Source organism: Streptomyces sp. Ru62 (assembly GCF_002920615.1).
GTDB lineage: Bacteria > Actinomycetota > Actinomycetes > Streptomycetales > Streptomycetaceae > Streptomyces.
The window spans coordinates 1-115,343 of sequence record NZ_PQSU01000002.1; the positions used below are offsets into that span (position 1 = coordinate 1).

The 115,343-nt window shown below is 72.6% G+C and carries 88 protein-coding genes, 2 tRNA genes and 1 other RNA gene (1 of these 91 running past the window's edge); 55 read left to right on the forward strand and 36 right to left on the reverse strand.

The features are described 5' to 3' along the window. Positions 1-77: 77 nt before the first annotated feature. From C3492_RS02460 to C3492_RS02480, 5 genes are read right to left on the reverse strand one after another with little or no spacing between them, the layout of a single operon-like run. Entirely contained in the window at positions 78-1,388 is a 1,311-nt protein-coding gene (locus C3492_RS02460; RefSeq protein WP_103810049.1) for a DUF58 domain-containing protein, read from the reverse strand. Next, positions 1,388-2,377, reverse strand: a complete 990-nt coding sequence (locus C3492_RS02465; protein WP_103810050.1) for a MoxR family ATPase — start codon at positions 2,375-2,377, stop codon at positions 1,388-1,390. Before C3492_RS02465 ends, C3492_RS02460 begins: the two co-directional genes overlap by 1 nt. After that, positions 2,377-3,573, reverse strand: coding sequence for a DUF4350 domain-containing protein (locus C3492_RS02470; RefSeq protein ID WP_103810051.1), 1,197 nt, complete (start codon positions 3,571-3,573; stop codon positions 2,377-2,379). Before C3492_RS02470 ends, C3492_RS02465 begins: the two co-directional genes overlap by 1 nt. Continuing rightward, positions 3,570-4,358 carry a DUF4129 domain-containing protein gene (locus C3492_RS02475; RefSeq protein ID WP_374938317.1) on the reverse strand — a complete coding sequence of 263 codons (789 nt, stop codon included), beginning with the start codon at positions 4,356-4,358 and terminating at the stop codon, positions 3,570-3,572. Before C3492_RS02475 ends, C3492_RS02470 begins: the two co-directional genes overlap by 4 nt. Positions 4,359-4,362: 4 nt before the next feature. After that, on the reverse strand, positions 4,363-5,763 hold the full coding sequence (locus C3492_RS02480) for a proline-rich domain-containing protein (protein WP_103810052.1): 1,401 nt from the start codon (positions 5,761-5,763) through the stop codon (positions 4,363-4,365). 140 nt (positions 5,764-5,903) lie between these two features. Between C3492_RS02480 and mtnA the strand changes: the two genes are divergently transcribed. The 7 genes from mtnA to C3492_RS02515 all read left to right on the forward strand — a co-directional run bounded on the left by mtnA (position 5,904) and on the right by C3492_RS02515 (position 14,878). Continuing rightward, positions 5,904-7,049, forward strand: a complete 1,146-nt coding sequence (mtnA, locus tag C3492_RS02485; protein ID WP_103810053.1) for an S-methyl-5-thioribose-1-phosphate isomerase — start codon at positions 5,904-5,906, stop codon at positions 7,047-7,049. 117 nt (positions 7,050-7,166) lie between these two features. Continuing rightward, positions 7,167-7,856 (forward strand): two-component system response regulator MtrA, encoded by a 690-nt coding sequence (gene mtrA / locus C3492_RS02490; RefSeq protein ID WP_191870552.1) that lies wholly within the window; start codon positions 7,167-7,169, stop codon positions 7,854-7,856. A 1-nt stretch (position 7,857) separates the two neighbouring features. Continuing rightward, positions 7,858-9,969, forward strand: coding sequence for an MtrAB system histidine kinase MtrB (gene mtrB / locus C3492_RS02495; protein ID WP_181140161.1), 2,112 nt, complete (start codon positions 7,858-7,860; stop codon positions 9,967-9,969). Further along, positions 9,959-11,791 carry an LpqB family beta-propeller domain-containing protein gene (locus tag C3492_RS02500; RefSeq protein WP_181140162.1) on the forward strand — a complete coding sequence of 611 codons (1,833 nt, stop codon included), beginning with the start codon at positions 9,959-9,961 and terminating at the stop codon, positions 11,789-11,791. The genes mtrB and C3492_RS02500 overlap by 11 nt, the downstream gene beginning before the upstream one ends. 182 nt (positions 11,792-11,973) lie before the next feature. Further along, on the forward strand, positions 11,974-12,921 hold the full coding sequence (locus C3492_RS02505) for a ComF family protein (RefSeq protein ID WP_103810055.1): 948 nt from the start codon (positions 11,974-11,976) through the stop codon (positions 12,919-12,921). 312 nt (positions 12,922-13,233) lie between these two features. Further along, positions 13,234-13,932 carry a ribosome hibernation-promoting factor, HPF/YfiA family gene (gene hpf / locus C3492_RS02510; protein WP_374938323.1) on the forward strand — a complete coding sequence of 233 codons (699 nt, stop codon included), beginning with the start codon at positions 13,234-13,236 and terminating at the stop codon, positions 13,930-13,932. 202 nt (positions 13,933-14,134) lie between these two features. Further along, complete coding sequence (locus C3492_RS02515) at positions 14,135-14,878, forward strand: response regulator transcription factor (RefSeq protein WP_103810057.1); 744 nt, start codon at positions 14,135-14,137, stop codon at positions 14,876-14,878. Positions 14,879-14,882: 4 nt separating this feature from the next. On the opposite strand, the gene C3492_RS02520 is transcribed toward C3492_RS02515, so the two are convergent. Further along, positions 14,883-16,058, reverse strand: coding sequence for a winged helix-turn-helix domain-containing protein (locus C3492_RS02520; RefSeq protein WP_103810058.1), 1,176 nt, complete (start codon positions 16,056-16,058; stop codon positions 14,883-14,885). A gap of 99 nt (positions 16,059-16,157) precedes the next feature. Then, on the reverse strand, positions 16,158-16,727 hold the full coding sequence (locus tag C3492_RS02525; protein WP_103810059.1) for a GNAT family N-acetyltransferase: 570 nt from the start codon (positions 16,725-16,727) through the stop codon (positions 16,158-16,160). A 253-nt stretch (positions 16,728-16,980) separates the two neighbouring features. On the opposite strand from C3492_RS02525, the gene secA reads away from it, so the two are divergent. Continuing rightward, the gene (secA, locus tag C3492_RS02530) at positions 16,981-19,791 is read left to right on the forward strand and encodes a preprotein translocase subunit SecA (RefSeq protein WP_103810060.1); all 2,811 of its coding nucleotides are present in this window, start codon (positions 16,981-16,983) and stop codon (positions 19,789-19,791) included. Positions 19,792-20,000: 209 nt separating this feature from the next. Here the strand turns inward: secA and C3492_RS02535 are convergent, their stop codons facing one another. After that, the gene (locus C3492_RS02535) at positions 20,001-20,480 is read right to left on the reverse strand and encodes an Rv3235 family protein (RefSeq protein ID WP_103810061.1); all 480 of its coding nucleotides are present in this window, start codon (positions 20,478-20,480) and stop codon (positions 20,001-20,003) included. A 338-nt stretch (positions 20,481-20,818) separates the two neighbouring features. Between C3492_RS02535 and C3492_RS02540 the strand changes: the two genes are divergently transcribed. Both C3492_RS02540 and C3492_RS02545 read left to right on the forward strand, forming a co-directional pair. Continuing rightward, positions 20,819-21,331 carry a DUF6912 family protein gene (locus tag C3492_RS02540; protein WP_103810062.1) on the forward strand — a complete coding sequence of 171 codons (513 nt, stop codon included), beginning with the start codon at positions 20,819-20,821 and terminating at the stop codon, positions 21,329-21,331. A 57-nt stretch (positions 21,332-21,388) separates the two neighbouring features. Next, positions 21,389-22,057, forward strand: coding sequence for an HAD family hydrolase (locus tag C3492_RS02545; RefSeq protein WP_103810411.1), 669 nt, complete (start codon positions 21,389-21,391; stop codon positions 22,055-22,057). 312 nt (positions 22,058-22,369) lie between these two features. Here the strand turns inward: C3492_RS02545 and C3492_RS02550 are convergent, their stop codons facing one another. After that, positions 22,370-22,936: a DJ-1/PfpI family protein gene (locus C3492_RS02550; protein ID WP_103810063.1), complete on the reverse strand. Its 567-nt coding sequence runs from the start codon at positions 22,934-22,936 to the stop codon at positions 22,370-22,372. 599 nt (positions 22,937-23,535) lie between these two features. Here C3492_RS02550 and C3492_RS02555 point away from each other — a divergent pair. Next, complete coding sequence (locus tag C3492_RS02555) at positions 23,536-28,482, forward strand: NAD-glutamate dehydrogenase (RefSeq protein WP_103810064.1); 4,947 nt, start codon at positions 23,536-23,538, stop codon at positions 28,480-28,482. Positions 28,483-28,731: 249 nt separating this feature from the next. After that, positions 28,732-30,150: a hypothetical protein gene (locus tag C3492_RS02560; RefSeq protein ID WP_258055486.1), complete on the forward strand. Its 1,419-nt coding sequence runs from the start codon at positions 28,732-28,734 to the stop codon at positions 30,148-30,150. An 82-nt stretch (positions 30,151-30,232) separates the two neighbouring features. On the opposite strand, the gene C3492_RS02565 is transcribed toward C3492_RS02560, so the two are convergent. The 4 genes from C3492_RS02565 to C3492_RS02580 form a co-directional block, all read right to left on the reverse strand. Further along, complete coding sequence (locus C3492_RS02565) at positions 30,233-31,897, reverse strand: glycosyltransferase family 2 protein (RefSeq protein WP_103810066.1); 1,665 nt, start codon at positions 31,895-31,897, stop codon at positions 30,233-30,235. Further along, positions 31,894-34,104 (reverse strand): CDP-glycerol glycerophosphotransferase family protein, encoded by a 2,211-nt coding sequence (locus C3492_RS02570; RefSeq protein ID WP_103810412.1) that lies wholly within the window; start codon positions 34,102-34,104, stop codon positions 31,894-31,896. Before C3492_RS02570 ends, C3492_RS02565 begins: the two co-directional genes overlap by 4 nt. Positions 34,105-34,205: 101 nt before the next feature. Continuing rightward, a complete protein-coding gene (locus tag C3492_RS02575; protein WP_103810067.1) occupies positions 34,206-35,105 on the reverse strand; it encodes an ABC transporter ATP-binding protein in 900 nt (299 codons plus the stop codon). Beyond that, complete coding sequence (locus tag C3492_RS02580; protein WP_103810068.1) at positions 35,098-36,012, reverse strand: ABC transporter permease; 915 nt, start codon at positions 36,010-36,012, stop codon at positions 35,098-35,100. The genes C3492_RS02575 and C3492_RS02580 overlap by 8 nt, the downstream gene beginning before the upstream one ends. A 202-nt stretch (positions 36,013-36,214) precedes the next feature. Here C3492_RS02580 and C3492_RS02585 point away from each other — a divergent pair, with 202 nt between their 5' ends. Next, positions 36,215-36,853, forward strand: a complete 639-nt coding sequence (locus C3492_RS02585) for a TetR/AcrR family transcriptional regulator (RefSeq protein ID WP_103810069.1) — start codon at positions 36,215-36,217, stop codon at positions 36,851-36,853. Positions 36,854-36,992: 139 nt separating this feature from the next. On the opposite strand, the gene C3492_RS02590 is transcribed toward C3492_RS02585, so the two are convergent. Both C3492_RS02590 and C3492_RS02595 read right to left on the reverse strand, forming a co-directional pair. Next, entirely contained in the window at positions 36,993-38,618 is a 1,626-nt protein-coding gene (locus tag C3492_RS02590) for a glycosyltransferase family 2 protein (RefSeq protein WP_181140163.1), read from the reverse strand. A gap of 40 nt (positions 38,619-38,658) precedes the next feature. After that, positions 38,659-39,939, reverse strand: coding sequence for a glycosyltransferase family 87 protein (locus tag C3492_RS02595; protein WP_181140164.1), 1,281 nt, complete (start codon positions 39,937-39,939; stop codon positions 38,659-38,661). A 225-nt stretch (positions 39,940-40,164) separates the two neighbouring features. On the opposite strand from C3492_RS02595, the gene C3492_RS46590 reads away from it, so the two are divergent. Next, positions 40,165-41,649, forward strand: coding sequence for a glycosyltransferase family 39 protein (locus C3492_RS46590; protein ID WP_103810414.1), 1,485 nt, complete (start codon positions 40,165-40,167; stop codon positions 41,647-41,649). Here the strand turns inward: C3492_RS46590 and C3492_RS02605 are convergent. Next, positions 41,597-42,061, reverse strand: coding sequence for a MarR family transcriptional regulator (locus C3492_RS02605; protein WP_308461120.1), 465 nt, complete (start codon positions 42,059-42,061; stop codon positions 41,597-41,599). The two genes, C3492_RS46590 and C3492_RS02605, sit on opposite strands and share 53 nt — an antisense overlap. A gap of 102 nt (positions 42,062-42,163) precedes the next feature. On the opposite strand from C3492_RS02605, the gene C3492_RS02610 reads away from it, so the two are divergent. After that, positions 42,164-42,577 (forward strand): organic hydroperoxide resistance protein, encoded by a 414-nt coding sequence (locus C3492_RS02610; RefSeq protein ID WP_103810415.1) that lies wholly within the window; start codon positions 42,164-42,166, stop codon positions 42,575-42,577. A gap of 58 nt (positions 42,578-42,635) precedes the next feature. On the opposite strand, the gene C3492_RS02615 is transcribed toward C3492_RS02610, so the two are convergent. From C3492_RS02615 to C3492_RS02645, 7 genes are all read right to left on the reverse strand, one after another. Beyond that, complete coding sequence (locus C3492_RS02615; protein WP_103810072.1) at positions 42,636-44,837, reverse strand: bifunctional glycosyltransferase/CDP-glycerol:glycerophosphate glycerophosphotransferase; 2,202 nt, start codon at positions 44,835-44,837, stop codon at positions 42,636-42,638. 6 nt (positions 44,838-44,843) lie between these two features. Beyond that, positions 44,844-47,045 carry a bifunctional glycosyltransferase/CDP-glycerol:glycerophosphate glycerophosphotransferase gene (locus tag C3492_RS02620; RefSeq protein ID WP_103810073.1) on the reverse strand — a complete coding sequence of 734 codons (2,202 nt, stop codon included), beginning with the start codon at positions 47,043-47,045 and terminating at the stop codon, positions 44,844-44,846. A gap of 125 nt (positions 47,046-47,170) precedes the next feature. Then, positions 47,171-49,378, reverse strand: coding sequence for a bifunctional glycosyltransferase family 2 protein/CDP-glycerol:glycerophosphate glycerophosphotransferase (locus C3492_RS02625; RefSeq protein WP_103810074.1), 2,208 nt, complete (start codon positions 49,376-49,378; stop codon positions 47,171-47,173). A 158-nt stretch (positions 49,379-49,536) separates the two neighbouring features. Further along, positions 49,537-50,445 (reverse strand): carbohydrate ABC transporter permease, encoded by a 909-nt coding sequence (locus C3492_RS02630; RefSeq protein ID WP_103810075.1) that lies wholly within the window; start codon positions 50,443-50,445, stop codon positions 49,537-49,539. Then, a complete protein-coding gene (locus tag C3492_RS02635) occupies positions 50,442-51,722 on the reverse strand; it encodes a carbohydrate ABC transporter permease (RefSeq protein ID WP_103810076.1) in 1,281 nt (426 codons plus the stop codon). Before C3492_RS02635 ends, C3492_RS02630 begins: the two co-directional genes overlap by 4 nt. A 70-nt stretch (positions 51,723-51,792) precedes the next feature. Next, positions 51,793-53,175, reverse strand: coding sequence for an ABC transporter substrate-binding protein (locus C3492_RS02640; protein WP_103810077.1), 1,383 nt, complete (start codon positions 53,173-53,175; stop codon positions 51,793-51,795). Positions 53,176-53,432: 257 nt separating this feature from the next. Beyond that, positions 53,433-57,215, reverse strand: coding sequence for an FHA domain-containing protein (locus C3492_RS02645; protein WP_103810078.1), 3,783 nt, complete (start codon positions 57,213-57,215; stop codon positions 53,433-53,435). Positions 57,216-57,611: 396 nt separating this feature from the next. On the opposite strand from C3492_RS02645, the gene C3492_RS02655 reads away from it, so the two are divergent. The 4 genes from C3492_RS02655 (at position 57,612) to C3492_RS02670 (ending at position 63,083) form a co-directional block, all read left to right on the forward strand. After that, on the forward strand, positions 57,612-59,333 hold the full coding sequence (locus C3492_RS02655) for a serine/threonine-protein kinase (protein WP_103810080.1): 1,722 nt from the start codon (positions 57,612-57,614) through the stop codon (positions 59,331-59,333). Between the two features lie 111 nt (positions 59,334-59,444). Beyond that, the gene (locus C3492_RS02660; RefSeq protein ID WP_103810081.1) at positions 59,445-60,671 is read left to right on the forward strand and encodes a serine/threonine-protein kinase; all 1,227 of its coding nucleotides are present in this window, start codon (positions 59,445-59,447) and stop codon (positions 60,669-60,671) included. Positions 60,672-60,755: 84 nt separating this feature from the next. Further along, positions 60,756-61,862, forward strand: a complete 1,107-nt coding sequence (gene prfB / locus C3492_RS02665) for a peptide chain release factor 2 (RefSeq protein ID WP_103810082.1) — start codon at positions 60,756-60,758, stop codon at positions 61,860-61,862. A gap of 294 nt (positions 61,863-62,156) precedes the next feature. Continuing rightward, positions 62,157-63,083, forward strand: coding sequence for a hypothetical protein (locus C3492_RS02670; RefSeq protein WP_103810083.1), 927 nt, complete (start codon positions 62,157-62,159; stop codon positions 63,081-63,083). A 76-nt stretch (positions 63,084-63,159) separates the two neighbouring features. Here C3492_RS02670 and C3492_RS02675 read toward each other — a convergent pair whose 3' ends face one another. Further along, entirely contained in the window at positions 63,160-63,360 is a 201-nt protein-coding gene (locus C3492_RS02675; protein WP_103810084.1) for a hypothetical protein, read from the reverse strand. A gap of 262 nt (positions 63,361-63,622) precedes the next feature. Here C3492_RS02675 and ftsE point away from each other — a divergent pair, with 262 nt between their 5' ends. The 5 genes from ftsE (at position 63,623) to ssrA (ending at position 67,628) form a co-directional block, all read left to right on the forward strand. After that, on the forward strand, positions 63,623-64,312 hold the full coding sequence (gene ftsE / locus C3492_RS02680; RefSeq protein WP_030610589.1) for a cell division ATP-binding protein FtsE: 690 nt from the start codon (positions 63,623-63,625) through the stop codon (positions 64,310-64,312). A gap of 42 nt (positions 64,313-64,354) precedes the next feature. Next, entirely contained in the window at positions 64,355-65,272 is a 918-nt protein-coding gene (gene ftsX, locus C3492_RS02685) for a permease-like cell division protein FtsX (protein ID WP_103810085.1), read from the forward strand. A 68-nt stretch (positions 65,273-65,340) separates the two neighbouring features. Continuing rightward, entirely contained in the window at positions 65,341-66,528 is a 1,188-nt protein-coding gene (locus C3492_RS02690) for a S41 family peptidase (RefSeq protein ID WP_181140165.1), read from the forward strand. A gap of 68 nt (positions 66,529-66,596) precedes the next feature. Then, a complete protein-coding gene (gene smpB / locus C3492_RS02695) occupies positions 66,597-67,139 on the forward strand; it encodes an SsrA-binding protein SmpB (protein ID WP_103810087.1) in 543 nt (180 codons plus the stop codon). A gap of 119 nt (positions 67,140-67,258) precedes the next feature. Next, positions 67,259-67,628, forward strand: a transfer-messenger RNA (tmRNA) gene (gene ssrA / locus C3492_RS02700). 65 nt (positions 67,629-67,693) lie between these two features. Here the strand turns inward: ssrA and C3492_RS02705 are convergent. After that, positions 67,694-69,022, reverse strand: a complete 1,329-nt coding sequence (locus C3492_RS02705; protein WP_258055455.1) for an MFS transporter — start codon at positions 69,020-69,022, stop codon at positions 67,694-67,696. An 84-nt stretch (positions 69,023-69,106) separates the two neighbouring features. Here C3492_RS02705 and C3492_RS02710 point away from each other — a divergent pair, with 84 nt between their 5' ends. The 3 genes from C3492_RS02710 to C3492_RS02720 all read left to right on the forward strand — a co-directional run bounded on the left by C3492_RS02710 (position 69,107) and on the right by C3492_RS02720 (position 73,665). Continuing rightward, positions 69,107-70,084, forward strand: a complete 978-nt coding sequence (locus C3492_RS02710) for a LysR family transcriptional regulator (protein WP_103810088.1) — start codon at positions 69,107-69,109, stop codon at positions 70,082-70,084. Positions 70,085-70,754: 670 nt separating this feature from the next. Continuing rightward, positions 70,755-71,492: a hypothetical protein gene (locus C3492_RS02715; protein WP_258055456.1), complete on the forward strand. Its 738-nt coding sequence runs from the start codon at positions 70,755-70,757 to the stop codon at positions 71,490-71,492. Between the two features lie 22 nt (positions 71,493-71,514). Then, the gene (locus C3492_RS02720) at positions 71,515-73,665 is read left to right on the forward strand and encodes a bifunctional polysaccharide deacetylase/glycosyltransferase family 2 protein (protein WP_103810089.1); all 2,151 of its coding nucleotides are present in this window, start codon (positions 71,515-71,517) and stop codon (positions 73,663-73,665) included. Positions 73,666-73,669: 4 nt separating this feature from the next. On the opposite strand, the gene C3492_RS02725 is transcribed toward C3492_RS02720, so the two are convergent. Genes C3492_RS02725 through C3492_RS02735 form a run of 3 tightly spaced genes read right to left on the reverse strand, consistent with a single transcriptional unit; the run spans position 73,670 to position 75,105 of the window. Continuing rightward, positions 73,670-74,005, reverse strand: coding sequence for a hypothetical protein (locus tag C3492_RS02725; RefSeq protein ID WP_103810090.1), 336 nt, complete (start codon positions 74,003-74,005; stop codon positions 73,670-73,672). Positions 74,006-74,037: 32 nt separating this feature from the next. Continuing rightward, positions 74,038-74,241, reverse strand: a complete 204-nt coding sequence (locus C3492_RS02730; protein WP_103810091.1) for a DUF397 domain-containing protein — start codon at positions 74,239-74,241, stop codon at positions 74,038-74,040. Positions 74,242-74,250: 9 nt separating this feature from the next. Then, positions 74,251-75,105: a helix-turn-helix transcriptional regulator gene (locus C3492_RS02735; RefSeq protein WP_103810092.1), complete on the reverse strand. Its 855-nt coding sequence runs from the start codon at positions 75,103-75,105 to the stop codon at positions 74,251-74,253. A gap of 226 nt (positions 75,106-75,331) precedes the next feature. Between C3492_RS02735 and C3492_RS02740 the strand changes: the two genes are divergently transcribed. Genes C3492_RS02740 through C3492_RS02750 form a run of 3 tightly spaced genes read left to right on the forward strand, consistent with a single transcriptional unit; the run spans position 75,332 to position 76,469 of the window. Continuing rightward, positions 75,332-75,808, forward strand: coding sequence for an ATP-binding protein (locus tag C3492_RS02740; protein ID WP_103810093.1), 477 nt, complete (start codon positions 75,332-75,334; stop codon positions 75,806-75,808). A gap of 56 nt (positions 75,809-75,864) precedes the next feature. Further along, positions 75,865-76,221, forward strand: a complete 357-nt coding sequence (locus tag C3492_RS02745; RefSeq protein ID WP_103810094.1) for a hypothetical protein — start codon at positions 75,865-75,867, stop codon at positions 76,219-76,221. Beyond that, the gene (locus C3492_RS02750; protein ID WP_103810095.1) at positions 76,218-76,469 is read left to right on the forward strand and encodes a hypothetical protein; all 252 of its coding nucleotides are present in this window, start codon (positions 76,218-76,220) and stop codon (positions 76,467-76,469) included. The genes C3492_RS02745 and C3492_RS02750 overlap by 4 nt, the downstream gene beginning before the upstream one ends. Before the next feature lie 19 nt (positions 76,470-76,488). On the opposite strand, the gene C3492_RS02755 is transcribed toward C3492_RS02750, so the two are convergent. Both C3492_RS02755 and C3492_RS02760 read right to left on the reverse strand, forming a co-directional pair. Beyond that, positions 76,489-77,640 carry a uroporphyrinogen-III synthase gene (locus C3492_RS02755; RefSeq protein WP_103810096.1) on the reverse strand — a complete coding sequence of 384 codons (1,152 nt, stop codon included), beginning with the start codon at positions 77,638-77,640 and terminating at the stop codon, positions 76,489-76,491. A gap of 86 nt (positions 77,641-77,726) precedes the next feature. After that, entirely contained in the window at positions 77,727-79,100 is a 1,374-nt protein-coding gene (locus tag C3492_RS02760; protein ID WP_103810097.1) for a NarK/NasA family nitrate transporter, read from the reverse strand. Between the two features lie 270 nt (positions 79,101-79,370). Between C3492_RS02760 and C3492_RS02765 the strand changes: the two genes are divergently transcribed. The 6 genes from C3492_RS02765 to C3492_RS02790 all read left to right on the forward strand — a co-directional run bounded on the left by C3492_RS02765 (position 79,371) and on the right by C3492_RS02790 (position 86,624). Beyond that, positions 79,371-79,964 (forward strand): ABATE domain-containing protein, encoded by a 594-nt coding sequence (locus C3492_RS02765; RefSeq protein ID WP_103810098.1) that lies wholly within the window; start codon positions 79,371-79,373, stop codon positions 79,962-79,964. A 228-nt stretch (positions 79,965-80,192) separates the two neighbouring features. Next, a complete protein-coding gene (locus tag C3492_RS02770) occupies positions 80,193-80,777 on the forward strand; it encodes a sigma-70 family RNA polymerase sigma factor (protein WP_009188888.1) in 585 nt (194 codons plus the stop codon). A 62-nt stretch (positions 80,778-80,839) separates the two neighbouring features. Next, complete coding sequence (locus C3492_RS02775; RefSeq protein ID WP_181140166.1) at positions 80,840-81,607, forward strand: anti-sigma factor; 768 nt, start codon at positions 80,840-80,842, stop codon at positions 81,605-81,607. A 275-nt stretch (positions 81,608-81,882) separates the two neighbouring features. Further along, the gene (locus tag C3492_RS02780; RefSeq protein WP_103810100.1) at positions 81,883-84,228 is read left to right on the forward strand and encodes a UvrD-helicase domain-containing protein; all 2,346 of its coding nucleotides are present in this window, start codon (positions 81,883-81,885) and stop codon (positions 84,226-84,228) included. Positions 84,229-84,605: 377 nt separating this feature from the next. After that, a complete protein-coding gene (locus tag C3492_RS02785; RefSeq protein ID WP_103810101.1) occupies positions 84,606-86,021 on the forward strand; it encodes an NAD-dependent malic enzyme in 1,416 nt (471 codons plus the stop codon). 321 nt (positions 86,022-86,342) lie between these two features. Then, complete coding sequence (locus tag C3492_RS02790) at positions 86,343-86,624, forward strand: HU family DNA-binding protein (protein WP_014673024.1); 282 nt, start codon at positions 86,343-86,345, stop codon at positions 86,622-86,624. Positions 86,625-86,805: 181 nt separating this feature from the next. Here C3492_RS02790 and murA read toward each other — a convergent pair whose 3' ends face one another. Next, positions 86,806-88,146, reverse strand: a complete 1,341-nt coding sequence (murA, locus tag C3492_RS02795) for a UDP-N-acetylglucosamine 1-carboxyvinyltransferase (RefSeq protein ID WP_103810102.1) — start codon at positions 88,144-88,146, stop codon at positions 86,806-86,808. Positions 88,147-88,424: 278 nt separating this feature from the next. Here murA and C3492_RS02800 point away from each other — a divergent pair, with 278 nt between their 5' ends. The 10 genes from C3492_RS02800 (at position 88,425) to C3492_RS02840 (ending at position 100,148) form a co-directional block, all read left to right on the forward strand. Continuing rightward, entirely contained in the window at positions 88,425-88,997 is a 573-nt protein-coding gene (locus C3492_RS02800; protein ID WP_181140167.1) for a YqgE/AlgH family protein, read from the forward strand. Positions 88,998-89,026: 29 nt separating this feature from the next. Further along, positions 89,027-89,308 (forward strand): DUF3039 domain-containing protein, encoded by a 282-nt coding sequence (locus tag C3492_RS02805; protein ID WP_030651613.1) that lies wholly within the window; start codon positions 89,027-89,029, stop codon positions 89,306-89,308. 203 nt (positions 89,309-89,511) lie between these two features. Then, a complete protein-coding gene (locus C3492_RS02810; RefSeq protein ID WP_103810104.1) occupies positions 89,512-91,149 on the forward strand; it encodes a beta-N-acetylhexosaminidase in 1,638 nt (545 codons plus the stop codon). 251 nt (positions 91,150-91,400) lie between these two features. After that, entirely contained in the window at positions 91,401-92,294 is an 894-nt protein-coding gene (locus C3492_RS02815; RefSeq protein ID WP_103810105.1) for a xanthine dehydrogenase family protein subunit M, read from the forward strand. Then, complete coding sequence (locus C3492_RS02820; RefSeq protein WP_103810106.1) at positions 92,291-94,345, forward strand: 2Fe-2S iron-sulfur cluster-binding protein; 2,055 nt, start codon at positions 92,291-92,293, stop codon at positions 94,343-94,345. The genes C3492_RS02815 and C3492_RS02820 overlap by 4 nt, the downstream gene beginning before the upstream one ends. Beyond that, entirely contained in the window at positions 94,342-96,651 is a 2,310-nt protein-coding gene (locus C3492_RS02825; protein WP_103810107.1) for a xanthine dehydrogenase family protein molybdopterin-binding subunit, read from the forward strand. The genes C3492_RS02820 and C3492_RS02825 overlap by 4 nt, the downstream gene beginning before the upstream one ends. Further along, positions 96,648-96,776, forward strand: coding sequence for a hypothetical protein (locus tag C3492_RS45350; RefSeq protein WP_258055457.1), 129 nt, complete (start codon positions 96,648-96,650; stop codon positions 96,774-96,776). Before C3492_RS02825 ends, C3492_RS45350 begins: the two co-directional genes overlap by 4 nt. A gap of 33 nt (positions 96,777-96,809) precedes the next feature. After that, entirely contained in the window at positions 96,810-97,388 is a 579-nt protein-coding gene (locus C3492_RS02830) for an AAA family ATPase (RefSeq protein ID WP_103810108.1), read from the forward strand. A 127-nt stretch (positions 97,389-97,515) separates the two neighbouring features. Beyond that, positions 97,516-98,673, forward strand: coding sequence for an SUKH-4 family immunity protein (locus C3492_RS02835; RefSeq protein WP_103810109.1), 1,158 nt, complete (start codon positions 97,516-97,518; stop codon positions 98,671-98,673). 203 nt (positions 98,674-98,876) lie between these two features. Beyond that, positions 98,877-100,148, forward strand: a complete 1,272-nt coding sequence (locus tag C3492_RS02840) for a hypothetical protein (protein ID WP_146075637.1) — start codon at positions 98,877-98,879, stop codon at positions 100,146-100,148. A 36-nt stretch (positions 100,149-100,184) separates the two neighbouring features. Here the strand turns inward: C3492_RS02840 and C3492_RS02845 are convergent. Further along, positions 100,185-100,256, reverse strand: a tRNA-Cys gene (locus C3492_RS02845). 18 nt (positions 100,257-100,274) lie between these two features. Continuing rightward, positions 100,275-100,372, reverse strand: a tRNA-OTHER gene (locus C3492_RS44425). Positions 100,373-100,590: 218 nt separating this feature from the next. Between C3492_RS44425 and C3492_RS02850 the strand changes: the two genes are divergently transcribed. The 5 genes from C3492_RS02850 (at position 100,591) to dapE (ending at position 108,223) form a co-directional block, all read left to right on the forward strand. Continuing rightward, positions 100,591-102,036: an MFS transporter gene (locus C3492_RS02850; protein WP_103810111.1), complete on the forward strand. Its 1,446-nt coding sequence runs from the start codon at positions 100,591-100,593 to the stop codon at positions 102,034-102,036. Positions 102,037-102,288: 252 nt separating this feature from the next. Next, positions 102,289-104,088, forward strand: coding sequence for a DEAD/DEAH box helicase (locus C3492_RS02855; protein ID WP_103810112.1), 1,800 nt, complete (start codon positions 102,289-102,291; stop codon positions 104,086-104,088). A 689-nt stretch (positions 104,089-104,777) separates the two neighbouring features. After that, a complete protein-coding gene (locus tag C3492_RS02860; RefSeq protein WP_103810113.1) occupies positions 104,778-105,419 on the forward strand; it encodes an IclR family transcriptional regulator in 642 nt (213 codons plus the stop codon). A 282-nt stretch (positions 105,420-105,701) separates the two neighbouring features. Further along, the gene (locus tag C3492_RS02865) at positions 105,702-107,081 is read left to right on the forward strand and encodes an amino acid permease (protein ID WP_181140168.1); all 1,380 of its coding nucleotides are present in this window, start codon (positions 105,702-105,704) and stop codon (positions 107,079-107,081) included. Next, entirely contained in the window at positions 107,078-108,223 is a 1,146-nt protein-coding gene (gene dapE / locus C3492_RS02870; RefSeq protein WP_103810115.1) for a succinyl-diaminopimelate desuccinylase, read from the forward strand. The genes C3492_RS02865 and dapE overlap by 4 nt, the downstream gene beginning before the upstream one ends. On the opposite strand, the gene C3492_RS02875 is transcribed toward dapE, so the two are convergent. Further along, complete coding sequence (locus C3492_RS02875; protein ID WP_103810116.1) at positions 108,114-109,682, reverse strand: CdaR family transcriptional regulator; 1,569 nt, start codon at positions 109,680-109,682, stop codon at positions 108,114-108,116. The genes dapE and C3492_RS02875 overlap by 110 nt on opposite strands. A 102-nt stretch (positions 109,683-109,784) precedes the next feature. Between C3492_RS02875 and C3492_RS02880 the strand changes: the two genes are divergently transcribed. From C3492_RS02880 to C3492_RS02890, 3 genes are all read left to right on the forward strand, one after another. Continuing rightward, positions 109,785-110,534 carry a chorismate synthase gene (locus tag C3492_RS02880; RefSeq protein ID WP_103810117.1) on the forward strand — a complete coding sequence of 250 codons (750 nt, stop codon included), beginning with the start codon at positions 109,785-109,787 and terminating at the stop codon, positions 110,532-110,534. Continuing rightward, on the forward strand, positions 110,531-111,643 hold the full coding sequence (gene menC / locus C3492_RS02885; protein ID WP_103810118.1) for an o-succinylbenzoate synthase: 1,113 nt from the start codon (positions 110,531-110,533) through the stop codon (positions 111,641-111,643). Before C3492_RS02880 ends, menC begins: the two co-directional genes overlap by 4 nt. Before the next feature lie 127 nt (positions 111,644-111,770). Then, positions 111,771-112,562: a S16 family serine protease gene (locus C3492_RS02890; protein WP_103810119.1), complete on the forward strand. Its 792-nt coding sequence runs from the start codon at positions 111,771-111,773 to the stop codon at positions 112,560-112,562. A gap of 12 nt (positions 112,563-112,574) precedes the next feature. Here the strand turns inward: C3492_RS02890 and C3492_RS02895 are convergent, their stop codons facing one another. Beyond that, entirely contained in the window at positions 112,575-113,054 is a 480-nt protein-coding gene (locus tag C3492_RS02895; RefSeq protein ID WP_103810120.1) for an Lrp/AsnC family transcriptional regulator, read from the reverse strand. A 122-nt stretch (positions 113,055-113,176) separates the two neighbouring features. Here C3492_RS02895 and hppD point away from each other — a divergent pair, with 122 nt between their 5' ends. Further along, complete coding sequence (hppD, locus tag C3492_RS02900) at positions 113,177-114,325, forward strand: 4-hydroxyphenylpyruvate dioxygenase (RefSeq protein WP_103810121.1); 1,149 nt, start codon at positions 113,177-113,179, stop codon at positions 114,323-114,325. Between the two features lie 9 nt (positions 114,326-114,334). Here hppD and C3492_RS02905 read toward each other — a convergent pair whose 3' ends face one another. Beyond that, positions 114,335-115,343, reverse strand: partial view of a lipopolysaccharide assembly protein LapB gene (locus C3492_RS02905; RefSeq protein WP_258055458.1) — the 3' portion only. It continues 458 nt past the right edge of the window; 1,009 of the gene's 1,467 nt are visible here — the last part of the coding sequence; the start codon falls outside the window, past its right edge; the stop codon is at positions 114,335-114,337.

Here is a 115,343-nt window from a genome sequence, read left to right on the forward strand (position 1 = left end):
TACCTTCGGTGCGGGGGTTTTCTGCGTTTAGGGGCCGTTCGACGTGCCCGAGGGGACACCGGGCGGGCCGAGGGCCTTCAGAGCCGGCCCGCCGCTTTGAGTGCCAGGTATGCGTCCGCAAGCGCCGGCGCCAGATCTTCCGGTGTCGCGTCCACCACCGTCACCCCGTGGCGGCGAAGCTGTTCGGCAGTGCGCCGGCGCTCGTTCTGCGCCTGAGCTGCCGCCGCCGCTTCGTACACCGCCTCGGTCGTACCCCGCGCCCGCGCCATACCGGCAATGTGCGGATCCGCCACCGAAGCGACCAGAACCGTATGGCGCTGAGTGAGCTGAGGGAGCACGGGAAGCAGTCCCTGCTCCACCGGTGCCGCATCCAGTGTCGTGAGGAGCACGATCAGGGAGCGGCGAGGCGCGGTGCGGAGCGCGGTGGCGGTGAGGCCGCGAGCGTCGGTCTCGACGAGTTCCGGTTCGAGTGTCGCCATGGCATTGACCAGGGAAGGCAGCACATCGCCTGCCGCGCGGCCCTGGACCAGGGCGCGGACCCGGCGGTCGTAGGCCAACAGCGCCACGCGGTCACCTGCGCGCGAGGCGAGAGCCGCCAGCAGCAGGGCGGCGTCCATGGAGGCGTCCAGGCGTGGTGCGTCGCCCACCCGGCCGGCCGATGTACGGCCGGTGTCCAGGACGAGCAGGATGTGCCGGTCGCGTTCGGGGCGCCAGGTGCGGACGGCGACGGCCGACTGCCGGGCCGTGGCGCGCCAGTCGATCGAGCGGGTGTCGTCGCCGGGGACGTACTCTCGCAGGCTGTCGAACTCTGTTCCCTCCCCGCGGGTCAGGACGCTGGTGCGGCCGTCGAGTTCACGCAATCGGGCGAGTTTCGACGGGAGGTGCTTGCGGCTGGTGAACGGGGGCAGAACCCGTACTGTCCAGGGGACCTTGTGGGTGCCCTGGCGGGAGAAGAGTCCGAGGGGGCCGTAGGAGCGGATCGTCACGCGGTCGGCCTGGCGGTCGCCGCGGCGGGTGGGGCGCAGTCGGGTCGTCACGCGTCGGCGCTCGCCCGGTGGCACGGTCAGCCGGTGCCGGGAGGCGTCGATCTCGGTACCTGGCTGCCAGCTGCTCGGTGGCCATGCGTCCCGCAGTCGTGCCCTCAGCGGGCGGCGGGAAGGGTTCGTGATCGTGAGGGTGATGTCGGCCGTGTCACCGAGACGGGTGGAGCTGTCGCCCGAGCGGGCGAGCTGGAGATGGCGTACCGGCGTGGCCAGTGCGTAGTCGCAGGCGCAGGCCAGGGCCAGCGGGCCGTTGACCGCGAGGATGCCCGTCCAGCTTGGTTCCAGGATGCCGACGGGAATCGAGCCGAGGGCCGCGAGGAGGGCGGCGCGTCCTGTGAGTGCCATCAGCGGGGGACCGGGACGTGGGCGAGGATGGCGTTGATGACCGAGTCCGCGGTCACGCCTTCCATTTCGGCTTCGGGACGCAGCTGGACCCGGTGGCGCAGCGTGGGCAGGGCGAGGGCCTTCACGTCGTCGGGGATGACGTAGTCGCGGCCGGTCAGCCAGGCCCAGGCGCGCGAGGTGGCGAGCAGGGCGGTGGCGCCGCGTGGGGAGACGCCCAGGGTGAGGGAGGGCGACTCGCGGGTGGCGCGGCAGATGTCCACGACGTAGGCGGTGATCTCCGGGGAGACGGTCGTCCTGGCGACCGCGGTACGGGCCGCCTCCAGGTCGGCGGGGCCGGCGACCGGGCGTACGCCGGCGGCGCGCAGGTCGCGGGGGTCGAAGCCCGAGGCGTGCCGGGTGAGTACGTCGATCTCGTCCTGCCGGGAGGGCAGAGGGACCGTCAGTTTGAGGAGGAAGCGGTCCAATTGGGCTTCGGGGAGGGGATAGGTGCCCTCGTACTCGACCGGGTTCTGCGTCGCGGCGACGAGGAACGGCTCGGGGAGCGGGCGAGGGGTGCCGTCGACCGTGACCTGGCGTTCCTCCATGGCCTCCAGCAGGGACGACTGGGTCTTGGGCGGGGTGCGGTTGATCTCGTCCGCGAGGAGGAGGTTGGTGAAGACCGGGCCGGGCTGGAAGGAGAACTCGGCGGTGCGGGTGTCGTAGACGAGGGACCCGGTCACGTCGCTCGGCATCAGGTCGGGGGTGAACTGGACGCGTTTGGTGTCGAGTTCGAGTGCGGATGCGAGGGCGCGGACGAGCAACGTTTTGGCGACCCCGGGGACTCCTTCTAGTAGTACGTGTCCGCGGCAGAGGAGGGCGACGACGAGGCCGGTCACGGCGGGGTCCTGGCCGACCACGGCTTTGGCGATCTCTGCGCGCAGGGCTTCCAGGGAGGCCCGGGCGGCGCCCGGGTCCTGGCTCTGCCCGGCGTTGTCAGTGGTCGGGTCCATCATGAACGGCGTACCTCTCTTTCGAGGGCGTCGAGTTGGTCGGTGAGGGCGATGAGGGCCGCGTCGTCGCCGGGTGGCGGTCCGAAGAGGAGGGAGTGCAGGGCCTGTCCGTCGCCGGCCAGGTGGGTGGACAGGGCGGGAAGCAGGGCCTCGGGTGTGTGCGCCTGGGTGACGGGGACGCCGACGAGGGGGGCGAGGCGGGTGCGGGTGGCGGAGCGAAGAGCGGCGGCGGCGCGGTCGCGGGCGTTGGCGTTGCGGTAGAGGCGGGCGCGGCCTTCGGCGGTCTCGGAGGCGCGGATCGCGACGGGGAGTTTCTCGGGCACGAGGGGGCCGAAGCGGCGTGCCCGCCAGAAGGCGGCGAGGGCCGCCGCGATGAACAGTTGCAGGGTGGCCCAGAGCCATCCCGAGGGGAGCAGGTCGAGGAAGCTCTTCCGCTCGCCGTTCTCGGTGGCGGAGGCGTCGGACAGCGAGGGGAGGTACCAGACCAGATGGGGGCGGGAGCCGAGGAGTTGAAGGGCGAGCGAGGCGTTGCCCTGCTCGTCGAGGCGGTCGTTGTAGAGGATGTCGGGCGCGCCGAGCACGACGGTGTCACCGCCTCCGGAGGCCGCGGGGACGCGCAGGAGGGTGGCGAGGCGTTCGCTGGGGTAGCAGGAGTCGGCGTCGAGGTGGGTGGTGGTGTAGCGGACGCCGCCGGTGTCGGCTGGGCCCGCGCGCCGGGCTTCGGGCAGCGTGCAGTCCGGGTCGAGGGTGGAGCGGTCGCTGGTGGCGGGGTCCGCGGCGACCCCGGGGGCGAGCCGTTCCACGGACCAGCTGCCGGCCGCGACGAGGACGGTCCGCCCGCCGGAGGACGCGGTCGCCGCGTGCAGCTGGGTCTGTTGGCGGTGGGTCAGCAGGTCGGGTACGGCCACGAGCAGGGTGGTGTCCGGACCGGTGGCGGCGCGGGCCGCACCGAGGGTGGTGACCACGCGGGTGGAGACGCCTCGTTCGGCGAGGAGACGGGCGACGGCGCGGCTGCCGTAGGGGTCGGGGGAGCGCGGGTCCAGGTCGCCGTGCCGGGTGGTGGAGCGTACGGCGGCCATGGCGACGGCCGCGGCCAGGAGCAGGACGACGGCGAGTGCGATCCCTCGTGTCCGGGTCCACACCTGGCGGCCGGTGGGCGCGGCGGAGGTGGTCGCCGGGGCGGCCTCGGTGGTCACTCGGCGACCCCCTGGCGGCTGTTCGGGGCCTTGGTGGTGGGGCTGGCGGGGCTGTCGGCGAGGGCCGGTCTGGTGTGTTGCAGGTCGCGGTCGAGTTCGGCGAGGCGGTGGTACGACGGCTCGCCGGCCGTGCGTCCGCCGTATGTGACGTCGTCGAACTCACGGGCGGCGGCGCGCAGTCGGTCCGTGTGCGCGGGCAGGGCGCGTCCGGCCTCGGCGGCTGCTTCGTCGGCGGTGCGGCCGGGGCGTGCGTCGAGCAGGGCCCGTTCCTCCAGGGAGCGGACGAGGGCCCGCATGCGTTCCTGGACGGCCTGGTTCCAGTGGCCCTGGGCCGCGTGGGCCTCGCTGGCGGCGCGGTGCTCGGCGGCGCTGCGGGGGTGCTCGTCGAAGAGGACGGCGGCCGAGGCGGGCCCGCGGTGGGGGGTGCCCAGGCGCCACCACAGGGCGGCCAGGACGGCGACGACGAACAGGATGACGACGACCAGGCCGACCGTGCCGCCGGGGGTCGCCGAGGCAGCCGAGCCGAGGGCCCGGTCGAGCCAGTCCCAGAACGCGTTCAGGGCACGCTGGAACAGGCTGGGATCGTTCTCGTGGTACATCCCCTTGGACAGCTCGCGCCGGGCCGCCTCGCGCGCGGGATCACGCCCGATGGTCACCGGTGGCTCGTCTCCCGAGCCACCGGCCGCCAGCACGGCCCGGTCCGTCGCGCGCAGCAGCCGGCCCGCGACCGCGGTGGCGGTGCCCGGTGGGGGCGCCGCCGTGAGAACTCCCCCCGTGAGGCTCACCGCATCAGCTCCCGGGGACGGGGCCGGGGACGCCGGTGCCGTAGCCCTGGACGCCGGCGGCGCGGGCCAGTTCGAGGTCGAGGGCCTCGCGGCGGATGCGCTGGTCGATGTAGAGGAGCACGGTGACGCCGGCGCTGATCGGAAGGGTGAGCGTGGTGCCGATCAGGGAGCCGATGCCCCGGATGATCAGGAACGCCCAGCCGACGTGCCCGCCGCTGGTGCCGAGGAAGTCGTCCATGCCGTCACCGCTGACGGCGGCGCCGATGACGGCGAAGGGGATGGTGACGATCGCCGAGACGATGTTGGCGATGAGCCAGGCGAGCAGCTGGATGCCGAAGACGCGCCACCAGGAGCCGCGCACCAGCTTCGCGGAGCGGCTCATGGCCTTGGTGACGCTCTGGCGTTCCAGCATCAGGGCGGGAGCGGCCAGGTAGTAGCGGATGGCCAGCCACACCGCGACGACGACGGCTCCGAGGATGCCCAGGGCGAACAGGGCGGCCCCGCCGGCGTCGCTGCCGCCGCTCAGCAGGACCAGGAATCCGGGCAGTGCGCCGACGACGATCACTCCGACGGTGATCAGGCCGAGCAGGACGAGCAGTCCGGCCAGCTTCGGGATCTGCGGACGGGCCTCGCGCCAGGCCTCGCCGGTGCTGACCGGCCTGCCGAGCACGGCACGGCTGGTGATGGTCGTGAGCAGCGCGGTGGCGACGATGACGGCGGCTGCGGAGATCACCGTGACGATGCCGGTGCCGATCATGGAATCGCGCAGGGAGCGGTAGGCGTCGTCGAGGGTGGCGGTCCGGCTGTCGAGCGACGTGCGGGCGAGGGCGTCGTTGACGAAGAAGCCCTGGACGAGGACCAGGCAGGTGTCCGTGACGACGGCGACGGCCAGCGCGATGCCGAGGACCGTGCGCCAGTAGGTGCGCATGGTGGAGACGGCACCGTCGAGGATCTCGCCGACGCCCAGCGGGCGCAGCGGGATGACGCCGGGCTTGGCCGCCGGCGGGGGACCTCCCCAGCCGCCGCCCCAGGCGGGGTAGCCGCCCGGGGTGCCGTAACCGCCGTGGCCGGGGGGCGGGCCGCCGTAGCCGCCGCCGGGGACACCGTAGCCGCCGGGGCCGGGCCCGGGACCGGCGGGCGGCCGGCCGCCCCAGCCCGGGCCGGGCGGCGGCGGTGGCGGTGCCTGGTTCGGGCTGGGGGCACCGGTGGGCGCGGACCACTGGCCGGCCGGCGGCCGCGCCTTGGACCACTTCGAGCCTGGGCCCTGCGCGTCCGTGCCCGGCTGCGGCGCGGGTTCGGTGGGGCCGGGGCGGTCTGCGGGCTCGGCGGGGCCGGACGCACCGGGTTCCCGCCCCTCGGACGACGGGGCGGATCCGGGCGAGGCCCAGCCCGGAGTGTCAGTCATCGAAGCTCCTTCTCGGTGCCCGTCCGCGGTCGCGGCGGCAGGTTGGCAGCCATCGTGCCATGGGCCGGTCACCGGGGGACCGGCCACGGTGGGGGGTGGACTCCTTCAATTGTCCGCCGGATCCGGGGCAGACTGACGGCATGGTTGATCAGCAGGCGCGAACCGGCGGGGACAGGCGGCCGACCGAGATACCGGCGATCCGATGGGAGGAACCACCAGAAGGTCCCGTACTGGTCCTTCTTGATCAGACGAGGCTTCCGGCCGAAGAGGTCGAGTTGGTGTGCACGGACGCGGCGGCGCTGGTGGAGGCGATCCGTTCGCTCGCCGTGCGCGGGGCGCCGCTGCTCGGGATCGCGGGGGCGTACGGCGTCGCGCTCGCCGCCGCGCGGGGCTTCGACGTGGCCGAGGCCGCGCGGGCGCTCGAAGAGGCCCGGCCCACCGCGGTGAACCTGTCCGTCGGGGTGCGCCGGGCGCAGGCGGCGCACCAGGAGGCACTGGCCCGGACCGGCGACCCCACCGCGGCCGCCGTGGCGGCGCTGGCCGCGGCGCGAGCGCTGCACCAGGAGGATGCGGAGGCCAGCGCCCGGATGGCGGCCCATGGTCTGGCGCTGCTGGACGAGTTGCTGTCCGGTGGCGGGCACCGGATCCTGACCCACTGCAACACCGGGTCGCTGGTGTCGGGTGGGGAGGGCACGGCCTTCGCGGTGGCCCTCGCCGCGCACCGGGCGGGCCGGCTGCGGCGGCTGTGGGTGGACGAGACGCGTCCGCTGCTGCAAGGCGCTCGCCTGACGGCGTACGAAGCGGCCCGCAGCGGTATGGCGTACACCCTGCTCACGGACAACGCGGCGGGTTCCCTGTTCGCGGCGGGTGAGGTGGACGCGGTGCTGATCGGAGCGGACCGGATCGCGGCCGACGGTTCGGTGGCGAACAAGGTGGGGAGCTATCCGCTCGCCGTGCTCGCCCGGTACCACCATGTGCCGTTCATCGTGGTGGCGCCGCTGACGACGGTCGACCCGGACACGCCCGACGGGGCGTCCATCGAGGTCGAGCAGCGGCCCGGCTTCGAGGTGACCGAGGTCGCGGCGCCCCAGGCGGCGGGAGCGGGAGGCGGGATTCCGGTGGCACCGCTGGGGACGCAGGCCTACAACCCGGCGTTCGACGTCACCCCGCCCGAACTGGTGACAGCGATCGTCACCGAGGAGGGAGTGGTCTCGCCCGTGACGGCCGAGGCGCTTGCGGAACTGTGCGCCCGGCCGCCGGCTGAGGCTCCGCCGGCGTCGGCCTGACATCGTGAGCGGCATCCTCGTCCATGGACAGGGGCAGACAGTGACGGCCCCGTACGACTATCGTCACCGGCCAGTGACCTCCCTCACCAGGGCGCCTGTCGCTGTTATGAGAATGGGATGATGTCGTTTATGAAGGGACGAGTCCTTGTCGTCGACGACGACACCGCACTGGCCGAGATGCTCGGCATCGTGCTGCGTGGTGAAGGTTTTGAGCCGTCTTTCGTAGCCGACGGCGACAAGGCGCTGGCCGCTTTCCGTGAGACGAAGCCCGATCTGGTGCTGCTCGACCTGATGCTGCCCGGACGGGACGGCATCGAGGTGTGCCGGCTCATCCGGGCGGAGTCCGGTGTGCCGATCGTGATGCTCACGGCCAAGAGCGACACCGTCGACGTCGTCGTGGGCCTGGAGTCGGGCGCCGACGACTACATCGTCAAGCCGTTCAAGCCGAAGGAGCTGGTGGCCCGGATCCGGGCGCGGCTGCGCAGGTCGGAGGAGCCGGCGCCGGAGCAGCTCACCATCGGTGACCTGGTCATCGATGTCGCCGGGCACTCGGTGAAGCGGGACGGGCAGTCGATAGCGCTGACCCCGCTGGAGTTCGACCTGCTGGTCGCGCTCGCGCGCAAGCCCTGGCAGGTGTTCACCCGTGAGGTGCTGCTGGAGCAGGTGTGGGGCTACCGGCACGCGGCGGACACGCGGCTCGTCAACGTGCACGTCCAGCGGCTGCGCTCCAAGGTCGAGAAGGACCCGGAGCGGCCGGAGATCGTGGTGACCGTCCGTGGTGTCGGTTACAAGGCTGGACCGAGCTGACATGTCCGGGGACAGCGCCGCTTCGGCTCCCGGCGGTTCTGGGACACGTCCGGGGCGGCCTGTCGGCCGGACGGCGGCGGGTGCGCGCTGGCGGGCGATGTTCGACGGCGGGCTGCTTGAGGGCGGAGTCCAGGGCAGCCCGGTCCTTCGCCTGTTCCTGCGCTGGGTGCGCCGTCCGCTGCTGCCGGTGATGCGGCTGTGGCGGCGCAACATCCAGCTCAGGGTCGTCGCCACCACCCTGCTGATGTCGCTCGGTGTCGTTCTGCTGCTGGGCTTCGTCGTGATCGGGCAGGTGCGCAACGGCCTGCTCGACGCGAAGGTCAAGGCGTCGCAGAGCCAGGCCACGGGCGGGTTCGCGGTGGCCAAGCAGAAGGCCGACGAGGCGGTCGGCGGGACCGGTACGGGAGCCGGGGCCGGTGCCGGTGACGGCACGGCGACCGGGGACGGGCGACAGTCGCAGAACGTCATCCAGTGGATGAGCGACCTGGTGGAGTCGCTGTCCAGCGGCGGCGCGGGCGCCTTCGACGTGGTGACGCTGCCCGTGGGCGACGACAGCGGCGGCGGACGCAGCCCGCGCGGCTCCGGGAACGTCAACCCGACCTCCAGCGTGCCCGCCGCGCTGCGCGAGCGGGTCAACAGCGGTACGTCGGCCGTCCAGAGCAACACGCGGATCGTCTACTACGGCGGCAAGGACTCGCAGCCGGGGCTCGTCATCGGCAAGCAGGTCAACGACCCCAACGGCCGTCCGTACGAGCTGTACTACCTCTTCCCGCTCACGCAGGAGGAGAAGTCCCTGAGCCTGGTCAAGGGCACGCTCGCCACCGCGGGGCTGTTCGTCGTCGTGCTGCTCGGAGCCATCGCCTGGCTGGTGGTGCGGCAGGTCGTCACACCGGTGCGGATGGCCGCCGGGATCGCGGAGCGGTTGTCGGCCGGGCGGCTGCAGGAGCGGATGAAGGTCACCGGCGAGGACGACATCGCGCGCCTGGGCGAGGCCTTCAACAAGATGGCGCAGAACCTGCAGGGCAAGATCCAGCAGCTGGAGGACCTGTCGCGCATGCAGCGGCGGTTCGTCTCCGACGTCTCGCACGAGCTGCGCACCCCGCTGACCACCGTCCGGATGGCCGCGGACGTCATCCACGAGGCGCGCGAGGACTTCGACCCGGTCACCGCGCGGTCGGCCGAGCTGCTCGCCGACCAGCTGGACCGGTTCGAGTCGCTGCTCGCCGACCTGCTGGAGATCAGCCGTTTCGACGCCGGGGCGGCGGCGCTGGAGGCCGAGCCGATAGACCTCAGGGAGGTCGTCCGGCGGGTCGTGAGCGGTGCGGAGCCGCTCGCTGAGCGCAAGGGCACGTACATACGGGTGTTCGGTGACCAGCAGCCCGTGGTCGCCGAGGCGGACGCCCGGCGAGTGGAGCGGATCCTGCGCAACCTCGTCGTCAACGCCGTCGAGCACGGCGAGGGCAAGGACGTCGTCGTCAAGCTGGCCGCCGCCGGCGGAGCCGTGGCCATCGCGGTGCGGGACTACGGCGTGGGACTGAAGCCCGGTGAGGCGACCCGGGTCTTCAGCCGCTTCTGGCGGGCCGACCCGGCACGCGCGCGTACCACGGGCGGTACCGGCCTCGGGCTGTCGATCGCCCTGGAGGACGCGCGGCTGCACGGCGGCTGGCTGCAGGCATGGGGCGAGCCGGGCGGCGGCTCCCAGTTCCGGCTGACGCTGCCGAGGACGGCGGACGAGCCGCTGCGGGGCTCGCCGATACCGCTGGAGCCCAAGGACTCCCGCCGCAACCGCGGCCTCGACGACGCCGGCCTGCCCCGGGCGGACGAGGAGAAGCGGGCGACCGTTCCCGTGCAGCAGAACGGCGTCCAGGCGCCCGCGCTGCCGCCGCGGGCGGAGATCACGCCGCGGCTGGCCACTGCGACCCCGGCCGTCGACCCGACCGCCCTGCCGGGCAACGGCAACGGCGCGCGCGTCGTGCCCCGGCCCACCGCCGGCGCACGGCGTCCGGCCGACGGGCCCGGCGCGCGTCCGGCGCCCGGCGCGAGCGCGGGCCGGGCGGACGCGGCCACGCCGGAGGACTCGACCGAGCCAGGGGAGGCATTTCGTGGCCGCTGACCGCGAGGGGGGCGCACGGCGGCGGTCGTGGCGCGCGGTGGCGTACGCCGCCTTGGGTGTCGTACTGCTGGCCGGTTGCGCCTCGATGCCCGACAGCGGGGACCTGAGGGACGTGGAGTCCACGCCGCGACAGGACACCGGGGTCCGGGTGTTCGCGATGCCGCCGGCCGACGGCGCCGGTCCGGGCGAGATCATGCAGGGCTTCCTGGAGGCGCTGACCAGCGACGACCCGGGGTACGACACGGCTCGTAAGTACCTGACGGACGAAGCGGCCCGCACCTGGCGGCCCGAGCAGTCGACCACTGTCCTCGCGAACGGGCCGACCATCGAGACGGACTGCCGTCCGGGCGGCCGTGAGGAGACCAACAGCGTCACGTGCGTGCTGGCCGGCAGCCAGGTCGCCACGGTCGACGCGCAGCAGGCGTACCAGCCCGCCGACGGCACCTACCGCAAGAAGCTGCACCTCACGAAGGACCCGAAGAACGGGCAGTGGCGCATCGACGGGCTGCCCAACGGGGTCGTCATGGGCAAGTCGGACTTCCAGCGGAACTACACGTCCGTCGACAAGTACTACTTCGCCTCCAACGCGTCCGTAGGGGAGAGCGGCCAGCCGGTGGCGGTCGCCGACCCGGTGTTCGTGCGCAGCAAGGTCGACCCGATGACCCAGCTGGTCCGCTCGCTGCTGAAGGGACCCACCACCTGGCTCGGACCGGTGGTCAGGTCGAGCTTCCCGACCGGTACGGCGTTGCAGAAGGGCGTGTCCGGGCTGGCACCGGACGACCAGAACAAGCTGACGGTGCCGCTGAATCTCAAGCCGTCCCGGGTGGCGCCGAGCAAGTGCACCGAGATGGCGACGCAGATGCTGTTCACCCTGCGGAACCTGGCGCCGACGCTGGACTCCGTCGAACTGCGGGGGACGGGCGGCGACCGGCTGTGCGAACTGACCGGGGAGCGCGCCGAGACCGCCGCCTGGCACGGGTCGTCCAAGCGGCCCGAATACCTGTACTTCCTCGACGGCAAGCACCGCATGGTGCGGATGCAGACCGGGAGCACCGGGACGGCGTCCGCGCCGGTGCCGGGCCCGCTGGGCGAGAGCGGCAGGGGGCTGCAGTTGGTGGCGGTGTCGCGGGACGAGCACACCGCGGCCGGGGTCGCCGACGAGGGCAGGACGCTGTACGTGACGTCGCTGGCGTCGGACGGATCGCTCGGCGATCCGCTGGTGACCAGCGCCGGTACGACCCCCGACCACCGGCTCGCCACCCCGAGCTGGGACGCCCGCGGCGACCTGTGGGTGGCCGACCGTGACCCGCACCGGCCGCGCCTGTTCGTCCTGGAACAGGGCGCCGACAAACCGGAGCCGGTCGCCGTCCCGGACCTGTCCGGCCGGATCGAGGACGCGCGGGTGGCCGCCGACGGGGCACGGATCGCGCTGGTCGTGGAGAAGGACGGCAAGCAGTCCCTCGTCATCGGGCGGATCCAGCGCGACGACGGAACCGGGCAGGGCATCTCGGTGGACGGGCTGCGGTCGGCGGCACCGGACCTGGAGCAGGTCAGCGCCATCTCGTGGGCCGGGGACAGCAGACTGCTGGTCGTGGGGCAGGAGCAGGGGGGCGTGCAGCAGATGCGGTACGTCCAGGTCGACGGCTCCACCCTCGACGGCCCGGCGCCGGGTGCGCTCACCAGCGTGAAGGCGATCGCCGCGTCCGAGGACGAGCGGGTGCCGCTGGTGGCCTACTCGGAGGACGGGATCGTACGACTGCCGTCCGGGGCGCAGTGGCAGAAGGTCGACAAGGACGGCTCGGCGCCGGTCTACCCGGGCTGAGCGCGGGACGGTTGAGACGATCTGTCTGCACTGGTCGCGGGACGGCTGAGACGATCTGCCCTCGCTGAGCGCGGGGACCGCTGAGAGCAGGACGCCCCTGCCCTTGGTCGCATGCCGAGTTGTCCACAGGCCGTTGTCCACAGGGGTGGCCGGCCCGCGGCCGCGTTGGCACAGTGGTGGTCATGCGGGGGTGGTGGCAGGACCTCACCGACCTGGTGCTGCCGGCCGACTGCGCGGGCTGCGGTGCACCTCGTACGGCGCTGTGCCCGCGGTGCCGGGCCGCGCTGCACGGGAGCGCGGCGCGGCGGGTGCGGCCGGTGCCGGAGCCGGCCGGGCTGCCGGTGGTGCACGCGGTGGCTCCCTACGCGGCGGAGGTGCGCGCGCTGCTGCTCGCGCACAAGGAACGGGGCGCGCTGACGCTCACGGGAGCGCTGGGCACGGCGCTGGCAGGGGCCGTGCGGGCGGGCCTGGGCGCGGCCGGCGGAGCCGGTGTCCGGTGGGGCGGCGATGCTCATGCCGGCATGGACCGCGGTGCCCCCGTCGGCCCGGACGACGGTGCGGGGTCGGCCGGGTGGCCGGGACGCGGGCCCGTGCTGCTGGTTCCCGTGCCCTCCGCCCGGTGGGCCGTGCGGGCGCGTGGGCACGATCCGGTGCGGCGGATGGCGCTCGCGGCGGCCGGGGAGCTGCGGCGCACCGGGACGCCGGCCCGGGTGGCGGCCGTGCTGCGCCAACGGCGGGCCGTGGCCGACCAGGCGGGGCTGGACGCACGGCGGCGTCTGGAGAACCTCGCCGGGGCACTGGAGGTGAGAGCGGGAGGCGACCGGCTGCTCGGTGCGGGCCCTGTCGTGCTCGTCGATGACCTGATGACGACGGGAGCCAGTCTCGCGGAGGCGGCGCGGGCCCTGCGGGAAGCGGACGTGTCCCGTCTCGGGGACAGGACGGCCGTGTACGAGGCCGCAACTCGGGAAGGTAGGGAGGAACGATGGATCGATGCGCCGGGGAGAAGGGAGTCGGTGCATAGTGCACCGGAAAATGCGGTGCCGAACGCCCCGCGGCGGATCCTCCATGCCGCCGTGATTGTCGCCGTGATCGCAGCTCCTCACGATTCTTTCGAAATGAACAGGAACTGATCGTCAACTTGCATCGTTCCAGCTAGTGACAGGGGTAATTCACCTGAACGGAGGTACGTCGCAGTAGAGGGTGACGCCATCCGTCCGGGCGAGATATGTTCGGGTGTGAGGAAAGGCGCAGGCCACACCTCTCATATCCGAATGCCATGCTGCGGGTTTTACGCAATCACCCGCATCGGTGGGGTGGAGATCTCGCCCATGGGGGAGGAGGAGGTGGAAGTCACCGAGTCCGAGGTCCGGTGATCACCGGACCTGGTGCGAAAGGGAGACGCTCCGCCGATGCAGCGGAGCGATCCGGGAACGGAGTTCTGCGTGGACATCGTCGTCAAGGGCCGCAAGACCGAGGTGCCCGAGCGGTTCCGCAAGCACGTGGCCGAGAAGCTGAAGCTGGAGAAGATCCAGAGGCTCGATGCCAAGGTGATCAGCCTCGACGTCGAGGTGTCCAAGGAGCCGAACCCCCGACAGGCCGACCGCTGTGACCGAGTGGAGATCACGCTCCGCTCCCGCGGTCCGGTGATCCGGGCGGAGGCAGCGGCCAGCGATCCGTACGCGGCGCTCGACCTGGCGGCGGAGAAGCTGGATGCCCGGCTGCGCAAGCAGCACGACAAGCGGTTCTCGCGCCGTGGCGCACGCCGGATCTCGGCGGCAGAGGTCCCCGACCACGTCCCCGGCGCGGCGACACTGAACGGCAGCGGCCTCCCCGTCCAGGAGGAGGAGACGGACGGAGTGCCGACCAAGAAGATCGGCTCGCTGGAGGTCAAGGGTGAAGGCCCCCTCGTCGTCCGCGAGAAGACCCACGTCGCCTCCCCGATGACGCTCGACCAGGCCCTGTACGAGATGGAACTGGTCGGCCACGACTTCTACCTGTTCGTCGACTCCGAGACGAAGGAACCCAGCGTCGTCTACCGGCGACACGCCTACGACTACGGCGTGATCCACCTCAGCACCGACCCGATGATCGCCGAGGCGCAGACGCAGCCCCCCGCGGCGGGTGGCACGCTGGGCGGCTGATCCCCCGGCTGAAGCTGTGCGGGTGCCCCTGGAGCGCGTGTGCGCCCCCAGGGGCACCGGTGTGCGACCACTTCGCGCCCCGCACGTCACCTCGGTGCCGCCCGGGCATGAAATCATGGCCGCACCGGCCCAACCGGTGGGCCGCTGCCTTGGGTTGGCGATGGCACAGGACCACAGGCCACAGCCTTCAGGGGGAGGAACGATGGCGGACACCTTCGGACCGATGAGGGACGGGGACGCCGACGACGGTGTCATCGGCAGGGACCCGGACGCGAGCTCGTCACGCGAGCCGATCAGAGTCCTGGTCGTGGACGACCACGCCCTCTTCCGGCGCGGCCTGGAGATCGTGCTCGCGGCCGAGGAGGACATCCAGGTCGTCGGCGAGGCGGGCGACGGGGCGGAGGCCGTCGACAAGGCCGCCGACCTGCTGCCCGACATCGTGCTGATGGACGTCCGCATGCCCAAGCGCGGCGGCATCGAGGCCTGCACCTCCATCAAGGAGGTCGCTCCCAGCGCGAAGATCATCATGCTGACGATCAGCGACGAGGAGGCCGACCTCTACGACGCGATCAAGGCGGGCGCGACCGGATACCTCCTCAAGGAGATCTCGACCGACGAGGTGGCCACCGCCATTCGCGCGGTGGCCGACGGACAGTCGCAGATCAGTCCGTCGATGGCGTCGAAACTCCTCACCGAGTTCAAGTCGATGATCCAGCGCACCGACGAGCGCCGGCTGGTGCCCGCGCCCCGGCTGACCGACCGAGAGCTGGAGGTCCTCAAGCTCGTCGCGACCGGTATGAACAACCGGGACATCGCCAAGGAACTGTTCATCTCCGAGAACACCGTGAAGAACCACGTCCGCAACATCCTGGAGAAGCTGCAACTGCACTCCCGGATGGAGGCCGTGGTCTACGCGATGCGGGAGAAGATCCTGGAGATCCGCTAGCGCCTCATCCGAGCAGCCCGGCGAGTTCCCTGCCCAGGGGCTCACGCAGCTCGGGCACGTCCACGCGTTCCACACGGACGTCGGTGCAGTTGACCCACGTCGCCGCCTCCACCAGGGCCTGGGCGACCGCCGGGACCGCCTTCGGACCGTCCAGGGTGACCTGCTTGGCCACCAGCGTGCGGCCCTCCCGGGCCGGGTCGACACGCCCGACCAGTCGGCCGCCTGCGAGCACCGGCATCGCGAAGTAGCCGTAGACCCGCTTCGGCCGGGGGACGTACGCCTCCAGCCGGTGGATGAAGCCGAAGATCCGCTCCGTGCGCGCCCGCTCCCAGACCAGCGAGTCGAACGGCGACAGCAGGGTGGTGCGGTGCCGGCCGCGCGGTGGCGTCGCCAGGGCCGCCGGGTCCGCCCAGGCCGGCCTGCCCCAGCCCTCGACCTCGACCGGCACCAGACCCGAGTCCGCGATCACCGCGTCGACCTGCTCCGCCTTGAGACGGTGATAGTCCGCGATGTCCGCGCGCGTGCCGACCCCGAGCGACTCGCCCGCCAGCCGGACCAGACGGCGCAGGCACTCGGAGTCGTCCAGCTCGTCGTGCAGCAGCGAGGCCGGGACCGCCCGCTCGGCCAGGTCGTACACCCGCTTCCAGCCGCGCCGCTCCACGCACACCACCTCGCCGTACATCAGCGCGCGCTCCACGGCGACCTTCGTGCCCGACCAGTCCCACCAGTCGTTCGTCTTCTTCGCGCCGCCCAGTTCGGTGGCGGTCAGCGGGCCCTCCGTGCGGAGCTGCTTGATGACCTGGTCGTAGGCGCCGTCGGGCAGTTCGTGGTGCCAGTGCGGCCGGTCGCGGTAGGCGCGGCGGCGGAAGGCGAAGTGCGGCCACTCCTCGATGGGGAGGATGCAGGCCGCGTGCGACCAGTACTCGAAGGCGTGGGCGTCCGTCCAGTAGGCGGCCTCCACGGCCTTGCGGCCGACCGCGCCCAGCCGGGCGTAGGGCACGAGTTCATGGGAGCGGGCGAGCACCGAGATCGTGTCGAGCTGGACCGCGCCGAGGTGGCGCAGCACCCCGCGGACGCCCGCGCGCCGGTCGGGCGCGCCGAGCAGGCCCTGGGCCCGCAGAGCGATCCGGCGGGCGTCGTCCGCGGTGAGAGTGGTGGTCGGGCGCGGAAGGGTCGTCATGCCTCGGACGATAGAGGGTGCCACTGACAGCCCGCGACGAGCTGTCCATTCCTCTGGAACGGCGAATCGTGGACGGCGAATCGGGAACGGCGAACAGGGTCAGGAACGCGCGGGCAGGTACGGCGCCGTGGAGGGCAGGCCGAGGTCGGAGGGGAGCAGGGAGCCGACCCAGCAGTCGCGGCGCACACCCTTGTTGTTGAGGCCGGAGCGCAGGGTGCCCTCGATGGTGAAGCCCGCGTGTTCGGCGACCGCGCGGGAGGCGTGGTTGCCGACCTCGGCCCGCCATTCGACACGGTCCACGCCGACCTCGGTGAAGATCCACCGGCAGGCGGTGAGCGTGGCCTCCACGACGTATCCGTTGCCGCGGTGTTCCTTGGCCGCCCAGAAGCCGACCTCGGCCGTGCCCGGGGAGCGCATCGTCAGGGCGAGCATGGCGACCAGCTCGCCGCCCCTGAGGAAGACGCCGAAGGTGAACGTCGAGCCCTGCGACCAGCCGTCCGGGACGATCTGCTCCGTGAAGCCGATCGCATGCTCCGGGAGGTAGGGCGAGGGGACCAGTGTCCAGCGCTGGATGTCGGGGTCCTGCGCTGCCGCGTACACCGCGTCGGTGTCGGCGGGGCCGACCGGGCGCAGCAGCAGACGGTCCGTGGTGAGCGTGACGTGTTCCATCGCCCGATTCTGCTCGGGACGTCCTGTCCAGACCATGGATTTTCGCGATCTGTGAGCGGCTGATCACGTTTCGCGTAATTCCTCGCGCCGATGCGGCACCATCCGGTCGCCCCGTCCGTTGTCCTGGGTGAAGCAGCCGTCGGGCCGCCAGGCCTCCCGGCGCAGCCGGGTCCTCGCATACGATGGCCGTTGCTCAGTACGTCAGAAGGAAAACCGACCGTCCCAGGCCCGACCGGCAAGGAGACCAGCCCCCGTGTCCGTCCTCTCGAAGATCATGCGTGCAGGCGAAGGCAAGATCCTGCGCAAGCTGCACCGCATCGCGGACCAGGTCAACTCCATCGAAGAGGACTTCGTCGACCTCTCCGACGCCGAGCTGCGAGCCCTCACCGCGGAGTACCAGCAGCGCTACGCCGACGGGGAGAGCCTGGACGACCTCCTCCCCGAGGCGTTCGCCACGGTGCGCGAGGCCGCCAAGCGCGTCCTCGGCCAGCGTCACTACGACGTGCAGATGATGGGCGGCGCCGCGCTCCACCTCGGCTATGTGGCCGAGATGAAGACCGGTGAGGGCAAGACACTCGTCGGCACGCTGCCCGCGTATCTGAACGCCCTGTCCGGGGACGGCGTCCACCTCATCACCGTCAACGACTACCTGGCCGAGCGCGACTCCGAGATGATGGGCCGCGTCCACAAGTTCCTGGGTCTGAGCGTCGGCTGCATCCTCGCGAACATGACGCCGGCCCAGCGCCGCGAGCAGTACGCGTGTGACATCACCTACGGCACGAACAACGAGTTCGGCTTCGACTACCTGCGCGACAACATGGCGTGGTCGAAGGACGAGCTGGTGCAGCGCGGCCACAACTTCGCCATCGTCGACGAGGTCGACTCCATCCTCATCGACGAGGCCCGTACGCCGCTGATCATCTCCGGCCCGGCCGACCAGGCCACCAAGTGGTACGGCGACTTCGCCAAGCTGGTCACGCGCCTCAAGCGCGGCGAGGCCGGCAACCCGCTCAAGGGCGTCGAGGAGACCGGCGACTACGACGTCGACGAGAAGAAGCGCACGGTCGCCATTCACGAGTCCGGTGTCAGCAAGGTCGAGGACTGGCTGGGCATCGACAACCTGTACGAGTCGGTGAACACCCCGCTCGTGGGCTACCTGAACAACGCCATCAAGGCCAAGGAACTCTTCAAGAAGGACAAGGACTACGTCGTCATCGACGGCGAAGTCATGATCGTCGACGAGCACACCGGCCGTATCCTCGCCGGCCGCCGCTACAACGAGGGCATGCACCAGGCGATCGAGGCGAAGGAAGGGGTGGACATCAAGGACGAGAACCAGACGCTCGCCACGATCACCCTGCAGAACTTCTTCCGCCTCTACAAGAAGCTCTCCGGCATGACCGGTACGGCGATGACCGAGGCCGCCGAGTTCCACCAGATCTACAAGCTCGGCGTGGTCCCGATCCCGACCAACAAGCCGATGATCCGCAAGGACCAGTCGGACCTGATCTACCGCACCGAGGTCGCGAAGTTCGAGGCGGTCGTCGACGACATCGCCGAGAAGCACGAGAAGGGCCAGCCGATTCTCGTCGGCACGACCTCCGTCGAGAAGTCGGAGTACCTCTCGCAGCAGCTCAGCAAGCGCGGCATCCAGCACGAGGTGCTGAACGCCAAGCACCACGAGCGCGAGGCGCAGATCGTCGCCCAGGCCGGCCGCAAGGGCGCCGTGACGGTGGCCACCAACATGGCCGGCCGTGGTACGGACATCAAGCTCGGCGGCAACCCCGAGGACCTCGCCGAGGCCGAGCTGCGCCAGCGCGGCCTCGACCCCGAGGAGCACATCGAGGAGTGGGCCGCCGCTCTGCCGTCCGCCCTGGAGAAGGCCGAGCAGGCCGTCAAGGCGGAGAAGGAGGAGGTCGAGGAGCTCGGCGGCCTCTACGTCCTCGGCACCGAGCGGCACGAGTCGCGGCGCATCGACAACCAGCTGCGCGGCCGCTCCGGCCGTCAGGGCGACCCGGGCGAGTCCCGCTTCTACCTGTCGCTGGGCGACGACCTGATGCGCCTGTTCAAGGCCCAGATGGTCGAGCGCGTGATGTCGATGGCCAACGTGCCGGACGACGTGCCGATCGAGAACAAGATGGTCACGCGCGCCATCGCGTCCGCGCAGGCCCAGGTCGAGACGCAGAACTTCGAGACCCGTAAGAACGTCCTGAAGTACGACGAGGTCCTCAACCGGCAGCGCGAGGTCATCTACGGCGAGCGCCGGCGCGTCCTGGAGGGCGAGGACCTCCAGGAGCAGGTCCGGCACTTCATGGACGACACCATCGAGGCGTACGTCCGCGCCGAGACCTCCGAGGGCTTCCCCGAGGACTGGGACCTGGACCGGCTGTGGGGTGCCTTCCGGCAGCTCTACCCGGTGAAGGTCACCATCGAGGAACTGGAGGAGGCGGCCGGCGACCGGGCCGGTCTCACCGCCGAGTTCATCGAGGAGTCCATCAAGGAGGACATCTACCAGCAGTACGAGGCCCGCGAGGCGCAGCTCGGCTCCGAGATCATGCGTGAGCTGGAGCGCCGGGTCGTGCTGTCGGTCCTGGACCGCAAGTGGCGCGAGCACCTCTACGAGATGGACTACCTCCAGGAGGGCATCGGCCTGCGCGCGATGGCGCAGAAGGACCCGCTGGTCGAGTACCAGCGCGAGGGCTTCGACATGTTCACCGCGATGATGGACGGCATCAAGGAGGAGTCCGTCGGCTACCTGTTCAACCTGGAGGTCCAGGTCGAGCAGCAGGTCGAGGAGGTCCCGGTCGAGGAGGCCCAGCCGGTGGGCGAGGGCGTCCAGGACACGGTTCCGGCGCAGGCGGGCGCGCGTCCCGAGATCCGCGCGAAGGGGCTGGATGTCCCCCAGCGCCGGGATCTGCACTTCTCGGCGCCGACGGTGGACGGTGAGGGCGGCATCGTCGAGCGTGACCTGGAGGAGGACGAGCCGGTGCGGTCGGAGTCGGACGGTCTCACGCGGGCCGAGCGGCGCCGGCAGGCCAAGGGCGGGCGGCGACGCAAGAAGTAACGGTCGCCCGCGGCACTCCAGCGGTTGAGCGGGGCCGGGTTCCCTTCTGGGACCCGGCCCCGTCGCGTTGCCGCCGTGCGGTGCCCTGCGCCGGGGCCGGTCGGGGGCGGGTTCGCCCGCCGGGCGACGGCTGCCGCGGTTCCCCCGGGGGCGCGGGGAACCGCGCGACCGGCCACGGCGCCCCCGCACCTCGACGGCTCTCCGCGGCCCTACGTCCTGCCCGTTTCCACCGCCGTGCAGCGCCAGCGGAGGTCCTTGCCCAGTTCCAGACGGAAGGCCATGGCGCGCAGCTGGTCCCCGGCGGCGATGCGGGCGAAGACCTCCAGGGCGCCCTGGCTGGGGACGTAGTAGCCGATGTCCTGGACGACGGGCCGGGGGCCCAGGGTGCGCAGGGGGCTGTGTTCGGCCAGGCGGGCCAAGTCGTCGTAGGCGCGGCCGGCGGTGTGCCGCAGCATCCAGTGGACGGGCCGCTGACCGCTCAGGACGGCCAGCAGGCGCTCGGCGAAGAGGTCGGTGGGCCGGGGCTGCCGCGCGGCCGTTCCGGGCTGCGTACGCGCCGCCTCCGGCCGTGTGGCCGCCGGGCGGCTGGGCGTGCGGGGCGGGGCGCCGCCGGGGCGGCGGGAGTCGCGGCGGGTCGGCGGGCGGTGCCGCGGGCGGGGCTGGGCGGTACGGCTCATGACCTTGTTCATGGGGGCGTCCCCGTTCGCCGGGCCCGGGGGATACCGGGCGGTAACCAGATGGTGGGGATCTTGTATGCGGCGCGGGAGAGGGTGGCAAGGAAGCGCCGGGGGGCGGGAGAGGGCACGGAAGGTTCACCTATCCGAGGGACCGGGGGAGCCCCGCGCCCCAGGGTCAAGCGGCCGAGGAGGGTGAATCGACGGCCCGGAGTGGACGCCTCCACAGGGGCGGGCAGGCGCCCGAAAGGGGACGGCCGCACGTATCCTGAAGGCCCTCCGGGAGACGCGCCAGCCGCTCTCCCCGGGGCCCCAGCGGAGCCTTCGACCAGGAACAGGAAAGAGCGGCCAGCATGCGCGTCTACGTCCCCCTGACCCTCCCCGCCCTCGCCGAGGCGTACAAGACGGGTGAGCTGGGGACCGGCCCCTTCGTCGCGTACGCCGTCACGCCCGCGCTGCGCGAGTGGTACCTGTCCGAGGACATCGAGGAGCTGGAGTACGCCGCGCTCAGCCGGGCCGCGCTGGCCTCGCTGCGGCTGCTCGCGGCGGACCCGGACGCGGTACGGCGCCGGGTCGTGGTCGCCGTGGACGTGCCCGACGGTGCCGCGAGCGTCGACCCGGACCGCGCGCTCGAACCCGCCGCGCTCGGCGAGGTCACCGTGAAGGTCGCGGTGCCGCTCGCGAAGGCGGCGTCCGTGCACGTCGACGCCGAGGGCGCCGAGCCGGACGTGGCCGCCGCGGCGGACGCGCTGGAGGCGGCGGACGGCGGGGACGACGACGCGCAGTTCGTCGTGGACGGGGCGGACGACCACGAGCTGCTGTGGTACGCCACGCAGGAGATCCCCAACCTGGTCGGGCTGGGCTGAGCTGCGCTGATCGCGGTGGTGCCCTGATTGTCAGTGGGGGCGGGTACGGTCTTGGACATGGGGACGCAGGGAAGCGCGCACATCGTCTGGGACTGGAACGGGACGCTGTTCCACGACAATGACGCGATCATCGGGGCGACGAACGCGGCCTTCGCTGAGCTGGGGCTGGCGCCGATCACGCTGGAGCAGTACCGGGCGCTGTACTGCGTGCCGGTGCCGAAGTTCTACGAGCGGCTGCTCGGCCGGCTGCCGACCGACGCCGAGTGGGAGCTGATGGACGGGGTCTTCCACCGCTACTACGCCGAGCACCGGGTGCGGTGCCGGCTGACCGAAGGGGCGGAGGAACTGCTCGCGGGGTGGCGTTCGGCGGGGCACAGCCAGTCGTTGCTGAGCATGTACGGACACGAGGACCTGGTGCCGCTGGTGCGGGGCTTCGGGATCGAGGCGCACTTCATACGGGTCGACGGGCGTACGGGGCCGTCCGGTGGCAGCAAGGCCGAGCACATGGTGCGGCACCTGGAGGCGCTGACGGGGATGGTGGCGCCCGAGCGGACCGTGGTGATCGGGGACGCGGCGGACGACGCGGTCGCCGCCCGGCACGTGGGGGCGCGGGCCGTGCTGTACAGCGGGGGGTCGCACAGCCGGGTGAGTCTGGAGGGGATCGGGGTGCCGGTCGTGGACACGTTGGCCGAGGCGGTGGCCGAGGCGCGGAGGATAGCGGCGTAGCCCCGCGGGGCGCCGGGGCGGTCCTGCGAGGGCGCCACGTCAGGTGCTGTGACCGGCCGGGGGCGGGCGCGGCTCCCCGGACGGCCCGGGGAACTGCACGACCGGCCACAGCGGACCTGACGCCGTCGGCGTACCGCGAGCGCGCCGGCGTACCGCGAGCGTGGGCCTGACGCCGTCGGCGTACAGCGGGCGCGGGCCTGGCGCCGTCGGCGTACCGCGAACGTGGAGCTCACGCCGTCGACGTACGGGCGGGCACGCGCCTGACGCCGTCGGCGTACCGCGAGCCGGGCGGTGGCGCCGTGTGAGCGTTGCTCAGCTCACCGGGGCCTTGGAGCGAAGCACCCTCAGGAACTCCCGCATCCACGCCGGATGGTCCGGCCAGGCGCGGGAGGAGACCAGGGTGCCGTCGACGACCGCCTCGGTGTCCTGGAAGCCCGCGCCGGCTGCCTGCATGTCCGGCTCCAGCGCCGGGTAGGCGGTGACCCGGCGGCCCCGCAGGGAGTCGATCGCGGCGGTGAGCAGCGGACCGTGACAGATCTGGGCGACGGGCTTGTCGGCGTCGAAGAAGGCCTTGAGGATCTTGCGCAGTTCGGGGTCGTTGCGCAGGTACTCCGGGGCCCGGCCGCCGGGGATGACGAGGGCCGCGTAGTCGCCGGGGTCGACCTCGGAGAAGGCCAGGTCGGCGGGCCAGGTGTAGCCGGGCTTCTCGGTGTAGGTGTCGAAACCGGGTTCGAAGTCGTGGACGACGAAGCGGAGGGTCTTGCGGGTGGGGGCGGCGATGTGGACGTCGTAGCCTTCTTCGCGCAGCCGCTGGTAGGGGTAGAGCACCTCCAGGGACTCCGCCGCGTCGCCGGTGACGATGAGGATCTTGGTGGGCATGTCGGCTCCTCCGGGGAGACTCCGCACAGTGTCCTGGGCACCGTGCCTCCGCCGGGCGCCCCTTGCCAAGAGGGCCCGGCGCTTTTCAGGGTGCGACCACGGACCCGGGGGCGCGACCGGGTGACCTGGAACGGAACCAGCCGTCGGATACGCCACCCGCCCCCGCCCCGCCGCTGTGCAGAACGTCAAACTTCACCCCTCGGTTTTGTACACATACGGCTCATGACGGGCCCGGGGTAAGTGGCGATAGCCTTGTGGCGTGATCAGCGCGATATCTCGCGGGGGCGCTCCTGCTCCTGCCCTGCGCCCGGGTTGCACGGAACACCTCCGTGACCGGGCCGCGGTCGCTGGTCTTCGCGGGCGGGACGGGGGCGCGGACGCCTCCAGGACGCCGAGGACGGCCCGGGGCACGGCGGTGCCGAGAGCAGCGTCACACTCCACGGACGTGCCGAGAATGGCCGAATTCCCCCCGCTCATCTCACCTCGCGGCATAGCGTCGGACCGGACCGGACACCCCGGGCCGTGGCGTCGAGCCGGAGGGAAAGAGACCGTACTTCCTTCTACGTCACGCAACGGCGCGCGACAGGAGCCAGAGGACAATGCAGACCAAGCTGGACGAAGCCAAGGCCGAGCTGCTCGAACGGGCCGCCCGGGTAGCTGAGAACAGCCCGGTCGGGGGGCACCTACCGACCGGGACGACGAGCGAGGGCACCCCCGGCACCCCGGACAGCGAATCCGTGCTCGCGTTCCTCCAGCGCTACTACCTGCACACCGCCCCGGAAGACCTCGCCGACCGCGACCCGGTCGACGTCTTCGGCGCCGCGGTCTCGCACTACCGTCTCGCCGAGACCCGCCCCCAGGGCACCGCTAACGTCCGGGTGCACACCCCGACGGTGGAGGAGAACGGGTGGACCTGCAGCCACACCGTCGTGGAGGTCGTCACCGACGACATGCCCTTCCTCGTGGACTCGGTCACCAATGAGCTGACCCGGCAGGGGCGCGGCATCCACGTCGTCATTCACCCGCAGTTCGTCGTACGGCGGGATCTGACCGGCAAGCTGATCGAGGTGCTGCCGGACCGGTCCACGGGGCTCACCGGCGACCTCCCGCACGACACGCACGTCGAGTCCTGGATCCACGTCGAGATCGACCGCGAGACCGACCGCGCGGACCTGAAGCAGATCACCGCCGACCTGCTGCGCGTGCTGTCCGACGTCCGCGAGGCCGTCGAGGACTGGGAGAAGATGCGGGACGCGGCGACCCGCATCGCCGACGGTCTGGAGGACGAGCCCGTCCCCGCCGACCTGCCCGGGCCGGAGGTCGAGGAGGCCCGCGAGCTGCTGCACTGGCTCGCCGACGACCACTTCACCTTCCTCGGCTACCGCGAGTACCAGCTGCGCGACGACGACACGCTCGCCGCCGTTCCCGGCACCGGTCTCGGCATACTGCGCTCGGACCCGCACCACGCCGAGGACGACCAGCACCCGGTCAGCCCGTCCTTCGAGCGTCTCCCGGCCGACGCCCGGGCCAAGGCGCGCGAGCACAAGCTGCTCGTGCTGACCAAGGCCAACAGCCGGGCCACCGTGCACCGGCCGTCGTACCTGGACTACATCGGCGTCAAGAAGTTCGACGCGGACGGCAACGTCGTCGGTGAGCGGCGCTTCCTCGGTCTGTTCTCCTCCGCCGCGTACACGGAGTCCGTGCGCCGCGTCCCGGTCATCCGCCGCAAGGTGGACGAGGTGCTGAAGCGCGCCGGGTTCTCGCCCAACAGCCATGACGGCCGCGACCTGCTCCAGATCCTGGAGACGTACCCGCGCGACGAGCTGTTCCAGACGCCCGCCGCGGAACTGCAGTCCATCGCCACGAGCGTGCTCTACCTCCAGGAGCGCCGCCGGCTGCGGCTGTACCTGCGCCAGGACGAGTACGGCCGCTACTACTCGGCCCTCGTCTACCTCCCGCGCGACCGCTACACCACCGGCGTGCGCCTTCGGATCATCGACATCCTGAAGGAGGAGCTCGGCGGCATCAGCGTCGACTTCACCGCCTGGAACACCGAGTCGATCCTGTCCCGGCTGCACTTCGTCGTCCGGGTCCCGCAGGGCACCGATCTGCCCGAGCTGTCGGACGCCGACAAGGAGCGCATCGAGGCCCGTCTGGTCGAGGCGGCCCGCTCCTGGGCCGACGCGTTCGCCGAGGCGCTGACCGCCGAGTGCGGCGAGGAGCGCGCGGCAGAGGTGCTGCGCCGCTACAACAACGCCTTCCCCGAGGGTTACAAGGCCGACCACAGCCCGCGTGCCGCGGTCGCCGACCTGGTCCACCTGGAGCAGCTCAGCGAGGACAGGACCTTCTCGCTGAGCCTGTACGAGCCGGTGGGTGCCGCGCCCGAGGAGCGCCGCTTCAAGATCTACCAGAAGGGCGGCTCGGTCTCCCTCTCCAAGGTGCTGCCGGTGCTGAGCCGGCTCGGTGTCGAGGTCACCGACGAGCGGCCGTACGAGCTGCGCTGCGCGGACCGCACGACCGCCTGGATCTACGACTTCGGTCTGCGCATGCCCAAGGCGGCGGGCGGCGGGGAGTACCTGGGCGACGACGCCCGCGAGCGCTTCCAGGAGGCCTTCGCCGCGACCTGGACCGGCCAGGCCGAGAACGACGGCTTCAACGCGCTCGTGCTGAGCGCCGGGCTGACCTGGCGGCAGGCGATGGTGCTGCGCGCCTACGCCAAGTACCTGCGGCAGGCCGGCTCGACCTTCTCGCAGGACTACATGGAGGACACCCTCCGCAACAACGTCCACACCACCCGGCTCCTCGTCTCCCTGTTCGAGGCGCGGATGTCCCCGGAACGGCAGCAGGCCGGTGTGGAGATCACCGACGCGCTGCTGGAGGAGCTGGACGCGGCCCTGGAGCAGGTGGCCAGCCTGGACGAGGACCGCATCCTGCGGTCCTTCCTGACCGTCATCAAGGCGACCCTGCGCACGAACTTCTTCCAGGACGCGCCCGGCGGCAAGCCGCACGACTACGTCTCCATGAAGTTCGACCCGCAGGCCATCCCGGACCTGCCCGCACCGCGCCCGGCGTACGAGATCTGGGTGTACTCGCCGCGCGTGGAGGGCGTGCACCTGCGCTTCGGCAAGGTCGCCCGAGGGGGCCTGCGCTGGTCCGACCGGCGTGAGGACTTCCGTACCGAGATCCTCGGCCTGGTCAAGGCGCAGATGGTGAAGAACACCGTCATCGTGCCGGTCGGCGCCAAGGGCGGCTTCGTCGCCAAGCAGCTCCCCGACCCGAGCGTGGACCGCGACGCCTGGCTCGCCGAGGGCATCGCCAGCTACCGGACGTTCATCTCGGCGCTGCTCGACATCACCGACAACATGGTGGCCGGCGAGGTCGTGCCGCCGCGGGACGTGGTCCGGCACGACGGCGACGACACCTACCTGGTGGTCGCCGCGGACAAGGGCACCGCGACCTTCTCGGACATCGCCAACGAGGTCGCGAACACCTACAACTTCTGGCTCGGCGACGCCTTCGCCTCCGGCGGCTCCGCCGGGTACGACCACAAGGGCATGGGCATCACCGCGCGCGGCGCCTGGGAGTCCGTGAAGCGGCACTTCCGCGAGCTGGGCGTGGACACGCAGAGCGAGGACTTCACGGTCGTCGGCATCGGTGACATGTCCGGTGACGTGTTCGGCAACGGCATGCTGCTGTCCGAGCACATCCGTCTGGTCGCCGCCTTCGACCACCGGCACATCTTCATCGACCCCGACCCGGACGCGGCCGTCTCCTACGCGGAGCGCCGCCGCCTGTTCGAGCTGCCCCGTTCCAGCTGGGCCGACTACAACACCGAGCTGCTGTCGGCGGGCGGCGGGATCTTCCCGCGCACGGCCAAGTCGATCCCGCTCAACAGCCACATCCGCGAGGCCCTGGGCATCGAGGGCAAGGTCACCAAGATGACCCCGGCCGACCTGATGAAGACGATCCTCACGGCGCCGGTGGACCTGCTGTGGAACGGCGGCATCGGCACGTACGTGAAGGCGTCGACGGAGTCGAACGCGGACGTCGGCGACAAGGCCAACGACGCCATCCGCGTCGACGGCCAGGACCTGCGGGTCAAGGTCGTCGGCGAGGGCGGCAACCTGGGCCTGACCCAGCTCGGCCGGATCGAGTTCGCCCTGCACGGCGGCAAGATCAACACCGACGCGATCGACAACAGCGCCGGTGTGGACACCTCCGACCACGAGGTGAACATCAAGATCCTGCTGAACGGCCTGGTCGCGGACGGCGACATGACCGTCAAGCAGCGCAACAAGCTGCTCGCCGAGATGACCGACGAGGTCGGCGCGCTGGTCCTGCGCAACAACTACGCGCAGAACACCGCCCTGGCCAACGCCCTGTTCCAGGCGAAGGACATGCTCCACGCCCAGCAGCGGTTCATCCGCCACCTGGTGCGCGAGGGCCACCTGGACCGGGCCCTGGAGTTCCTGCCCACCGACCGGCAGATCCGTGAGCGCCTCGCCCAGGGCCAGGGTCTGACCAGCCCGGAGACCGCCGTCGTGCTGGCGTACACGAAGATCACGGTCGCCGAGGAGCTGCTGCACACCTCGCTGCCGGACGACCCGTACCTGCGCGGCCTGCTGCACGCGTACTTCCCGACGGCCCTGCGCGAGCGGTTCGCCGACGCGATCGACAACCACCCGCTGCGCCGCGAGATCACCACGACCGTGCTGGTCAACGACACGGTCAACACGGGCGGTACGACGTATCTGCACCGGCTGCGCGAGGAGACCGGCGCCTCCCTGGAGGAGATCGTCCGCGCCCAGACCGCGGCCCGCGCGATCTTCTGCTCGGCGCCCGTGTGGGACGCCGTCGAGGCCCTGGACAACCAGGTCGACGCGGCCGTCCAGACCCGCATCCGCCTGCACTCGCGCCGCCTGGTCGAGCGCGGCACCCGCTGGCTGCTCAACAACCGGCCGCAGCCGCTCCAGCTCGCCGAGACGGTGGAGTTCTTCGCCGAGCGGGTCGAGCGGGTCTGGCAGGAGCTGCCGAAGCTGCTGCGCGGCGCGGACGCGGAGTGGTACCAGCACGTGTACGACGAGCTGTCCGCGGCGGGCGTCCCGGACGAACTCGCCACCCGCGTGGCCGGCTTCTCCTCCGCCTTCCCGACGCTCGACATCGTGTCGGTGGCCGACCGCATGGGCAAGGAGCCGCTGGACGTCGCCGAGGTCTACTACGACCTCGCCGACCGGCTGAACATCACCCAGCTCATGGACCGCATCATCGAGCTGCCGCGCGCCGACCGCTGGCAGTCCATGGCCCGCGCCTCCATCCGTGAGGACCTGTACGCGGCGCACGCGGCCCTCACCGCGGACGTCCTCGCGGTGGGCAACGGCACCTCGACGCCGGAGCAGCGGTTCAAGGCGTGGGAGCAGAAGAACAGCGCGCTCCTGGGCCGCGCCCGCACCACGCTGGACGAGATCCGCAGTTCGGACTCGTTCGATCTCGCCAACCTGTCGGTGGCGATGCGCACGATGCGGACGCTGCTGCGGACGCACTCGTAGCCGTACGGCAAGAAGAGGGCGCCCCCGGGACCGTCTCCCCGGGGCGCCCCTCTTCTTGCCCGTTTCTCGTCCGAATCGTGCGGCGAACTTATCTTTTCCTGCTCTTCGCGGTGCTTCGGATAGGGTCGGCGTGTGCACACCGCGCCGTCTGACACCGAACAGGTGAGCCGTACGGCACCACCGGGCGGCTCCGTGTCGCGCGTGGGCCGTGAGCTGCCGCAGATCGCCGCCGCGCTCGTCGTGGTGCTGATGTTCTGGGTCGTCGTCCGCCTGCCGTGGGCGGGCGACCTCGGCATGCACGCGGCCACGATCCAGCGCTTCCGGCACAGCCTGCTGCACCCCGGCAACCCGCTGGTCGACGCCGACACGCCGAGCCCGTACGACTCGCCCTGGATGCTGCTGCTCGGCACCGTCGCCAAGCTGACGGGCCTGTCGGTCTTCGTGGTCCTGCGCCTGGCCGCGCTCACCGGACTGGGCCTGCTGGTGACAGGCGTCCGACGCTACGTCCGTACGCTGAGCGGCCACCGCGCCGCCCCCGCGCTGACCTTCCTGAGCCTGGTCCTCCTCTGGGGGCCGCTGCTGTTCAACTGGAGCGGCTTCCTCGGGCTGAACTCCCTCGCGCTGACGGTGTCGTACCCCAGCGTGTTCGCGCTCGGGCTCGCCTTCCACTTCTGGGCCTGGCTGACGCGGGCGGTGCGCGGGGAGGTGACATGGGGGGTGTGCCTGGGGCTGGGTGCGCTGTGGGCGGTGATCCTGCTGTGCCACCAGTTCACCGGCGTGGTGGCCTCGTTGGGCGGGCTGGCGATGGTGCTCGCGGCGCGACCGGCGCGCGGCGCGTTGCTCCGGCTGGGCGCCGGGTTGCTCCTGGGCCTGCTGGTGCTGTGGCTCTGGCCGTACTACGACTTCTTCGCGCTGTTCTCCGCCGGCGCGGACCTGGAGGCCGTCCACCGGCCGCTGTACCAGCACCTGGCCGGGCGGTTCGGGCTGGTGCTGCTCGGGGTGGTGGCGCTGGGCCTCCGCCTGCGTCGCGACCACCGCGACCCCCTGGTCCTCTTCTTCCTGTTCGGCGCGCTGGTGTTCGCGGCGGGGGGTCTGACCGGCCACTACTCCTGGGGCCGGGCCCTGCCCGCCGCGCTGATCCCGGCGCAGCTCGCGGCGGCGCTGGAGGTGGTGTCGGCGGGGCGGACCGTGGTGCGGCGGGTGTGGGCGTGCGTGCTGCTCGCCGCGCTGGCCGTGGGTGCGTGGACGCAGGCCGGGACGCTCGGGTACGTGGTGCCGCGGGACGCGCTGCCCGGGGCGGTGGCGGCGAAGTACCGGACGCCGTGGGTGGGTTACCAGTGGATCATGCGGGCGGGGGTGCGGTACGGGGACGTGGTGATGGCGCGTAAGTTCCCGGCTCGGCAGATCCCCGCGTACGGTCCGTACACCGTGGCGGCCGGGTACCCGGATTTCTTCCTTCCGGACGCCGGACGGAGGCAGGCGGCGGTGGACCGGTACTTCTCACCGGCGGCGGGCGCGGAGGAACGGCGGGGGATTCTCCGGGAGTACGGCGTGAAGTGGGTCGTGGGGGGCAGCGAGGCACCGTGGCTGCGCAGGACGGCCGTGGGGCCGGGCGGACAGGTCCTGTACCGAGTGCTCTCCGAAGCAGGCGGCACTGCAGCTCCCTAGGGGCGCGGGGAACTGCGCGAGCGGCCACGACGGCCCCGCGGTCGCCCACGCACGCACGCCACAACGGCTCTCAAGGACCCGGTCACTTCAGCACACTCGCCACCAGCCGCGCAGCGTTCCGCACCCGGGGCCGGGCCAGACGGCGGACGGCGGGCCGGGTGATCCGGGCCGTCACCCCGACCGGACGCCAGCGGAGCTGCAGGCGGCCGGGGTTGCGGCCTTCCGGTTCGACGGTGAGTTCGTGGGGGGCCGCGCCGGAGTGGTAGTCGATGCGGACCGTGCGGGCCGGGAAGTCCAACGGGGCCAGGAGCAGCCCGGAGTTGGACAGGCCCTGCTGGTCCAGGCGGACCACGGGGTGTCGTACGCCCTGGAAGCCGTGGAGCGGGACCGGCGCGGAGGCGAGGTCGAGGCGGACCGTGCCCTCGAAGACGCCGGGGCGGACCGGGTCCAGGCGGAAGGGGGTCGTCATACGGCGTCGGCCGGGGCTCAGGAGCAGGGACGCCCGCTGGGGCCCGACCGGCAGGCGCAGACCGGGGTCGTAGGTGCGGATCGCCAGGGTCAGGGTCGCCCCCGCACCGGGCGTCAGCTCCGTGATCTCGTGACGGAACAGGGCGGTCGGGAACGGCCGGGTGTCCAACTCAAGTTCGGAGACGTCCAGCTCGCGGCGGGCACGGTCCGTCGAGGGCACGGTGTCACCCCAGTACGGGACCCCTGAACCGTCGGCCGTCACCCGGCGCGGCGCCACCGCGTGTCCCAGTCCGCGCGCCGCCAGCCGGGCCTCGGCCGGGCGGCCGTCCCGCAGCAGCTCCAGCACCACCCGCTCGGCGCGCGGCAGCCGGCCGTACGCCTCGGGGGAGAGCGTGTCGAGATAGGGGTTCATGATCTCCGCGAAGGACGTCAGCCATTCCTCGTCCCGGTACGGCAGGTCACCGGCGTACATCCGGAAGTCGTGCTTGAGGAACTTGTAGTCCTTGTCCTCCCGGAGCCCCGCGTGCCCGCTGCTCACCAGGAACTCGTCGATCAGCCGCTGGACGTGCACGCGGTCGCTGACGTTGGAGATCTTGTGCCGCTGGTTGGAGATGGACGCGGAGGACGCGTCCGCGAACGGCTCGATGTACCAGACGTACACCGGGTCCGGGATGATCGTGAACGCGTCCGCCAGGCAGTACGCCTGCGCCGAGAACAGCTGGTCCTCGTAGTGGATGCCCTCGGGGAAGCGGAGCTGGTGCCGGTCGAGGAAGGCGCGCGCGTACATCTTGCTCGTCGACAGGTGCTCGAAGAGGAGACGGGGGTCCGCCTCGATGCCCTCCAGTGTGCGGCGCTCGGCGACCAGGTGCGGCATCCAGGTCGAGCGGCGGCCGTTGTCCACCCGGACCCGGCGGACCGCGCCCATGGTGAAGTCGACGTCCCGCTCGCGGTGCGCGGCGAGCAGCGACTCGACGGCGCGCGGCGGGAGTTCGTCGTCGCTGTCGAGGAACATCAGGTACGGTGCCCGGGCGATCTCGATGGCCCGGTTGCGCGGGGCGCTGCACCCGCCGCTGTTCTCCGGCAGCCGGATGTAGCGGATGCGGTGGTCCTGGGCCGCCAGCTCCCGGGCCACCGTGGGCGTCTCGTCCGTCGAGTGGTCGTCGCTGATGACGATCTCGATGTTCGCGTGGGTCTGCGCGCGCAGCGAGGCGACCGCGCGGGGCAGGCGGGCCGCGTCGTTGAAGACGATGACCGTGACCGTGACGTCGGGGCGGGTCATGCCGTGGCCTCCTCGGGCGTCGGGGCGGGGGTGCGGTCCTCGATGGGGAGCACGGGCGGCAGCGCGTCCTCCGGTTCCCCCAGGAACACCCGGCGTACGACCCGTTCGGCGGCGCGCCCGTCGTCGTACTCGCAGAACCGGCGCCGGAACGTGGCCCGCGCCTTGGCCGCGCTCTCGTCGCGCCAGGCGCCGGAGAGGAAGATCTCGGCCAGCTCCTCCTGGGTGCGGGCGACCTGGCCGGGGTGCTCGGCCATCAGGTCGAAGTAGACGCCCCGGGTGGTGCGGTACGTCTCCCAGTCGTCGGCGTAGATCACGATCGGGCGGTTCAGGTTGGCGTAGTCGAACATGATCGACGAGTAGTCCGTGACCAGCGCGTCGGCGGCCAGGCACAGCTCCTCGACGGGGTCGTAGGAGGAGACGTCGATGATCCGGCCCGAGCGGCGCAGGCCGGTCAGCGGGGAGGCGGCGCCGCCGTAGAAGTAGTGGGCGCGGACCAGGAGGACGGTGTCGTCGCCCAGGCGGTCGGCGAGGGCGGCCAGATCGAGGCGGGGGGTGAAGCCGGCCTCGTAGTCGCGGTGGGTGGGGGCGTAGAGGACGGCGGTCCTGCCCGGGGCGATGCCGAGGCGGTCGCGGGCCGCGCGGACGTCGGCGGCGGTGGCCGTGTAGAAGACGTCGTTGCGCGGATAGCCGTAGTCGAGGGACGTGTAGCGGGACGGGTAGGCGCGTTCCCACATCCGGGTGGAGTGGCTGTTGGCGCTGACGCTGTAGTCCCACTTGTCGATCCGGGCCAGCAGGGCGGCGAAGTCCAGCCCCTTGGCGGCGGCCGGGTGGTCCATCTGGTCCAGGCCCATCCGCTTGAGCGGGGTGCCGTGGTGGGTCTGGAGGTGGATGGCGTCCGGGCGTTTGACCACCGCGTTCGGGAAGTTGACGTTGTTCGTCAGGTACTTGGCGGTGGCGAGGACCTCCCAGTAGCGGCGGGTGCCGGGGACGACGTGGTCGGTGCCGGGCGGCAGCAGGGCCTCGTTCTGCTTGTTCACCACCCACACCGGGTGGATGTGCGGGGCGAGTTCGGCGAGCTTGGCGGCGACGGCCGCCGGGTTGCAGGCCACGCCGCGCTCCCAGTAGGCCGCGAACACGGCGAGGTGCGGGTCCACCGGGCGGCTCAGGGCGCGCTGGTACTGGTGGTCGCGGATCCTGGTGCTCAGCTGCCGCTTGCGGGTGCGTACGGCCTTGCGGGCGGCGCGGCGGGTGCGGTTGGCGGCCTGGAACGCGCGGTACCTGGTGTACGCGCCCTCCTCCAGCAGCGCGTGCCGTACGCCTTCCAGGCCCGCGGGGTGCCGGTGGCCCTCGGGGCGCCAGCGGACCGCGGCCACGGAGGCGCGGCGGAAGAACTCGCGGGCCACCGGGTCGGGCAGCTCCTCGCGGGCGAAGGTTCGGATGAGGTCGCGCACCATCAGGTCGTACAACACCGTGCGGGGGGCGCGGCGGTCCCTGGCGAGCGCGAGCAGGGACTCGTAGCGGTCGATGAGCCGGAGCCGGTCCTCGGGGGCGCGCGGCGGCAGGCTCTCCGGGCGCAGCACGCGGTGCTCGTACGCCGACTGGTTGAGGCAGGCGACCCGGCCGGCGTACAGCAGGGCGGCCTGGGCGGCGCGCTGCTCGTCGTCGGTGTCCAGCCGCCCCTCGTGGGCCCGCCAGAACGCGGTGCGCAGGGCGCGGTTGCCGAGCAGCGGGGTGAGTCGCAGCAGGTCGGCGGCCTCGTCCAGGGGCCGGCCCGCCCGGCCGACGGCGGCGAGATGGCGGCCGTCGCGGGAGGGTCTGGCGGCGGTCTGCCAGGTGGTGGTGACGTGGTCGAAGAGGAGGACGTCGACGGGCTCCGCGGAGGCGGTGGCGTCCAGTTCGGCGGTCCGCTCGGCGATCAGACGGGGCGCGCCGGCCGGCAGGCCGTCCTTGGCGTGGACGAAGTGCAGCCAGCGACCGGACGCGCGAGCGGCGCCGGCCGCGCGGGCCGCCGGATCACCGGTGCCGTCCGGCAGCGGGACGACGATCGTCTCGGGTGCGTGGTGCTCGGCCGTCTCCAGGGCCCAGTCGCCGACGGCGGCGACGATCACCTCCACGTCGGTGAGGGGATGGGCCTCCAAGGAGTCCAGCAGATCGGTCAGATGCCCCTGTGCGTTCGGCCCGTGGACGATCACGCTCAACTGGGGCATCGCGATGGACTCCTTCGACTCGTCGTCTCCCGGCGCACCCTTCATAACATACTGTCATTAAGCGGATGAAAGGGATAACTGCGGTTGGCGTAAGACTGCGCTCAGGAAGGAAGACCGGCTTTGGGGGCGTCCGGTTGCGTTGTGTCCGTTTTTATGGCAACCGGCTTCGCTTTCGTGGCATCAGCCTTCGGCGCGGGCTTCTTGGGGGCCGGTTTCTTGTCGCCGGTGAACGCCTCGTACTCCTTCATCACGTCCTCGGTCGGCCCGTCCATGCGCAGCTCGCCGCGTTCCAGCCACAGGACCCGCTCGCAGGTGTCACGGATCGACTTGTTGTTGTGGCTGACCAGGAAGACCGTGCCCGCGTGCTGCCGCAGTTCGCGGATCCGCGCCTCGGAGCGCTTCTGGAAGGAGCGGTCGCCGGTGGCCAGCGCCTCGTCGATCAGCAGGACGTCGTGGTCCTTGGCCGCGGCGATGGAGAAGCGCAGGCGTGCCGCCATGCCCGAGGAGTACGTGCGCATCGGCAGGGTGATGAAGTCGCCCTTCTCGTTGATCCCCGAGAAGTCGACGATGTCCTGGTAGCGCTCCTTGATCTGCTCCCGGGACATGCCCATGGCGAGCCCGCCGAGGAAGACGTTCCGCTCGCCCGTGAGGTCGTTCATCAGAGCCGCGTTGACGCCCAGCAGGGAGGGCTGGCCGTCGGTGTAGATACGCCCGTTCTCCACCGGGAGCAGGCCGGCGACCGCCTTCAGGAGGGTCGACTTCCCGGAGCCGTTCGTCCCGATGAGCCCGATCGCCTCACCCTTGTGGGCGACGAACGACACCTTCTTCACGGCGTGCACCTTGCGCACGCCGGCCGCCTTCTCGGTCTGCTTGCGGCGGAGGATGCGGTTGAGGGCGGCGGTGGCGGAGCCCCGGCCGGCGCCGGTGCCGTTCACCCGGTAGACGATGTCGACGCGGTCGGCGACGACGGTGGGGACCTTCTCTTCGCTGCGCTCAGCCACGGCCGTACGTCTCCTCAGCCTTCCAGAAGTAGATGAAGCCGCCGATGCCCGCGGCCAGGGCCCAGCCGATCGCCGCCGCCCACACGTGCGGGGGCAGCTGGCTCGCGTGGAAGCTGTCGATCAGCGCGAACCGCATCAGGTCGATGTAGACGGCGGCCGGGTTGATCTCCAGCAGGACGGTGACGACGTGCGGCAGGTCGTCCTTGTCGGCCAGCTTGTCGATGCTCCACATCACGCCGGACACGTACATCCACGTGCGCAGCACGAACGGCATCAGCTGGGCGATGTCCGGGGTCTTCGCGCCCATCCGCGCCATGATCATCGACACGCCGGCGTTGAACGTGAACTGGAGCGCCAGGGCCGGGAGGGCCAGCACCCAGGAGACGGCGACCGGAACGCCGAAGCAGAGCAGGATGACGACCAGCGCGGCCATCGAGAACAGCAGCTGCTGGAGCTGCTGGAGGCAGAAGGAGATCGGCAGGGCGGCGCGCGGGAAGTGCAGGGCGCGGACCAGGCCGAGGTTGCCGGAGATCGCGCGGGTGCCCGCCATGATCGAGCTCTGCGTGAACGTCCAGATGAACACGCCCGTGACCAGGAACGGGATGTAGTCGGGCACGCCGTGCTTGGTGCCGAGCAGCACGCCGAAGATGAAGTAGTAGACCGCCGCGTTCAGCAGCGGGGTCATGACCTGCCAGACCTGGCCGAGCTTCGCCTGGCTGTACTGCGCGGTGAGCTTGGCGGTGGCGAAGGCGCTGATGAAGTGGCGGCGGGCCCACAGCTGGCGGACGTACTCCGGCAGGGTGGGGCGGGCGCCGCTGACCGACAGACCGTGCCGGGCGGCCAGCGCCGCGAGATCGTCGTCCGCGGGGGCCCGGGTGGGGGGCGGTGTGTGGAGGACCTGGCTCACATCCGCTGCTTTCGCTCGGGGGAGGGGGGTGCTGCGCCCGACTGTCGCCGGATCGCCGCGTCCGTGCCCGTCGTCCGGCGTTTCCTTACGCTTCTCTTCACGTTCTCTTACGTCGGGACGGGACCGTATCGTCGCAACGCGAGCGTAGGCCCAACAGACGTCGGAACGCAACCGTTTCGTCGTCACGCCCTATGCTGTGGGTATGACGACGAACGCCGCCGAGTCCGCCGACGAGCCGCCGGCGCGTCCACGCCGCCGGACGCCCGCCGGGGCGGCCGTGCTCCGGGAGGACGTGACCGAGGCGATCCGCGCGGCCGTCTTCGAGGAACTGGCGGCCGTCGGTTACGCGCGCATGTCCATCGAGGGGATCGCCCGGCGGGCCGGGGTCGGCAAGACGGCGGTGTACCGGCGGTGGCGTTCGAAGCTCCACCTGGTCCTGGACGTCGTCTCGGCGATGGCGGTGACCGGGTTCCCGGTGCCCGACACCGGCTCCCTGGAGGGTGACCTGCGGCTCCTGTACGAGGTCACCTCCCGTGCCCTGCGCCATCCGGTCGCGTCCCAGATCATCCCCGACCTCCAGGCCGAGGCGGCCCGCAATCCCGAGATCGCGGAGGCCTTCCAGAAGGCGCTGCGGGACGGGCAGGAAGGGGTCGCCAGCAGGATCGTGGCGGCGGCGGAGGGGCGGGGCGAGGTCCGCGCGGGCGTCGACCCCGACCTGGCCCTGGACCTGATCTCCGGGCCGCTGTACTGGCGCTCGGTGGTCATCCGCTCCCCGAAGCTGCCGAAGGGGTACCTGGAGAAGCTGGCGCGGGCCACGGCGGGTGCGCTCAAGGCACTGTGAGGCGCCCCGAAGGGGTGAGGGCAACCGCGCGAGCAGCAAGGGTGAGCCCGCGGCCGGCGTACGGCCCGGGCCCCGGCGGCGGGTCGCCCGCGACCGCGCCGCCCCCGGATGCCGCGGTGCCCGTCGTGCCCGCCGTGTCTCAGTGGAGCAGCCGGCGGAGCCGGCCACGGGCCACGGTCAGCAGGCCGTGGAGCCCGGTGGCCACCCGCAGGGCCAGTGCGCCGGAGTGCGTGGCGTACGGCTGGGCCAGGAGCACGCCGTGCACGGCGCTCGGCACGGCGCGCCGGCGCAGCCGACCGGCGCCGGTGAGGGCGTGCGCCGTGACCTCGCGCCGGGTGCCGTCCGGGAAGCGGAGGGTCAGCCGCAGGTCCCAGGTGCCCGAGCCGAGCCCCGCCAGGTCGACGGGTACCTCGGCGGACCAGCTGTCCGGGCCGGAGGGCGCGAGCGCCACCGTCGTGCGCCCGCGCCCGCGCTCGTCCTCGCGCGCGTGCCATGCCACGTCCACCTCGGGCGGGCCCGCCTCGGCCACCTTCCCGTACAGCTCGTGCAGCCGCAGACGCAGCAGCGAGACCCGCGCGCGGGGGCGCAGTTCCGCGTCGACCGCGAGCGGGAGCGCGGCGACGGGCCGGGTCAGCAGGGGGGCCAGGGAGACCTCGGGGAGGTCGGCGGACCAGACCGGGTCGCCCTCGGGGGTGCGGGCGTACGGGGGGAGCAGGCGGGCCGGGCGGGCGGCGAGTTCGCGCAGGCGGGGCAGGTCGCGCGGCTCGGGGGAGGCCAGGACGACCCGCGCGAGCAGCGGGCCGGGGGCGGCGGGGTCCGGCTCCAGGTCGGCCGCTTCGTGGCGCGCGAGGTACGCCCGGGTCTGCGCCCACCAGGCATGCCGGTAGCGCGCGTCGCGCAACCCCAGCTCGCGCGCGTACATGCGCACGTCGTGGTCGAGGAACTTGGCGCGGGCCGCCCGCGCCAGCTCCTTCTGCCCGGCGTCCAGCAGGACGTCGTGCGCCAGCGCGCACGCCTGGAGACGCGCCGTCCAGTTCTCGATGCCGCCCCGGTCCAGCGAGAGCGACAGCCGCCCGGCCGACCGGCGCACCTGCCAGACGTAGACCCGGTCCGGGACCAGCGCGATGCGCGGGGACGCGGCCAGCACGCGCGCGGTGAAGACGAAGTCCTCGTAGAGGAAGCGGCCCTCGGGGAAGCGGATGCCGTGGTCGCGCAGGAAGTCGGTGCGGTACAGCTTGTTGACGCACAGCGTGTCGTGGACCAGCCGGGGGTGCTGCGAGGGACGCGCAAGGACGGTGTGCGCCGTGTAGAGGGGCGTCTGCCAGGGCTGTTCGCGCCCCGACGGCAGCTCCCGGCGCACACACAGACCGCTCGCGACCTGGGCGCGCGCCTCCGTGGCCGCGGCCAGCAGCGCGTCCACCGCGCCGGGCGGCAGCACGTCGTCGCTGTCCAGGAACATCACGTACGGCGCGGTCGCCGCGTCGATCCCGGTGTTGCGCGGACTGCCGCAACCGCCGCTGTTCACGCTCCGTCGGACCACCCGCAGCCGCGGCTCACCGGCGGCCAGCCCGGCGAGCAGTGCGTCGCTGCCGTCCGTGGAGCAGTCGTCCACGGCGATCACCTCGGCGACCGCGGGCCCCTGCGCCAGCGCCGAGCGGACGGCCTCGCCCACATGGGCGCGGTCGTTGTAGCCGATGACGACCACGGCGACCTGAGCCGCCGGTGCCGGATGCGGGTCTCGCGCTTCTCGATGCATGGGGTCCATGGGCCGGGGGCGTAGGAACGGAACATTCAGTGATACGCCGTCAAGAGGCGCTCAGTGCTCGCTCGGGAAGACGGTCGAAACCGGGCCGGGGTTGCGTCCTCGGCACCGGCTTTCCGGTCGGCGGCCGCGTGGACCGCCACAGCCGTACGAAGGACAGCACGGCGGCGGCCGTCAGCAGCCCGTTCCGGGACAGCATCAGCAGGCACCCGGCCCAACTGCCGTCGATCACCTCGCGGTAGTACATCGGGTACGCCACCGTGCTCAGCGCGGACGCCAGGAGGATCAGCACCGCCACCGGCCGCTGGCCGGTGTGCCGCGAGGTCAGGCACACGGCGGCCAGCCCGATCAGCCAGATCATGTACTGGGGGCTGATGACCCGGCTGGTGACCGTGAACAGCAGCACCGCGCTCAGCGCCGCGTCGTACGGCGTCGCCTCGCTCCAGCGCCGGGCCCGTACCCGCCACAGCACCAGCAGCCCGAAGGAGACCGCCGTCAGCGCCAGCGAGGCGGTGGCGACGGCGTGCACGTGGGGGCCGGTCATCTCCATCGCGCCGTACTGGTAGCGGGCCCGGCCCGGCCAGCCGAAGTGCCGGGCCAGATTGAGCGCCGTTCCGCCGAGCGACTCGATCTGCACGCCCCGGCCGCCCTGCTCCCGCAGGAAGGACAGCGGATGTGTGAAGAGGGCCGCGAGCACGGCCAGGGACGCCACCCCGGCCCACGCCCCCCACGCCCACGCCGTGCGCGTCGGCCGGCCCCGGGGCGTGCCCAGCAGCACCAGCGCCGGCCACACCTTCACCAGCGCGCCCAGCGCCCCGAGCACACCGCCCGCGCGCGGGGAGCGCGCCGAGGCCAGCAGGGACAGCACGGCCAGGGCGGTGACCTGGACGTCGTACCGGGCGAGCGGCATGTGCAGCAGCAGGGGCAGGCCGCCGGTCCACACGGCGGCGCCGAGCAGGCTGCGCCCGGGCCGGGCGCCCGCGCGCAGCAGTGCCGCCGCGGTCAGCGCGTCCAGGGCCAGCGTGAGCGCCACGAACGCCTCGAAGTACGTCAGGCCCGGCAGCAGGCCCGGTGCCAGCAGCACCGCGCCCGCGCCCGGCGGGTACTGCCACAGCGTGTCGTGCACCGGGAAGGAACCGTGCGCGAGGACGCCGTACCAGTGGAAGTACAGCCGCCACACCTCACGGGTCACCGAACCGCCGCCCAGCAGCCGGGCGCCGCTGTGGACGAGCAGCCACAGCATCAGGGCGCGGGTGGTGAGCCACAGGACGGCGAGGGCGGCGAGGGTGAGGACCGGGCCGGGGGTGACACGGAGACGGTTCATCACATGGGAGCCTAAGCGGTAGGGATGGTGTATTCATGCTGATACGCCGTCAAGGACCGCAAATATTGGCTAATCGCAAGAGATCGGGCCATGGTGAACGTCGGGCTTCCTGCGAAACCGCAGTCGCGTCGGGCGGCTGGAACGACCACGGACGTACCGACCGGTGCAACGAGCCACCCCCTGCTCGGGGCACTGGGGCGCACCCGCCTCCACCGGGCCGCCGTCGTGGGCGTGCCCGCGCTGGTGATGCTCGCGCTCGGGCTCTGGGGTCTGGACCGGGGCGGCATGTGGCGCGACGAGGCCGTCAGCTTCCAGGTCGGACGCCGTACGGTGCCCCGGATCTGGCTCCTGCTGCACGACGTGGACGCGGTGCACGGCCTGTACTACCTGCTGCTGCGGCCCGTCCTCGCCGTCCATCCCGGGGAGGTCGCCCTCCGGCTGCCGTCGGTGTGCGCGGCGACCGTCACGGCGGGCCTGGTGGCGGCCCTCGGCGCCCGGCTGGCCCGGCCGCGGGTCGGTCTGTGGGCCGGGCTGCTCTACGCCGTCGCGCCGATGGCCGGCCACTACGCGCAGGAAGGCCGCTCCTACGCCCTGGTCGCGGCCGGCGCCACCGCGGCGACCCTGCTGTTCGTCCGGGCCGTGCGGGGCGGGTCATGGTGGCCGTACGGCGCGGTCCTCGGACTCACCTGCTGGCTCCACGAGTTCGCGGTGCTGCTGCTCCCCGCCCACGCGGTGTCGCTGGCGCTGGCGCGGGCCGGGGCGCGGGTGTGGCGGGGCTGGGGGAGCGCGGCGGCGGCGGTCGTGGTCGCGCTGGTGCCGATGGTGGTGGTCTCGCGGGGGCAGTCGGCGCAGGTGGCCTGGTTGCGGACGCCCACGGCGGATACGGCGGAAAGGTTGCTGCGCAGGTTCCTGGGACCGACGGACGAAGTGTTCTGGGTGTGTCTCGCCCTGGCCGTGGTGGGGCTGGTCGGGCTGGTGGGGCCGCGCGGTGAACTGACGTGTGCGGGAGTCGCGTTGCCGGTGGTGGTGGTGCCGCCGGTGGTGCTGATGCTGGCCTCCCAGTTCTCGCCGCTGTACGTCGACCGGTACGTGCTGTACGCGCTGTCGGGGGCGCCGTTGCTGGTGGCGTCGGGGGCCGAGCGGGTGGCGGGGGCGGTCCGGCGGCGTCCGCCCCCGCGGTCCCCCTCCGTCCCGCTCACCGGCGTCCTCGCCGTCGCCCTCTCCCTCCTGCACCAGTTCCCCCTCCTCCGGGAGGACCGCGACCCCGGGAGCCGGCCGGACGATCTCGGTGCCGTCTCCCGCGCTGTCGCGCGCAGGGTGGAGCCCGGCGATCCCGTGCTGTTCCTGCCGGCGTCGGCGCGGAACGTGGCGCTCACGTACCCGGGGGCGTTCCGGGGGACCCGGGACGTGGCGCTGGTGGCGGGGGCCGCCGGGTCCGGGACGCTGTACGGGCGGGAGGCCGGTCCGGCGGAGGTGCGGCGCAGGCTGGCGCGGGTGGACCGGGTGTGGGTCGTCGCGGACCGGAAGCTGCTCGCCGGCCGCTGGGCCCCGGGCGATCCCGCCGAGCGGGCGAAGACCGACGTGCTGGGGCGGGAGTTCCTCGGCCAGGACGAGGCGGTGCGGGGCGGGATGACCGTACGGCTGTACGTCCGCCCGGTCAGTCCGCTGCTCGCGCCTCAGCCTCCGCCGCCGCGTCCAGGGCCGTCGTGAGCCGTTCCAGTCGGGTGTGCAGGTCGACGATCTCCGCCAGGTCGAGGCCGGTCGCCGACATGATCCGGCGGGGCACCTCAAGGGCCCGCTCGCGCAGTGCCGTGCCCTCCTCGGTGAGGTGGACCCGGACCGAGCGCTCGTCCTCGGCGCTGCGCTCGCGGCGCACCAGACCGGCCCCCTCCAGCCGCTTGACGAGCGGGGACAGCGTGCCGGAGTCGAGCCGCAGCTGTTCGCCGAGCCTCTTGACCGGCAGGTCGCCCTGTTCCCACAGGACCAGCATCACCAGGTACTGCGGGTAGGTCAGCCCCAGGTCCTTGAGGATCACCCGGTAGACGCTGTTGAAGGCGCGTGACGCCGCGTGCAGCGAGAAGCAGATCTGGCGGTCCAGTCGCAGCCACTCCGTGTCGGTCATGCCTCCATGGTAGCTCTTGCAGTCCATTTAGTTGTGTGCAACTCAGTTGTGTGCTCTACTTGTGCTCACAACGAACCGCGAACCCCGAGAGGGATGGTCTTCATGGACGCGCTCTACACCGCTGTCGCCACCGCCACCCACGGCCGCGAGGGCCGCGCCGTCTCCTCCGACGGCAGGATCGACCTCAAGCTGGCCCCGCCGGTGGAGCTGGGCGGCAACGGCGAGGGCACCAACCCGGAGCAGCTCTTCGCCGCCGGGTACGCCGCCTGCTTCGGCAGCGCCCTCGGGCTCGTCGGCCGCCAGGCGAAGGTCGACGTCAGCGACGCGGCCGTGACCGCCGAGGTCGGCATCGGCAAGCAGGGCGAGGGCTTCGGGCTGAAGGTGACCCTCCGGGTCGAGCTGCCCGACACCGTGGACCAGGAGACCGGCCGCAAGCTGGTCGAGAGCGCCCACCAGGTGTGCCCGTACTCCAACGCCACCCGCGGCAACATCGACGTCGACCTGGTCATCGAGTAGGCACCGCGCACGCCCGAGGGGGCCGGCCCGGTCGGGGCCGGCCCCCTCGGCGTCCCCGCTAGGCCGACGTCAGCGCGTCCGGGGAAGCCGCCTGACCCGGGATCCGGGGCACCGGAGCGGGCATCGGCTCACCCAGCAGCAGGGTCCGTACGACCCGTTCGGCCGCCCGCCCGTCCTCGTACGCGCAGAAGCGGGCCCGGAAGTCCGCGCGCAGCCGCGCCGACTCCTCGTCCCGCCACCCGCCCGAGGCGAACAGCCGGGCCAGCTCCCGGTACGCGTGCGTGACATGGCCGGGCGGCTCGGCGGTGATGTCGAGGTACGTGCCCCGGCTCGCCGTGAACGCCGCCCAGTCGTCGGCGTGCACCACGATCGGCCGGTCCAGGTTGGCGTAGTCGAACATCACGGACGAGTAGTCGGTGACCAGCGCGTCCGCCGCCAGCAGCACGTCGGACAGCCGTGGTTCGTCGGTCGCGTCGACCACGATCCCGCGCCGGGCCAGCTCGGTGAGGCCCATGCCGCGCGCGGGACCGTTCGCCAGCGACGGGTGCAGCCGGACCACGAGCGTGTGCCCCTCGCCGAGGTCGGCCGCGAACCGGGCCAGGTCGATCCGCTCCACGTACCCGCTGCGGCGGTAGTCCCGCCGGGTCGGCGCGTACAGCACGACCGTGTGGTCCGCCGGGATGCCGTGCCGCTCCCGGAAGTCGCTGTGACCGCCGTTCACCAGCACGTCGTTGCGCGGGCTGCCGGTGCGCACCGAGGTGAAGTGACAGGGGTAGGCCCGCTCCCAGACCAGCTCGGAGTGGCGGTTGGCGACCAGGCTGTAGTCCCACCGGTCGGCCCGGCGCAGCATCTGCGGCACGTCGAAGCCCAGCCGGGCGCCCGGCTTGTCCAGCAGGTCGGCGCCCAGGTACTTCAACGGGGTGCCCTGATGGGTGTGGATGTGCACGCTGCCGGGGCGCTTGACCAGGCTGCCGGGCCAGTTGACGTCGTTGACGAAGAACTTCGCGCGCGCGGTCACCTCCAGATAGCGCCGGGAGCCGACGATCACGTGCTCGACGTCGGCCGGCAGCCGCGCGGCCGTCTCCGCGTCCCCCACCACCCACACCCCGCGCAGCCGCGGGGCGATCTCGCGCGCCTGGTGATGGATCGCCGCCGGGTCGCCGAGCAGGCCCCGGTGCGAGGACGCCGAGTAGACCACGAGGTTCTCGTCGAGCGGCCGGCGGCTGTGCAGGGCCGCCCAGCCGGTGCGGGCCCGCGCGCCGGCGGCCCGGCGCACCCGGTCCGCCCGCCGGGCCGCCTCCCGTCCGGCCCGCGCCGCCTGCCGCTTGACCCGGTACCCGGCCCAGGAACCGGTCAGCACGGCGACCTCGCCGTCCACCGGGGCGCCCTCCGGCCGGTGCCGCCGGAACATCTCCGCCGTACGCCGGAAGAACTCGGCCCTGTCGGCGGGCGGCAGCCGGTCCGGCTTGGCCAGGATGTCCAGGCAGTGCTCGCCCATCTTGCGGTGCAGGTACGGCCGCCAGGCCGCCAGCTCCGGCCGCTCGGCCACGAAGGCGAAGACCCGCTCGTACTGGTCGTGGATGTCGAAGTGCTTGCGGCTGGTGGTGGACAGGATGTTGCCCTGCCGGCGCTGCCGGTAGTTCAGGCAGATCCGGTCCAGGGCGGCGATCCGGCGGGCGCTGAGCATGACCGGGAAGGTCCAGGGGGTGTCCTCGTAGTAGCCCGGCGGGAACGCGAAGCCGTGCTCCGTGACGAACTCCCGCCGGTAGACCTTGTTCCAGACCACCATCAGCAGGTCGAGGATCTGCGGGTACTCCGCGACCGCGAACGTGCCGGGGGCCTGGGCCAGGACGTGTGCGAGGACGTTGCGCCGGGTGCCGCCCCACCAGTAGGTGCGCGCGTAGTCGAAGACGAGCACGTCCGGGTCCTCGGCCTCGGTGAGCCGGTCGGCGACGGCCCGCAGCGCGCCCGGGGTGAGGGTGTCGTCGCTGTCCAGGAAGAAGAGGTAGTCGCCGGTGGCGTGCGGCATGCCCGCGTTGCGGGCCCTGCCCAGGCCCACGTTCTCCGGCAGGTGCAGCACCTTCACGCGCGGGTCGCGCTCGGCGTACTCGTCCAGGATCGCGCCGCAGCCGTCCGGGGAGCGGTCGTCCACGGCGATCAGCTCGAAGTCGCCGAAGGACTGCCCGAGCACCGAGTCCAGGCACTCGCGCAGGAATCCCTGCACCTTGAAACAGGGCACGATCACACTGAAGCGGGGCACGGCGGGTCAGCTCCTCACGAGGGTCGCGGCGGCAGGGGCGGGGATGCGCTCCGCGAGCGGGATGACGGCCGGGACCGCCTCCGGCGGCTCGCCGAGCAGCACCCGCCTCACGACCCGCTCGGCGGCCCGCCCGTCGTCGAACTGGCAGAACCGCTCCCGGAACGCGGCCCGCAGCGCCCTGGCCTCCGGGCCCGCGTACGAGCCGTCGCGGAAGACGGCGGCCAGCTCCTCGGGGGTCCGGGCGACCAGCCCGGGCGGCTCGGCCATCAGGTCGAAGTACACGCCCCGGGTCTCCCGGTAGACCTCCCAGTCGTCGGCGTACACGACGATCGGCCGGTCCAGGTTGGCGTAGTCGAACATGATGGACGAGTAGTCGGTGACCAGCGCGTCCGCGGCCAGGCACACGTCCTCGGAGGAGCGGTGGGCGGTGACGTCGATGATCCGGTCGGAGCCCCGGACACCACCCCGGTCGTAGAAGTAGTGCGCGCGCAGCAGCACGACCACGTCCTCGCCGGCCGCCGCGCAGAACGCCTCCAGGTCGAGGCCGGGCTCGAAGCCGGTGTGGTGGTCGCGGTGGGTCGGCGCGTACAGCACGGCCGTCCTGCCCTCCGGGACGCCCAGCTCCCGCCGGATCCGGGCCACGTCCCGCGCGGTCGCCGTGTAGTAGACGTCGTTGCGCGGATAGCCGTACTCCAGGTGCTCGTAGGAGCCGGGGAAGGCGCGCTCCCACATCTGGGTGGAGTGGCGGTTGGACGACAGGTTGAAGTCCCAGCGGTCCACCCGGCCCAGCAGCTTGGTGAAGCTGCCCGACTGCGCGGCCACCACCGGGTACGTCGACTGGTCCACGCCCATCGTCTTCAGCGGGGTGCCGTGCTGGGTCTGCACGTGCACACTGCCCGGCCGTTTGACGACGCCCTCGGCGAAGTTGGCGTTGTTGACGAGGTACGTGGCGCGGGCCAGCACCTCCCAGTAGCGGCGGGAGCCGATCACCGCGTACTCCACGTCCTGTGGCACGGCGTGCTCCTGGCCGGCCTCGACCAGGAACACCGAGCGGATGTGCGGGGCGAGTTCACGGGCCTTGGCGTGGATCGCGGCCGGGTTGCAGGCGTAGCCGCGGCCCCAGTAGGCGCAGTACACCGCGAGGTCCGGGTCGAGCGGGCGGCGCAGGTCGCGGGCGTAGCGCAGCCGGGTGCGCAGCATGTGCGGGCGGGGCAGCCGGGCGGTGGCGCCGCCGGCCGCCCGGTTGGCGCCGCGCAGGGCGCGGAACGCGGTGTACGCGCCCGCCGCCAGCAGCCGGTGCTGCACGCCCAGGCTGCCGCCCGGCACCCGGTGACCGGCCGGCCGGTGGCGCCGGTAGAGGCGGGCCGCGCGGCGGAAGAACGCCCGGTGTCCGGAGAGCAGCCGCTCCGGGCGGGACGCCGTCTTCAGCACCACGGCGAACAACTGGTCGAACAGCGGCCCGGTCCGCTCGGCCGGCAGGGCGCGCTCGGCCGCCCGCGTCAGCACCCGCTCCACCTGGTCCAGCAGGGTGTGCTGGTGCGGGCCGGGCAGATTCAGCCGGCTGCCCTGGCGGCGCAGCCGGTGCCGTACGACGGTCCGGCGCAGCACCGCGACCCGCTCGGCGGCGACGGTGACCAGCCCGCCCCAGCCCAGGTCGGTGAAGTGGCCCTCCGGGAAGGTCAGTTCCCGCTCGGTGAGGAAGGCGCGGCGGTAGACGGCGCTCCACGCGGGCAGCTGGACGCCGGTCAGCGCCGGCCGGTCGGCGGGGGCGAAGGCGCCCTTCGGGGTCCCCGCGAGCAGCGGCGCGGCCGGGTTCGTCGGCTCGCCCTCCCACCAGGGGGCACGCTCGTGCTCGACGTACAGCACGTCCACGCCGGCCGTCTCGGACAGCCTGGCGTCCAGCGCCGCGAGCGCGCCCGGCAGCAGCAGGTCGTCGCCGTCCAGGAACAGCAGATACGTGCCGGTCGCCGCCCCGATCCCGGCGTTGCGCGCCCCGCTCAGCCCGTCGGACGGCGGGGAGTGGACGGGGGTCACCCGGGAGTCCCGCTCGGCGTACCCGGCGGCGACCTCGGCGGCCGGGGCGTCGGGGGCGTCGCAGACCGGGATCAGTTGCAGGTCGCCGAAGGACTGGCCGAGGACCGAGTCCAGCGCCTGGGACAGCCGGCCGGTGACCCCGTGGGACGGGACGATGATGCTGAAACGGGGCATTCTGTTCTTTCTGTCGTCTTGCGGACGCGGCCGGGCCGTCCCGCCGGACGCCAGGTGGACGGCCGGCTCGGGGTGGGCCGCGTCGACCCGAGGGGCATGGGAACTCCCGGTATGACCAACGCCGTTCAGCGGCTCTCGGTGACGGGGACGGGGCCGGAAGGTTGCGGCACGGTGGCCAGCGGGGAGCGCGCGCAGGACGACGGGGCCGGGGTGCGGTCCGCCAGGGGCACCACCGTCGTCGGCTCCGTCTCGCCCAGCACCACCCGCCGCGCCACCCGCTCGGCGGCGTGCCCGTCGTCCCACGGGCAGAACCGCTCCCGGAACGCCGCCCGCAACTGCGCCGAGCGCGAGCCGCGCCAGTGCCCGGAGGCGAAGATGTCGATCAGCTCGTCCTCGCTGCGCGCCACCGCGCCCGGCGGGAACTCCCGCAGGTCGAAGTAGGCGCCACGGCACGCCTCGTACGCCGCCCAGTCCTCGGTGTGCACCACGATCGGCCGGTCCAGACCCGCGTAGTCGAACAGGACCGGCGCGTAGTCGGTCAGCAGTGCGTCCGAGGCGAGGCACAGCTCCGCCAGGTCCGGATGGCCGGAGACGTCGATGATCCGGGTGCCCCGGACGGGGACGGGGGTCCGGGCCAGGACCACGAAGCGCGGGCCGAGGCGGCGCACGATCCGCTCCAGGTCCAGCAGCGGGCGCTGGGTGCGCCGGTGGTCGCGGTGCGCGGGCGCGTACAGGACGGCGACCGCGCCCTCCGGGACGCCCAGCGACGCCCGCAGCCGGGCCACGTCCGCCTCGGTCGCCCGCTGCAGGACGTCGTTGCGGGGCAGCCCGTACTCCAGCGTGGTGTAACCGCCCGGCAGGACGCGCTCCCAGGTCAGGGTGGCGTGCCGGTTGCCGGACAGGACGTAGTCCCACTGGTCGACGTCCCGCAGCAGCTCCGCGAAGTCCAGGTCACGGGCCGCCGCCGGGCGCTCCAGCAGGTCCAGGCCCGCGTGCCCGAGCGGGGTGCCTTCCAGGGCCCGCACGACGACCTGCCCCGGCCGCTTGCGCAGCCGCCGCTCGAAGCGGACGTCGCTGACCAGGTAGCGGGAGCGGGCCAGCGCCGTCCAGTAGGCGGCCGTGCCGGGCGTCAGCCGGCGTGGGCCCGGCGGCACCGCGCGCCCGGGCGGGGCGACCCACGCCGTGCGCAGCCGCGGGGCGTGCGCCCGGAACGCCTCCTCCAGCGCGGCCGGGTCGCCGTACCCCTCCCGGGCGGCGAACACCGCGCGGTCGGACCGCAGCGGCAGCCGCAGCTGGACGCCGTAGTGCAGCCGCAGTACGCCGGTGCGCAGGGCGCGGGCGAGCTTCAGTGCCGTCCTCAGCACGCGCCGGCGGACGGCAGCGGCCAGCCGGAGCGCCCGGAACGTGCGGTGCAGCCCGAAGCGGATCAGGCCGTGCCGCAGGCGCGGGCGCGCTCCCGGCACGCGGTGGCGGCGGTAGTGGGCGCGGGCCCGGCGCAGGAACTCGCCGTGGCTGCCGCGCGGCAGCCGGCCCCGCCGGGTGAACACCACGGCGAAGTGGTCGACCATCCGGCGGAACAACTCGGGCCGCCAGCGAGCGAGTTCGGGCCGCTCCTCGACGTACGCGAACACCCGGTCGTACTGCTCGAACAGGTCGAAGTGACTGCGACTGGTGGTGCCGAGGATGCTGCCCCGCCGGCGCTGCCGGTAGTGCACGCACACCCGGTCCAGGGTGGCGAGCGACTCGGCCGTCAGCAGCACCGGGAAGGTCCAGGGGGTGTCCTCGTAGTAGCCCGGCGGGAACGTGAAGCCGTGCCGGGCGACGAACTCCCGCCGGTACGCCTTGTTCCAGGCCACCATCAGCACCCGCAGCAGCCCCGGCCGGTCCTCCAGCCGGAACGGCGCCGGGCCCTGCTCGCTGAGCTCGGCGGCGAGCTGGTTGCGCACCTGGCTGCCGTCCCAGTAGGTGCGCGCGTAGTCGAAGACGAGGACGTCCGGGTCGCCGGTCTCCTTCAGCCGGTCGGCCACCGCCCGCAGCGCGTCCGGGGTGAGCGTGTCGTCGCCGTCCAGGAACACCAGGTAGTCGCCGGTCGCCTCGGCGAGCCCCGCGTTCCGGGCCCCGCCCAGCCCCTGGTTCTCAGTCAGGTGGACGGGTTTCACCCGCGCGTCCCGCGCCGCGTACTCGTCGATGACCGCCCCGCAGGCGTCGGGTGAGCAGTCGTCCACGGCGATCAGTTCCAGATCGGGATACGACTGCGAGAGCACCGAGTCCAGGCACTCGGGAAGGTACGCCTGGACCTTGTACGCGGGGACAATGACACTGAACCTGGGCAAGGGACATCCATGGGTCGGTCGGCGCGGGCGTTCTGCCCGGGAACGGCCGATGGAGTGAATTGGTTACGGTCCACTGCGGCATTCGGGCTACATCCGGCGAACGCGACGGGGCGGGCCGCCGGCGGCCCGCCCCGTGCCGGATCGCTCCTCCTCCGCCGCTACTTGACCGCGCCCGCCATCACCCCGGACACGAACTGCCGCTGGAACGCGAAGAACACGGCCAGCGGGATCACCATGGAGATGAACGCGCCGGGCGCCAGCACGTCGATGTTGTTGCCGAACTGCCGTACCTGCGTCTGCAACGCCACCGTGATCGGCTGGGTGCCCGACTTGGTGAACACCAGCGCCACCAGCATGTCGTTCCACACCCACAGGAACTGGAAGATGCCGAGGCTCGCGATGGCCGGCCCGCCGAGCGGCATCACCACCCGTGCGAACAGCCGGAGTTCACCGGCGCCGTCCAGCCGGGCCGCCTCCAGCAGTTCGCGCGGTATCTCCGCGAAGAAGTTCCGCAGCAGGAACACCGCGAACGGCAGACCGAAGCCGGTGTGGAACAGGATCACCCCGAGGATCGTCCCGAACAGCCCGATCTTGCCGAAGAGTTCGGCGATCGGGATCAGCGCCACCTGCACGGGCACCACCAGCAGGCTCACCACGCCCAGGAACCACCAGTCCCGGCCCGGGAACTCCATCCACGCGAACGCGTACCCGGCCAGCGCCCCGACCACCACGACCAGGACGGTCGCCGGAACCGTGATCAGCACCGTGTTCACCAGGGAGTCGGTGATGTCGGAGTTCTCCAGCAGCTTCTGGTAACTGTCCACGGTGAGCTGGGACGGCTCGGTGAACACCGTCCACCAGCCGCTCGCGCTCATGTCCTGCGGGGTGCGCAGCGAGGAGACGAGCAGGCCGATGGTCGGCACCAGCCAGAACAGGCCCACCAGGATCAGGACCACCCGGACCAGTCCGCCGCTCAGCCGCTCCGTGATCCGGGACGCGACCGACCGCCTGGCCTTCACCGTCCCCACCGGGTCGGCCTTCCCGATGCTTCCGGCGGTCGCCGTCATCGCCGCACCTCCCGCCTGAGCCGACGAATGTTGAACAGCATCACCGGGATCACCAGCAGCAGCAGGAACACCGAGATCGCGCTCGCGATGCCCGGCCGGCCCTCCGCGAAGCCCTTGCGGTACAGCTCCAGCGCCAGCACGTTCGCATCGTCCTGGGAGGAGCCCGGCGCGATGATGAACACCAGGTCGAACACCTTCAGCACGTTGATCATCAGCGTGACGACGACGACCGCCAGCACCGGTGCCAGCAAGGGCACGGTGACCTTGCGGAACACCTGCCACTCGGTGGCGCCGTCCACCCGTGCCGCCTCCAGCAGCTCCCGGGGCACGCCCGCGAGCCCGGCCGCGATCAGCACCATCGCGAAGCCCGCCCACATCCACACGTACGATCCGATGATCGCCGGGGTGACCAGCGACGGGCCGAGCCAGTCGACCCCGTTGTACGGCTCCCTGAAGTTGCTCGCCGGCAGCCGGAGCAGGGCCCCGTCGGCCGCCGCGGGCAGGGCGAAGGTACCGTCGCCGGACGCCTTCGTCGAGGCGACCACCTTGCCGTCCTTCACCGCCTCGATCCGCATCCCGGCATAGCCCACCTCGGACGGGTCGGGCGCGCCGAGCTTCCCGACGCCCTTGCCGCGGGTGAAGTCCTGCCAGGTGGTACCGGTGACCTTCCCCGGTTCCGGCCGCGCGGCGGCGGCCTTCTTCGCGTCGTCCGGCAACTGGTCCGGGGCGACACCGACGAGCGGCAGGGCGACCGGCTGCCCGGCGCGCACGGCGGCCCTGGTGACGAAGCCCCCGCCCTGGGCCACGAGCGGCGACTCGCGGCCCGGGTGCGCCTTCGGGAACGCCGACGACTGCGCGAACGTGTCGTGCACGCCGACCCACACCGCGTTCGCGACGCCCTTGTCCGGGTCCTGGTCGTACACCAGCCGGAAGATGATCCCGGCGGCCAGCATCGAGATCGCCATCGGCATGAAGACGACCAGCTTGAACGCCGTTCCCCAGCGCACCCGTTCGGTCAGCACCGCGAAGACCAGACCGAGCGCGGTGGAGACCGTCGGCGCGAACACCACCCACAGGACGTTGTTCTTCAGCGCGGTGCGGATGCCGTCGTCGGTGAAGAGGGCCTCGTAGTTGTCGAAGCCGGCGAAGCCGTCACCGGAGGCGTTGTAGAAACTGCGGACGAGCGAGTACCCGATCGGGTAGACCACGAGCGCGCCCAGCAGCACCAGCGCGGGCAGCAGGAACAGCACCGCCACGGTCCTGCGGGTGCCGGTCACGCTCTTGCGACTGCGGGGCGCGGCGGGGCCCGGTGGGGCCCCGGCCGCCGCTGCCGACGCCATGACCGGATCAGCCCCCGTTCCCGTACGCCGCCGCCGCGTCCTTCTCCAGCTTCGCCTGGGCGCCCGCGACGTCCGCGGGGTTCTTCAGGAAGTCCTGGAGGTCCTTCCACTCGCCCTTGCCGGGCGTGCCGCCGAAGGCCTGCGGGGCCTGGTCGGACATGTCGAAGCGGAAGTCGTCACCGGACGCGATCAGCGCCTTGGCGATCTTCTGCTGCACCGGGTTCGGGTACGCGGAGATCGGCACGTTCTTGTTCGGCGAGAGGTACCCGCCGAGCTTCGCCTGGATCGTGGCCGCGTCCGGGGAGGCGAGAAAGGTGGCGAGGGCCTGTGCCGCCTTGGAGTCCTTCAGGATCACCGCCGCGTCACCGCCGGAGACCACCGGCGCCGACTGCCCGACCGCCGGGAACGGGAACACCTTCGCGTCCGTGCCCACCTTCGCCTTGGTCTCCCCGATGTTCACCTGCACGAAGTCGCCCTCGTAGACCATCGCGGACTTCGGCTGGTCGCCGCCGGTGAAGGTCTGGGTGACCGACTGCGGGAACTCCGTCTGGAGCGCGCCCTTCTGGCCACCGGCCAGGTAGTCCTTCTTGCCCCAGAGCTCGGCGAGGGTGGTCAGCGCCTGCTTCACCGACGGATCGGTCCACTTGATCTTGTGCTGGGCGAGCTGGTCGTACTTCTCCGGCCCCGCCTGCGACAGGTACACGTTCTCGAACCAGTCCGTCAGCGGCCAGCCGTCCGCGCCGGCCACCGAGAACGGGGTGACACCCGAGTCGTACACGGCCCGCGTGGCGGTCAGCAGGTCCTTCCAGGTCTTCGGCTCCTGGGCGCCGGCGTTCTCGAAGGCCTTGGCGTTGTACCAGATCAGCGACTTGTTGGCGGCCTTGTAGTACACGCCGTACTGCTTGCCGCCGACCTTGCCGATGTCCTGCCAGCCCTGCGAGTAGTTCTTCGCCAGCTCCTGCTGCGCCTCGGCGCCGAGCGGCTTGGCCCAGCCCTTGTCGACGGCCTGCTTGATGGCGCCGGGCTGCGGCAGCAGCGCCACGTCCGGCGGCTGGCCACCCGCGATCTTCGAACCGAGGAAGTTGATGATCGGGTCCTGCGCGGGCACGAAGGTGACCTTGGCACCGGTCCGCTTCTCGAACTCGGCGAGGACCTTCTTGAAGTTGGCCTGCTCCCCGCCGGTCCAGACGGCGGCCACCTCCAGATGGGCGCCGTTCAGCTTCGGCAACGTGACGGTGGAGCCGGCGGCGGCCCCGCTGCTCTTGTCCCCGTTGTCCTTCTTGTCGTCGTCACTGCCGGAGCAGGCGGAGAGCGCGAGCGCTCCCGTGAGCAGTGCGGCGAGTGTGGTGACGGCCCTGTGTGTCCGGAACGTGCTGCTCTTGCTGTGCATCACTTCCCCGTTCGTCGTTCTCCGTTGAACGCTGTTGAACGTCAGAACTCTGTCCCGTGCGGTCCGGTGTACGCCGGGCCGCGACGGGTGGGCAAGAGCGCCTGCGGTGTCCACCGGCTCATCGTGACCGGCTCGTGACCAGGGCCGCATGCCCGCGGATTTCCGACGGCGCGGGGGCCGGGCGGGTTCGCCGGTGTAGCGACCGGGCGGCTGCCGGTGAAGGGACCGGGTTCGCCTGGAGGGGTGACGGGGGTCCGTCAGAGAAGGGAGGGCACCTCCGCCGCCGCGACCTCACGGGCCGCCCGCTCCACCGCGCTCGCCAGCAGCGCCAGGTCGGTCGGGCCGTTGCCCAGCTCCCGCACGGGCCGGCGGGCCGGCGGGTCGCCCATGCGCTCCCAGTCCAGCGGGACGACCGTGGGCCGCTGGGTCGCGGTCCGCGGGATACGGCCCGTCACCCGGCCGCCCTGGAAACCGGTGGCCCGCCCGTCCGCGTACACCAGCGTGCCCCGGCCCGGCGCCGGCTGGTCCGGTCCCGGCTGCGGGGCGTCCAGCGTGACCCGCAGCGCGGCCCGGCGCGCCGGCTCGGACTCCGCCGTACGGCCGCCGGTCCCGGCCGCCGCCACCAGCTGGACACCGAGCCGCTCGCCCTCCCGGGCCACCGCCTCCAGCGCCCGTATCACCGAACCGGCGGCGGGCCGGCCCGGCGAGCCGAGCGCCGGGGAGACCAGTGCGTCCAGGTCGTCCACGACCACCACCAGCCGGGGCAACGGCGAGACGGCCGCGGCCCGCTGCCGGGCGGCTGCGCCCGGCCGCAGCCGGAGGGTGGAACTGGGGGGCGTCTCGATGTCACCGGAGGAGGGCGCGGCACCGGGGTGGGGCGTGCGCTGCGCGACCAGCCGGCCGGAGACCTCCTGTCCGGCGTGCCACTGGGCGAAGTCGGTCCGGCCCAGCAGCTCCGCCCGGCGCTTGAGCTCGGCGGCCAGCGACTGCGCGAACTCCCGCATCCGCACGGGGTCGTTGGCGATGAGGTGCGTGGTCACATGCGGTATGTCCGTGCACACGCGCAGGCCCTCACCGCGGCCGGCGCCCGCGCCGACCCCGTCCCGGCCGTCGAGCAGGACCATGGCCAGCCGGTCCGGCCGCTCGGCGGCGGCCAGCGAGGCGACCACGGCCCGCAGCAGCTCGGTACGGCCACTCCCGGCCGGCCCCTCGATCAGCAGATGCGGCCCGTCGGCCACGAGGTCGACGGTGACCGGGCCGCGCGGCCCGGCACCCAGCACCGCGCGGGCCCGGCCGCCCAGCGACCGGGTGTCGTCGGCCGCGTCGGCCCAGCGGGCCATCAGTGACGCCGGGGTGGCCCGGGCCAGCCCCAACTCGTCCAGCAGCCGGGCCGACCGGGGCAGCGGCGTGGCCACGCGCGCGTGGTGCTCGCCGGAGGGGCCGTCCGGGCGCAGCGGTGCGAGTGCCCGCGCGAACCGCTCCGCCCAGGCGGCGGAGACGGCGTCGACGGTGGCGGGCGAACCGGGGCCGACGGGACCGCCCGGCGCGACCCGCGTCAGCCGCAGCGTGGCGGCGACGTCTCCGCCGAGCAGCGCCACGGCACCGCAGTGCCGGAACGTCGGCGTCACCGCGCAGGCGGCCTCGTACGTCTCCGTCACCGGGGAGGCGGGCGACGCGGCCGGGGTCTCGGCGAGACACACCACGTGGACCCCGGCCCGGGGCCCGGCCACCGCCAGCCGCGCGAGCGCGTCCCGCAGCGCGGCCCCGCCCGGGTCCCCGTCGACGACGACAACGGTGAACGGTCCCCCGAAGCCGCCACCGGCACCGGGGGCTTCCCTGGCCCAGGAGGGGCGGCGGGCGGGGGGCTCGGTGGGAGAGGGGGCGGCGGCCGGGGCGGGCGCGCCGGGGTCGGTGGGGCGCACCGCGTGTCCCGGGCCACCGTAGGTCCCATATGTCCCGTAGGTGCCGGCGTAGGTCCCGTGGGAGGCGTCCGGTCCGTGGCGGGCGTCGGTGCCGGCCGGGCCCGGGACGCTCGGGGCGCCGGAGGTCGCGGCCGGCCCCTGGGTGCTCGTCGCCCCCGCCGTGGGAGTTGCGTCGCGCCCGGGCGTGGGGTGGGCCGTCGTGCGGCCCGTCGCCGCGTGGTCCTCCACCCGGCGCAGCAGTTCCTCCGTGCGGGCCGCCGCCTGTTCACGGTCGTAGGCCAGCAGCAGCCGGCAGTCCTGGCCGTGGCCCGGCCGGACGTGCGGGAGCCAGCCCAGCCAGGCCCACTCGGCCGTACGGTCCGCCACCGGCCGTGAGTGGTCCGCGCTGATCAGCACGATCTCCAGCAGGTCGGGGGAGTGCAGCGCGGCGAGCTGGGCCAGCACCGCGCGGGCCAGCCCGGACAGCCGGGGGCGCGGACCGGCCAGGCCCAGCGCGCCCGCCTCCCGCAGCGCGGCCGTCACCGGCACCGCCGGCAGCAGGCCCGAGCCGTCCGGCGTGGTCCGGTCGGCCGTGCCGAGCCGTACGGTCAGCGCCTCGGGATGTTCCGGCCCGCGCTCCCACAGCCGGGGCCCGGGGCCTAGCGCGGTGAGCAGCAGGGCGGCCGGGTCCGGCCAGGTCTCGGGCTGCTGTGACACATCGGCCGCCGGGGCGCCGCCGGCGGGGGCGGCCGTGCCGTCGTACTCCTCCGGACCGGCCGGCTGCTCCCCGCGTCCGCCGGCCAGCCGACGCGCCCAGGCGCCGAGCCCGCGCCGCCGGACGCCCGGCGGGAGGTCGGTGCCCCTGAGCGGAGTCCCCTTGCGCCCGCGCGCCCGCGCGTCCTCGTCACCGGTCCCGGCGACACCGAAGCGGCCCGCGTGCGTGTCCGCACCGGACGCCGCGCCCGGCGCACCGGCGGAGCCACCGGCAGGGCTCTCCACGCTCGGCGCGCCGGCCTGCCCCGGCACCACGGGCGACGGCCCACGCCGGTGCTCCTGGGCCCCCGCGTCCCAGCCGGCGGAGCCATGGGGGTCGTAGGCATGCTGAGCACCGCCGGAGGACCCCCACTCACCGGCCCGCCCACTGACGTGAGGCGCCCCGGAGTCGGGGGAGTACCCCGCACCCCCCGCCGCGGCCCCTGCCCCGCCGTACCCACCGCCGGGGCCGGGCCCACTCCCCTCAGCGGGACGCGTGATGCCCGTGCCGGAAGCCGTTTCCGGCCCGCCGGCCCACCCCGCACCCGCCGCAGGAGACCGCCCGTCCCCGGAGCCACCCGCACCGGACGCGGCAGCCGGCCCCGCGCCGTGCCACCGCTCACCCGCACCCGCCGACGGCGACCGCCCCGCACCCGGGCCGGCGGAACCGGCCCCCACCGGAGCCGCGTCCGACGAAGACCCCCGCTCCCCGCCCACGGCGACCCGCACGCAGCCCTCGCCGTCGGCCACCGTCCGCACCCGCATCCCGGGTCCCCCGGACGGAGTAACCCGCAGGGCGGACTCGCCGATCCGCAGCAGAGCCCCGGCAGGGACCCGTACCGGGCGCTCCGTCACCCGTACGCCGTCGAGGGACGTGCCGTTCGTGGAGCCGAGGTCGGCGACCGAGACCCGGCCGTCCGCGCCGACGGTGACCACGCAGTGCAGACGGGAGACGTCGGGGTCGTCCAGCGGGACGTCGGCGTCGGCGGAGCGGCCGACCGTGATCCGGCCGCCGTGCAGCAGATGGACCCCGCCCGCGTCGGGGCCGGCGACCACGTGCAGCTGGGTCGGCGCGTCGTCCAGCTCGGGATGCGGCTCGGGTGCCGCCGGGGCGCCCAGGGACAGCACGGCGCCGTCGACCAGGGGAGGCTCGCCCAGCGTGCTGCGGCGCGGATCGAGCCGCTCGGTGCCCGCGTACAGCACCACGGACGCGCCGCCGGCCTCCCGCCCCGTGCCGCCCTCTCCGGTGACCGCCCCGGCCAGCGCCGACGCCACCGCGGCCAGCTCCGTGCCCGCGGGAGCCGTGACCAGCACGTCGCGGCTCGCGGCGCGGCCCCGCTGCGGGGACGGGCCGAGCGGGTCTACGACGGTCAGCCGGATCTGCATCGGCGTCAGCGGTCCCTTCTGCGCGGATCTGCGCGGGCGCGGACTTCCCCCCACCCCCACACGAGCACGTCGGCCAGCAGCCACTGAAGGCATCCCAGGGAGCTGCTGCACGCATCCTCGCACCTGCCACCGACAACGCGCCCGTGACCCGGGCAGAAGTGATCTTGATTGGTCGGCTCTGCCCCCAAAAATGCCTGACCAATACGTCATCGGTGATCAGTTGAGATCGGTCACGTCCCTCCCCGGCAACCGGCGGACCGGGACGCGCGTCTTCCCGTCGAGCCCGCGAACGTGCTCCGGAACGCGTACGTGGTGCCGTGGAGCACGGCCTACAGTGGGTCGGAACACCGGAACGCAGGCAAGCGAAGCAACAGCAACCAGCAGGGAGCGCGAGACGTGCGGCCAGTCGGCAGCAAATACCTGCTTGAGGAACCGCTCGGACGCGGCGCCACAGGCACCGTCTGGCGTGCCCGCCAGCGCGAGACCGCGGGCGCCGAGGCGGCCGTGCCCGGACAGCCCGGAGAGACGGTCGCGATCAAGGTCCTGAAGGAGGAGCTGGCGAGCGACCCGGACATCGTGATGCGCTTCCTGCGCGAGCGTTCCGTGCTGCTCCGGCTCACCCACCCGAACATCGTCCGGGTCCGCGACCTGGTCGTCGAGGGCGATCTGCTGGCGCTGGTCATGGACCTCGTCGACGGCCCCGACCTGCACCGCTACCTGCGCGAGAACGGCCCCTTCACCCCGGTCGCCGCGGCACTGCTGACCGCCCAGATCGCCGACGCGCTCGCCGCGAGCCACGCCGACGGCGTCGTCCACCGCGACCTGAAGCCCGCCAACGTGCTGCTCATGCAGCACGGCGGCCAGATGCACCCGATGCTGACCGACTTCGGCATCGCCCGCCTCGCCGACTCCCCGGGCCTGACCCGCACCCACGAGTTCGTCGGCACGCCCGCGTACGTGGCACCGGAGTCCGCCGAGGGCCGCCCGCAGACCTCCGCCGTCGACGTCTACGGCGCCGGCATCCTGCTGTACGAGCTGGTCACCGGGCGTCCGCCGTTCTCCGGCGGTTCCGCGCTTGAGGTCCTGCACCAGCACCTGAGCGCCGAGCCGCGCCGCCCCTCCACCGTCCCCGAGCCGCTGTGGACGGTCATAGAGCGCTGCCTGCGCAAGAACCCGGACGAGCGGCCGAGCGCCGAGAACCTCGCGCGCGGGCTGCGGGTCGTCGCCGAGGGCGTCGGGGTGCACGCGAACGCCGCGCAGATCGCCGCCGCCGAGGGTGTCGGCGCGCTGCTCGCCCCCGACCCGGCCCCGGCCGCCGTCCCGGGCGTGCCCGGTGCCGCCGACCCCACGCAGGTGCTGCCGACGAACGCGCCGCAGGGGGCGTACGACCCGAACGCCGCGACCAGCGTGCTGCCGCACACCGGCGGCCCGGCCGGCGCCGCCGACCCCACCGCCGTACTGCCGAACACGGGCGCGGCGGACCCGACGGCGGTCCTGCCGCCCGTCCCGCAGGGCCAGCAGGGGCAGTACGGCCAGCAGGGGCAGTACGGCCGGCAGGGCCAGCAGGGGCAGGGCGAGCAGCCGCATCCCTGGCAGACCCAGCTGCGGGCCGCCCGCGACCGCAACGAGCAGACGCAGATCCAGTACCTGGATCCGGACGAGGACCCGCTGCGCCGCCGCCCCCAGCGGCAGGTGGCCCGGCCCCAGCAGCAGCCGCGCCCGGCCCCGCAGGGCCGCCCGCAGCAGCCGCAGCCGCGCGGGCGGCAGCAGGGCGCCGGGTACGGCTCCCCGCAGCAGCAGCCCCAGCAGTACGCCCCGCCGCAGCAGCCCCAGCGGTACGCGCCTCCCGCCCCGCCCGCGCCGCAACGGCCCGCGCGGGAGCCCAGGGAGCCGCGGCAGCGCAGCGCCAACCGGATGAAGATCCCCGGGCTGGGCTGTCTGAAGGGCTGCCTGTTCACGATCGTCATCCTGATCGTGGCCAGCTGGCTGATCTGGGAGCTGACCCCGCTGCAGGACTGGATCGGCACCGGCAAGGGCTACTGGGACCAGATGAGCGACTGGATCGGCAAGGTCGGCGGCTGGATCAAGGATCTGGGCGGTTCCGGCAGCGGAAACTGATCGCTGGTTCGGAGATTTGTCGACATCTGCCGGGTGATTTCCGTCTCCGCGGTGAAGGTTGGCTCGTCGGACGCGTAGTTTTGGCGACAACACGCGTCTGTAGGAGCAGTCTTGGCACGGAAGATCGGCAGCCGGTACACCGCGAACCAGATCCTGGGGCGGGGGAGCGCCGGCACGGTGTGGCTGGGCGAGGGACCGGACGGCCCCGTCGCCATCAAGCTGCTGCGCGAGGACCTCGCCTCCGACCAGGAGCTCGTCGGACGCTTCGTGCAGGAGCGCACGGCGCTGCTCGGCCTGGAGCACCCGCACATCGTCACCGTGCGCGACCTGGTGGTCGACGGCAACGACCTGGCCCTGGTCATGGACCTCGTGCGCGGCACCGACCTGCGCACCCGGCTGGAGCGGGAGCGGCGGCTCGCCCCCGAGGCGGCCGTGGCGATCGTCGCCGACATCGCCGACGCGCTGGCGGCGGCCCACGCGGCCGGGGTCGTCCACCGGGACGTCAAGCCCGAGAACGTGCTGCTCGACATGCGGGGCCCCATCGGGCCGGGCGGCTCCCACCCCGCCCTGCTCACCGACTTCGGCGTCGCCAAGCTGATCGACTCGCCGCGGCGGACCCGCGCCACCAAGATCATCGGTACGCCGGACTACCTGGCCCCGGAGATCGTGGAGGGCCTGCCGCCCCGGGCGGCCGTGGACATCTACGCGCTCGCCACGGTCCTGTACGAGCTGCTGGCCGGCTTCACGCCCTTCGGCGGCGGCCACCCCGGCGCGGTCCTGCGGCGGCACGTCACCGAGACCGTCGTACCGCTGCCCGGCATTCCCGAGGAGCTGTGGCAGCTGCTGGTGCAGTGCCTGGCCAAGGCCCCGGCCTCCCGGCTGCGCGCCTCGGAGCTCGCGGCGCGGCTGCGCGAGCAGCTGCCCATGCTGGCCGGGATGCCGCCGCTGGACGTGGACGAGCCCGACCTCTCCGAGGAGGCCGCGGAGGAGTCCGCGCCGTCCGCTCCGCAGGGTGAGCCGGTACGGCGGCGAGGGGCGGTGTCCCTCGTCCCCGGGGCCAAGCCGGACTCCAACCGCGACACGCACACCTCGATGCGGGTGCCGGGACCGGACGAGCTGGCGGGGGGCGCGCACGGGACCGCCCGCGCTCCTCGGGCCACTGGTGCGCCCCGGCCGGGCTCGGCCCGCCACAAGGCCGCTGTGCGGCGGCGCCGGGTGACCCTGGGGGTGGCCGGGGTGGTGGTGGCCGCCGTCGTGGCCGTCGGCGCCTGGTTCGCCTCCTCCGGCGGGGACGACGACGAGCCGGCCCCGGCCACCCACAGCACGTCGGCCCCCTGACCCGAGTCCTGCCCGCCCGCCCGGCCGACTCGGCCGGCCGGGAGGCGGGCCAGGTCGCTTGCCACAGCCGTTACGCTGGATGGCGTGGCAGTCGTCGATGTATCCGAAGAGCTGAAGTCCCTCTCCTCGACCATGGAGTCGATCGAGGCCGTCCTGGACCTCGACAGGCTGAGGGCAGATATCGCCGTGCTTGAGGAGCAGGCGGCGGCCCCGTCCCTGTGGGACAACCCGGACGAGGCGCAGAAGATCACCAGCAAGCTCTCCCACCTCCAGGCCGAGGTCAGGAAGGCGGAGGCGCTGCGCGGCCGGATCGACGACCTCGCGGTCCTCTTCGAGATGGCCGAGGAGGAGGACGACCCGGACACCCGCGCCGAGGCCGAGTCGGAGCTGGCCGCGGTGAAGAAGGCGCTGGACGAGATGGAGGTCCGCACCCTCCTGTCCGGCGAGTACGACGCCCGTGAGGCGCTCGTCAACATCCGCGCGGAGGCCGGTGGCGTCGACGCCGCCGACTTCGCCGAGAAGCTCCAGCGCATGTACCTGCGCTGGGCCGAGCAGCACGGCTACAAGACCGAGCTGATCGAGACGTCGTACGCGGAAGAGGCCGGCATCAAGTCGACCACCTTCGCCGTGCACTCGCCGTACGCCTACGGCACCCTCTCCGTCGAGCAGGGCACGCACCGCCTCGTGCGCATCTCGCCCTTCGACAACCAGGGGCGCCGGCAGACCTCCTTCGCCGGTGTCGAGGTGCTGCCCGTGGTCGAGCAGTCCGACCACGTCGAGATCGACGAGTCCGAGCTGCGCATCGACGTCTACCGGTCCTCCGGCCCCGGCGGCCAGGGCGTCAACACGACCGACTCCGCGGTCCGCATCACCCACCTGCCCACCGGCATCGTCGTCTCCTGCCAGAACGAGCGGTCGCAGATCCAGAACAAGGCCACCGCGATGAACGTCCTCCAGGCCAAGCTGCTGGAGCGGCGCCGGCAGGAGGAGCAGGCCAAGATGGACGCCCTCAAGGGCGACGGCGGCAACTCCTGGGGCAACCAGATGCGTTCGTACGTGCTGCACCCGTACCAGATGGTCAAGGACCTGCGCACCGAGTACGAGGTGGGCAACCCGGAGGCCGTGTTCAACGGCGAGATCGACGGGTTCCTGGAGGCCGGGATTCGCTGGCGCAAGCAGCAGGAGAAGTAACTTTGTCGACATGACAACTGCCGCCCCAGAGGCGGCAGTTGTCGTATGTCTGGGTTTTACGTCACACTCACAGGCTTCAACTCTCCGCAAACGCCAACCCACCGGACATTGCGCCCGCAACGCCCTTGACGTTGCTTTGAAAAATCGGAAGGGTGAGGCGCGGCATGCGTACCTTGGGGCGCATGTGAACCGGGGGATCGAGTTGACGCCACTTCGTCACCAGCTGCCTCCGTCGATCACGGCACGCCCCACGCGCCGCCTCATTGACGAACAGCTACTGGGGGTAGCAACCATATGACGAAGAAGACGCGGATCCGGGTCGCGCGGATAGCCGCCGGCGCCGTGATCGCGGCCGGTGCGTCGCTGACGGCCGCCGGCGCGGCTTCCGCCCTGGACCTCGATGTCCAGGCGGGCCCGATCAGCCTCGGCGTGAGCGGTGTCGGCGCCGACGGGGGCACCACGGACGGTGGCGGCGACCCTTGCCCCGTCAGCATCTGCACCGGCACCAGCGGTGAGACGGGCACCACCGGTACGACGGGGGAGACCGGTACCACGGGCACCACCGGGGAGACGGGTACTACCGGAACCACCGGTACGACGGGCACCACCGGGGAAACCGGAACGACGGGTACCACGGGTGAGACCGGTACTACGGGCACCACGGGTACTACGGGCACCACGGGTACTACGGGCACCACGGGTACTACGGGCACCACGGGTACTACGGGCACCACGGGTACTACGGGCACCACGGGTACTACGGGCACCACGGGTACTACGGGCACCACCGGTACTACAGGCACCACGGGCACCACCGGCACCACGGGCACCACCGGCACCAGTGGCAGCAGCGGTACCACTGGCACTACCGGAACCACCGGTACCACCGGCACGACCGGTACCACCGGCGAGACGGGCACCACCGGCGAGACGGGCACCACCGGAAGCGGCACGTCGGGCTCCTCCGACGGCGGTTCCACCACCGGCGGCAACCACACCGGCCCCGACGGCGGCAACAACAACGTCCCGCAGGACGAGGGCTCCTCGGCGTTGACCGACACCGGCTCCGACACCTCGGCCCAGGGCGGCGACAAGCAGCTCGCCGAGACCGGTGCCGGCCAGACCGCGTTCCTGCTCGTCGGCGCCGCGACGATGATCGCCGGCGGCATCGGCTTCCGCATCCTGCCGCGCCTGGTGAGCGGCCGCGGCGCCGCCGCCTGACCGTAACCGCCAGGTCACGCAGGGCACACGTGCAAGGGCCCGGAGCCTCGGCTCCGGGCCCTTTGTGACGCTTCGGTCAGGCGGTCTGGTGCGCCAGCAGTGCCACCGCGGCGATCAGCACCGCCAGCAGCGCGATCAGCGCCATCGGGTTCACACCGCTCAGGCCTCCGAAGAAGCCCTCCTGCTGCAGTCGCTCGCGGTTGGCACGGCACACCGGGCACCGGCCCTCGCTCACGGGCGCCGCGCAGTTCGCGCACACCAACCGGTCGTACGTCATGCGCTCGCCCTCCTTGCACCGGCCATCACATGCACAACGCTCACGGGGACGAGAACGTTCCCCCGCGTTCCCGTCGTCCTTCGTTTCCCTTCCACTGTGCCAGGTTCCCGCGACGCGTGCGCGGGGCCTCCGGGAAGGGGGCGCGGGAAGCGGCCGGTACAAAAACGTACAAGTCTTGCCCAACCTCAACCCGCGACTGCACTTGCACACCCGGTTCGCGTATGGTCACGCTCATCTACCCCCGGCGACCCGTGGTGCATCCGTGATCCGATTCGACAACGTCTCCAAGGTCTACCCCAAGCAGACCCGCCCCGCACTCAGGGATGTCTCCCTGGAGGTGGAGAAGGGCGAGTTCGTCTTCCTCGTGGGGTCCTCCGGCTCCGGAAAGTCCACCTTCCTGCGGCTCATCCTCCGCGAGGAGCGGTGCAGCCACGGTCAGGTGCACGTGCTGGGCAAGGACCTCGCACGGCTGTCCAACTGGAAGGTGCCGCAGATGCGCCGCCAGCTGGGCACCGTCTTCCAGGACTTCCGGCTGCTGCCGAACAAGACGGTCGCGGAGAACGTGGCCTTCGCCCAGGAGGTCATCGGCAAGTCCCGTGGCGAGATCCGCAAGTCCGTGCCGCAGGTGCTCGATCTCGTCGGGCTCGGCGGCAAGGAGGACCGCAGGCCCGGCGAACTGTCCGGTGGTGAGCAGCAGCGCGTCGCCATCGCGCGCGCGTTCGTCAACCGGCCGAAGCTGCTCATCGCCGACGAGCCCACCGGCAACCTCGACCCGCAGACCTCCGTCGGCATCATGAAGCTGCTCGACCGCATCAACCGGACGGGCACCACCGTCATCATGGCGACGCACGACCAGAACATCGTGGACCAGATGCGCAAGCGCGTCATCGAGCTGGAGAAGGGCCGCCTCGTCCGCGACCAGGCCCGCGGCGTCTACGGCTACCAGCACTGACCGCACCAGCACCCAGTTCCGGAAAGGCCTGAAGAACCCGCCATGCGCGCCCAGTTCGTCCTGTCGGAGATCGGTGTCGGTCTCCGCCGCAATCTGACGATGACCTTCGCCGTCATCGTCTCCGTCGCCCTCTCCCTGGCCCTGTTCGGCGGCTCGCTGCTGATGAGCGACCAGGTGAGCACCATGAAGGGCTACTGGTACGACAAGGTCAACGTCTCGATCTTCCTGTGCAACAAGCACGACGCCGAGAACGACGTCCACTGCGCCAAGGGCGCGGTCACCGAGGACCAGAAGAAGCAGATCCTCGCGGACCTGGACAAGATGCCGGTCGTCGAGAAGGTGACCTACGAGTCGCAGGACGAGGCGTACAAGCACTACAAGGAACAGTTCGGCAACTCCCCGCTGGCCGGCTCGCTGACGCCGGACCAGATGCAGGAGTCGTACCGGATCAAGCTCAAGGACCCGCAGAAGTACCAGGTGATCGCGTCCGCGTTCAACGGGCGGGACGGCGTGCAGTCGGTGCAGGACCAGAAGGGCATCCTGGACAACCTCTTCCAGTTGCTGAACCTGATGAACCGGGGCGCGCTCGGCGTGATGGCGATGATGCTGATCGTCGCGCTCCTGCTGATCGTCAACACCGTGCGCGTCTCGGCGTTCAGCCGGCGGCGGGAAACCGGGATCATGCGTCTGGTCGGTGCCTCCGGCTTCTACATCCAGGCGCCGTTCATCGCGGAGGCCGCGGTCGCCGGACTCATCGGCGGCGGCCTCGCCTGCGTGGCGCTCGTCGTCGGCCGGTACTTCACCATCGACCACGGCATGGAGCTGTCCCACAAGCTCACGCTCATCAACTTCGTCGGCTGGGACGCGGTGTTGACCAAGCTGCCGCTGATCCTCGCCACCAGTGTCCTGATGCCGTCGCTCGCCGCGTTCTTCGCGTTGCGCAAGTATCTGAAGGTGTGACGCATGCCAAGGGGGTCGTACGGTCATCGGGCCGTACGGCCCCTTCGCGTTGCCCTAGACTCGCCGCCATGTCAGGCCGTGACCCGTTCTGTCAGCCCCGCCGCGTCCGCCGCGGGGCCACCCTGACATTGGTCTTCGCCGGTGTGCTGATCGCCGGTGCCGCCACCGGTTCCTTCCCGGAACCCGACGTTCCCGCACGGAAGACCGCCGCCGGCCCGGCGGGCCCGGCCGCCCGGCACGAGGCCGTCGAGAGGGCCGCCGCGGAGGCGATGGCCGACGGCAAGTCCCCGATGGAGGCGGCGGAGAGGGCCGTCAGCCGCAGCGGGGACCGCTGGGCCGCGGTCTACTCCGAGGGCGAGTACGAGGAGTTCCAGGACGCGCTCGACGGCCGGTACACGGGTGTCGGCCTGTGGGCGGGGCAGGAGGCGGACGGCGGGATCGAGGTGACCCGGGTGCAGTCCGGCTCGCCCGCCGCCGACGCCGGGATCCGGGTCGGCGACCGGTTGCGCAGCGTCGACGGCAGGAAGGTCGACGGGCGGCCGGTCACCGAGGTGGTCGCCCTGCTCCGCGGCGACGCGCTGCGCGGCGACGGCGATGACTCCCCGGCCGGTACGACGGTCACCCTCGGCCTGGAGCGCGGCACGCGCGCGTGGACCGAGACCCTGCACCGGGCCCGGCTGTCCACCGACTCCGTGACCGTGCGCCGGCTGCCCGACGGCGTCACCGTGCTCAAGATCGCCGCGTTCACCAAGGGCTCCGCCGGAGCGGTCCGCGAGGCGCTGCGCGCCGCCCCGGCCGACGGCCGGACCGTCCTGGACCTGCGGGGCAACTCCGGCGGCCTGGTCACCGAGGCCGTGGACACCGCCTCCGTCTTCCTGGACGGCGGACTGGTCGCCACCTACGACGTCGACGGCGCCCAGCGCGCCCTGCACGCCGCCTCCGGCGGCGACACCACCCGTCCCCTGGTCGTCCTCGTCGACGGCGGCACCATGAGCGCGGCCGAACTGCTCACGGGTGCCCTTCAGGACCGGGGCCGCGCGGTGGTGATCGGCTCCCGCACCTTCGGCAAGGGCTCGATCCAGATGCCGACCGAGCTGCCCGACGGCTCGGTGGCCGAGCTGACCGTCGGCCACTACCGCACCCCCTCCGGCCGCGCGGTGGACGGCCGGGGCATCACCCCCGACCTGGAGGCGGGGCCGGAGCGGGCCCTGCCACGGGCGGAGAGGGTCCTCACCGGGCTGGGCGACCCGTCGTAGCCACGCGTAATCGGCTGTACGCACACCCCCTGTGTGGTGCGAAAATGGTGGGCACTATGAGCAAGGGAATGTACGTACCGAAGGAGTCCCAGCCCAAGCAGGGCGGCGGGGCCGCCAAGGCCAGGGACGGCGAGAAGGGCGGCAAGCGCAAGATCGTCGCCCAGAACAAGAAGGCCCGGCACGACTACGCGATCATCGACACCTACGAGGCCGGGCTCGTCCTCATGGGCACGGAGGTCAAGTCGCTGCGCGAGGGACGGACCTCGCTGACCGACGGCTTCGTCCAGATCGACCGGGGGGAGGCGTGGCTGCACAACGCCCACATCCCCGAGTATCACCAGGGCAGCTGGACCAACCACTCCGCGCGCCGCAAGCGCAAGCTGCTCCTGCACCGCGAGGAGATCGACAAGCTGGAGTCGAAGTCCCAGGAGACGGGACACACCATCGTGCCCCTCGCCATCTACTTCAAGGACGGCCGGGCGAAGGCCGAGATCGCTCTCGCGCGGGGCAAGAAGGAGTACGACAAGCGGCAGACGCTGCGGGAGCAGCAGGACCGGCGGGAGGCGGACCGGGCGATCGCGGCGGCGAAGCGCAGGCAGCGCGGCTACTAGCCGGCCGACGGGCCGACGGGAATAGGCTGGCATCGTCGGGCGTTGGTCACGTACGATGGCACTGCACTCCACAGAGGGTGCGCGAACCCTCCTCCGGGAGGGGTTTGAAAAATCAACATGGGGATGATCGGTTTCGACAGCGGCTGTCGAAGCAGGGGAAGCGTGTCGAGGAAGCGGCAATGATCTCGTAAACCATATGTCGCAAAAAATAATCGCCAACACCAAGCGCGATTCCTTCGCCCTCGCTGCCTAAGTAGCGACTTGCGAAGTGTCAGCCCGGGGCTGTTCCCGACCCGGATCCTGGCATCAGCTAGGGAACTAAACCTCTAGACCCGGTCACGGGGTGTAGAGGGAAATCAAACAGTGACTGAGCCCGTCGGAGACTTGTCCGCGTGATCTCCGGGGCCGAGAAAATCGCAGCGGACTGCACACGGAGAAGCCCTGATTCCGCACCGTTGGACGCGGGTTCGATTCCCGCCATCTCCACGAGGCCCCTCCGGGGGTCGACCCCATGTGGGCACAGGCCCCGTCGCTTTCGAGCGGCGGGGCCTTTGTCATGGGGTGGCGCCCCGGGGGTGCGGGTCTGCTTCCGGCCGCGGGTCCGTCGTGGCTGTTCGCGCGGTTCCCCGTGCCCCTTCGGGGCGCTTCCGCACCCGGCCGGCGCCGGTGAGCGCGGCCAGCCCCAGAGCGAGGGTGGCGGCGGCCACCGGTGCGGCGTACGCGGTGGTGGGGGAGAGGTGTTCCGCCGCCCAGCCGCCCGTCGCCGAGCCGCACGCGATACCGGTGAGCAGGCCCGTCACCATCAGACTCATCCCCTCGTTGAGCCGGTCGGCCGGGGTCCGCCGCTGCACCAGCGTCATCGCCGTCACCATGGTCGGTGCCGTCGCCATCCCCGCCACTAGCAGCGCACCCGCCAGCACCGGCAGGGACCGGGTGCCGGCCGCGAGCCAGGGCAGGGTCATGAGCCCGGCCATGGCCGCCAGACACCAGGAGAAGCGCACCCCGGCCGGCTTCCGCGCCCCGTACACCAGCCCCGCCGCGCACGAGCCCGCCGCCTGGAGCGCGAGCACGGCACCGGCCGCCGCGCGGTGCCCCTGCGCGTCGGCGTAGGCGATCGTGACGACCTCCATGGAGCCGAACACCGCGCCGGTCGCGGTGAAGCACGCCAGCAGGGGCGGGACACCCGGGCTGCGCAGCGGCGAGGGTCCCTGCGCACGGGGCGTCGGCGGCGGCTCGGTCGCCCGCTGCGCGAGGAAGAGCAGCACGCCGGCGAGCAGCAGCACCGCCCCGGTGAGCGTGCCCGCCTCCAGGAAGAAGGTGCCGGTCAGGAAGGACGCGAGCACCGGCCCGAGCATGAAGCACAGCTCGTCCGCGGCCTGCTCGAACGCGTTCGCCGAGTGCAGCGCGCCGGGCTCGTCCCGCAGCAGATGGGCCCAGCGGGCGCGGGACAGGCCGCCGATGTTGGGGGTGGCCGCGGTGCCGGCGTAGGCGGCGAACAGGGTCCAGTCCGGGGCGTCGTAGCGGACGCACAGCAGCAACGCGAGGCTGCCCAGCACGGACACGACCGTGGCCGGCAGCGCGACCCGGGCCTGCCCGTGCCGGTCGACCAGCCGGGCGAGCCAGGGCCCGGCCAGCGCGGTCGCCGCGAGCCCCGTCGCGGTGACGGCACCGGCGAGGGCGTACGAGCCACGGGAACCGGCGATCATCACGACCGCGCTCACGCTGAACATGCCCATCGGCAGGCGGGCGAGGAGGTTGCCGGTGGTGAAGGCGCGGGCGCCGGGGAGACGGAACAGGCGGCGATACCCACCGACTTGGTCTCTCTCGCCGGCTGTTCGGCTGTCTTGAGCGTCTTGAGCGTCCTGGGCGGTCTCTTGGGGCATGGCTCAACGGTCGCCCGGAGTGGATCACCGGGTCCAACACCTTCTGCGTCCCGATTCACGCGCTCACGTTGTAAATTCGCCGCCATGCCCGCCCCCGCCGCCCACATGGACCCCCGCCTGCTGCGGGCCTTCGTCGCCGTCGCCGAGGAACTGCACTTCACCCGGGCGGCGGCCCGGCTGTACGTCGCCCAGCAGGCGCTCAGCCGGGACGTACGGCGGCTGGAACGGGAGCTGGGTGCCGAGTTGTTCGTACGGACCACCCGGCAGGTCACGCTGACCCCGGACGGCGAGCGCCTGCTGCCGCACGCGCGCCGGGTCCTCGCCGCCCAGGACGACCTGCTCGCCGCGTTCGCCGCCGGCCAGGCCCGCCCGCTGCTGGTCGACCTCAACTCGCCGGGCCTGGCCACCGGCCGCCGCGTACTGCACCGGGCCCGTGAACTCGCCCCCGACTGCGAGCTGATGGCCCGCTACGAGAGCGGCCTGACCGGAGCCGCAGCCGAGTTGCTCGCCGGCCGCCTGGACGTCTCCTTCGGCCGGTTCGCCGGCCTGGACCCGGCGCTCCGCTCCTCCCTGGAGCAGCAACCGGTGCGGTACGAGCCGATGGCCGTCGTGCTGCCCGACGACCACCCGCTGGCCGAGTCGGCGCGGGTGCCGCTGTCCGCGCTGGCCGGCGAGACGGTGTACGCCGGTGCCGGGAACCCGCGCACCCGGGAGTGGACCGACCTGGCCTTGCGCCTCTTCCGGGACCGCGCCATCCGGCTCGCCCCGCCGCTCCCGCTGGCCGTCGGTGACGAGGAGTTCGGCCGCATCATGGCGAAGACCCGCAATCCGGTGCTGGCCGTCGTGGACTTCCCGCCCCTGCCCGGCACGGTACGACGGCCCCTCGTCGACCCCGTCCCGCTGTCGCCCGTCTCCCTGGTCTGGCGGAAGGGACTGGTACATCCCGGATTGACCGCGCTGCGGAAGGCGGTGGCCGAGATCGCACGGGTGGAGGGGTGGCTGCGGCGACCCGTCGACGGATGGATTCCGGCCATGGATGAGGACGTGATGAACGGCGGGTGACAGGCGGTGACGGGTCTCCGCCCGGGTCGGCCCGGCGCGCGGCACCCCTCCGCGTGCGTTACATTCTTGGCCCGGACACACGGTTGTAGTGGGGGCGCTCGGACCCGGTGGGGGTCTGGTCCGGTCGACGGGTGCCCGGAATCGTGAGCGCGCCCGGAACTGTCCCGTGGGGGGATGAACGCGCGTGAAAAATTGTCCTGAAGACGCCCAACCTGAGGGGCGAGTGGTGGCGTCCGCAGGGCGCGGTGAGCCGGTGGGCGGGGGCGACGAGCAGATGAAATCGGACGCGGTGGCTGTGCAGGGTGCGGAGTCTGGTGTCGGTGCGGGTGGTGACGCGGCTGCGCTTGATGACGGGCGTGCCACTGAGACCGAGACTGGTGAGGCCTCCGAGGCTGCGGAGACCGTAGCCGAGTCGGCCGGGTCCGAGGGGCACGTCGAATCCGAGGCGTCCGCCGAATCGGAACCGCGTGCTGAGTCGGAGCGGTCTGCCGAATCGGAGCCGCGTGCCGAATCGGAGCCGCCTGCTGAGTCGGCCGAGCCCGCGGAACCCATCGAGCCCGGCACGCCCATCGTCTCTGCCGAAGCCGGCAAGCGCGCCCAGTCTGCCGATTCCGCCGAACCCGGCAGCCGTGCCGAGTCTGCCCATTCCGCCGACGCCGGCAAGCCCGGCGTGCCCGCCGTTCCCCCCGCGCAGGAGCTCTCCGCGACCTCCACCGGCACCGCAGAAGCCCCGGCGTCCTCCTCCGCTCCCGAGCCCACCCCGGCCCCTGCTTCCACCCCGCAGGACGCGACCATCGAGCTGGGCGACGTACGACTCGGCGCCGTGGGTGCGGAGTCGGCCGTACGGGACCCCCGTGGCTCGGACGGGCCGGTCTTCGTGGACGAGTCGGGCCGTCGTAGCCGCCGTTTCCGCCGGCTCGGCGTGGCCGTCGCCGTCGCCTGTGCCGGTTACGCCGCCGTCATCGTCGCCACCCTGCTGTCCGGCAACTCCGCCGCCCCCTGGCTGCCGGTGCCGGGACAGCACGAGGACAAGCCGGCCGGCAAGGTGGACACCTCGCCGCTGCCCAGCGTCTCCGCGACCCCGACCACGACCCCGCCGGGAGCCGGCACGGTGACCGCACCCGTCGTCGGTGCCGAGGCGGGCGGCACGGCCGTACCGGCCGGCGGAGCGCCCGCCGGTGCCGACGCCTCCCCGTCCACCGAGCCGGAGGACGGCACCGCCTCGGCGCCCGCCGCCGACACCGGCACCACCGGCTCCCCGACCCCGTCGGCCCCGGCCACCGACGTGTCCCCGGCACCGTCCGCCACCGGCACCGCCACCGCTCCGGCACCCACGGCGACCCCGTCGGGCCGTACCCACACCCCGCCCGGTCACACCCGGCGCCCGCACCCCAAGCTCTCCCTCTGACGACCAGGCGGAACACCCCCAGATGGCCTCACACCCCCGCCGCCGTACCCGGCTGCCGCTGCGCTACCTGCTCCCCCTCCTGGTCCTGGTGGCGACCCTGGCGATGCTCATGCTGCGCGGCTACGTGCACAACGAGATCCTCGCCGACCACCGCATCCGGCCTTCGGCGGCGAACGACAGGGTTCCGCAGCGCATCCTGGACGGCGGTCCGGTCATCGACACGCGCGACGGCCGCAGCGACAGCCTGCGCATACCCGACCACCGCATCGTCCTCACCTTCGACGACGGCCCCGACCCGACCTGGACCCCGAAGGTGCTCGACGTGCTGAAGAAGCACCACGCGCACGCGGTCTTCTTCGTCACCGGCACCATGACCTCCCGCCACCCCGAGCTGGTACGGCGCATGGTCGCCGAGGGCCACGAGGTCGGCCTGCACACCTTCGGCCACCCGGACCTGTCGTACCACTCCACGAAGCGCATCGACTGGGAGCTGTCGCAGAACCAGCTCGCGCTCGCCGGCGCGGCCGGAATCCGCAGCTCGCTGTTCCGGCCGCCGTACTCCTCCTCCGCCAACGCGATCGACAACCGGTCCTGGCCGGTGACGCGGTACATCGGCAGCCGGGGCTACCTCACGGTCGTGGACGACACCGACAGCGAGGACTGGCGCAAGCCGGGTGTCGAGCGGATCATCCTCAACGCCACGCCCCACGGCGGCCGGGGCGCGGTCGTCCTCATGCACGACTCGGGCGGCGACCGGCACCAGACCGTCCAGGCGCTCGACCAGCTCCTGCCCCGGCTCCAGCAGCGGGGCTACACCTTCCAGACCCTCACCGCGGCCCTGCGGGCGCCGAGCGCCGACACCCGGGTCACCGGGGTCGACCTGTGGAAGGGCAAGGCCTGGATCTTCCTGGTGAAGGCGTCCGACAACATCACCACGGTCCTCGTCGCCGGTCTCGCCGTCGTCGGCTGCCTCGTCTTCGCCCGCTTCGGCCTGATGCTGCTGCTGTCCGGCGCGCACGCCCGCCGCACCCGGCGCCCCGGCTTCCGCTGGGGCGAGGAGCCGGTGACCGAGCCGGTGTCGGTGCTGGTGCCGGCGTACAACGAGGCCAAGTGCATCGAGAACACGGTCCGTTCGCTCATGCGCAGCGAGCACCCCATCGAAGTGCTGGTCATCGACGACGGCTCGGCGGACGGCACGGCCGACATCGTCCAGGCGCTGGACCTGCCGGACGTACGGGTGATCCGCCAGGCCAACGCGGGCAAGCCGGCCGCGCTCAACCGGGGCCTGGCGAACGCCCGTCACGAGCTGGTCGTGATGATGGACGGCGACACCGTCTTCGAACCGGCCACCGTCAGGGAACTCGTCCAGCCCTTCGCCGACCCGCGCGTCGGCGCCGTCGCCGGCAACGCCAAGGTCGGCAACAAGAACCGGCTCATCGGCGCGTGGCAGCACATCGAGTACGTGATGGGCTTCAACCTCGACCGCCGCATGTACGACATCCTGCGCTGCATGCCGACGATCCCGGGTGCGGTCGGGGCGTTCCGCCGCTCGGCTCTGCAACGGGTCGGCGGCATGAGCGACGACACCCTCGCCGAGGACACCGACGTCACGATGGCCCTGCACCGCGACGGCTGGCGCGTGGTGTACGCCGAGAAGGCCCGCGCCTGGACGGAGGCGCCCGAGTCGGTCCAGCAGCTGTGGTCCCAGCGGTACCGCTGGTCGTACGGCACCATGCAGGCCATCTGGAAGCACCGCGGCGCACTGTTCGACCGGGGGCCGTCGGGCCGCTTCGGCCGTGTGGGCCTGCCCCTCGTCTCGCTCTTCATGGTCGTGGCCCCGCTCCTGGCCCCCCTGATCGACCTCTTCCTGGTCTACGGGCTGGTCTTCGGCCCGACGGCCAAGACGGTCCTGGCCTGGTGCGCGGTCCTGGCCGTCCAGGCGCTCTGCGCGGCGTACGCCTTCCACCTGGACCGCGAACGCCTCACCCCGCTGTTCTCCCTCCCCCTCCAGCAGCTCCTCTACCGCCAGCTGATGTACGTCGTCCTGCTCCAGTCCTGGATCACCGCCCTCACCGGCGGCCGACTGCGCTGGCAGAAACTCCGCCGCACGGGCGGGGTGGCGGCACCGCCGACCGAGCGGCCCCCGGTCCCGGAGGCGACCCCGGCCGGCTGACCGACTACTCCCGATGGGTCACGGCGTCCTTCTGCAACTGCACCGCCGCCAGCAGGCTCAGACCCGGCTCGGCCTGGCGCAGCGCCTTCACGGCGGCGACGGAGGCGAGGTCCCCGGTGAACCCGACGTCGGCGAGCCTGGCGCGGACCCAGTCGGCCCGCAGCCGTCCCTCACTGGCACCGGCGGTGGCCCCGACGAGCGCGACGGCCCGCTCCAGCCCCGCCCGCTCCTCCTCCGGGGCCCGGTCCAACGCCTCCCGCAGCGCCGCCACGACCAGGTCCGAGTCCCGGATGACCAGCACGAGGTCTTGCTTCTTGCCGAATCCCGCGAGTCCCTTCATACGGCCAGGGTGGACGCGAGGAGCCGCCCTTTTCAAACCACTTGAGGAGTTCCAGAGCCTTTGTCCGCTCGGAGGTAGGGAAGGAAGTCCGCCCAAGTGGAGGGGGTGAGGGTGAGGTGGCGGGCGATGGGGGTCTTGGAGTCGCGGATGTGGACGGCGGTGGGGGTGGTGGCTATCTCCACGCAGTTCGAGCCGTCGGAGCTGTAGGTGGACTTCCGCCAGTGGAGGGTCGGCATGGTTTCTCCTTACAGGTTCTGGATGCGGTGATGGATGAAGTCACGCGTCTCGGCGGGACCGAGCGCGCAGGACTCCATCCGGTTCAGCACTGCCCGGTACTTGTTCAGCGGAGCCTCGGCGTCGATGAATTCACAGGCGCCGTGATGCGAGTCCAGCTGAACGGTGTCGAGCTGTGGGACGGGGCCCTCGACATAGTCGAAGGGCTGGCCGGTGGTCGGGAAGTCGTCCGCTCCGAAGGTGATGACGCGAACGGTGACGTGCGGGAGTTCGCTCATGTCGAGCAGATGCTTGAGCTGCCCCCGGGCCACGGCCGGGCCACCGAAGTTCATGTGGAGCGCCGATTCGTGGATGATCGCCGTGTACGGCGGGGGATCCGTCCTGTGCAGCACGCCCTGCCGTTTCATGCGGTGTGTGAGGCGGTGTTCGATCTCGTACTGCCGCATGGGCGGTGCTGCCGACTGCAAGATGGCGCGGGCGTGGTCGGTGGTCTGCAGAAGTGCCGGGATATGGATCATGAGCGCCACCCTCAACGCGGAGGCGTGGTGCTCCAGTTCGGCCAGGTCGACCAGCGCGGCAGGCAGGTGTTCGCGGTACTCCTCCCACCAGCCACGGGTGCGTCGTCCCGTCATCGCGGCGAGGGCATCGATGAGCGCTTCGTCCGAGCAGTCGTAGACGTGAGCCATGGAGCGCAGCCGGTCCGCGCTGATGGGCGTGCGGCCGGTTTCGATCATGCTGACACGCGACTGGTTGACGCCGAGCAGTTCGGCGGCACCGGTGGCGGTGAGTCCCGCCCGCTCCCGAAGTTTTCGCAGCTCTGCGCCCAGCCTTCGCTGCCGCAGCGTAGGGCTGTTGGTGGGCGGCACGACGTCTCCTTCCCGGCCGCGAAGCGGCGTTGCGCTCCCTCACAAGAGTGAAGTATGGACACATCTAGCCAGTTTCGTTAGATGCATCTAACCACTTGCCCTACGGTTACGACGTACCCCTCAACTCCCCGAGCCCACAAGCCGGAAGCGCACCTGACACAGGCAAAGCCACCGCCCGGCGCGACCAGTTGAGCGAGCCCGTTCCCTTCTCTCACCGGAGGTCTTCATGGGCACCGTATCCCTGCCCGACACCTGGGTGTACGCCCTTCGGCTGCCGCATGATCCCCGCGCGGCACGCGTCGCACGTATGACCGTACGGGCCGTGCTCAGCGGGCACGACAGACACGAAGTCCTGGACACCGTGGAACTGCTGACGTCCGAGCTGGTCGGCAACGCCTACCGGCACACCACCGGCCCCACCTCCCTCCGGCTCACCGCCCTCGCGGACGGCCGGCTGCGGGTCGGCGTCTGGGACAGTCACCCGCGCATCCCGGCGCCTTTCGGGCAGCCGCCCTGGGACCGCGTCCCGGTGCCTCCGCTGGACGCCGAAGAGGGGCGCGGGCTGCACCTCGTGCAGGAGTACGCCGACTCCTGGGGCGGCCTGTCCCTGGCCGACAGCCCGCTGGACCGGGGCGCCGGCAAGCTGCTGTGGTTCGAGGTGGGCGGGGTACGCCCGCGCCGGATGCCAGGTCGCTGTCCGTGATGGCCAGTACGGTGGGGTGCAGGAAGCCGAGCACGTGCGCACGGAGGAGCCGCGGCGTGACCACACAACCGAACCACAGTCACGAGCTGATCCCGCGCCCCGAGGGCACCCCGGCGGCGGTTCGAATCGCGCTGGCGCGCATCGCCCCGCACCGCCTTGGCGAAATGGAACAGCACAAGGAGCAGGCCCTGGGGGCCGCCCTCCAGGACGGCAAGATCGGCCACCTTCAGTACTGGCTCGCTTACTGGCAGGCACAGGTGGAGATCGAGCGGCGGCCCGACCTGCGCTCCCGCTACCAGGCCGCCCTCGTCGCCGTGCACAACGCCGGCAGCCGGGACGACCCCGAGTTCCGCACGGCGATGGCGGAACTGCGCGCGGTCGAGGCTGAGGCCCGGCAGGCGGTGTCCGCGTGACGTGGCGGTGGGAGTACGACCCGGACGAGGCGTACGTCATCGGCGGCGCTCCACCGGCCTTCGTGGCCGAGGTCGAGAAGCAGGCCGACGAACTGGTCCGCGCGGCCGCGGCGTTCTACCTCGACGGTGCCTCGTACCAGGAGGCGGGCCCGAAGGGGAACGTCTCGCACGTGCCCGGTGGGTTCTTCCTCTATCTGATCGTCCCGCGGCACGAGTGCCTCTACGTCCACCAGGCCACCTACTTGTGAACAGCGCCCGGACGCCGGCTCACGCGTCCGCGTACTTCGCGTCCGCCGCCGGGTCCAGGGCCAGGCGGTAGCCCCGCTTCACCACCGTCTGGATCAGCTTCGGTGCGCCGAGGGCCGTGCGGAGGCGGGCCATCGCCGTCTCGACGGCGTGTTCGTCGCGGCCCGCGCCGGGGAGGGCGCGCAGGAGGTCGGCGCGGGGGACGACCCAGCCGGGGCGGCGGGCCAGGGCGCGCAGGAGGGACATGCCGGCCGGGGGGACCGGCTTGAGGTCGCCGTCGACCAGGACCGCGTGGCCGCGGATCTCCACCCGGTGCCCGGCGATGGGCAGGGAGCGGGCGCGGGCCGGGAGTTCCTGGCAGAGGAGCTGGACCAGCGGGCCGAGGCGGAAGCGTTCCGGCTGGACGGTGTCCACCCCGCGGGCCTGGAGCGGGATCGCGGTGACCGGGCCGACGCAGGCCGGGAGGACGTCGTGGGCCAGGGCGGCCAGCAGGTCGTCCAGCAGGCCGCGGTCCTCCGCGCGGGACAGGAGGGAGGCCGCGGCGGGGGCGCTGGTGAAGGTGAGGGCGTCCACGCCACGGGTGACGGCCGCGTCCAGGAGGCGGTCGAGCGGGCTGAGGTCCTCGGGCGGCATCCAGCGGTACACCGGGACGGGCACCACTTCCGCCCCGGCGGCCCGCAGCGACTCCACGAAGCCGGGGAGCGGCTCGCCGTGGAGCTGCACGGCGACGCGGTCGCCGTCGACGCCCTCCTCCAGGAGGCGGTCCAGCACCTCGGCCAGGGATTCCGAGGAGGGTGACCATTCCTCGGTGAGCCCCGCCGCGCGGATCGCGCCCTTCACCTTGGGGCCGCGGGCCAGCAGGCGGACCCCGCTCAGCCGGCCCAGCAGCTGTTCGCCGAGGCCCCAGCCGTCGGCGGCCTCGACCCAGCCCCGGAAGCCGATCGCCGTGGTGGCGACCACGACGTCCGGCACCTGGTCGATGATCTCCTTCGTGGCGGCGAGCAGTTCGCCGTCGTCCGCGAGCGGCACGATCCGCAGGGCGGGGGCGTGCAGAACGGTGGCGCCGCGCCGCTGGAGCAGGGCGCCCAGCTCCTCGGCCCGGCGCGCGGCGGTGACGCCCACGGTGAACCCGGCGAGGGGGCCGTGCTCGGGGTGCTGCTCTTCGTCGTACATGGGCTCTCCTAGCTGACCGGCACGCCGATCGAGCCTGTCAACGATGCGTGACAGGCTCGGTTCGGCCCGATGTCGCCGGTGTTACGTCACACCTCGGCATAGCTGAGCTGGGACTTCGCCTCCGATGCGGCAGTCGCGGCCGGAACCCGCGCCGCCGTACGACGAAGGTATACGGCCCAGGTGACCGCGAAGCAGACGCCGTAGTAGACGAGGAAGGCGACGAACGCGCCCGTGCCGGAGCCGTAGGAGAGGAAGGACTGGCGGAAGGCCATGTTGATGCCCACGCCGCCGAGCGCGCCGACCGCGCCGATCAGTCCCATGGACGCGCCGGACAGCCGCCGGCCGTGGGCGACCGCCGCCTCGCCCTCCAGGCCCTTGGCCAGCGCCTTGGCCTGGAAGATGCCGGGGATCATCTTGAACGTCGAGCCGTTGCCGAGTCCGCTGAGCACGAACAGGACGACGAAGACCGACACGAACAGCGGCAGCGACTTCTGCATGCTGGCCACGATGAGCACGGCGGTGGCGGCGGCCATGCCGACGTAGTTCCACAAGGTGATGCGGGCGCCGCCGTAGCGGTCGGCGAGCCAGCCGCCGAGGGGGCGGATGAGGGAGCCGAGCAGCGGGCCGATGAAGGTGAGGTACGCGGCCTGGAGGGGCGTCCGGCCGAACCCGTTCGTCAGCACCTGGCCGAAGGCGAAGCTGTAGCCGATGAAGGAGCCGAAGGTGCCGATGTAGAGCAGGGACATGATCCAGGTGTGGGCGTCCCGGGCGGCGTCCTTGGCCGCTCCGGTGTCGTTCTTCACCGAGGACAGGTTGTCCATGAACAGCGCGGCGAGCACGGCGGCCACGACGATCAGCGGGATGTAGATGCCGAGCAGCACGCGCGGGCCGCCGCTCGCGCCGATGATGGCGAGGGCGGCGAGCTGGATGACGGGGACGCCGATGTTGCCGCCGCCCGCGTTGAGGCCGAGCGCCCAGCCCTTCTTCCTGAGCGGGAAGAAGGCGTTGATGTTGGTCATGGAGGAGGCGAAGTTGCCGCCGCCGATGCCTGCCAGCAGGCCCACCAGGAGGAAGGTGGAGTACGACGTCCCCGGCTCCATCACCACGAACGCGGCGACGGTCGGGATCAGCAGCAGGCTCGCCGAGATGATCGTCCAGTTGCGGCCGCCGAAGACGGCCACGGCGAAGGTGTACGGCACCCGGACCACCGCGCCGACCAGCGTGACCACCGACGTCAGCAGGAACTTGTCGGCGGGTGTGAGGCCGTACTCCGGGCCCATGAACAGGACCAGGACCGACCACAGGGTCCAGACGGAGAAGCCGATGTGCTCGGAGAGGACGGAGAACCAGAGGTTCCGGCGGGCGATCCGCTCCCCGGTCGCCTGCCAGAACGCCTCGTCCTCCGGATCCCAGCGCTCGATCCAGCGGCCACTGCGACGGGTTGGGGCTGGGCCTGTCATCACGCCTCCACGGTGCTCCGGCTGCTCGGTCTGCCGACCACTGACTCAGCCCGAAGGTAGGGAGGACGCGTTTCCGGCCTGTGGCTGTGGGTGACCGGAAGGGAACGTTGCTCTCACTCGGCCGGGGAAGGGCCGGTGAGGCGGGACGCCGGCCCCCGGATTCCCCCGGGATCCCACCGCGGGCGTGGCGCGAGGGGTTCCGGTGTCTCCTCCGCGCGGGCACTGTGGGAGAGACCCCCGCACGGTTCCTGCCCAGGCGGTGACTGGCACATGGCACTCGGTAGCGCCCCCTCCGTGTACGCGCCGCGGTTCGACGCCGGGCGGGTGTGCCTGGACCTCCTCGCCACCACGCATCCGGGCGAACGGCTGGACGGCGTCGGCGCGTTGTGCGCGTGGATCGGGAGCGCGGGGCTCGTGCCCGACGGTACGGCGCTCGGTCACGCCGACGCCTCCTGGCCGGCCGGGTTCCGGGAACTGCGCGGATGCGTGCGGGTGTTGGTGCGCGGGCCGGGTCCCGGGGACGCGTCGTCGTACGGGCGGGCGCTCGGGCGCGTGAACGAGCTCGCCCTCGGAGCGACCCCCGCGCCCGTCGCCGTACCCACGGAAGGCGGCGGGCTCGTGCGGGAGTTGGCCGGGCCGCCCGGCCTCGCGGCCCTGCTCGCCCTCGTCGCCCGGGACGCCGTGGAGTTGCTCACCGACCCCGTCGCGCGGGCCGCCGTACGGGAGTGCGAGGGGGACGACTGCCCGCTCGTGTACCTGGACACCTCCCGCGGCCGGCGCCGACGCTGGTGTTCCAGCGAGGCGTGCGGGAACCGGGAGCGGGTCGCCCGGCACCGGCGGCGGGCGGCGCTGGCGCGCGCCTGAGCCCGGAGTGATTTCTGCAACACCGGGTTTGGATGGCCGGTACACGGGAATCGCGCGGCGGGCTCGCCTGCGTGTCGGAGATGTGAAGATCGCGCGGTGGGAATGTGCGCGCATGTCCCGCTCGTCACGTCAGCCTCAAGAAATCTGTCACTCGGGTTTGAACACCGGGCCGCCCCCGTCCGTACGGGTGGGCGAGCGACCGACTGGGGGAACCCCCGGACACCGGAGGTGGGCGTGCGCAAGGATGCGGCCGTGGCCAATGAACGTGGAGCGAGGGCCCGACATCGCATGTCCTCACAGCCCTCGGAGCCGGATGAGGAGCTGATGCGTGCCCTGTACCGGGAGCACGCCGGACCTCTGCTCGCGTATGTCCTGCGGCTGGTCGCCGGTGACCGGCAGCGCGCCGAGGACGTCGTGCAGGAAACGCTCATCCGTGCCTGGAAGAACGCCGGTCAGCTCAATCGGGCGACCGGTTCGGTACGCCCCTGGCTGGTGACGGTCGCGCGCCGCATCGTCATCGACGGCCACCGCAGCCGGCAGGCCCGGCCGCAGGAGGTCGATCCGTCGCCGCTGGAGGTCATCCCCGCGGAGGACGAGATCGACAAGGCGCTGTGGCTGATGACGCTGTCGGACGCGCTCGACGACCTGACCCCGGCCCACCGGGAGGTGCTCGTCGAGACGTACTTCAAGGGGCGTACCGTCAATGAGGCGGCGGAAACACTGGGCATACCCAGCGGAACTGTCCGTTCCCGGGTGTTCTACGCCCTGCGGTCGATGAAGCTGGCACTGGAGGAGCGGGGGGTGACGGCGTGATGAGCAGCGGGTACGGGGGGATGCAGGGATTCGGACCGGGTGGTCCGGGTATGTCTGGGCCCATGAGCCCCAGTCAGGGATCTTCGGTGCCGAGCGAGCACGAGACCGTCGGCGCCTACGCCCTCGGCATTCTCGACGATGCCGAGGCAACCGCTTTCGAGGCCCATCTCGCCGGCTGCGAGTGGTGCGCCCAGCAACTGGACGAGCTGGCCGGGATGGAGCCGATGCTGGCCGCGCTCGCGGACCTGCCGGGCACCGGCAGCACGCCCGCGATCGGCGAGTCGCTGTCCGCCAGGCCCAGCCCGCGGGTGGTGGAGAAGCTGGTGGACGAGGTCGCCGAACGGCGGGCTCGGAAGCGCCGGCGCAGCATGTACATGATCGCGGCGGCCGCCGCGCTGATCATCGCCGGGCCGCTGGCCGCGGTGGCGGTGAACGGCGGCTCGGACGGGGGCGGGCAGGTCACCGCGACGCCGGCCCAGGCGACCTTCCGGACCATGTCCGACAAGAAGTCGGCCACGGACGCGTCGACCCACGTCAGCGCGACCGTCGCCATGGCGGGGAAGGACTGGGGCACCCAGGCGGTCCTGGAGCTGAAGAACGTCAAGGGCCCGCTGAAGTGCTCCCTGGTGCTCGTCGCCAAGAACGGGCAGCGCGTGACCATGTCGTCGTGGTCCGTGCCGAACTGGGGGTACGGCGTCCCGGACGCCAAGACGGAGCAGTCGAAGCAACCGCTGTACATCGGCGGGGCCGCGGCCTTCCAGCCCAACGAGATCGACCACTTCGAGGTGGTGACGTTCGAGGGCAAGAAGCTGGTCCAGGTGGACGCGTGACGCCCGCGGCAGCCGGGGCCGGGCCACGGGTGCGCCGGGCCGCCGACGCCCGCCCGGTCCGCGCCCCCGGGCTCCCGGCGGATCGCGGGCGGATGCCGCGCCGTAGCCGCGCCCGGCGTGTCGTCGTGATGCGCGGGGACTCCCCGGGCCGACGGCCCGCGGGCTTCGGTCCGTCGGCGCCGTCTTCCGGGAGGTCGCCGGAGTACCTCCCGTAGCTTCGACGGGCCCCCTTCGCGTACGGTTGACGGCTGCCCAGCACGTCAGAAGGGGGCCCGGTGGCCGCTCAGGTTCAGCAGTCCGCGGTCGGCTCGGTACAGGACGCACCCGATTCCGTCCGTGACCGGGAGATCAGCGTCGAGCAGGAACACCTGGACCGGGTGTACCAGCGCCTGGAGGAGAAGATCCACGAGGCCGAGTTCCTGATGCACGACGCGGCCAAGCGCGGCCAGGTGGGCACTCCGGGCGCGCTCGCCGAACGGGACGCGCAGGTCTTCCGGGCCGGTATCCACCTGAACCGGCTCAACAACGAGTTCGAGGACTTCCTCTTCGGGCGGATCGACCTGCTGCTCGGCAAGGACGGCAAGAAGGGGCCCGACGGGGCCTACACGGCGGTCGAGCCGGCCGAGGGGGCCGTGCGGCCGGACAACACCGCCGACATCGCCGAGACGCTGCACATCGGCCGTATCGGCGTCCTGGACGAGGACTACTCCCCGCTGGTCATCGACTGGCGCGCCCCCGCCGCCGCCCCCTTCTACCGGGCCACGCCCGTGGAGCCGGGACGGGTGGTGCGGCGCCGGGTCATCCGCTCCAAGGGGCGCCGGGTCCTCGGCGTGGAGGACGACCTGATGCGGCCCGAGCTGACGGCCTTCCTCGACGGCGATCAGCTGCCCGTCATCGGCGACGGCGCCCTGATGGCCGCGCTCGGCCAGGCCCGCGGCCACACCATGCGGGACATCGTCTCCTCCATCCAGGCCGAGCAGGACATGGTCATCCGGGCCCCCGCGGCCTCCATCACCTACGTGGAGGGCGGCCCGGGCACCGGCAAGACCGCCGTCGCACTGCACCGCGCGGCCTACCTGCTCTACCAGGACCGCAGACGCTACGCGGGCGGCATCCTCATCGTCTCCCCGACCCCGCTGCTCGTCGCCTACACCGAGGGCGTGCTGCCCTCGCTCGGCGAGGAGGGCCAGGTCGCCATCCGCGCGATCGGCTCGCTGGTCGACGGCGCGGAGGCCACGCTGTACGACTCCCCGGCCGTGGCCCGTGCCAAGGGCTCGTACCGGATGCTGAAGGTGCTGCGCAAGGCCGCCCGGGGCGCGCTGGAGCTGGGGCCGGCCGCTCCGGCGGAAGCCGCGGGGGAGGACACGGCCGCCGGTCCGCCCGGCCGGCTGCGCGTCGTCGCCTTCGGGCGCCGCCTGGAACTGGAGGCCGACGAGCTGGGACGCATCCGCCGTACCGCCCTCGGCGGCACCGCGCCCGTCAACCTGCTCCGCCCGCGCGCCCGCAAGCTGCTCCTGGACGCCCTGTGGGACCGCTCCGGCGCCGCCTCCCGGCACACCGACCCGGAGCTGGCCGCCGAGCTGCGCTCCTCCTTCGACGAGGACATCACGAGCGAGGACTCCTTCATCGCCTTCCTCGACGCGTGGTGGCCCGAGCTGACCCCGAAGGCCGTGCTCGCCGCCATGGCCGACGAGAAGCGGCTCGGCCGCTGGGCCCGCAGGATCCTCAACCCCGGTGAGGTCCGCAAGGTCGCCCGCTCGCTCCGGCGGGACGGGTACTCCGTGCACGACATCGCCATGCTCGACGAGCTCCAGGCGATCCTCGGCGCCCCGGCCCGGCCGCGCAGGAAGCGGGAGCTGGACCCGCTGGACCAGCTCACCGGCCTGGAGGAGCTGATGCCGGTGCGCGAGGAGTCGCAGCGGGAGCGGGCCGAGCGGCTGGCGCAGGAGCGCACCGAGTACGCGCACGTCATCGTGGACGAGGCGCAGGACCTCACGCCGATGCAGTGGCGCATGGTCGGCCGCCGCGGCCGGCACGCCACCTGGACGGTCGTCGGCGATCCGGCGCAGTCCTCCTGGTCCGACCCGGACGAGGCGGGCGAGGCCCGCGACGAGGCCCTCGGCACCCGGCCCCGGCGCCGCTTCCAGCTCACCGTGAACTACCGCAACCCGGCCGAGATCGCCGAGCTGGCCGCCAGGGTGCTGGCGCTCGCCATGCCCGGCTCCGAGGCCCCGTCGGCGGTGCGCTCCACCGGCGTACAGCCGCGCTTCACCGTCGTACGGGACTCGCTGGAGAAGACCGTGCGCGCGGAGGCCGAGCGGCTGCTCGGGCTGGTGGACGGCACGGTCGGCGTGGTGGTCGCGATGAACCGGCGCGAGGAGGCCCGGCGCTGGCTGGCCGGGCTCGGCGACCGGGTGGTGGCCCTCGGCAGCCTGGAGGCCAAGGGCCTGGAGTACGACGCCACGGTCGTGGTCTCGCCCGCGGAGATCGCCGACGAGTCGCCGGCCGGCCTGCGCGTGCTGTACGTGGCGCTGACCCGGGCCACCCAGCAGCTCACGGTGGTCTCGGGGGAGCGGGACGAGCCGGACGCGGCCGGGGTCCCGGATCTCCTCAGGGACTGAACCTCCCGTACGGGAATGGCCTTACGGGATCCGTTTGTTAGCCTTGGTGTGGCACCGGCCCGATCCAAGCCCCCGGGCCCAACCTTCGTCCCTCAGAGGGACCACTTGCCGCGAGGCGAGCATGGCGGGTCGGTGTCATGAACGTGTGAGAGACCCACGTCACCCAGTGACGTGGGTCTCTTTCTTTGCCCCGCGCGCCTCTTTCCTCTACTGATCGGATCTCGTATGGTGGAATTCGTTTTCCGAAATCAGCGCCTGTCGCGGCACCCCGCGTGAACACAACGTCCGTAACCCAGGGCGACTACCACGTACTCAGCGGTAGGTGCGACGATCGGACGGCACAACCCGCGACACGGTGAAAGCAGAGGAAGTCGGCCATGGCAACGGCGCCCAGCGTCTCCTACTCGATGACGATCCGGCTGGAGGTGCCCGCGAGCGGAACCGCCGTCTCGCAGCTCACCACCGCCGTGGAGTCCTCCGGAGGCTCGGTGACCGGCCTCGACGTCACCGCGTCCGGCCACGAGAAGCTCCGCATCGACGTGACCATCGCGGCCACCTCCACGGCCCACGCCGAGGAGATCGTCGAGAAGCTGCGCGGCATCGAGGGCGTCACCCTGGGCAAGGTCTCGGACCGTACGTTCCTCATGCACCTCGGCGGCAAGATCGAGATGGCGTCGAAGCACCCCATCCGCAACCGTGACGACCTGTCCATGGTCTACACGCCCGGTGTGGCCCGGGTCTGCATGGCCATCGCCGAGAACCCCGAGGACGCCCGTCGCCTCACCATCAAGCGCAACTCCGTTGCGGTCGTGACGGACGGCTCCGCCGTGCTCGGCCTCGGCAACATCGGCCCCAAGGCCGCGCTGCCCGTCATGGAGGGCAAGGCCGCCCTCTTCAAGCGCTTCGCCGGCATCGACGCCTGGCCGATCTGCCTGGACACCCAGGACACCGACGCGATCGTGGAGATCGTCAAGGCGATCGCCCCCGGCTTCGCCGGCATCAACCTGGAGGACATCTCCGCGCCGCGCTGCTTCGAGATCGAGGCCCGGCTGCGCGAGGCCCTCGACATCCCCGTCTTCCACGACGACCAGCACGGCACCGCCATCGTCGTGCTCGCCGCGCTGACCAACGCCCTGCGGGTCACGAACAAGGCGATCGAGAACATCCGGGTCGTCATGTCCGGCGCCGGCGCGGCCGGCACGGCCATCCTCAAGCTGCTCATCGCCGCCGGCGTGAAGAACGCCGTCGTCGCCGACATCCACGGGATCGTGCACGCCGACCGCGAGGACCTGGTGAACGCCCCGGCCGACTCGCCGCTGCGTTGGATCGCCGACAACACCAACCCCGAGGGCCTCACCGGCACCCTGAAGGAGGCCGTGCGCGGCGCCGACGTCTTCATCGGCGTCTCCGCCCCGAACGTCCTGGACGGCGCCGACGTGGCCGCCATGGCCGAGGGCGCCATCGTGTTCGCGCTCGCGAACCCGGACCCCGAGGTCGACCCGGCGATCGCCCGGCAGACCGCGGCCGTCGTGGCCACCGGCCGCTCCGACTTCCCGAACCAGATCAACAACGTGCTGGTCTTCCCTGGCGTCTTCCGCGGCCTGCTGGACGCCCAGTCCCGCACGGTCAACACCGAGATGATGCTCGCCGCCGCGAAGGCCCTCGCCGACGTGGTGACGGAGGACGAGCTGAACCCGAACTACATCATCCCGAGCGTCTTCAACGACAAGGTCGCCGGCGCCGTGGCCGGGGCGGTCCGCGAGGCCGCCAAGGCCGCCGGGGCGACCGTCTGATCAGGGCGTGCCGTAATGTGCAGGGGGCTGTGAGCATCACCACGGCGGCCCCCCGCACCGGCGCGTCGTGGAACCCCGCGATGCCGGGCGCGCTCTAGGGTGACGGCCGAGCAGGCGCTTTTCGTGTGACTCCCCAGGGTGTTCTCACGACTCCTACGGGTGCCGGATTGGCTTTCCCGCCGCAGGTAGGGGCAGGATGCTCCTTCGGGACTTCGTTCCAGGGGGCACCCCCAAGGGCGCGAGCGCATCGGCATCGCAGTGCCTCGGGCGGCTCAGCCGCGTGGCACACCCCAACGGCAAGAAAAACACGGGAGTAACAACATGAACCGCAGTGAGCTGGTGGCCGCGCTGGCCGACCGTGCCGAGGTGACCCGCAAGGACGCCGACGCCGTGCTGGCCGCGTTCGCCGAGACCGTCGGCGAGATCGTCGCCAAGGGCGACGAGAAGGTCACCATCCCCGGCTTCCTGACCTTCGAGCGCACCCACCGTGCCGCTCGCACCGCGCGCAACCCGCAGACCGGCGAGCCCATCAACATCCCGGCCGGCTTCAGCGTGAAGGTCACCGCGGGCTCGAAGCTCAAGGAAGCGGCGAAGGGCAAGTAAGCGGAAGCGCTCCGCTTCGGCGCCGTCCACTGGAGCGCCGTGGCATGACGCGCCGTGGGTGACTGCGGGCCGGTCGTGGCTGGTCGCGCAGTTCCCCGCGCCCCTTCGGGCGCGAACCGCTCAAGACGTCGAAAGGGCGGCCCCCCTCCGCGGGAGGCCGCCCTTTCGTCATGCGTGACGCCTAGCCGAGCGCCTTGCCGGGCAGCTCGACCTTCGCTCCCAGTTCCACGAGCTTCTCCATGAAGTTCTCGTAGCCGCGGTTGATCAGTTCGATGCCGTGGACGCGGGACGTGCCCTCGGCCGCCAGGGCCGCGATGAGGTACGAGAAGCCGCCGCGCAGGTCGGGGATGACCAGGTCGGCGCCCTGGAGCTTGGTGGGGCCCGAGACGACCGCGGAGTGCAGGAAGTTGCGCGCGCCGAAGCGGCAGGCGGAGCCGCCCAGGCACTCCCGGTAGAGCTGGATGTGGGCGCCCATCTGGTTCAGCGCGGAGGTGAAGCCGAGGCGGGACTCGTAGACCGTCTCGTGGATGATGGACAGGCCCGTGGCCTGGGTCAGGGCCACCACGAGCGGCTGCTGCCAGTCGGTCTGGAAACCGGGGTGCACGTCCGTCTCCAGCGCGATGGACTTCAACTGGCCGCCCGGGTGCCAGAACCGGATGCCCTCGTCGTCGATCTCGAAGGCGCCGCCCACCTTGCGGTAGGTGTTCAGGAACGTCATCATCGAGCGCTGCTGGGCGCCGCGGACGTAGATGTTGCCGTTGGTCGCGAGCGCCGCGGAGGCCCAGGACGCGGCCTCCAGGCGGTCCGGAAGGGCGCGGTGGGTGTAACCGCCGAGCTTGTCCACACCCGTGATGCGGATCGTGCGGTCGGTGTCCATCGCGATGATCGCGCCCATCTTCTGCAGCACGCAGATGAGGTCCTCGATCTCCGGCTCGACGGCCGCGTTGGACAACTCCGTGACGCCTTCGGCCAGTACGGCCGTCAGCAGCACCTGCTCGGTGGCGCCCACGGACGGGTACGGCAGCCGGATCTTCGTGCCGCGCAGCCGCTGCGGAGCCTCCAGGTACTGCCCGTCGGCCCGCTTCTCGATGGTCGCGCCGAACTGCCGCAGCACGTCGAAGTGGAAGTCGATGGGCCGGCCGCCGATGTCACAGCCGCCGAGGCCCGGGATGAAGGCGTGGCCGAGACGGTGCAGCAGCGGACCGCAGAAGAGGATCGGGATGCGGCTGGAACCCGCGTGGGCATCGATGTCAGCCACGTTGGCGCTCTCGACCCGCGTCGGGTCCAGCACCAGCTCGCCGGGCTCCTCGCCCGGACGGACCGTCACCCCGTGCAGCTGGAGCAGGCCACGGACGACCCGCACGTCACGGATGTCCGGAACGTTGCGCAGTCGGCTCGGCTCGCTGCCCAGCAGGGCGGCGACCATGGCCTTCGGTACGAGGTTCTTCGCACCGCGGACACGGATCTCGCCCTCCAGCGGGGTTCCGCCGTGGACAAGCAGGACATCGTCGTTGACGGTCATGAATCTCGCGTTCCGATGAGTTGGTCAGGGGCCGGCCGATCACTGTGCGCACGGGCCGGGAAGACAGGGTAATCGCCGATCACCCCCCGCCCGTAAGTCCGAGTACCGCCCAGCCGCGTCATAGCTGTGTCACAACACGAACCGTTCCCTGTCGGCCACATGGGGTCACCGGCGCGGGGACGTGCGCCGGGGTCGCTCCCGTACGCCCTGAGCTGCCTTCACTCCCGTGCCCCCGATTGGCTCCCCACTCCGGGGGAAGATGCGGGATCATGTCTGGCATGACCGAGGTGTCCTCGCTCACAGGGCGGCTGCTCGTGGCCACCCCCGCCCTGGCGGACCCGAACTTCGACCGTGCGGTGGTGCTCCTTCTCGACCACGACGAGGAGGGCTCCCTCGGTGTCGTCCTCAACCGGCCCACCCCGGTGGTCGTCGGCGACATCCTGGAGGACTGGGCCGACCTCGCCGGTGAGCCCGGCGTCGTCTTCCAGGGCGGCCCCGTCTCGCTGGACTCGGCGCTCGGCGTCGCGGTCATCCCCGGCGGCGCGAACGGGGACGGCGCGCCGCTCGGCTGGCGGCGGGTGCACGGCGCCATCGGACTGGTCGACCTGGAGGCCCCGCCGGAACTGCTCGCCTCCGTCGTCGGCTCCCTGCGGATCTTCGCCGGATACGCCGGCTGGGGCCCGGGCCAGCTGGAGGACGAGCTGGTGGAGGGCGCCTGGTACGTCGTCGAGTCCGAGCCGGGCGACGTCTCCTCCCCGGCCCCGGAGAGACTCTGGCGCGAGGTGCTGCGCCGGCAGCGCAACGAGCTGGCGATGGTGGCCACGTACCCGGACGACCCTTCGCTCAACTGATGCCTGCGGGCTTCAGTACCCTTGCTGATATGAGCACTCTTGAGCCCGAGCGCGGGACTGGTACGGGGACCCTCGTAGAGCCGACGCCACAGGTGTCCCACGGCGACGGCGACCACGAGCGCTTCGCCCACTACGTCCAGAAGGACAAGATCATGGCGAGCGCCCTCGACGGCACCCCCGTCGTGGCGCTGTGCGGCAAGGTCTGGGTGCCGGGCCGCGACCCGAAGAAGTACCCCGTCTGCCCCATGTGCAAGGAGATCTACGAGTCCATGGGCAGCGGCGGCGACGAGGGCAAGGGCGGCGACAAGTAGGTCGCGCCCCTTCCGCCTGCGGACGGTGAGGTCCCCGGGGCGCGCGAGGCGCGTCCCGGGGATCTTCGTGTTCTCCGGCCGCCGAGTGGTCCAGACCTCTTGTGGGGCCCTGGCGCAGTCCCTAGCCTTCGAGGCGACGGGCCACGCGTTGTGCAGGGCGACAGGAGCGTTGCGTCACACGCAACGCGGGAGGGGCTGATGTCGTGGAACTGATTCCGGCGCCGCGCGCGATCGAGGGACCGGAGGGGTCCGCCGTACCCTTCGGCCCGGACACCACGCTGTGGGCCGGTCCGGGCACCGAGCGCACCGAACGCTGGCTGCGCGCCACCCTCGGCGCGGCCCTGGGCCTGCCGCTGCGCCCCGGGCCGCGGGACGCCCGCGACGGCCTGCGGCTGCTGCTGGACGACACGCTGGAACCGGAGGCGTACCGGCTCGGCGCCGCCGCCGACCAGGGCGTGGAGATCCGCGGCGGCGGACCCGCCGGAGTGTTCTGGGGCGCGCAGACCCTGCGCCAACTCCTCGGCCCCGACGCCTTCCGGCGCGCCCCCGTGCGCCCGGACACCACCCTCGGCGTCCCGCAGCAGGTCATCGAGGACGCCCCTCGGTTCCGCTGGCGCGGGCTGCTCCTCGACGTCGCCCGGCACTTCATGCCCAAGGAGGGCGTGCTGCGCTACCTGGACCTGATGGCCGCGCACAAACTCAACGTGCTGCACCTGCACCTGACGGACGATCAGGGCTGGCGCATCGAGATCAAGCGCCATCCGCGGCTGACCGAGATCGCCTCCTGGCGCGCGCGGACGAAATTCGGCCACCGGGCGTCACCGCTGTGGGAGGAGAAACCCCACGGTGGTTACTACACCCAGGACGACATTCGCGAGATCGTCGCCTACGCCGCCGAGCGGCACATCGCCGTCGTCCCCGAGATCGACGTGCCGGGCCACTCGCAGGCCGCCATCGCCGCGTACCCCGAACTCGGCAACACCGACGTCGTCGACACCACCGCCCTCTCCGTCTGGGACACCTGGGGCATCTCGTCCAACGTCCTCGCTCCCACCGACGCCACCCTGCGGTTCTACGAGGGGGTGTTCGAGGAGGTCCTGGAGCTGTTCCCCGCGGACGCCGCCGCGTTCTCGGAGTTCGTCCACATCGGCGGCGACGAGTGCCGCAAGGAGCAGTGGGCCGAGTCCGTCACCGCGAAGACCCGCATCGCCGACCTCGGCCTCGGTGACGAGGACGAGTTGCAGTCCTGGTTCATCGGGCACTTCGACGCCTGGCTCGCCGCGCGCGGGCGCCGCCTCATCGGCTGGGACGAGATCCTGGAGGGCGGCCTCGCGCCCGGCGCCGCCGTCTCCTCCTGGCGCGGCTACGGGGGCGGCGTCGCCGCCGCGCGGGCCGGCCACGACGTGGTCATGTGCCCCGAGCAGTACGTGTACCTGGACCACCGTCAGGCCCCGGGCGAGGACGAGCCCGTGCCGATCGGCTTCGTGCGCACCCTGGAGGACGTCTACCGCTTTGAACCCGTGCCGGACGGGCTCACCGACGAGGAGGCCCGGCACGTGCTGGGCACCCAGGCCAACGTGTGGACCGAGGTGCTGGAGGACACCGCGCGCGTGGACTACCAGACCTTCCCCCGGCTCGCCGCCTTCGCCGAGGTCGCCTGGAGCCCGCTGCCGGCCCCCGCGGACCGGGACTACGCCGGTTTCGAACGCCGGATGGCCGCCCACTACCGGCGACTTGACGCCCTCGGCGTCGCCTACCGGCCGCCGGCCGGGCCCCGCCCGTGGCAGAAGCGTCCCGGCGTGCCCGGCCGCCCGATCGAGGGGCCGCCCCCGAACAGGTGACAGCGCGGGGCCGGCGCCCCACCGGCAACGGAAAAACCCCGGCAACATACCGAAGAGTGGCAATCAGTGCACACCGGTGATGCCGTGCGAAAACGGGCGACCTCCCCGATGAGGTGGGCGAATGCCTCCTAGCGGACCCCTGCGTTCGGGCGTTGCGAAGATGTGCCAGAGTTGCGTCGTCCGCCCTGTCAGCACGTACCGTACGGCAACACAGGCGGGACCAGGTGGGGCAGCGGGAAGGGGCAGCCGGTTTGACCACGCACGCACCGCAGGCGGCGCAGGCCGTCACCTTGCCCACGACGCTGGACGAGGCCGTGACGGCCCTGGCCGCCATGCCCACCGCCGTCCCCGTGGCGGGCGGCACCGACTTGATGGCCGCCGTCAACTCCGGACAGCTCAGGCCCGCCGCCCTGGTGGGCCTCGGCCGGATCAGCGAGATCCGCGGCTGGCAGTACCAGGACGGCCACGCGCTGCTCGGCGCCGGACTCACGCACGCGCGCATGGGCCGCCCCGACTTCGCGGCCCTGATCCCGGCGCTCGCCGCCGCCGCGCGCGCCGCGGGTCCGCCGCACATCCGCAACGCGGGCACCCTGGGCGGCAACATCGCCTCCGCCGCCCCCACCGGGGACGCGCTGCCGGTGCTGGCCGCCCTGGAAGCGACCCTGATCATCGCGGGCCCGGGCGGAGCCCGCCGGGAGATCCCGGTGTCGCACCTGCTGGCCGGCGTGGAGATGCTGCGCGGCGGCGAACTCATCGGCTACGTGCGCGTACCGCTGCTGCACGCCCCGCAGGTCTTCCTGAAGGCGACCGGACGCACCGGCCCCGGCCGCGCGCTCGCCTCCGTGGCGCTCGTCCTGGACCCGGCCCGGCGCGGCGTGCGCTGCGCCGTCGGAGCCATAGCGCCGATGCCGCTCCGGCCGCTGGAGGCCGAGCAGTGGGTCGCCCAGCTGATCGACTGGGACAACGACCGCGCCCTCGTCCCGGAGGCCCTGCACGCCTTCGGCGAGTACGTCGCCGCGGCCTGCATCCCCGACCCGGCCCCCGAGCCCGACGGCTCGGTGACCCCGCTTCCGCCCGCCGTACTGCACCTGCGGCGCACTGTCGCCGCGCTGGCCCGACGAGCACTGGGGAGGGCGCTGTCGTGACCGACGACCAGCACGGAGAGGGCACGCCCCAGGGCGGCGGACGCTGGGACCCGCTGCCCCAGGGCGACTACGACGACGGCGCCACCGCCTTCGTCAAACTCCCCGAGGGCGGCATCGACGCCCTGCTGTCCGGCGACAGCCCGCTGGCCGCGCCCGGACACGGCTACGTGCCGCCGCGGATCACGGCCACGCACGCCGACGGCACGCACGCCGACGGCACCACGGGCACCTGGCCCGCGCCCGACGGCGGCGGCCGGTGGCCCGACCCGAACGCCACGCCGGCCCCGCCGCACGCCGCGGACGACCGGTTCACCTACCAGCCCGCCGCCACCCAGCACTGGACCTTCGAGGAGCCCGCGGCACCGGCCGCCCCGGGACACGACGTCACCGGGCAGTGGTCCATCCCCGTCGCCGGGGGTGACCTTCCCGACGAGTCCGGCGAGTTCACCACGTCCTCGCTGGTCGAACAGTGGGGCACCGCGCCGCCCGCCACCCTGCCCGGCGGCGCGCCGGCGCCCTGGGCGACGGACGGCACCGGCCACCCGTATCCCTCCGGGGGCGCGGCGGACACGCCGGCGGGCGCGCCGGACGCGTACGGCGCGGACGACGGGTACGGACCGGAGGAGGCGTACGCCACCGAGGGCGCGTACGTCCCGGACGACGGGTACGGCGCCGAGGACGGGTACGGCCCCGCGGAGGCGTACGCCCCGGAGGACGGGTACGGGCACGCTCCGGCCGGTCACGCGGAGGGCGTTCGCGCCGGGGCCGGTCATCACGAGGGCGGGCACCGGGACGCCGGTCCCGTGCACGCCGGCCACGACGAGGGCGGCCACGACGGAGCCGGCCGTCAGGACGCCGGTCACGCCGGTGCCCCCGACGCCGACACCCCCGGCGGTACGGCCGCGCCCGCCCAACCGGCGCCGTCCGCGCACGAGTCGACCGGGACCGGTACGGCGCCGGAAGGTGACGCCCACGCCGGTGACGCCCGCGGCCCCGCGGAAGCCCCTGTACGCCCCGCTGGCGCCCCGGCGGACCACGGGCGACCGGCAGACCCGGCGACCGCGTCCCGGCCCGTTACGACGCCGGAGACGGGCGACGCGGAGGCGTCGGCGGCACCAGCCGGCTCCGCGGCCGCCGACACGTCCGGTACCCCCGACTCGCCGCCGGAGGCCGCCGCCGCACCCGCGCCGCCGGCCGAGGCAGCCGCACCCGAGCCCGCCCGCGACGCGTCCGCGCCCGACGACGCCTCCGAGGGCGCCGGAGCCGAGAAGGAGGCCGAGGAGGCCGCCGTACCCCTCCCGCCGAACGACGACCACCCGCTGGCCTCCTACGTCCTGCGCGTCAACGGCACCGACCGCCCGGTCACCGACGCCTGGATCGGCGAGTCCCTGCTCTACGTGCTGCGCGAGCGGCTCGGCCTCGCGGGCGCCAAGGACGGCTGCTCGCAGGGCGAGTGCGGGGCCTGCAACGTGCAGGTCGACGGCCGCCTGGTGGCCTCCTGCCTGGTCCCGGCGGTCACCGCGGCCGGCAGCGAGGTGCGCACGGTCGAGGGCCTGGCCGCCGACGGGCAGCCCTCCGACGTACAGCGCGCGCTCGCCCGCTGCGGAGCCGTCCAGTGCGGTTTCTGCGTGCCCGGCATGGCGATGACCGTGCACGACCTGCTGGAGGGCAACCCCGCGCCGACCGAGCTGGAGACCCGGCAGGCCCTGTGCGGCAACCTGTGCCGGTGCTCGGGCTACCGGGGCGTCCTGGAGGCCGTCAAGGAGGTCGTCGCCGAGCGCGAGGCGTCCCACGCCGGCCCCGTGACGGACACGGACGAGGCGCGCATCCCGCACCAGGCGGGCCCCGGCTCCGGCGGCGTCCACCCCTCGGCGTTCGAGGCGCCCGGCGCGTTCGACACCCCGCAGCGGCAGACCACGTACGACACGCCGGACGCGTACGACACGCCCGACGCGTACGGCGTACCGGACGGGTACGACGCACCGGACCCGTACGGCACGCCGCCCGGACCGCACGACCAGCACTACGGCCAGGACGGAGGCCAGGCGTGAGCAACGAAGCCGGCACCGCGACCACCGCCGCGGAACCCGCCCCCGAGGCCGAGGCGTTGCCGCACGGCATCGGCGCGTCCCTGCCGCACGCCGACGCCCGCGCCAAGACCGAGGGCACCTTCCCGTACGCGGCCGACCTGTGGGCCGAGGGCCTGCTGTGGGCGGCCGTCCTGCGCTCCCCGCACGCGCACGCGCGCATCGTCTCCATCGACACCACCCACGCGCGCGAGATGCCCGGCGTCCGCGCGGTCGTCACCCACGAGGACGTGCCCGGCACCCCCCGCCACGGCCGGGGCACGCCCGACCGCCCGGTGTTCGCCTCCGAGGTCGTACGCCACCACGGCGAGCCCATCGCCGCCGTGGCCGCCGACCACCCGGACACCGCGCGGATGGCCGCCGCCGCCGTCATCGTCGAGTACGAGGTGCTGGACCCGGTCACCGACCCCGAACAGGCCTTCGAGGCCGAGCCGTTGCACCCCGACGGCAACCTGATCCGGCACATCCCGCTGCGCCACGGCGACCCCGAGGCGGCCGGCGAGGTGGTGGTCGAGGGCCTGTACCGCATCGGCCGCCAGGACCCGGCCCCGATCGGCGCCGAGGCCGGTCTCGCCGTACCGCGCCCGGACGGCGGGGTGGAGCTGTACCTGGCCTCCACCGACCCGCACACCGACCGCAACACGGCCGCCGCCTGCTACGGCCTGTCCCCCGACCGGGTGAAGATCGTCGTCACCGGGGTGCCCGGCGCCACGGCCGACCGCGAGGACCAGGGCTTCCAGCTCCCGCTCGGCCTGCTCGCCCTGAAGACCGGCTGCCCGGTGAAGCTGACGGCGACCCGCGAGGAGTCCTTCCTCGGCCACGCCCACCGGCACCCGACCCTGCTGCGCTACCGCCACCACGCCGACGCCGAGGGCAGGCTGGTGAAGGTCGAGGCGCAGATCCTGCTGGACGCGGGCGCGTACGCCGACACGTCCTCCGACGCCCTGGCCGCCGCCGTGTCCTTCGCGTGCGGCCCGTACGTCGTCCCCAACGCCTTCATCGAGGGCTGGGCCGTCCGCACCAACAACCCGCCCTCCGGCCATGTGCGCGGCGAGGGCGCCATGCAGGTGTGCGCCGCCTACGAGGCGCAGATGGACAAGCTGGCGAAGAAGCTGGGCCTGGACCCGGCCGAACTGCGCCTGCGCAACGTCCTCGCCACCGGTGACGTCCTCCCGATCGGCCAGACCGTGACCTGCCCGGCCCCGGTCGCCGAACTCCTCCAGGCGGTGCGGGACTTCCCGCTCCCGGCGCTGCCCAAGGACAGCCCGGAGGAGGAGTGGCTGCTGCCCGGCGGCCCCGAAGGGGCGGGCGAGCCGGGCGCGGTGCGCCGGGGCGTCGGCTACGGCCTGGGCATGGTCCACATGCTCGGTGCGGAGGGCGCCGACGAGGTGTCGACCGCGACCGTGAAGGTCCACGACGGCATCGCGACCGTGCTGTGCGCGGCCGTGGAGACCGGCCAGGGCTTCACCACCCTGGCCCGGCAGATCGTCCAGGACACCCTCGGCGTCGAGGAGGTCCACGTCGCCCCCGTCGACACCGACCAGCCGCCGGCCGGCGCGGGCTGCCGGGGCCGGCACACCTGGGTGTCGGGCGGCGCGGTGGAACGGGCGGCCAAGATGGTCCGCACGCAACTCCTCCAGCCCCTGGCGCACAAGTTCGGCATGTCCACCGAGCTGCTCCAGATCACGGACGGCAAGATCACCTCGTATGACGGCGTGCTGTCGACCACCGTCGCGGAGGCGATGGAGGGCAAGGAACTGTGGGCCACCGCCCAGTGCCGCCCGCATCCGACCGAACCCCTCAACGCCTCCGGCCAGGGCGACGCCTTCGTGGGCCTCGCCTTCTGCGCGATCCGCGCGGTGGTGGACGTCGACGTCGAGCTGGGCTCGGTCCGGGTCGTGGAGCTGGCGGTCGCCCAGGACGTGGGCCGGGTGCTCAACCCGGCGCAGCTGGCCGCGCGCATCGAGGCGGGCGTCACCCAGGGCGTGGGCATCGCCCTCACCGAGAACCTGCGCACGCCCCGCGGCCTCATCCGCCATCCCGACCTGACCGGCTACGCCCTGCCGACCGCCCTGGACGCGCCCGACATCCGGATCGTGAAACTGGTGGAGGAACGGGACGTGGTGGCCCCCTTCGGCGCCAAGTCCGTCAGCGCGGTCCCGGTGGTGACGGCCCCGGCGGCCATCGCCTCCGCCGTCCGCGCCGCCACCGGCCGCCCGGTCAACCGCCTCCCGATCCGCCCGCAGGCGGCGGTGGTGACGGACCGGTGAGCACGCCGCCGCCCGGGGAACCGCGCTACGAACCCACACCCGGCGTGGGCAAGTTGTTTTTGTGGATCCTGCTGTTCGCGGTGGCGGCCCTGGCGGTGGTCCTGGGCGGGATCTACTTCACCTGAGGGATCTGTTCCGATGGATGCGGACGCGGCCTGATGGACGGTGTCGTCCTGGTCACCGGGGTGATGGCGGCGGGCAAGTCGACGGTGGCCCAGCGCCTGGCGGAGGCGCTGCCGCGCGCCGCGCACGTCCGGGGCGACGCGTTCCGCCGGATGATCGTGTCGGGACGGGCGGAGTACGTTCCCGGGGAGGACGGGGACCCCACGACCAGGGCGGGCGCGGAGCACGCGTCCCGAGCGGGCGGGGAGGCCGTGGCCCAACTGCGGCTGCGGTACCGGCTGTCGGCGGCGACGGCGGACGGGTACGCGGCGGCGGGCTTCACGGCGGTGGTGCAGGACGTCGTCCTGGGCGAGCACCTGCGGGCGTACGTCGGCCTGGTCCGCACCCGCCCCCTGTACGTGGTGGTCCTGGCGCCCGGCGTGGCGGAGGTCGCGGCCCGCGAGGCGGGCCGGGCGAAGACCGGGTACGGCGGCGGATGGACCGTGGCCGCCCTGGACGAGGAACTGCGCCTGCGCACCCCGCGCATCGGCCTCTGGCTGGACACGTCCGGCTGGACGCCGCAGGAGACGGTGGAGGCGATTCTCGCGGGCGCGCAACGGGCCCGGGTCGCCTGACGTCTTTCCTCGTGAGGTCGTTGTCAGTGGGGCGGCGTAGTGTGCTCGGCAGTGGGGGCACCTGCCCGGAGGCCGCGTACGACGGGGTACGCGCGCCTGCCACGCACCGGGAGATCGCGGGGGAGCGATGAGCACGACGGACGCCGAAGTTCCGGCGATCACGCTGACCGAGGCGGAACTGGACCGCTACGTCACGCACGCGCCGACGCGCGGCCTCCTCGCGGGTGCCGGACTGCCCGCGGAGACCGCCCTGCTGACGTTCTCCCCGCTGCGCACGTACGGCCTGCGCACACTCGCCGACGCCGCCGACAGCCCCTTCCACCTGGCGGAGGAGCTGCGCGGCCGCCTCGTCATAGGCGAACTGCTCACCCCGGCCGGCATGGAGCGCCGGTCGATCCTGCTCGACGGCGCCACGGGCGAGCTGACGACGGCCTACCTCTTCGACCCGTCCCACCCGCGCCCCTTCGCGCCCTCCCTGAACACGCTGCTGCGCTTCGCCGCGGTCACCGAGGAACTGGCGGGCCTGCGCGGCCGGTTCGCCTCCCTGGCGGGGCAGTACGGCCCCAGGACCGTGACCGAGGCGTCCCGCCGCCTCCTCACCCTCTTCGAGGAGGGCACGGACGGCGAGGTCCCGCCGTACTGGAAGGCGGCGGCCCTGATCCGCCCGCTCTCCCTCATCGCCGGCCCCGGCACGGCGTCGGGTCTCACCCTGGACGTCCCGGCGCGCGTCCTGGACCAGCAGTTCGGGCACGGCAGGGTGGCCCGCTTCGAGGAGGTCGACTTCCCGAAGACGCTCACCCACGAGCCGACCCGCCGCTTCCTGCGCGAGACGGGCCTGCCGGAGGAGGCGGTCTTCTTCCACGCCGACACGGACGTCCCGCTCCCCACGCTCCGCGAGTACTTCACCCAGGAACGCCCCGACTACCCCCACGCCGGACTCCCGGCCCACTGCGACCACTTGATCCGCCTCGGCCACCTCCTGGAGGACAACAGCCTGGTGATCGACGGCAGAACGGGCGCGGTCCTCACCTTCAACGAGCCGGAAGCGACGCTCTACCCCCTCAACACCGACGTCTCCACCCTGGCCTTCACCCTGTGGCTCATCCACCACGAGCGCACGATCGACGCCCACCTGGCCCACGAACTGTCCACCCACGCCTACGACCACCTGGTCGCCCTGATGATCCACACCCTCCACTCGATCGACCCGACGGGCACCGCACCGGACACCACCTGGCACTACTGGACGAACCTCTTCCAGGACGAGACGGGCGGGGTGTTCTGAGGCGTCCCCCCGGCGTGTGTCCGCATTGCGGCGGGGTGGGAGGGGCGTGACACTGATGGAGGCGGTTGCGTCCCGGAGCCCGTGACCGGCCGGGCAGGTCTGCTGCTCCCCCAACGGGGTGTGTGGCCCGCCACCGCGGGGGCGCTTCCTCTCCGCCGTTCTCGCTGCCCACGTTCTCGCTGCCCATGGACGGAGGGGCTCCCATGAAGCCTGCCCTCTGGCGGACCCTGAAAGCTTCCGCTCTGGCATGGCTGGGAGTGGTCACCGTGCTGGTGGCGCCCTCGGCCGCCGCGGGCGCCCCCGGTCAGACCCGGACGAGTGCGACGGCACCCGGTGTTCCCTGCGCCTGGCCGGCCGTCGTCAGGCCCGGCAGGCTCAATCTCGCCTTCCCCGAGACCAACGCCACGTACTGGGTGATGCCCTACCGGCTGGGCCAGGGAGACCGCATCGTCGTGGACGGCACCTACCCCTCCGCGCGGTTCACCTCGCTGACGTCGTACGACGCCAAGGCGTCCCCCGTCGACTCCCTCGCCGACCACCAGATCGCTCCGCGCGCAGGCAGCAAGAATCCGTTCGCAGCCCCGGACGCGGGCACGGACCCGGCGCGGCACCGCTATCAGGTCACGCTGAAGCCGGGCATCGCGGCCGGTTCCGCCGGCAACACGCTGGCCGCCACCGCGAAGAGCGCAGCTTCGGGAGTGGGCTGGCTGGTGCTGAGGATCTATGTGCCGGACAATGAGTCCGACCCGACGGGCGGAGTGCCGTTGCCGTCGCTGTCCATGCAGCGGCAGGGCAGCAGCCCCCGACCCGTCACGACCTGCCCCCGGGCCGACGCCGCCCAGGGCCCGACGGGTCCGATCGCCACCGAGCTGCGGGACCTGGTGAAGAAGTACGCGCCGCCCGGTGACGTGGTGCGCTGCGGGAAGTCCACGGCGAGCGCCCCGGCCTTCGCGGTGCCCGACAAGACCGCCGGGCTCTTCCCCAACCCGTACAACAAGTACTTGTGCACGCCGCTGGAGTACAAGGCGGGCCGCGTCGCCGTCGTCCGCGGCAAGGCGCCCACGTTCCCCGACACCGTCAACGGCCAGTCGGTACTGACCAAGACCCAGCTCCGGTACTGGTCGCTCTGCCAGAACCAGCTCCAGATCCCCTACCCGGTCAGCGCCTGCGCCGCAGACTTCCAGACGGCCGTGGGCAAGGACGGGCGCTACACCTACGTGGTCTCCACCTCCCAGGACCGCCCCGCCAACGCGACGACGGCGAACGGCGTCACCTGGATCGACTGGGGCCCGACCGACGTCACGAGCCTGCTGCTGCTGCGGAACATGCTCCCGGCGCAGGACTTCCACAACGCGGTGCAGAACACCAAGAAGGGCGAGGACCCGGCACCCGTGATGGGCGCGTACTACCCGGAGATCACGTACTGCACGAAGGAATCCTTCACCAGGAACGGCCCGGACACCTGCCGGGCCTGAACCGCCGACGCGGCACCGGCCGGCAGGCCGGAAAAGAGGCCGTGGCGGGAATCGAACCCGCGTAACTCGCTTTGCAGGCGAGTCCCTGAACCACTCGGGCACACGGCCGTGTTCTGTTGTCGTTCTCGGCCGTGGTGGGAATCGAACCCGCGTGGCTCCCCGCGAGCGGAGCTCGCTGATGGATGCGGCGCAGGTGAGTCCCTGAACCACTCGGGCACACGGCCGTGTTCTGTTGTCGTTCTCGGCCGTGGTCAGGTGCGCGGCCGTGTTCGTGTTCAAGAACGTACGGGCGCCGGGGGCAGGGCTCAAGGGAATGGGGCGGGGTGCAATGGGACTGCCATACGGCGTTCATGAAGCGGGGCGGGGCGTACGACCAAGGGCCTAGCGGGGGTCGGACTCCTGACAGGGGCCAAAGGTGGTCGTGGGCCTTACTCTGGCGGACATGAGTGCCCTTGGATCCCGTGAGCCCGATGTCCTCGATCCGCCCGCCGAGCAGGACGGCGGTGTGCTGAGCAGGGCGTACCGGGCGCTCAGTGTCGGGATCGTGTCCGTCGTGGTGCTCATCGCGTTCGAGGCGACGGCCGTGGGGACCGCGATGCCGGTCGCCGCGCGGGAGCTGGACGGACTGGCGCTGTACGCGTTCGCCTTCTCCGGGTACTTCACCACCAGCCTCTTCGGGATGGTGCTCGCCGGGCAGTGGTCCGACCGGCGGGGTCCGCTCGGGGCGCTGACGACCGGCATCGCGGCCTTCGCGGCGGGGCTCGTCGTCGCCGGGACCGCGCAGGTCATGTGGATCTTCATCCTGGGGCGCGCCGTGCAGGGGCTCGGCGGCGGGCTGGTCATCGTGGCGTTGTACGTCGTCGTGGGACGCGCCTATCCGGAGCGGTTGCGGCCCGCGATCATGGCCTCCTTCGCCGCCGGCTGGGTCGTCCCCTCGATCGTCGGCCCCCTCGCCTCCGGCGCCGTCACCGAGCACCTCGGCTGGCGTTGGGTCTTCCTCGGCATCCCGGCCCTCGTCGTGTTCCCGCTCGCCCTCGCCCTGCCCCAGATACGGCGGCGGGCGGCCGGCCCGGTGGACGCGGAGGCCGGCGCCGGCTCCTTCGACCGGCGGCGGATCCGGCTCGCTTTCGGGATCTCCCTCGGCGCCGGGCTCCTCCAGTACGCCGCCCAGGATCTACGGCCCCTCGCCCTGCTCCCGGGACTGGCCGGGACGGCCCTGCTGGTGCCCGCCGTGCTCGGGCTGCTGCCCCACGGCACCTACCGGGCCGCCCGCGGCCTGCCCAGCGTCGTACTGCTGCGCGGACTCGCCGCGGGGTCCTTCATCGCCGCCGAGTCCTTCGTTCCGCTGATGCTGGTCACCCAGCGCGGGCTGTCCCCGACGCTCGCCGGGTTCTCGCTGGCGGCCGGCGGCGGGACGTGGGCGCTGGGCTCGTTCGTGCAGTCCCGGCCGCGCCTGGCGCCGTACCGTGAGCGGCTGATGACCGTGGGGATGGTGCTGGTCGCCGCCGCGATCGTCACCGCGCCGAGCGTGCTCCTGCACTCCGTGCCCGTGTGGAGCGTGGCCGTCGCCTGGGGCGTCGGCTGCTTCGGGATGGGCCTGGTGATCTCCTCCACCAGCGTGCTGCTGCTCCAGTTGTCCGCCCCGGAGGCGGCCGGCGCCAACTCCGCGGCGCTCCAGATCTCCGACGCCCTCTCCAACGTCGTCCTCCTGGCGGGCACCGGCGCGGCCTTCGCGGCCCTGGGCGGCGGCAGCACCGCGGCCACCACGGGGGCCGGGGGCGGGCATCCCGCGGCCTTCGCCGCCGTCTTCCTGCCGATGGCGGCGGTGGCGGTGGTGGGGGCCTGGGTGACCACGCGGGTGCGGGAACGGCCGGAGCCGGCGCGGTGAGTGCCGTGAGGCGAAGAGTGCCGTGAGGCGGTGAGTGCTGTGTGGTGGGGTGCGGTGACTGAGGCTGGGCTCGGTAACCGGGGTGGGGTGCGTCGGCTGTGGTGAGGCGATGAGTGCCGTGGGGACTCCGGGGCTGTTGTGACGTCGCTCCCACCCGTGGGCGACCCGGGGTCGTCCGCGCGTTGAGCGGAGGGCGGCGCCGGTAGGGTGGCCCGGTTGTCATACGTAGCCGCCCTACCCCGCTCGGAGACCGTGACTACCACCGCCGCCTCGTCGACTTCCTCCCACCACCTGTCGCCCGCCTTCCCGGGCCGGGCCCCCTGGGGTACCGCCAGCAAGCTGCGCGCCTGGCAGCAGGGGGCGATGGAGAAGTACATCCAGGAGCAGCCGCGTGACTTCCTGGCCGTCGCCACGCCCGGCGCCGGCAAGACGACCTTCGCGCTGACGCTCGCCTCCTGGCTGCTGCACCACCACGTCGTACAGCAGGTGACCGTGGTCGCGCCCACCGAGCACCTGAAGAAGCAGTGGGCCGAGGCCGCGGGCCGGATAGGGATCAAGCTCGACCCCGAGTACAGCGCGGGCCCGCTCGGCAGGGAGTACGACGGCGTGGCCGTGACGTACGCCGGTGTCGGGGTCCGTCCGATGCTGCACCGCAACCGGGTCGAGCAGCGCAAGACGCTGGTGATCCTGGACGAGATCCACCACGCCGGTGACTCCAAGTCCTGGGGCGAGGCGTGTCTGGAGGCCTTCGAGCCGGCGACGCGGCGCCTCGCGCTGACCGGTACGCCGTTCCGGTCCGACACCAACCCCATCCCCTTCGTGACCTACGAGGAGGGGGCGGACGGGATCCGGCGGTCCGCCGCCGACTACACGTACGGCTACGGGTCGGCGTTGTCGGACGGGGTCGTCCGGCCGGTGATCTTCCTCTCCTACAGCGGCAACATGCGCTGGCGGACCAAGGCCGGTGACGAGGTGGCAGCCCGGCTCGGCGAGCCGATGACGAAGGACGCGATCAGCCAGGCCTGGCGTACGGCCCTCGACCCGCGCGGCGACTGGATGCCGAGCGTGCTGCGCGCCGCCGACCAGCGGCTGACCGAGGTCCGCAAGGCCATCCCGGACGCGGGTGCGCTCGTCATCGCCTCCGACCAGGACTCCGCGCGCGCGTACGCCAAGCTCATCCGGGAGATCACCGGGACGAGGGCGACGCTCGTGCTGTCGGACGACGCCGGGGCGTCGAAGAGGATCGACGAGTTCAGCGCGAGCGACGACCGGTGGATGGTCGCCGTGCGGATGGTGTCCGAGGGGGTCGACGTGCCGCGGCTCGCGGTGGGCGTGTACGCGACGACGATCTCGACGCCGTTGTTCTTCGCGCAGGCCGTCGGGCGGTTCGTACGGTCCCGGCGGCGCGGCGAGACCGCGTCCGTGTTCCTGCCGACCGTGCCCGACCTGCTGACCTTCGCCAACGAGATGGAGAAGGAGCGGGACCACGCCCTCGACAAGCCGAAGAAGGAGGGCGAGGAGGACCCGTACGCCGAATCCGAGAAGGAGATGGAGGAGGCGAACAAGCAGCAGGACGAGGACACCGGCGAGCAGGACATGCTGCCGTTCGAGGCGCTGGAGTCCGACGCCGTGTTCGACCGGGTGCTGTACGACGGCGCCGAGTTCGGCATGCAGGCGCACCCCGGGAGTGAGGAGGAGCAGGACTACCTGGGGATTCCGGGGCTGCTGGAGCCCGAGCAGGTGCAGTTGCTGTTGCAGAAGCGGCAGGCCCGGCAGATCGCGCACAGCCGGAAGAAGCCGGACACCGAGGCCGACCTGCTGGAACTGCCGGCCGAGCGGCGGCCGGTGGTCACGCACAAGGAGCTGATGGAGCTCCGGAAGCAGCTGAACACGCTGGTCGGCGCGTACGTCCACCAGAGCGGCAAGCCGCACGGGGTGATCCACACCGAGCTGCGGCGGGTGTGCGGGGGGCCGCCGAGCGCGGAGGCCACGGCGGGGCAGTTGCGGCAGCGGATCGAGAAGGTTCGGGAGTGGGCTACGCGCATGCGGTGACGCTGCGCTGGGCTTTGGCGGACGGTCGTTGCCCACCCGCCCACCCGGCTCGGTCCGCCGGGAGGCACCCCCAGGGGGCTCCGCCCCGGACTCCGGGTGGGGGGCTCGGGTGCGTGAGAGGTTCCCGTCCGGGGCCCCACCCCAGGGACTGGGGCGGGTGCGGGAATCGGGTGCGTGAGAGATTCCGTCCGGGGCCCCACCCCAGGGACTGGGGCGGGTGCGGGAATCGGGTGCGTGAGAGGTGTGTACGGGGGCTCTAGCCCACCCGAGCCCCCGGGTGGGTGAGGGGTCGCCGTGCGGGGGTCCCGCCCCGGGCCCCGGGTGGGTGCGGGAATCCGGTGGGTGGTGGGAGGTGCGTGCGGCGGCTTCCCCCCGGGGGTCGGGTGGTTCGGGGTGGTGAGGTGTCGTGTCTTCGTGCGTGCGTATCCGGACGAATGGAGGCAGGCCGGATCTGGGCTTGCCCGGATTCTGGACGAAGACTTCCGCTGAGCGAACCGGCTTCGCTACTGTCCCGCTACGCACACGCCCCGTGGCAGCGCCGCCGCGGAGCGCAGCCGTGAAGCGACTCGGCCCGGGAGCCGCCGGGCCGTCCTGCCGATCGGCGGCCTCTGAAGCGCGTCGCCGACGGGACTCGGTGACGCATCCGCCGGACAGGGGCCGCCGACCTCACCGCCAAAGGAGTGGGCGTCGTGACCGCGGAGACCTCTCAGACGCTCGACCGGGGACTGCGCGTCCTCAAGCTGCTGGCCGACACGGACCACGGGCTGACCGTCACCGAGTTGTCCACCAAACTGGGCGTGAACCGCACCGTGGTGTACCGGTTGCTCGCGACGCTGGAGCAGCACGCGCTCGTACGGCGTGATCTGGGCGGGCGAGCCCGCGTCGGACTCGGCGTGCTGCGGCTCGGCCGGCAGGTGCATCCGCTGGTACGGGAGGCCGCGCTGCCCGCGTTGCGGTCGCTCGCGGAGGACATCGGGGCGACGGCGCACCTCACGCTCGTGGACGGGTCCGAGGCGCTGGCCGTCGCGGTGGTGGAGCCGACCTGGACGGACTACCACGTGGCCTACCGGGCCGGGTTCCGGCACCCGCTGGACCGGGGTGCGGCCGGCAAGGCGATCCTCTCCGCGCGGCAGTCGCCGTCCTCCGACCCCGGGTACACGCTCACGCACGGGGAGCTGGAGGCGGGGGCGAGCGGGGCCGCCGCGCCCCTGGTCGGGGTCACGGGGGTCGAGGGCAGCGTGGGCGTGGTGATGCTCGCGGACGCCGTGCCGGAACGGGTGGGCGCACGCGTGGTGGAGGCGGCGAGGGAGGTCGCGGAAGCGCTGCGCTGAGCCCCCTCGCGGCCGTCGGCACCGCAGCACCCCGAAAGGGGCGCGGGGAACCGCGCGAGCAGCCCCACCGGCCCGCACTCGGCCACGGTCCTTGGCCGCCCCTCCAACCCCGCCGGCCAACCTTTGGCCGATCCGCACACCCCCCGGCGCCCGCCCCTCCGCATCATCAAGGGCCAGGCAACCCGAGGCGGAGGGAACGGCACGGTGGACAGAGTGGGGACGGTCGCCGCACCAGGTCGGCGGACAGGACGTACGGCGGACAGGCTCACCCGGCGGCAGACCATGGGAACCCTCGTCGGCGAAGCCGCCGGGAGTCCGCTGAAGCGGACGATGGGCGTCGCCCAGCTCACCCTGCTCAGCGTGGGCGCCACCCTGGGGACCGGCATCTTCGTGGTGCTGGGGCAGGCCGTGCCGCAGGCCGGCCCCGCCGTCGTCGTCTCCTTCGTGCTGGCCGGCGTCACCGCCCTGTTCTCCGCGCTGTCGTACGCGGAGCTGGCCGGCATGATCCCCGGCTCGGGGTCGTCGTACACCTACGCCTACGCCACCCTCGGCGAGCTGGTCGCCTGGGTCTGCGGCTGGTGTCTGATCCTGGAGTACGGGGTGTCGGTCGCCGCCGTCGCCGTGGGCTGGGGGCAGTACGTCAACGAGTTGCTGGAGCTCACCCTCGGTGTCTCCCTGCCCGAGTCCCTCAGCGCGCCGCCCGGCGCCGGTGGTGTGCTCAACGTCCCGGCCGCCCTCATCGTCGTCCTCGCCATGGTGGTGCTGCTGCGCGGCGCCAAGGAGAGCGCCGTCGCCAACACCGTCATGGTCGCCGTCAAGATCGCGGCTCTGCTGCTGTTCTGCGCCGTCGCCTTCACCGCCTTCCGGGCCGGCAACTTCCGGCCCCTGTTCCCGCTCGGCGCGGCCGGCATGAGCGCCGGAGCGGCCTCCCTCTTCTTCTCCTACATCGGGTTCGACGCCGCCTCCACGGCGGGTGAGGAGGCACGGAATCCGCAGCGGGACCTGCCGCGCGCGATCATCCTGTCACTCGTCCTCGTCACCGCCCTGTACGTCCTCGTCGCCGTCGCCGCGCTCGGCGCGATGCCCTGGCGCCAGTTCGCGGGGACCGAGGCGACGCTGAGCGAGGTGCTCGTGCGGTCCGTCGGCGGCGGCAGCCTGTGGCCGGTCCTGCTGTCCGTCGGGGCGGTCGTCGCGACCACCAGCGTCGTGCTCACCGTGCAGTACGGGCAGATCCGCATCCTGTTCGCCATGGCCCGGGACGGACTCGTGCCGCCGCTGTTCGCCAAGGTGCACCCGCGCACCGGGGTGCCCCGCGCGGGCACCGTCATCGTCTCCGGCTTCATCGCCGTCCTCGCCGCCCTCGTCCCGCTCGGCAGCCTCGCCGACGCCACCAGCATCGGCACCCTCTTCGCGTTCATGCTGGTCAACCTGGCGGTGGTGCTGCTGCGCCGGCGCGACCCCGGCGCGCCCCGCTCCTTCCGGGTGCCGTTCTCCCCGGTCACGCCCCTGCTCGGCGTCGCCTTCTGCGGCTACATGCTGTGCAGCCTGGGCGCCGACACCTGGATCGCGTTCGGCGCGTGGCTGGCGGCCGGGCTCGTCGTCTACGGCCTCTACGGCATCCGGCACTCCAAGCTCGCCCAGACCCAGGAAGACCCCGCATGACCGCCCTCGACCTCACCGCCGACGTCGTCACCCTCACCCGGGCCCTCGTGGACCTGCCCTCCGAGAGCGGGGAGGAGGAGCGGATCGCCGACGCCGTCGAACAGGCCCTGCGTGGCCTGCCGCACCTCGCCGTGGACCGGGTCGGCAACTCCGTCGTCGCCCGCACCGGCCTCGGACGCGGCGAACGGGCCCTGATCGCGGGGCACCTGGACACCGTGCCGGCCGCCGGGAACCTGCCCTCCCGGCTCGCCGACGGGCGGGTCCACGGGCTCGGCGCCTGTGACATGAAGGGCGGGGTGGCCGTCGCGCTGCGGCTCGCGGCCACCGTGCCCGAGCCCGCCCGCGATGTCACCTACGTCTTCTACGAGTGCGAGGAGGTCGAGGGGGAGCGCAACGGGCTCGGCCGGATCGCCGCGGCCCGGCCGGGGCTGCTGGAGGAGGCCGGCCTCGCGATCCTCATGGAGCCGTCGGACGCCGGTGTCGAGGCCGGCTGCCAGGGCATCCTGACCGCCGACATCGTCGTCAGGGGCGCCCGCGCGCACACCGCCCGGGCCTGGCAGGGCACCAACGCCGCGCACAAGGCGGGGCGGGTGCTCCAGCGGCTCGACGCACACGTCCCGGAGCGGGTCGTGATCGACGGGCTGGAGTTCCGGGAAGGACTCAGCGCGGTCGCCGTACACGCCGGGGTCGCCGGGAACGTCGTACCCGACGCGTGCGTCGTGACGGTCAACTGCCGTTTCGCTCCCAGCCGTTCCCCGCAGGAAGCGGAGGCGTACGTGCGGGGGCTCTTCCCGGAGTACGAGGTGCGGGTCACCGAGGTGGTCGGCGGGGCGCTGCCGCACCTGGACCGGGTGGGGCCGCTCGTCGCCGCCCTCGGGGCCGAGCCCCGGGCCAAGCTGGGGTGGACGGACGTGGCCCGGTTCGCCGCGCTCGGGGTGCCCGCGCTCAACTACGGTCCCGGCGACCCGTCGCTCGCGCACACTGCGGGGGAGTACGTGCCCGTGGCGCACCTGGAGCGGTGCGAGGCCCGGCTCAGGGCGTGGCTGCGCCGAGCCCGGCCAGCGTCCGCAACTGGAGCCACAGCACCAGCCGTTCGTCGGGGTCGTCCAGGTCGACCCCGGCGTGCTGCTGGAGCTGCTTGAGGCGGTAGCGGCAGGTGTTGGGGTGCACGGCCAGCAGCCTGGCCGCGCCGGCCATGTCGCAGCCCGCGTCGAACCAGCAGACCAGCGTGCGCGCGTACTCGGTGCCGTGCCCGGCGTCGTAGGCCAGCACCCGCCGCCACGCGCCCGCGCTCAACTCGCGGCGCTCCCGCATCACTTCGGTCAGCCGCAGCAGCGTCACCCGGGCCCGCACCTCGTCCACCACGGCCACCGGCAGGTCCGCGTCCAGCACCCGCAGCACCAGGTCGGCGTCCGCCCGCGAGTCCGTGAGCCCGTCCGCGCCCGGCACCAGCTCGCCGAGCGCCGCCCGGACCGGCACCCGCAGCGCCTGCCCGGCCCGCGCCACGATGTCCTCGGCGAGCCCCCGGTGCCGCTCGCCCGGCCCGGGCAGCACCGCGTACACCACTCCGTCCAGCAGGACGCACGCGTGCCGGCCGTAGCGGGCCTCGCACTGGAGGCGTACGACGTCCAGCAGGCGCAGCGCGGTGCGTTCGGCGTCCGGGACGCTCGCGGCGGAGTCCAGGACGAAGGCCGCCACCCGGGCCGGGCCGTCGATGCCGAGGCGGGCGGCGGCCGTGGCCGGGTCGTCCGCCGTGCCGTCCAGGAGCCGGCGCAGCAGGTCGCCGCCCCGGTGCCGGGCCAGCTCCCGGGCCGCCCGGGCGCGCAGCAGGAGCAGCGCGGCGGTGGACGCGCCCTGGGCGAGGGTGTCCTCGGCGTCCGGGGCGAGCGAGCCGCCGTCGATCACCCACACCGAGCCGAGGGTCTCCCCGCCGGCCCGTACCGGCATCGCCAGCCGGGGCAGGCCGCTGGCGGCCAGCGCGGGCAGCCGCACCGGCCGGTCGGCGGCGAACAGCCGCCGGTACTGCTCGGTGTTCTCGGCGCTGGCCGGCACCTGCCGGCCGAGGATGCCCTGCCGGCGGTCCTCGTCCACGGGCTGGCCGGGGACCGTGGAGTAGGCGAGGATCCGCTGGCGCGGGTCCTCGATGGCGGTGGCCCCACCGGTCGCCGTCGCGATGGCGTCGGCCAGCGCGAACAGATCACCGAGCCCGCTGTCGCCCGCGCCGGCGTCGGCGGCGAGGGCGGCGGGCCGGGCGGCGACGGCCGAGGCCAGCAGCAGATGGACCCGGTGCCAGGCCGCGTCCTCGGCGACCGACAGCAGGGCCACGCCGTGCTCCCGCGCCGCCGCCACCGGCCCGTCCGCGCCGCGCACCACCACCCCGGTCAGCCCGGCCTCCGCCGCCGCCCCCAGCAGCGGACCCGCGTCCGCCGCCGCCACCCCGACCGCCAGCAGCAGCGCGCCGGGCAGCCGGGGGAGCGGGGTGCGGCCGTCGTACAGGACCGCCTCGGTGACCGGTGCGGTCAGCCCGGCGGGGGCGGTGTGCAGGCGCAGCGCGGGGGCGCCGACCACGTCCAGGAGGTCGCCGAGGGTGCAGGCGTCCATGAGGGTCCTCAGCTTGCCGGTTGGCGGATGGTGCAACGAACGTACGCGTGCCTTGGCCGCTCGCACAACACATGCGCCGCCGGTGCCTTCGAGACTCGTCCCATGACAGGAGGAGCCACCATCCGTACCGTCCACGACGTCGCCGGGCTCGCGGCCGTCGCCGACCACTTCAGCGACGTCTGGCGGACACCCCGCACCGCCCCGCCCTACCCGGCCGAGGTCCTGCACAGCCTGGTGCACGCCGGCGGCGCCGTGCACGCCGCCCACGAAGGGCAGCGGCTCGCCGGGGCGTCCGTCGCCGTGCTCGGCCCGAACCGGAGCACGTACTCGCTGGTGGCCGCCGCCGAGCGCGGCCTCGGGCACCGGCTGAAACTGGCCCAGCGGGACTGGGCGCTCGCCCACGGCGCCCGCACCATGCGCTGGACCTTCGACCCGCTGGTCGGCCGCAACGCCCGCTTCAACCTGGTCAAGCTCGGTGCCGTCGGCACCGAGTACCTGGTCGACTTCTACGGCCCCATGACCGACGGGGTGAACGACGGCGACGAGAGCGACCGGCTGACGGTCACCTGGGACCTGAGGGCGGAGGGAACGCCGTACGACACCGAGCCGCACGGGCCCGTCCTGCGCGCCGCCCCCGACGGCGGCCCGCTCGTCCGGCGCGCCGGACGGCACGTGTGGTGCCGGGTCCCGGACGACGTCGTCAAGCTGCGCGCCGCCGATCCGGCCCTGGCGCTGCGCTGGCGGCACGCCGTTCGCGAGGTGTTCCTGGAGGCCTTCCTGGAGGGGTTCCGGGCCACCGGGATGTCCCGCGACGGCTGGTACACGCTGACCGGGACGGAGGGGGCCGCGTGAAGCTGGAGCGCGTGGAGATCGTTCATGTGGCGATCCCGCTGGTCACCCCGTTCCGCACCTCCTTCGGGACCATGACGGCGAAGGACACCTTCCTGCTGCGCGTGGTCACCGACTCGGCCGAGGGCTGGTCGGAGTTCGCCGCCGACCCCGAGCCGCTGTACTGCTCGGAGTTCGTCGCCGGCGCCGAGATCGTGCTGCGCGACTTCCTGCTGCCCCGCGTGGCCGCGCTCCCGCGGCTCACCACGGCCGCGCTGGCCCCCGCCATGGCGAAGATCAAGGGCCACGAGCTGGCGAAGGCCGCCCTGGAGACGGCCGTGCTCGACGCCGAGCTGCGCGGCCACGGCATGCCGCTCGCCACCTACCTGGGCGCGGTGCGGGACCGGGTGCCCGCCGGGGTCTCCGTCGGCATCAAGAACTCGGTGCCCGAGCTGCTGGACGACGTCGGGCGCTACCTCGCCGAGGGGTACGTCCGCATCAAGCTGAAGATCGAGCCCGGCTGGGACGTCGAACCGGTGCGGGCGGTCCGCGAGCGCTTCGGCGACGACCTCCCCCTCCAGGTCGACGCCAACACCGCCTACACCCTCGCCGACGCCGAACACCTGCGGCGGCTCGACGCGTTCGGGCTGCTGCTCGTCGAGGAGCCGCTGGAGGAGAACAACCTGCACGCCCACGCCCGGCTCCAGAAGCGGCTGCGCACCCCGGTCTGCCTCGACGAGTCCCTGCACAACGCCCGGGACACCGCGTCCGCCATCGCCCTGGACGCCTGCCGGGTGGTCAACGTCAAGCCCGCCCGGGTCGGCGGCTACCTGGAGGCCCGCCGGGTCCACGACGTGGCCCACGCGCACGGCGTGCCGGTGTGGTGCGGCGGCATGCTGGAGACCGGCATCGGCCGCGCGCCCAACCTCGCCCTGGCCGCGCTGCCCGGCTTCACCCTGCCCGGGGACACCTCGGCGTCCAGCCGCTACTTCGCGGAGGACATCACCGAGCCGTTCGTCCTCGACGCGGACGGCCATCTGCCCGTCCCGGGCGGCCCCGGCATCGGCGTCGCACCCCTGCCGGACGCGCTGCGCCGGTTCACGCGGGCGCGACGGGACCTCTACAGGGCGTGAGAGGACCGGCGAGCGGCGTGGCGGGACCCGCACGCGGCAGGCCGGGCCCGCACGCGGACGGGCACCTCGACACAGGGTGCCCGCACGCGGCAGAAGGGGCACGTGGTCGTCACGTTAGATTGACCTCGTGCTCTCACGTCTCACACGCCCCCAGGCCCTCGCCGTCTGCGCGCTGCCCGTCGTGGCCCTGCTCGCCACGGCGGCGTTCGCGCCGCTGCCGTTCTCGGTGGCGCAGCCCGGCATGACGGCGAACGTGCTCGGGCGGAACCAGGGCACCCCGGTGATCACGGTCTCCGGGGCGGAGACCCGCAGGACCAGCGGGCAGCTTCGGATGACCACGATCGAGGCGACCGGTCCGGATGCCGAGGTCAGGCTCGGTGACGTGGTCGACAGCTGGTTCCGCACCGACCGCGCGGTGCTGCCGCGCGACTCGGTCTACCCGAGCGGCGACACCGTCAAGGAGATCGAGCAGCACAACGAGGCGCAGATGCGGCAGTCCCAGGACGCGGCGACCCAGGCGGCGCTGAAGTACCTCGGGCTCGGCGCCGGCAAGGTGAAGGTGACGCTGAAGCTCGCCGACGTGGGCGGGCCCAGCGCGGGGCTGCTGTTCTCCCTCGGGATCATCGACAAGCTGGACGGCGACGGCAGCGGCGGCGACCTCACGGGGGGCCGCGTCATCGCCGGCACCGGCACGATCGACCCGGCCGGCAAGGTTGGCGCGGTCGGCGGGGTGGCTTTGAAGACCCAGGCCGCGCGCCGGGACGGGGCCACCGTCTTCCTGGTGCCGAAGGCGGAGTGCGCCGACGCGAAGGCGGAGCTGCCGAAGGGGCTGCGACTGGTCCCGGTGACCACGCTCAAGGGCGCGGTCGACTCCCTGGTGGCGCTGGAGAAGGGCAAGGGCCCGGTCCCGAGCTGTTGATCCCCGGGCCGTCTACGACCGTTCGGCGTCCGCCGCCGCCTGCTCCACCAACGGGATGATCCGCAGCGGAACGGGGTTCTCCATGACGATCGCCGTGGAGGCCCGGACGATGCCGTCGAAGCCGACGACCAGGTCGATCACCCGCTGCAGATCGGCGTTCGAGCGGGCCACCAGCCGGCACAGCATGTCCCCGCTGCCGGTGGTGGTCAGCAGCTCCAGCACCTCCGGCACGGTCGCCAGGTGGGCCCGTACGTCGGCGCCCTGGCCCTGCCGGATCTGGAGGGTGGCGAACGCGGTGACCGGGTAGCCCAGGGCCGCCGGGTCCACCTGCGGGCCGAAGCCGCGGATGACCCCGTTCGACTGGAGCCGGTCCAGGCGCGCCTGCACGGTCCCGCGCGCCACGCCCAGCCGCCGGGACATCTCCAGCACCCCGATGCGCGGTTCCCGGGCCAGCAGCACGATGATGCGCCCGTCCAGATGATCGATCGCCACGGGACCCCCTGAGATGGTCATCCTGTACAGAAACACCGCCAAGGCGGTCGTGCTACTGGTCAGATTGCCCAGCGATTTCGTGAACTATTGCGCACCTTGCAGAGCAGAGCCACCCTTCCGCTATGACGCAGACCACAGACCTCACTCCCGACACGACCGCCCGGCAGGACGACCCCTTCCCGGTCAAGGGAATGGACGCGGTCGTCTTCGCCGTGGGCAACGCCAAGCAGGCGGCGCACTACTACTCCACTGCCTTCGGCATGCGGCTGGTCGCCTACTCCGGACCGGAGAACGGCAGCCGCGAGACCGCCAGTTACGTGCTGGAGAGCGGCTCCGCCCGCTTCGTCTTCACCTCCGTGATCAAGCCGAGCAGCACCTGGGGCCACTTCCTCGCCCAGCACGTGGCCGCGCACGGCGACGGCGTCATCGACCTGGCCATCGAGGTCCCGGACGCGCGCGCCGCGTACGCGTACGCCGTCGAGCAGGGCGCGAAGAGCGTCGCCGAGCCGTACGAGCTGAAGGACGAGCACGGCACGGTCGTCCTCGCCGCCGTCGCCACCTACGGCGAGACCCGGCACACCCTGGTCGAGCGCACCGGCTACGACGGCCCCTACCTGCCCGGCTACACCGCCGCCCAGCCGATCGTCGAGCCGCCCGCCCACCGCGTCTTCCAGGCCATCGACCACTGCGTCGGCAACGTCGAACTCGGCCGGATGAACGAGTGGGTGGCCTTCTACAACAAGGTCATGGGCTTCACGAACATGAAGGAGTTCGTGGGCGACGACATCGCCACCGAGTACAGCGCGCTGATGTCGAAGGTGGTCGCGGACGGCACCCTCAAGGTCAAGTTCCCGATCAACGAGCCCGCCATCGCCAAGAAGAAGTCCCAGATCGACGAGTACCTGGAGTTCTACGGCGGCGCGGGCGTCCAGCACATCGCGCTCAACACGGGCGACATCGTGCAGACCGTCCGCACCATGCGCGCGGCCGGCGTCGAGTTCCTCGACACCCCCGACTCCTACTACGACACCCTCGGCGAGTGGGTCGGCGACACCCGCGTACCGGTCGAGACCCTGCGCGAGCTGAAGATCCTGGCCGACCGCGACGAGGACGGCTACCTGCTCCAGATCTTCACCAAGCCGGTCCAGGACCGCCCGACCGTGTTCTTCGAGCTCATCGAGCGGCACGGCTCCATGGGCTTCGGCAAGGGCAACTTCAAGGCGCTGTTCGAGGCGATCGAACGGGAGCAGGAGAAGCGGGGCAACCTGTAACGGCGGGCGCTACTCGCTGGGCGGCGGCTCGTCGGGTACGTCGCCCAGCTCCTGCAGCGCCTCCCGCGCCAGCGGCGCCTTCAGCGGCGAGAAGTACGGGTTGATGCGCAGCGCCTCCTCAAGATGCCGCCGCGCGGGACCGTACCGCTCCAGCTCCGCCTCGATCACGCCCCGGTGGAACGCGTACAGCGCGCTGCGCACCCCGCCCCCCTTCGCCTTGTCCGTCGCGGCGGTCGCGTAGGTCAACGCCTCCTCGTCCTCACCGGCCCGGTGCAGCGCCCAGCCCAGCGCGTCGGCCACCTCGATCCCCGGCTGCCGCTTCCACTCGTCCCGCAGCCGCTCCACGCCGTCCCACGGGTCCCCGTGGTCCGCCTCGAACCGCCCGATCAGCACCTCCTCGTCCACCCCGCCCGACACGGCCCGCCGTACCGCCGCCTTCATCCGCGTGTACTGCTCCTCGGCGACCCCGGGCTGCCCCAGCGACTCGTACAGCTCGCCCAGTTCCAGCAGATCCGCTGGGTCCGGCTGCTTCGCGACGACGGCCCGGTACGCGGCCAGCGCCTGCGCCGTGCGCCCCAGCGCGGCCAGCGTCCGCGCCCGCCCGGCCGCCGCCGCCCGCTGGTCGGGATCGAGCCGCAGCGCCGCCTCGAAGTGCCGCAGCGCGTCCGCGAGGTCCCCGCGTTCCCACGCCAGCTGTCCCAGCCCCGTCAGCCACGCGGCCTGCTCCGCCGGGGTGCGGGCGGCGGCCGCCGCGTCGGTCAGCTGGGCCACCGCGTCCTCGCGCCAGCCCCGGTCCCGGTACACCGCCGAGGCCCGCGCCATCACGGCCGGCCGCGCCGCCGCGTCGGTGCTCAGCGCCAGCAGCTTGTCCAGGGCGGAGCGGGCCTTCTCGTAGTCGCCGAGCCCGGTGTACGCGTCGATCAGCGGCGGATACGCCTGCCACCGTTTCGGGTCCGCCTTCAGCGCCTGCTCGCCGTAGCTCTTGGCCGCCGGGAAGTCCCGGCGCGCGAGCGCCAGC

Coding starts and splice junctions, on each gene's coding strand:
- C3492_RS02875 (WP_103810116.1), bottom strand. CDS start 109,682: ATGGACGCCTGCACCCTCGGCGACCTCCTGGACGTGGTCGGCGCCCCC.
- C3492_RS02630 (WP_103810075.1), bottom strand. CDS start 50,445: ATGACGGCGACCGCCGGAAGCATCGGGAAGGCCGACCCGGTGGGGACG.
- C3492_RS02705 (WP_258055455.1), bottom strand. CDS start 69,022: ATGCCCCAAGAGACCGCCCAGGACGCTCAAGACGCTCAAGACAGCCGA.
- C3492_RS02675 (WP_103810084.1), bottom strand. CDS start 63,360: ATGACGTACGACCGGTTGGTGTGCGCGAACTGCGCGGCGCCCGTGAGC.
- C3492_RS02585 (WP_103810069.1), top strand. CDS start 36,215: ATGACGACGAACGCCGCCGAGTCCGCCGACGAGCCGCCGGCGCGTCCA.
- C3492_RS02830 (WP_103810108.1), top strand. CDS start 96,810: ATGGACGGTGTCGTCCTGGTCACCGGGGTGATGGCGGCGGGCAAGTCG.
- C3492_RS02725 (WP_103810090.1), bottom strand. CDS start 74,005: ATGAAGGGACTCGCGGGATTCGGCAAGAAGCAAGACCTCGTGCTGGTC.
- C3492_RS02880 (WP_103810117.1), top strand. CDS start 109,785: ATGACAGGAGGAGCCACCATCCGTACCGTCCACGACGTCGCCGGGCTC.
- mtrB (WP_181140161.1), top strand. CDS start 7,858: ATGTCCGGGGACAGCGCCGCTTCGGCTCCCGGCGGTTCTGGGACACGT.
- C3492_RS02540 (WP_103810062.1), top strand. CDS start 20,819: ATGCGCGTCTACGTCCCCCTGACCCTCCCCGCCCTCGCCGAGGCGTAC.
- C3492_RS02840 (WP_146075637.1), top strand. CDS start 98,877: ATGAAGCCTGCCCTCTGGCGGACCCTGAAAGCTTCCGCTCTGGCATGG.
- C3492_RS02545 (WP_103810411.1), top strand. CDS start 21,389: ATGGGGACGCAGGGAAGCGCGCACATCGTCTGGGACTGGAACGGGACG.
- smpB (WP_103810087.1), top strand. CDS start 66,597: ATGTACGTACCGAAGGAGTCCCAGCCCAAGCAGGGCGGCGGGGCCGCC.
- C3492_RS02805 (WP_030651613.1), top strand. CDS start 89,027: ATGAGCACTCTTGAGCCCGAGCGCGGGACTGGTACGGGGACCCTCGTA.
- C3492_RS02610 (WP_103810415.1), top strand. CDS start 42,164: ATGGACGCGCTCTACACCGCTGTCGCCACCGCCACCCACGGCCGCGAG.
- C3492_RS02730 (WP_103810091.1), bottom strand. CDS start 74,241: ATGCCGACCCTCCACTGGCGGAAGTCCACCTACAGCTCCGACGGCTCG.
- C3492_RS02570 (WP_103810412.1), bottom strand. CDS start 34,104: ATGCCCCAGTTGAGCGTGATCGTCCACGGGCCGAACGCACAGGGGCAT.
- C3492_RS02535 (WP_103810061.1), bottom strand. CDS start 20,480: ATGAACAAGGTCATGAGCCGTACCGCCCAGCCCCGCCCGCGGCACCGC.
- C3492_RS02505 (WP_103810055.1), top strand. CDS start 11,974: ATGCGGGGGTGGTGGCAGGACCTCACCGACCTGGTGCTGCCGGCCGAC.
- C3492_RS02640 (WP_103810077.1), bottom strand. CDS start 53,175: ATGCACAGCAAGAGCAGCACGTTCCGGACACACAGGGCCGTCACCACA.
- murA (WP_103810102.1), bottom strand. CDS start 88,146: ATGACCGTCAACGACGATGTCCTGCTTGTCCACGGCGGAACCCCGCTG.
- C3492_RS02790 (WP_014673024.1), top strand. CDS start 86,343: ATGAACCGCAGTGAGCTGGTGGCCGCGCTGGCCGACCGTGCCGAGGTG.
- C3492_RS02785 (WP_103810101.1), top strand. CDS start 84,606: ATGGCAACGGCGCCCAGCGTCTCCTACTCGATGACGATCCGGCTGGAG.
- C3492_RS02760 (WP_103810097.1), bottom strand. CDS start 79,100: ATGACAGGCCCAGCCCCAACCCGTCGCAGTGGCCGCTGGATCGAGCGC.
- C3492_RS02690 (WP_181140165.1), top strand. CDS start 65,341: ATGTCAGGCCGTGACCCGTTCTGTCAGCCCCGCCGCGTCCGCCGCGGG.
- C3492_RS02550 (WP_103810063.1), bottom strand. CDS start 22,936: ATGCCCACCAAGATCCTCATCGTCACCGGCGACGCGGCGGAGTCCCTG.
- C3492_RS02645 (WP_103810078.1), bottom strand. CDS start 57,215: ATGCAGATCCGGCTGACCGTCGTAGACCCGCTCGGCCCGTCCCCGCAG.
- C3492_RS02520 (WP_103810058.1), bottom strand. CDS start 16,058: ATGACGACCCTTCCGCGCCCGACCACCACTCTCACCGCGGACGACGCC.
- C3492_RS02525 (WP_103810059.1), bottom strand. CDS start 16,727: ATGGAACACGTCACGCTCACCACGGACCGTCTGCTGCTGCGCCCGGTC.
- C3492_RS02755 (WP_103810096.1), bottom strand. CDS start 77,640: ATGTACGACGAAGAGCAGCACCCCGAGCACGGCCCCCTCGCCGGGTTC.
- C3492_RS02835 (WP_103810109.1), top strand. CDS start 97,516: ATGAGCACGACGGACGCCGAAGTTCCGGCGATCACGCTGACCGAGGCG.
- C3492_RS02800 (WP_181140167.1), top strand. CDS start 88,425: ATGACCGAGGTGTCCTCGCTCACAGGGCGGCTGCTCGTGGCCACCCCC.
- C3492_RS02565 (WP_103810066.1), bottom strand. CDS start 31,897: ATGACCCGCCCCGACGTCACGGTCACGGTCATCGTCTTCAACGACGCG.
- mtnA (WP_103810053.1), top strand. CDS start 5,904: ATGGTTGATCAGCAGGCGCGAACCGGCGGGGACAGGCGGCCGACCGAG.
- C3492_RS02460 (WP_103810049.1), bottom strand. CDS start 1,388: ATGGCACTCACAGGACGCGCCGCCCTCCTCGCGGCCCTCGGCTCGATT.
- C3492_RS02465 (WP_103810050.1), bottom strand. CDS start 2,377: ATGGACCCGACCACTGACAACGCCGGGCAGAGCCAGGACCCGGGCGCC.
- C3492_RS02620 (WP_103810073.1), bottom strand. CDS start 47,045: ATGCCCCGTTTCAGCATCATCGTCCCGTCCCACGGGGTCACCGGCCGG.
- C3492_RS02605 (WP_308461120.1), bottom strand. CDS start 42,061: ATGACCGACACGGAGTGGCTGCGACTGGACCGCCAGATCTGCTTCTCG.
- C3492_RS02765 (WP_103810098.1), top strand. CDS start 79,371: ATGGCACTCGGTAGCGCCCCCTCCGTGTACGCGCCGCGGTTCGACGCC.
- C3492_RS02740 (WP_103810093.1), top strand. CDS start 75,332: ATGGGCACCGTATCCCTGCCCGACACCTGGGTGTACGCCCTTCGGCTG.
- C3492_RS02720 (WP_103810089.1), top strand. CDS start 71,515: ATGGCCTCACACCCCCGCCGCCGTACCCGGCTGCCGCTGCGCTACCTG.
- ftsX (WP_103810085.1), top strand. CDS start 64,355: ATGCGCGCCCAGTTCGTCCTGTCGGAGATCGGTGTCGGTCTCCGCCGC.
- C3492_RS02555 (WP_103810064.1), top strand. CDS start 23,536: ATGCAGACCAAGCTGGACGAAGCCAAGGCCGAGCTGCTCGAACGGGCC.
- C3492_RS02590 (WP_181140163.1), bottom strand. CDS start 38,618: ATGGACCCCATGCATCGAGAAGCGCGAGACCCGCATCCGGCACCGGCG.
- dapE (WP_103810115.1), top strand. CDS start 107,078: ATGACCGCCCTCGACCTCACCGCCGACGTCGTCACCCTCACCCGGGCC.
- C3492_RS02710 (WP_103810088.1), top strand. CDS start 69,107: ATGCCCGCCCCCGCCGCCCACATGGACCCCCGCCTGCTGCGGGCCTTC.
- mtrA (WP_191870552.1), top strand. CDS start 7,167: ATGATGTCGTTTATGAAGGGACGAGTCCTTGTCGTCGACGACGACACC.
- hppD (WP_103810121.1), top strand. CDS start 113,177: ATGACGCAGACCACAGACCTCACTCCCGACACGACCGCCCGGCAGGAC.
- C3492_RS02775 (WP_181140166.1), top strand. CDS start 80,840: ATGAGCCCCAGTCAGGGATCTTCGGTGCCGAGCGAGCACGAGACCGTC.
- C3492_RS02850 (WP_103810111.1), top strand. CDS start 100,591: ATGAGTGCCCTTGGATCCCGTGAGCCCGATGTCCTCGATCCGCCCGCC.
- C3492_RS02670 (WP_103810083.1), top strand. CDS start 62,157: ATGACGAAGAAGACGCGGATCCGGGTCGCGCGGATAGCCGCCGGCGCC.
- C3492_RS02480 (WP_103810052.1), bottom strand. CDS start 5,763: ATGACTGACACTCCGGGCTGGGCCTCGCCCGGATCCGCCCCGTCGTCC.
- C3492_RS02560 (WP_258055486.1), top strand. CDS start 28,732: ATGTTCTGGGTCGTCGTCCGCCTGCCGTGGGCGGGCGACCTCGGCATG.
- C3492_RS02515 (WP_103810057.1), top strand. CDS start 14,135: ATGGCGGACACCTTCGGACCGATGAGGGACGGGGACGCCGACGACGGT.
- C3492_RS02865 (WP_181140168.1), top strand. CDS start 105,702: ATGGGAACCCTCGTCGGCGAAGCCGCCGGGAGTCCGCTGAAGCGGACG.
- C3492_RS02595 (WP_181140164.1), bottom strand. CDS start 39,939: ATGAACCGTCTCCGTGTCACCCCCGGCCCGGTCCTCACCCTCGCCGCC.